The 110,397-nt window shown below is 63.7% G+C and carries 113 protein-coding genes, 1 tRNA gene and 1 pseudogene; 52 read left to right on the forward strand and 63 right to left on the reverse strand.

Features of this window, described 5'->3' with window-relative positions:
• Positions 1-70 precede the first annotated feature (70 nt).
• The 3 genes from ACYG9Y_RS23765 to ACYG9Y_RS23775 all read right to left on the reverse strand — a co-directional run bounded on the left by ACYG9Y_RS23765 (position 71) and on the right by ACYG9Y_RS23775 (position 2,969).
• The gene (locus ACYG9Y_RS23765) at positions 71-1,381 is read right to left on the reverse strand and encodes an ABC transporter substrate-binding protein (protein ID WP_023739714.1); all 1,311 of its coding nucleotides are present in this window, start codon (positions 1,379-1,381) and stop codon (positions 71-73) included.
• A 225-nt stretch (positions 1,382-1,606) separates the two neighbouring features.
• Positions 1,607-1,888: a hypothetical protein gene (locus tag ACYG9Y_RS23770; RefSeq protein WP_023739715.1), complete on the reverse strand. Its 282-nt coding sequence runs from the start codon at positions 1,886-1,888 to the stop codon at positions 1,607-1,609.
• A 172-nt stretch (positions 1,889-2,060) separates the two neighbouring features.
• Complete coding sequence (locus ACYG9Y_RS23775; protein WP_023739716.1) at positions 2,061-2,969, reverse strand: LysR substrate-binding domain-containing protein; 909 nt, start codon at positions 2,967-2,969, stop codon at positions 2,061-2,063.
• Between the two features lie 110 nt (positions 2,970-3,079).
• Here ACYG9Y_RS23775 and ACYG9Y_RS23780 point away from each other — a divergent pair, with 110 nt between their 5' ends.
• Positions 3,080-3,265 (forward strand): hypothetical protein, encoded by a 186-nt coding sequence (locus ACYG9Y_RS23780; protein WP_023671244.1) that lies wholly within the window; start codon positions 3,080-3,082, stop codon positions 3,263-3,265.
• Between the two features lie 35 nt (positions 3,266-3,300).
• Here ACYG9Y_RS23780 and ACYG9Y_RS23785 read toward each other — a convergent pair whose 3' ends face one another.
• Positions 3,301-4,260, reverse strand: coding sequence for a sugar-binding transcriptional regulator (locus ACYG9Y_RS23785; RefSeq protein WP_023671243.1), 960 nt, complete (start codon positions 4,258-4,260; stop codon positions 3,301-3,303).
• 220 nt (positions 4,261-4,480) lie between these two features.
• Between ACYG9Y_RS23785 and ACYG9Y_RS23790 the strand changes: the two genes are divergently transcribed.
• Entirely contained in the window at positions 4,481-5,113 is a 633-nt protein-coding gene (locus ACYG9Y_RS23790; protein WP_023671242.1) for an HAD family hydrolase, read from the forward strand.
• A 360-nt stretch (positions 5,114-5,473) separates the two neighbouring features.
• Here the strand turns inward: ACYG9Y_RS23790 and ACYG9Y_RS23795 are convergent, their stop codons facing one another.
• The 8 genes from ACYG9Y_RS23795 to ureC form a co-directional block, all read right to left on the reverse strand.
• Positions 5,474-6,241, reverse strand: a complete 768-nt coding sequence (locus ACYG9Y_RS23795) for a class II aldolase and adducin N-terminal domain-containing protein (protein ID WP_023732686.1) — start codon at positions 6,239-6,241, stop codon at positions 5,474-5,476.
• Positions 6,242-6,307: 66 nt separating this feature from the next.
• Positions 6,308-6,940 carry an urease accessory protein UreG gene (ureG, locus tag ACYG9Y_RS23800; protein WP_023671240.1) on the reverse strand — a complete coding sequence of 211 codons (633 nt, stop codon included), beginning with the start codon at positions 6,938-6,940 and terminating at the stop codon, positions 6,308-6,310.
• Positions 6,937-7,395: a DUF3995 domain-containing protein gene (locus ACYG9Y_RS23805; RefSeq protein ID WP_023732687.1), complete on the reverse strand. Its 459-nt coding sequence runs from the start codon at positions 7,393-7,395 to the stop codon at positions 6,937-6,939. The genes ureG and ACYG9Y_RS23805 overlap by 4 nt, the downstream gene beginning before the upstream one ends.
• The gene (locus ACYG9Y_RS23810; protein WP_023739717.1) at positions 7,392-8,063 is read right to left on the reverse strand and encodes an urease accessory protein UreF; all 672 of its coding nucleotides are present in this window, start codon (positions 8,061-8,063) and stop codon (positions 7,392-7,394) included. The genes ACYG9Y_RS23805 and ACYG9Y_RS23810 overlap by 4 nt, the downstream gene beginning before the upstream one ends.
• Positions 8,056-8,658, reverse strand: a complete 603-nt coding sequence (ureE, locus tag ACYG9Y_RS23815) for an urease accessory protein UreE (RefSeq protein ID WP_023739718.1) — start codon at positions 8,656-8,658, stop codon at positions 8,056-8,058. The genes ACYG9Y_RS23810 and ureE overlap by 8 nt, the downstream gene beginning before the upstream one ends.
• A complete protein-coding gene (locus ACYG9Y_RS23820) occupies positions 8,655-9,260 on the reverse strand; it encodes a glutathione S-transferase family protein (RefSeq protein WP_023739719.1) in 606 nt (201 codons plus the stop codon). The genes ureE and ACYG9Y_RS23820 overlap by 4 nt, the downstream gene beginning before the upstream one ends.
• A gap of 42 nt (positions 9,261-9,302) precedes the next feature.
• The gene (locus ACYG9Y_RS23825; RefSeq protein ID WP_023732688.1) at positions 9,303-9,896 is read right to left on the reverse strand and encodes a hypothetical protein; all 594 of its coding nucleotides are present in this window, start codon (positions 9,894-9,896) and stop codon (positions 9,303-9,305) included.
• A 92-nt stretch (positions 9,897-9,988) separates the two neighbouring features.
• Positions 9,989-11,701: an urease subunit alpha gene (ureC, locus tag ACYG9Y_RS23830; RefSeq protein ID WP_031195771.1), complete on the reverse strand. Its 1,713-nt coding sequence runs from the start codon at positions 11,699-11,701 to the stop codon at positions 9,989-9,991.
• Positions 11,702-11,881: 180 nt separating this feature from the next.
• Between ureC and ACYG9Y_RS23835 the strand changes: the two genes are divergently transcribed.
• Complete coding sequence (locus tag ACYG9Y_RS23835; protein WP_023671233.1) at positions 11,882-12,244, forward strand: hypothetical protein; 363 nt, start codon at positions 11,882-11,884, stop codon at positions 12,242-12,244.
• 123 nt (positions 12,245-12,367) lie between these two features.
• Positions 12,368-12,865: a hypothetical protein gene (locus ACYG9Y_RS23840; RefSeq protein WP_023739720.1), complete on the forward strand. Its 498-nt coding sequence runs from the start codon at positions 12,368-12,370 to the stop codon at positions 12,863-12,865.
• 26 nt (positions 12,866-12,891) lie between these two features.
• Here ACYG9Y_RS23840 and ACYG9Y_RS23845 read toward each other — a convergent pair whose 3' ends face one another.
• The 5 genes from ACYG9Y_RS23845 to ACYG9Y_RS23865 are packed head-to-tail and all read right to left on the reverse strand — an operon-like array spanning position 12,892 to position 15,248.
• Entirely contained in the window at positions 12,892-13,197 is a 306-nt protein-coding gene (locus tag ACYG9Y_RS23845) for an urease subunit beta (protein ID WP_023729012.1), read from the reverse strand.
• Between the two features lie 8 nt (positions 13,198-13,205).
• Complete coding sequence (locus ACYG9Y_RS23850) at positions 13,206-13,799, reverse strand: HupE/UreJ family protein (protein WP_023689154.1); 594 nt, start codon at positions 13,797-13,799, stop codon at positions 13,206-13,208.
• 29 nt (positions 13,800-13,828) lie between these two features.
• A complete protein-coding gene (locus ACYG9Y_RS23855) occupies positions 13,829-14,083 on the reverse strand; it encodes a DUF1272 domain-containing protein (RefSeq protein ID WP_023671229.1) in 255 nt (84 codons plus the stop codon).
• 10 nt (positions 14,084-14,093) lie between these two features.
• Positions 14,094-14,396 (reverse strand): urease subunit gamma, encoded by a 303-nt coding sequence (locus tag ACYG9Y_RS23860; RefSeq protein ID WP_023671228.1) that lies wholly within the window; start codon positions 14,394-14,396, stop codon positions 14,094-14,096.
• Between the two features lie 30 nt (positions 14,397-14,426).
• On the reverse strand, positions 14,427-15,248 hold the full coding sequence (locus ACYG9Y_RS23865) for an urease accessory protein UreD (protein WP_084014374.1): 822 nt from the start codon (positions 15,246-15,248) through the stop codon (positions 14,427-14,429).
• Positions 15,249-15,483: 235 nt separating this feature from the next.
• Here ACYG9Y_RS23865 and ACYG9Y_RS23870 point away from each other — a divergent pair, with 235 nt between their 5' ends.
• The 3 genes from ACYG9Y_RS23870 to ACYG9Y_RS23880 all read left to right on the forward strand — a co-directional run bounded on the left by ACYG9Y_RS23870 (position 15,484) and on the right by ACYG9Y_RS23880 (position 17,809).
• On the forward strand, positions 15,484-15,738 hold the full coding sequence (locus tag ACYG9Y_RS23870; RefSeq protein ID WP_023671226.1) for an acyl carrier protein: 255 nt from the start codon (positions 15,484-15,486) through the stop codon (positions 15,736-15,738).
• Between the two features lie 5 nt (positions 15,739-15,743).
• Entirely contained in the window at positions 15,744-16,952 is a 1,209-nt protein-coding gene (locus ACYG9Y_RS23875; protein WP_023671225.1) for a beta-ketoacyl-[acyl-carrier-protein] synthase family protein, read from the forward strand.
• 152 nt (positions 16,953-17,104) lie between these two features.
• A complete protein-coding gene (locus ACYG9Y_RS23880) occupies positions 17,105-17,809 on the forward strand; it encodes a glutathione S-transferase family protein (RefSeq protein WP_023671224.1) in 705 nt (234 codons plus the stop codon).
• Between the two features lie 25 nt (positions 17,810-17,834).
• On the opposite strand, the gene ACYG9Y_RS23885 is transcribed toward ACYG9Y_RS23880, so the two are convergent.
• The 4 genes from ACYG9Y_RS23885 to ACYG9Y_RS23900 all read right to left on the reverse strand — a co-directional run bounded on the left by ACYG9Y_RS23885 (position 17,835) and on the right by ACYG9Y_RS23900 (position 22,320).
• Positions 17,835-18,206, reverse strand: a complete 372-nt coding sequence (locus tag ACYG9Y_RS23885; RefSeq protein ID WP_023683605.1) for a hypothetical protein — start codon at positions 18,204-18,206, stop codon at positions 17,835-17,837.
• Positions 18,207-18,291: 85 nt separating this feature from the next.
• Positions 18,292-18,912, reverse strand: coding sequence for a nucleoside triphosphate hydrolase (locus ACYG9Y_RS23890; protein WP_023671222.1), 621 nt, complete (start codon positions 18,910-18,912; stop codon positions 18,292-18,294).
• A gap of 270 nt (positions 18,913-19,182) precedes the next feature.
• Positions 19,183-20,274 (reverse strand): hypothetical protein, encoded by a 1,092-nt coding sequence (locus tag ACYG9Y_RS23895; RefSeq protein WP_023739721.1) that lies wholly within the window; start codon positions 20,272-20,274, stop codon positions 19,183-19,185.
• 234 nt (positions 20,275-20,508) lie between these two features.
• Positions 20,509-22,320: a methyl-accepting chemotaxis domain-containing protein gene (locus tag ACYG9Y_RS23900; protein WP_023739722.1), complete on the reverse strand. Its 1,812-nt coding sequence runs from the start codon at positions 22,318-22,320 to the stop codon at positions 20,509-20,511.
• Between the two features lie 237 nt (positions 22,321-22,557).
• Between ACYG9Y_RS23900 and ACYG9Y_RS23905 the strand changes: the two genes are divergently transcribed.
• The 13 genes from ACYG9Y_RS23905 to ACYG9Y_RS23965 all read left to right on the forward strand — a co-directional run bounded on the left by ACYG9Y_RS23905 (position 22,558) and on the right by ACYG9Y_RS23965 (position 35,117).
• Positions 22,558-23,532: a D-alanyl-D-alanine carboxypeptidase family protein gene (locus ACYG9Y_RS23905; RefSeq protein WP_023739723.1), complete on the forward strand. Its 975-nt coding sequence runs from the start codon at positions 22,558-22,560 to the stop codon at positions 23,530-23,532.
• Positions 23,533-23,962: 430 nt separating this feature from the next.
• Positions 23,963-24,865 (forward strand): DUF1003 domain-containing protein, encoded by a 903-nt coding sequence (locus tag ACYG9Y_RS23910; protein ID WP_023703727.1) that lies wholly within the window; start codon positions 23,963-23,965, stop codon positions 24,863-24,865.
• Between the two features lie 163 nt (positions 24,866-25,028).
• Positions 25,029-25,105, forward strand: a tRNA-Arg gene (locus ACYG9Y_RS23915).
• Between the two features lie 91 nt (positions 25,106-25,196).
• Positions 25,197-25,637, forward strand: a complete 441-nt coding sequence (locus ACYG9Y_RS23920) for an acylphosphatase (RefSeq protein ID WP_444849051.1) — start codon at positions 25,197-25,199, stop codon at positions 25,635-25,637.
• A 156-nt stretch (positions 25,638-25,793) separates the two neighbouring features.
• The gene (locus ACYG9Y_RS23925; RefSeq protein ID WP_023739724.1) at positions 25,794-26,447 is read left to right on the forward strand and encodes a Rieske 2Fe-2S domain-containing protein; all 654 of its coding nucleotides are present in this window, start codon (positions 25,794-25,796) and stop codon (positions 26,445-26,447) included.
• Positions 26,444-27,289 (forward strand): aromatic ring-hydroxylating oxygenase subunit alpha, encoded by an 846-nt coding sequence (locus ACYG9Y_RS23930; protein ID WP_023739725.1) that lies wholly within the window; start codon positions 26,444-26,446, stop codon positions 27,287-27,289. The genes ACYG9Y_RS23925 and ACYG9Y_RS23930 overlap by 4 nt, the downstream gene beginning before the upstream one ends.
• A complete protein-coding gene (locus tag ACYG9Y_RS23935) occupies positions 27,286-27,945 on the forward strand; it encodes a glutathione S-transferase family protein (RefSeq protein WP_023683611.1) in 660 nt (219 codons plus the stop codon). Before ACYG9Y_RS23930 ends, ACYG9Y_RS23935 begins: the two co-directional genes overlap by 4 nt.
• A gap of 1 nt (position 27,946) precedes the next feature.
• Positions 27,947-29,326, forward strand: a complete 1,380-nt coding sequence (locus ACYG9Y_RS23940; RefSeq protein WP_023739726.1) for an amidohydrolase — start codon at positions 27,947-27,949, stop codon at positions 29,324-29,326.
• Between the two features lie 26 nt (positions 29,327-29,352).
• Positions 29,353-30,450, forward strand: coding sequence for a BMP family ABC transporter substrate-binding protein (locus ACYG9Y_RS23945; protein ID WP_196814159.1), 1,098 nt, complete (start codon positions 29,353-29,355; stop codon positions 30,448-30,450).
• A 3-nt stretch (positions 30,451-30,453) separates the two neighbouring features.
• Positions 30,454-31,977, forward strand: coding sequence for an ABC transporter ATP-binding protein (locus ACYG9Y_RS23950; protein ID WP_023739727.1), 1,524 nt, complete (start codon positions 30,454-30,456; stop codon positions 31,975-31,977).
• A complete protein-coding gene (locus ACYG9Y_RS23955) occupies positions 31,974-33,074 on the forward strand; it encodes an ABC transporter permease (protein ID WP_023695008.1) in 1,101 nt (366 codons plus the stop codon). Before ACYG9Y_RS23950 ends, ACYG9Y_RS23955 begins: the two co-directional genes overlap by 4 nt.
• The gene (locus ACYG9Y_RS23960) at positions 33,071-33,982 is read left to right on the forward strand and encodes an ABC transporter permease (RefSeq protein WP_023710456.1); all 912 of its coding nucleotides are present in this window, start codon (positions 33,071-33,073) and stop codon (positions 33,980-33,982) included. The genes ACYG9Y_RS23955 and ACYG9Y_RS23960 overlap by 4 nt, the downstream gene beginning before the upstream one ends.
• Before the next feature lie 547 nt (positions 33,983-34,529).
• Positions 34,530-35,117 (forward strand): hypothetical protein, encoded by a 588-nt coding sequence (locus ACYG9Y_RS23965; protein ID WP_023749330.1) that lies wholly within the window; start codon positions 34,530-34,532, stop codon positions 35,115-35,117.
• Between the two features lie 445 nt (positions 35,118-35,562).
• Here ACYG9Y_RS23965 and ACYG9Y_RS23970 read toward each other — a convergent pair whose 3' ends face one another.
• On the reverse strand, positions 35,563-35,817 hold the full coding sequence (locus tag ACYG9Y_RS23970) for a hypothetical protein (protein ID WP_198018657.1): 255 nt from the start codon (positions 35,815-35,817) through the stop codon (positions 35,563-35,565).
• 145 nt (positions 35,818-35,962) lie between these two features.
• Positions 35,963-37,066: a LacI family DNA-binding transcriptional regulator gene (locus tag ACYG9Y_RS23975; RefSeq protein ID WP_031253435.1), complete on the reverse strand. Its 1,104-nt coding sequence runs from the start codon at positions 37,064-37,066 to the stop codon at positions 35,963-35,965.
• Between the two features lie 580 nt (positions 37,067-37,646).
• Here ACYG9Y_RS23975 and ACYG9Y_RS23980 point away from each other — a divergent pair.
• The 3 genes from ACYG9Y_RS23980 (at position 37,647) to ACYG9Y_RS23990 (ending at position 41,301) form a co-directional block, all read left to right on the forward strand.
• Positions 37,647-38,609, forward strand: coding sequence for a sugar-binding protein (locus ACYG9Y_RS23980; RefSeq protein WP_023684049.1), 963 nt, complete (start codon positions 37,647-37,649; stop codon positions 38,607-38,609).
• A 122-nt stretch (positions 38,610-38,731) separates the two neighbouring features.
• Positions 38,732-40,270 carry a sugar ABC transporter ATP-binding protein gene (locus ACYG9Y_RS23985; protein WP_023749329.1) on the forward strand — a complete coding sequence of 513 codons (1,539 nt, stop codon included), beginning with the start codon at positions 38,732-38,734 and terminating at the stop codon, positions 40,268-40,270.
• Between the two features lie 44 nt (positions 40,271-40,314).
• Positions 40,315-41,301 (forward strand): ABC transporter permease, encoded by a 987-nt coding sequence (locus ACYG9Y_RS23990; RefSeq protein ID WP_023672350.1) that lies wholly within the window; start codon positions 40,315-40,317, stop codon positions 41,299-41,301.
• Between the two features lie 2 nt (positions 41,302-41,303).
• On the opposite strand, the gene phnN is transcribed toward ACYG9Y_RS23990, so the two are convergent.
• The 9 genes from phnN to ACYG9Y_RS24035 all read right to left on the reverse strand — a co-directional run bounded on the left by phnN (position 41,304) and on the right by ACYG9Y_RS24035 (position 51,108).
• Positions 41,304-41,933 (reverse strand): phosphonate metabolism protein/1,5-bisphosphokinase (PRPP-forming) PhnN, encoded by a 630-nt coding sequence (gene phnN / locus ACYG9Y_RS23995; RefSeq protein WP_023739732.1) that lies wholly within the window; start codon positions 41,931-41,933, stop codon positions 41,304-41,306.
• Complete coding sequence (locus ACYG9Y_RS24000; RefSeq protein WP_023739733.1) at positions 41,930-43,084, reverse strand: alpha-D-ribose 1-methylphosphonate 5-triphosphate diphosphatase; 1,155 nt, start codon at positions 43,082-43,084, stop codon at positions 41,930-41,932. Before ACYG9Y_RS24000 ends, phnN begins: the two co-directional genes overlap by 4 nt.
• A gap of 35 nt (positions 43,085-43,119) precedes the next feature.
• Positions 43,120-43,827: a DUF1045 domain-containing protein gene (locus ACYG9Y_RS24005; protein ID WP_023739734.1), complete on the reverse strand. Its 708-nt coding sequence runs from the start codon at positions 43,825-43,827 to the stop codon at positions 43,120-43,122.
• 137 nt (positions 43,828-43,964) lie between these two features.
• Positions 43,965-44,777 carry a 5-deoxy-glucuronate isomerase gene (iolB, locus tag ACYG9Y_RS24010; RefSeq protein ID WP_023739735.1) on the reverse strand — a complete coding sequence of 271 codons (813 nt, stop codon included), beginning with the start codon at positions 44,775-44,777 and terminating at the stop codon, positions 43,965-43,967.
• 191 nt (positions 44,778-44,968) lie between these two features.
• A complete protein-coding gene (locus ACYG9Y_RS24015) occupies positions 44,969-45,217 on the reverse strand; it encodes a hypothetical protein (protein WP_023739736.1) in 249 nt (82 codons plus the stop codon).
• Between the two features lie 9 nt (positions 45,218-45,226).
• The gene (gene iolE, locus ACYG9Y_RS24020; RefSeq protein WP_023739737.1) at positions 45,227-46,144 is read right to left on the reverse strand and encodes a myo-inosose-2 dehydratase; all 918 of its coding nucleotides are present in this window, start codon (positions 46,142-46,144) and stop codon (positions 45,227-45,229) included.
• A 146-nt stretch (positions 46,145-46,290) separates the two neighbouring features.
• Positions 46,291-48,141: a 3D-(3,5/4)-trihydroxycyclohexane-1,2-dione acylhydrolase (decyclizing) gene (gene iolD, locus ACYG9Y_RS24025; RefSeq protein WP_352609069.1), complete on the reverse strand. Its 1,851-nt coding sequence runs from the start codon at positions 48,139-48,141 to the stop codon at positions 46,291-46,293.
• Positions 48,142-48,174: 33 nt separating this feature from the next.
• On the reverse strand, positions 48,175-50,109 hold the full coding sequence (locus ACYG9Y_RS24030; protein ID WP_023739738.1) for a bifunctional 5-dehydro-2-deoxygluconokinase/5-dehydro-2-deoxyphosphogluconate aldolase: 1,935 nt from the start codon (positions 50,107-50,109) through the stop codon (positions 48,175-48,177).
• A 153-nt stretch (positions 50,110-50,262) separates the two neighbouring features.
• On the reverse strand, positions 50,263-51,108 hold the full coding sequence (locus ACYG9Y_RS24035; protein WP_023739739.1) for a MurR/RpiR family transcriptional regulator: 846 nt from the start codon (positions 51,106-51,108) through the stop codon (positions 50,263-50,265).
• A 315-nt stretch (positions 51,109-51,423) separates the two neighbouring features.
• Here ACYG9Y_RS24035 and ACYG9Y_RS24040 point away from each other — a divergent pair, with 315 nt between their 5' ends.
• A complete protein-coding gene (locus ACYG9Y_RS24040; protein ID WP_023687403.1) occupies positions 51,424-52,533 on the forward strand; it encodes a Gfo/Idh/MocA family protein in 1,110 nt (369 codons plus the stop codon).
• A gap of 11 nt (positions 52,534-52,544) precedes the next feature.
• On the opposite strand, the gene ACYG9Y_RS24045 is transcribed toward ACYG9Y_RS24040, so the two are convergent.
• Positions 52,545-53,243, reverse strand: a complete 699-nt coding sequence (locus ACYG9Y_RS24045; RefSeq protein ID WP_023672341.1) for a helix-turn-helix transcriptional regulator — start codon at positions 53,241-53,243, stop codon at positions 52,545-52,547.
• Positions 53,244-53,369: 126 nt separating this feature from the next.
• Here ACYG9Y_RS24045 and ACYG9Y_RS24050 point away from each other — a divergent pair, with 126 nt between their 5' ends.
• Complete coding sequence (locus ACYG9Y_RS24050; RefSeq protein ID WP_023739740.1) at positions 53,370-54,005, forward strand: LysE family translocator; 636 nt, start codon at positions 53,370-53,372, stop codon at positions 54,003-54,005.
• Positions 54,006-54,120: 115 nt separating this feature from the next.
• On the opposite strand, the gene ACYG9Y_RS24055 is transcribed toward ACYG9Y_RS24050, so the two are convergent.
• The 11 genes and pseudogenes from ACYG9Y_RS24055 to ACYG9Y_RS24105 all read right to left on the reverse strand — a co-directional run bounded on the left by ACYG9Y_RS24055 (position 54,121) and on the right by ACYG9Y_RS24105 (position 63,673).
• Positions 54,121-54,636 carry an SRPBCC domain-containing protein gene (locus ACYG9Y_RS24055; protein ID WP_023739741.1) on the reverse strand — a complete coding sequence of 172 codons (516 nt, stop codon included), beginning with the start codon at positions 54,634-54,636 and terminating at the stop codon, positions 54,121-54,123.
• Positions 54,614-54,973, reverse strand: coding sequence for an ArsR/SmtB family transcription factor (locus tag ACYG9Y_RS24060; RefSeq protein WP_023672338.1), 360 nt, complete (start codon positions 54,971-54,973; stop codon positions 54,614-54,616). The genes ACYG9Y_RS24055 and ACYG9Y_RS24060 overlap by 23 nt, the downstream gene beginning before the upstream one ends.
• A gap of 75 nt (positions 54,974-55,048) precedes the next feature.
• Positions 55,049-56,140 (reverse strand): 3-deoxy-7-phosphoheptulonate synthase, encoded by a 1,092-nt coding sequence (locus ACYG9Y_RS24065; protein WP_023739742.1) that lies wholly within the window; start codon positions 56,138-56,140, stop codon positions 55,049-55,051.
• A 473-nt stretch (positions 56,141-56,613) separates the two neighbouring features.
• Positions 56,614-57,035: pseudogene (locus tag ACYG9Y_RS24070) on the reverse strand (PIN domain-containing protein).
• A complete protein-coding gene (locus ACYG9Y_RS24075) occupies positions 57,032-57,295 on the reverse strand; it encodes a type II toxin-antitoxin system Phd/YefM family antitoxin (RefSeq protein ID WP_023739743.1) in 264 nt (87 codons plus the stop codon). Before ACYG9Y_RS24075 ends, ACYG9Y_RS24070 begins: the two are co-directional and overlap by 4 nt.
• Positions 57,296-57,367: 72 nt before the next feature.
• Positions 57,368-58,162: an SDR family oxidoreductase gene (locus tag ACYG9Y_RS24080; RefSeq protein ID WP_023710444.1), complete on the reverse strand. Its 795-nt coding sequence runs from the start codon at positions 58,160-58,162 to the stop codon at positions 57,368-57,370.
• A 30-nt stretch (positions 58,163-58,192) separates the two neighbouring features.
• A complete protein-coding gene (gene iolG / locus ACYG9Y_RS24085; protein ID WP_023739744.1) occupies positions 58,193-59,188 on the reverse strand; it encodes an inositol 2-dehydrogenase in 996 nt (331 codons plus the stop codon).
• Between the two features lie 113 nt (positions 59,189-59,301).
• Positions 59,302-60,084, reverse strand: coding sequence for an ATP-binding cassette domain-containing protein (locus ACYG9Y_RS24090; RefSeq protein WP_027049093.1), 783 nt, complete (start codon positions 60,082-60,084; stop codon positions 59,302-59,304).
• Positions 60,085-60,086: 2 nt separating this feature from the next.
• Entirely contained in the window at positions 60,087-61,163 is a 1,077-nt protein-coding gene (locus ACYG9Y_RS24095) for an ABC transporter permease (protein WP_023694633.1), read from the reverse strand.
• A 161-nt stretch (positions 61,164-61,324) separates the two neighbouring features.
• Positions 61,325-62,266 carry a sugar ABC transporter substrate-binding protein gene (locus ACYG9Y_RS24100; RefSeq protein ID WP_023684065.1) on the reverse strand — a complete coding sequence of 314 codons (942 nt, stop codon included), beginning with the start codon at positions 62,264-62,266 and terminating at the stop codon, positions 61,325-61,327.
• A 375-nt stretch (positions 62,267-62,641) separates the two neighbouring features.
• A complete protein-coding gene (locus tag ACYG9Y_RS24105) occupies positions 62,642-63,673 on the reverse strand; it encodes a LacI family DNA-binding transcriptional regulator (protein WP_023684066.1) in 1,032 nt (343 codons plus the stop codon).
• A 174-nt stretch (positions 63,674-63,847) separates the two neighbouring features.
• Between ACYG9Y_RS24105 and ACYG9Y_RS24110 the strand changes: the two genes are divergently transcribed.
• The 3 genes from ACYG9Y_RS24110 (at position 63,848) to ACYG9Y_RS24120 (ending at position 66,585) form a co-directional block, all read left to right on the forward strand.
• Positions 63,848-64,951, forward strand: coding sequence for a fatty acid desaturase family protein (locus tag ACYG9Y_RS24110; protein ID WP_023684067.1), 1,104 nt, complete (start codon positions 63,848-63,850; stop codon positions 64,949-64,951).
• A gap of 85 nt (positions 64,952-65,036) precedes the next feature.
• Positions 65,037-65,351: a MocE family 2Fe-2S type ferredoxin gene (locus ACYG9Y_RS24115; protein WP_023672328.1), complete on the forward strand. Its 315-nt coding sequence runs from the start codon at positions 65,037-65,039 to the stop codon at positions 65,349-65,351.
• Positions 65,352-65,367: 16 nt separating this feature from the next.
• Positions 65,368-66,585 carry an NAD(P)/FAD-dependent oxidoreductase gene (locus tag ACYG9Y_RS24120; protein WP_023684068.1) on the forward strand — a complete coding sequence of 406 codons (1,218 nt, stop codon included), beginning with the start codon at positions 65,368-65,370 and terminating at the stop codon, positions 66,583-66,585.
• A 126-nt stretch (positions 66,586-66,711) separates the two neighbouring features.
• Here the strand turns inward: ACYG9Y_RS24120 and ACYG9Y_RS24125 are convergent, their stop codons facing one another.
• From ACYG9Y_RS24125 to hslV, 5 genes are all read right to left on the reverse strand, one after another.
• Positions 66,712-67,668 carry a DUF1402 family protein gene (locus tag ACYG9Y_RS24125; protein WP_023739746.1) on the reverse strand — a complete coding sequence of 319 codons (957 nt, stop codon included), beginning with the start codon at positions 67,666-67,668 and terminating at the stop codon, positions 66,712-66,714.
• 276 nt (positions 67,669-67,944) lie between these two features.
• The gene (hslU, locus tag ACYG9Y_RS24130; protein WP_023672325.1) at positions 67,945-69,258 is read right to left on the reverse strand and encodes an ATP-dependent protease ATPase subunit HslU; all 1,314 of its coding nucleotides are present in this window, start codon (positions 69,256-69,258) and stop codon (positions 67,945-67,947) included.
• Positions 69,259-69,262: 4 nt separating this feature from the next.
• Positions 69,263-69,862 carry a DUF2585 domain-containing protein gene (locus ACYG9Y_RS24135; RefSeq protein WP_023681417.1) on the reverse strand — a complete coding sequence of 200 codons (600 nt, stop codon included), beginning with the start codon at positions 69,860-69,862 and terminating at the stop codon, positions 69,263-69,265.
• A 4-nt stretch (positions 69,863-69,866) separates the two neighbouring features.
• Positions 69,867-70,391, reverse strand: a complete 525-nt coding sequence (locus tag ACYG9Y_RS24140) for a GNAT family N-acetyltransferase (protein WP_023681416.1) — start codon at positions 70,389-70,391, stop codon at positions 69,867-69,869.
• Positions 70,381-70,932 (reverse strand): ATP-dependent protease subunit HslV, encoded by a 552-nt coding sequence (gene hslV / locus ACYG9Y_RS24145; RefSeq protein WP_023672322.1) that lies wholly within the window; start codon positions 70,930-70,932, stop codon positions 70,381-70,383. The genes ACYG9Y_RS24140 and hslV overlap by 11 nt, the downstream gene beginning before the upstream one ends.
• A gap of 237 nt (positions 70,933-71,169) precedes the next feature.
• Here hslV and hisB point away from each other — a divergent pair, with 237 nt between their 5' ends.
• The 9 genes from hisB (at position 71,170) to coaA (ending at position 77,004) form a co-directional block, all read left to right on the forward strand.
• A complete protein-coding gene (gene hisB, locus ACYG9Y_RS24150; RefSeq protein WP_023672321.1) occupies positions 71,170-71,769 on the forward strand; it encodes an imidazoleglycerol-phosphate dehydratase HisB in 600 nt (199 codons plus the stop codon).
• 4 nt (positions 71,770-71,773) lie between these two features.
• A complete protein-coding gene (locus ACYG9Y_RS24155; protein WP_023739747.1) occupies positions 71,774-72,250 on the forward strand; it encodes a DUF2628 domain-containing protein in 477 nt (158 codons plus the stop codon).
• A gap of 1 nt (position 72,251) precedes the next feature.
• On the forward strand, positions 72,252-72,902 hold the full coding sequence (hisH, locus tag ACYG9Y_RS24160; protein WP_023739748.1) for an imidazole glycerol phosphate synthase subunit HisH: 651 nt from the start codon (positions 72,252-72,254) through the stop codon (positions 72,900-72,902).
• 1 nt (position 72,903) lies between these two features.
• Complete coding sequence (locus ACYG9Y_RS24165) at positions 72,904-73,194, forward strand: DUF1330 domain-containing protein (RefSeq protein ID WP_023672318.1); 291 nt, start codon at positions 72,904-72,906, stop codon at positions 73,192-73,194.
• A 3-nt stretch (positions 73,195-73,197) separates the two neighbouring features.
• Positions 73,198-73,944 carry a 1-(5-phosphoribosyl)-5-[(5-phosphoribosylamino)methylideneamino]imidazole-4-carboxamide isomerase gene (gene hisA / locus ACYG9Y_RS24170; protein ID WP_023694622.1) on the forward strand — a complete coding sequence of 249 codons (747 nt, stop codon included), beginning with the start codon at positions 73,198-73,200 and terminating at the stop codon, positions 73,942-73,944.
• Entirely contained in the window at positions 73,941-74,777 is an 837-nt protein-coding gene (locus ACYG9Y_RS24175; protein WP_023702081.1) for an arginase family protein, read from the forward strand. Before hisA ends, ACYG9Y_RS24175 begins: the two co-directional genes overlap by 4 nt.
• Positions 74,774-75,580 (forward strand): imidazole glycerol phosphate synthase subunit HisF, encoded by an 807-nt coding sequence (gene hisF / locus ACYG9Y_RS24180; RefSeq protein WP_023739749.1) that lies wholly within the window; start codon positions 74,774-74,776, stop codon positions 75,578-75,580. The genes ACYG9Y_RS24175 and hisF overlap by 4 nt, the downstream gene beginning before the upstream one ends.
• A gap of 8 nt (positions 75,581-75,588) precedes the next feature.
• Positions 75,589-75,912, forward strand: a complete 324-nt coding sequence (locus tag ACYG9Y_RS24185) for a phosphoribosyl-ATP diphosphatase (RefSeq protein WP_023672314.1) — start codon at positions 75,589-75,591, stop codon at positions 75,910-75,912.
• 132 nt (positions 75,913-76,044) lie between these two features.
• A complete protein-coding gene (coaA, locus tag ACYG9Y_RS24190; RefSeq protein ID WP_023672313.1) occupies positions 76,045-77,004 on the forward strand; it encodes a type I pantothenate kinase in 960 nt (319 codons plus the stop codon).
• Here coaA and ACYG9Y_RS24195 read toward each other — a convergent pair.
• From ACYG9Y_RS24195 to ACYG9Y_RS24210, 4 genes are all read right to left on the reverse strand, one after another.
• On the reverse strand, positions 76,991-78,127 hold the full coding sequence (locus ACYG9Y_RS24195) for a phosphatase PAP2 family protein (protein WP_023739750.1): 1,137 nt from the start codon (positions 78,125-78,127) through the stop codon (positions 76,991-76,993). The genes coaA and ACYG9Y_RS24195 overlap by 14 nt on opposite strands.
• Before the next feature lie 124 nt (positions 78,128-78,251).
• Positions 78,252-78,881 (reverse strand): alpha-ketoglutarate-dependent dioxygenase AlkB, encoded by a 630-nt coding sequence (locus tag ACYG9Y_RS24200; protein ID WP_023739751.1) that lies wholly within the window; start codon positions 78,879-78,881, stop codon positions 78,252-78,254.
• 158 nt (positions 78,882-79,039) lie between these two features.
• Entirely contained in the window at positions 79,040-79,474 is a 435-nt protein-coding gene (arfB, locus tag ACYG9Y_RS24205; RefSeq protein WP_023672309.1) for an alternative ribosome rescue aminoacyl-tRNA hydrolase ArfB, read from the reverse strand.
• An 86-nt stretch (positions 79,475-79,560) separates the two neighbouring features.
• Positions 79,561-81,171, reverse strand: coding sequence for a phosphoenolpyruvate carboxykinase (locus ACYG9Y_RS24210; protein WP_023695997.1), 1,611 nt, complete (start codon positions 81,169-81,171; stop codon positions 79,561-79,563).
• Positions 81,172-81,517: 346 nt separating this feature from the next.
• Between ACYG9Y_RS24210 and ACYG9Y_RS24215 the strand changes: the two genes are divergently transcribed.
• From ACYG9Y_RS24215 to ACYG9Y_RS24275, 13 genes are all read left to right on the forward strand, one after another.
• A complete protein-coding gene (locus tag ACYG9Y_RS24215) occupies positions 81,518-82,219 on the forward strand; it encodes a response regulator transcription factor (RefSeq protein ID WP_010912942.1) in 702 nt (233 codons plus the stop codon).
• Between the two features lie 85 nt (positions 82,220-82,304).
• Positions 82,305-84,086, forward strand: a complete 1,782-nt coding sequence (locus ACYG9Y_RS24220) for a sensor histidine kinase (protein ID WP_023672307.1) — start codon at positions 82,305-82,307, stop codon at positions 84,084-84,086.
• 12 nt (positions 84,087-84,098) lie between these two features.
• Positions 84,099-84,560: an HPr kinase/phosphorylase gene (locus ACYG9Y_RS24225; protein WP_023739752.1), complete on the forward strand. Its 462-nt coding sequence runs from the start codon at positions 84,099-84,101 to the stop codon at positions 84,558-84,560.
• A 164-nt stretch (positions 84,561-84,724) separates the two neighbouring features.
• Positions 84,725-85,126, forward strand: a complete 402-nt coding sequence (locus tag ACYG9Y_RS24230; protein ID WP_023672304.1) for a PTS sugar transporter subunit IIA — start codon at positions 84,725-84,727, stop codon at positions 85,124-85,126.
• Positions 85,123-85,413: an HPr family phosphocarrier protein gene (locus tag ACYG9Y_RS24235; RefSeq protein WP_023672303.1), complete on the forward strand. Its 291-nt coding sequence runs from the start codon at positions 85,123-85,125 to the stop codon at positions 85,411-85,413. Before ACYG9Y_RS24230 ends, ACYG9Y_RS24235 begins: the two co-directional genes overlap by 4 nt.
• 206 nt (positions 85,414-85,619) lie before the next feature.
• On the forward strand, positions 85,620-87,020 hold the full coding sequence (gene ahcY, locus ACYG9Y_RS24240) for an adenosylhomocysteinase (protein ID WP_023681401.1): 1,401 nt from the start codon (positions 85,620-85,622) through the stop codon (positions 87,018-87,020).
• Between the two features lie 309 nt (positions 87,021-87,329).
• Positions 87,330-89,894: a sensor histidine kinase gene (locus ACYG9Y_RS24245; RefSeq protein WP_023739754.1), complete on the forward strand. Its 2,565-nt coding sequence runs from the start codon at positions 87,330-87,332 to the stop codon at positions 89,892-89,894.
• A gap of 8 nt (positions 89,895-89,902) precedes the next feature.
• On the forward strand, positions 89,903-91,414 hold the full coding sequence (tsaE, locus tag ACYG9Y_RS24250) for a tRNA (adenosine(37)-N6)-threonylcarbamoyltransferase complex ATPase subunit type 1 TsaE (RefSeq protein WP_023739755.1): 1,512 nt from the start codon (positions 89,903-89,905) through the stop codon (positions 91,412-91,414).
• A 14-nt stretch (positions 91,415-91,428) separates the two neighbouring features.
• Positions 91,429-92,133 (forward strand): nucleotidyltransferase family protein, encoded by a 705-nt coding sequence (locus ACYG9Y_RS24255; RefSeq protein WP_031253433.1) that lies wholly within the window; start codon positions 91,429-91,431, stop codon positions 92,131-92,133.
• Complete coding sequence (addB, locus tag ACYG9Y_RS24260) at positions 92,130-95,258, forward strand: double-strand break repair protein AddB (RefSeq protein ID WP_023739757.1); 3,129 nt, start codon at positions 92,130-92,132, stop codon at positions 95,256-95,258. Before ACYG9Y_RS24255 ends, addB begins: the two co-directional genes overlap by 4 nt.
• On the forward strand, positions 95,255-98,776 hold the full coding sequence (gene addA / locus ACYG9Y_RS24265) for a double-strand break repair helicase AddA (RefSeq protein WP_023739758.1): 3,522 nt from the start codon (positions 95,255-95,257) through the stop codon (positions 98,774-98,776). The genes addB and addA overlap by 4 nt, the downstream gene beginning before the upstream one ends.
• 73 nt (positions 98,777-98,849) lie before the next feature.
• Positions 98,850-99,173, forward strand: a complete 324-nt coding sequence (gene trxA / locus ACYG9Y_RS24270; protein ID WP_023672297.1) for a thioredoxin — start codon at positions 98,850-98,852, stop codon at positions 99,171-99,173.
• Between the two features lie 131 nt (positions 99,174-99,304).
• A complete protein-coding gene (locus ACYG9Y_RS24275) occupies positions 99,305-99,586 on the forward strand; it encodes a cupin domain-containing protein (protein ID WP_023681396.1) in 282 nt (93 codons plus the stop codon).
• Between the two features lie 438 nt (positions 99,587-100,024).
• Here ACYG9Y_RS24275 and ACYG9Y_RS24280 read toward each other — a convergent pair whose 3' ends face one another.
• The 6 genes from ACYG9Y_RS24280 to ACYG9Y_RS24305 form a co-directional block, all read right to left on the reverse strand.
• On the reverse strand, positions 100,025-100,444 hold the full coding sequence (locus ACYG9Y_RS24280) for a VOC family protein (RefSeq protein ID WP_023693068.1): 420 nt from the start codon (positions 100,442-100,444) through the stop codon (positions 100,025-100,027).
• Between the two features lie 26 nt (positions 100,445-100,470).
• Entirely contained in the window at positions 100,471-101,796 is a 1,326-nt protein-coding gene (locus ACYG9Y_RS24285) for a bifunctional folylpolyglutamate synthase/dihydrofolate synthase (protein ID WP_023739759.1), read from the reverse strand.
• A gap of 62 nt (positions 101,797-101,858) precedes the next feature.
• Positions 101,859-102,785, reverse strand: coding sequence for an acetyl-CoA carboxylase, carboxyltransferase subunit beta (accD, locus tag ACYG9Y_RS24290; RefSeq protein WP_023687437.1), 927 nt, complete (start codon positions 102,783-102,785; stop codon positions 101,859-101,861).
• Between the two features lie 101 nt (positions 102,786-102,886).
• Positions 102,887-103,726: a tryptophan synthase subunit alpha gene (gene trpA / locus ACYG9Y_RS24295; protein ID WP_023739760.1), complete on the reverse strand. Its 840-nt coding sequence runs from the start codon at positions 103,724-103,726 to the stop codon at positions 102,887-102,889.
• Positions 103,727-103,728: 2 nt separating this feature from the next.
• Positions 103,729-104,979, reverse strand: a complete 1,251-nt coding sequence (trpB, locus tag ACYG9Y_RS24300) for a tryptophan synthase subunit beta (RefSeq protein WP_023687439.1) — start codon at positions 104,977-104,979, stop codon at positions 103,729-103,731.
• A gap of 90 nt (positions 104,980-105,069) precedes the next feature.
• Positions 105,070-105,729, reverse strand: coding sequence for a phosphoribosylanthranilate isomerase (locus ACYG9Y_RS24305; RefSeq protein WP_023739761.1), 660 nt, complete (start codon positions 105,727-105,729; stop codon positions 105,070-105,072).
• A 109-nt stretch (positions 105,730-105,838) separates the two neighbouring features.
• Here ACYG9Y_RS24305 and ACYG9Y_RS24310 point away from each other — a divergent pair, with 109 nt between their 5' ends.
• Positions 105,839-106,057, forward strand: coding sequence for a hypothetical protein (locus ACYG9Y_RS24310; RefSeq protein ID WP_023672288.1), 219 nt, complete (start codon positions 105,839-105,841; stop codon positions 106,055-106,057).
• Between the two features lie 18 nt (positions 106,058-106,075).
• Here ACYG9Y_RS24310 and ACYG9Y_RS24315 read toward each other — a convergent pair whose 3' ends face one another.
• The 4 genes from ACYG9Y_RS24315 to ACYG9Y_RS24330 all read right to left on the reverse strand — a co-directional run bounded on the left by ACYG9Y_RS24315 (position 106,076) and on the right by ACYG9Y_RS24330 (position 109,555).
• Positions 106,076-106,834, reverse strand: a complete 759-nt coding sequence (locus ACYG9Y_RS24315; RefSeq protein ID WP_023739762.1) for a M48 family metallopeptidase — start codon at positions 106,832-106,834, stop codon at positions 106,076-106,078.
• Between the two features lie 198 nt (positions 106,835-107,032).
• Complete coding sequence (locus ACYG9Y_RS24320; RefSeq protein WP_023672286.1) at positions 107,033-107,518, reverse strand: DUF2852 domain-containing protein; 486 nt, start codon at positions 107,516-107,518, stop codon at positions 107,033-107,035.
• A 117-nt stretch (positions 107,519-107,635) separates the two neighbouring features.
• A complete protein-coding gene (locus ACYG9Y_RS24325; protein ID WP_023681390.1) occupies positions 107,636-108,778 on the reverse strand; it encodes a benzoate/H(+) symporter BenE family transporter in 1,143 nt (380 codons plus the stop codon).
• A 6-nt stretch (positions 108,779-108,784) separates the two neighbouring features.
• The gene (locus tag ACYG9Y_RS24330) at positions 108,785-109,555 is read right to left on the reverse strand and encodes an alpha/beta hydrolase (RefSeq protein WP_023681389.1); all 771 of its coding nucleotides are present in this window, start codon (positions 109,553-109,555) and stop codon (positions 108,785-108,787) included.
• A 247-nt stretch (positions 109,556-109,802) separates the two neighbouring features.
• Between ACYG9Y_RS24330 and infC the strand changes: the two genes are divergently transcribed.
• Positions 109,803-110,339 (forward strand): translation initiation factor IF-3, encoded by a 537-nt coding sequence (gene infC / locus ACYG9Y_RS24335; RefSeq protein WP_023744911.1) that lies wholly within the window; start codon positions 109,803-109,805, stop codon positions 110,337-110,339.
• The last annotated feature ends 58 nt before the right edge of the window (positions 110,340-110,397 follow it).

Here is a 110,397-nt window from a genome sequence, read left to right on the forward strand (position 1 = left end):
CCGCCCGAACTGGGACTCGGGCGGCCATCGCCGGTCAGGAGGCGACCGGCGTTCGGCACCGGGAGGAGCCTTACTTGATATAACCGCCTTCGGTCATGGTCGCCGTGGCGGCGTCCTGCGCCTGCTTGAGCGCGTCGTCTACGCTGGTCTGGCCGGCGAGCGCCGCCGAGAACAGCTGGCCAACGGTTGTGCCGAGGCCCTGGAACTCAGGAATGGCGACGAACTGCACACCGACATAGGGCACCGGCTTGACCGTCGGATGCGCCGGATCGGCGGCATTGATCGAGTCCAGCGTCATCTTGGCGAACGGGGCCGCCTTCTGGTACTCGGGATTGGCGTAGAGCGAGGAACGCGTTCCCGGAGGAACGTTGGCCCAGCCTTCCTTGGAAGCGACCAGTTCGGCATAGTGCTTGCTGGTTGCCCATGAGACGAACTTCTGGGCGGATTCCGCCTTCTGCGTGCCTGCGGGGATCGCCAGCGACCAGGCCCAGAGCCAGTTGCCGCGCTTGCCCAGACCATTGTCGGGGGCCAGTGCGTAGCCGACCTTGTCCGCGACGGTCGAGTTCTTCGGGTCGGAGACGAAGGAGGCGGCGACGGTGGCGTCGATCCACATGCCGCACTTGCCCTGCTGGAACAGCGCCAGGTTTTCGTTGAAGCCGTTGGACGAGGCGCCCTCGGGACCGTCGGCCTTCATCAGGTCGACATAGAACTGCAGCGTGTTCTTCCATTCCGGCTGGTCGAACTGCGGCTTCCAGTTCTCGTCGAACCAGCGGGCGCCGAAGGAGTTCGACATGGCGGTGAGGAAGGCCATGTTCTCGCCCCAGCCGGCCTTGCCGCGCAGGCAAACGCCGTTCACGCCATTGGCGCGGTCGGTCATCTTGTCGGCGGCCTGCTTGATGAAGTCCCAGGTCGGGGCGTCGGGCATGGTCAGCCCGGCCTTCTCGATCAAGTCCTTGCGGTACATGACGAAGGAGCTTTCGCCGTAGAAGGGCGCGGCATAGAGCTTGCCGTCGACCGACAGGCCGCCGGCGATGGCCGGGATGATGTCCTTGGCGTCATAGTCGTCGCCGAGCTTGTCGAGCGGCAACAGCCAGCTCTGCTTGGCCCAGATCGGAACCTCGTAGGTGCCGATCGTCATCACGTCATACTGGCCGCCCTTGGTTGCGATGTCGGTGGTGACGCGCTCGCGCAGCACGTTCTCTTCGAGCGTGACCCAGTTCAGCTGGATGTCGGGGTTCGCCTTGGTGAAGTCGTCCGTCAGCTTTTGCATGCGGACCATGTCGCCATTGTTGACCGTGGCGATGGTGATGGATTCGGCGTGTGCGGCAAAAGCGAAAGCGCTGGCCGACAACAAGCCCAAAGTGAGCGTGCGCAGTTTCATCAAATTCCTCCCATGAACCAAGATGAGCATTTGCCTTGGTAATGGGCAATTACTCACTTGGTGTTAATTATGTCAAGCCGGATTCGATGCTGCAGCGCAGCACACGGGGCAGGTGCGCGACATTGCGCGCGTAGAGGATATTGAATGGATTTGGGAAGCTGTTTGCACGGGATGTGAGAGCGGGTTGATGCCGACCCATCGCAACCCAATCATGGGCCCAGCCCGTCAGCCGTGGGACGGGTAGCTTCCCACGGAATATTCGAAAACCCTGCCGTCGCGTGTTTGCTTGGCTCTGGTCAGCACTTCCGTCACCTGGATCCAGCTGGGCTCGTCCTTGCGCAGCCTAACTTCCCGGCCGATTACCTTCACGGCAGCTTGAAACGGCGTAAATGCTTCGATCACCTGCGTCGTGCGCACGGTGTTGTTTTCGATTTCTTCGACGCGATAGACTTTCATCAGCCGGCTGATCGACCCTGTTTCAATCTGCAGACGATTGATCCTGCTCAATTGGGTCGTCACAAGCACAAGCCTATGCCGGGCGAGTGATATCGACAGCGTTTTTGTCAAGCTTGGTTAACCGAGTGGCCCGATCGCAGCTGTTTGTCCGCGAAAGCGAGCATTCGTCGCGGATCCATGGCTCGCTTTGCATCTCGGAAATCAATCCGCGAATCGCTCGCCCTCAGGCGCAGGCGATCTCGGCCAGGATCCAGTCCCGGAAGGCTTTTATCTTCGGCACGTTGCGACGCGCCGTCGGGTAGACCAGCCAATAGGCGTGGCCGTCGTCGCCGACCAGGTCGAAGGGCTGGATCAGGCGGCCGGCGGCGAGCTCGGTCTTGAACAATGCGGTGGTCAGGATCGCAACACCATGGCCGGCGATGGCCGCGTTCGCCTCATAGGCCTGCGCGCCCATGCTGGTGCCGGTGCGCCTGGCAAGTTCGTCCGCCGGGACGCCGGCAAGGGCGAACCATTCCCGCCACCAGATGTCGCCGGGATCGAGAATGGGCAGCTTGAACAGGTCGGCGGGTTCGTGGACGCCACCTATGGTGGCAGCGAGTGCCGGGCTCAGCACCGGGGTGAAATCGGCCTTGAACAAAAGATGGGTCTCCACTCCATGCCACTTGCCGCTGCCGGAGCGGATAGCGATGTCCATGTCCTCGCGGGCAAAATCGATCACCCTGTTCGAGGTATCGACGCGCACCGCCAGCGACGGATGCGCGACCTGGAAGGAGCCGAGGTGCTGCGCCAGCCAGTTCGAGGCAAAGGTCAGCAGCGTCGAGACGCACAGCACACCATCGGCGCCCCCACGCGCGGCGGAATAGGCGCTTGAGAGCAGGCTGAACGCCTCGCTGACGGCGGGCGCCAGGCGCTGGCCGGGTTCCGTCAGCACAATCTGGCGCGGCTGGCGCAGGAACAGCGGCGAACCGATGCGCTCTTCCAGAAGCTTGATCTGGTAGCTGGCGGCGGCCTGCGTCATGCCGAGTTCCTGCGCGGCCTTGGTGAAGGAGAGATGCCGCGCGACGGCTTCGAACACCCTGATTGCCTGCAGCGGCGGCAACTGGGCGAGCTGTGGTGCCTTGAGATCGGGCATAAGCCCTCCTTATGGGTCGTGATCGACGTTTGATTGGCGGCAAGAGGCAATCAGGCCGATATCTGGTGTCGACGATCAATCAAGTTCAAGCATAGCGGAGGCTGAAGATCATGACCACGGTACAGCAAAAGCTCCATTCGACCCCGGCGCAGAGCTGGTTTTCCCTGCTGGTGCATGAATTTTCCCTGCTTGTGCACCGCCGGCGCGGCTACGTCGACGTCCGAGAGTTGTCGCCGCATCTGCAGCGCGACATGGGTTTTCTCGACGGCAACGACCCGTCCGGGCGCTGCAAATAAACGTGTTGGATTTTATCGATGGGCCGCTTAATCTATCAGGAACCGTCGAGCAAGGCCGTGGCGGTCCGCTCGTCGGTGATGAGGCCATTGACCAGCCGGCGGTTCACAGCGGCCAGGATGCCCGGCAATTTGCGCTCGCCCATGGCGAGCGCAATGACCAGCGACTTTTCGCGTGACGGCAAGGCTGCCGACGATACCCGGTCGTTGGTGATGCCCTCGATCATGCGGCCTTCCCGATCGAACACCCAGCCGACGATCTCGGCGACGCCGCCAGCCTTTTGCAACGCCTTCAGCTCGCTTTCCGAGATAAAACCGTCCTCGTAGAGCGGCGCCTTCGGGCCGAGATCGCCGATGCCGACAAAGGTCACGTCGGCTTCCGCGGCCAGCGCCAGCGTCGGTTGGATCATCGGCTGGGCAAGCAGCATCTCGCGCTCTTCCGGCGACGAGGCGATGACCGGCAGCGGCATCGGGAACGAGCGCGCCTTGACCCGGTCGGCCATGGTGAAGATGACGTTGTAGAAGGCGGCCGAACCGTCGGGCGAGATGTTGCCGGTCAAGGACACAACCTTGTGCTGCGAGCATTCCATCGGCGGCAATTGCTCGATCGCCGCCTTCAGCGTGCGGCCGGTGCCGATGGCCAAGACGATGGGCGTCGGTGACCGCAGCCGCCGCTCGATCTCGGCCGCGGCCGCCTCGGCAATGCCGATCGTGGTCGAGGATGAGGTTGGATCGCTCGGCACCACTTCGACGAGGTCGAGCGCGAAGCGTGACTTCAGTCTAGCTGCGAGATCAAGGCAATTGGCGATCGGGTGATCGACGCGAACCTTGATCAGCCCCTCCGACACCGCCAGCGACACCAGCCGCTGCGCCGTCTGCCGGGAAATGCCGAGCGTGGCGGCGATCTGGTCCTGGGTGTTGCCGGCAACATAATAAAGCCAGCCGGCGCGCGCTGCCTCGTCCAGCCTGCTGCTGCCGCCATCTTGCCGCGAATTCAAAATGTGCCTCCAGCCCTGCCCCTTTGCGCGCCCTTGGGCGAAGCGCCGTAGTCTTGCAGGGAATGTGTCGGCGCGCAATTGTTCAATCGGGAAGACAATTGCTTGCTGCTTCGATCCGGCCGCCGCGCGGCAACCAACCCAGCGAAAATCGCCAGCGGACGGGCTCGGCGGTTTATCTCCTGATACAAACGCTTTAAGGGGATCGGCAAAGGAGCCTCGCATGACGCCGAAAGCGGTTTTCTGGGATATGGACGGCACGCTGGTCGACAGCGAGCCGCTGCACGAGGCGGCCTTGGTGGCGGCGCTGCGCAGCGTCGGTATCACGCCGCCGGCCGACCTGCATGAGCGGGTGCTGGGCGTCGCCGCCGCACCGGTCTACGAGATGCTGCGCAGCGAGTTCGGCCTCGACCTGCCCTTCGACGACTGGATCGTGCGCAAATACGATCACTACATGCCGATGGCCGAGACGCTGAAGCCGCGCCCCGGCGCGATCGAAGTGTTCAACGAGTTGCGCGCGCTCGGCGTGCAGCAGGCGGTGGTGTCCAATTCCGACCGGGTGATCGTCGATGCAAATCTGAGCGCCGTCGGCCTGATCTATCCCGGCATGCGCACGATCAGCCGAAACGACGTGCGCGAAGGCAAGCCGCATCCCGAACCGTTCCTGCGCGCCGCGTGGCTGGCCGGCGTCGATCCTTCAGACGCGGTGGCCGTCGACGACAGCGTTACCGGCGCCACATCAGGCCTGGCCGCGGGGATGCGGACGATCTTCTGGCCGGAAGCGCCGATGGCAGGACCGAAGGGCGCTGTCGTGATCAACAGTGCGGAAGAGTTGCGGGCTCAGTTGGGACTCTGAGTGAGCCTATGAACGTCGGCGCTGCCCCTCATCCTCCCTTCAGCTTGGCCATGCATTGTCTAATGTTGCGCTGGTCGACCCCCGTCTCGGCTTCGCCGAGCCACCCTGCCGGGGCGAGCCACGGGTCTCGCCCGTCCTTCGGACCCCCCGATCGACGGGGTAGAGGAAAGGCGCCAAGCTTTTTGCCGTCAAACGCTCGTCCAGAAAGGCTCCCTTCCTTCCCTCCGGAGGGGGAAAGGTGGCGCTGCGAAGCAGCGACGGATTGGGGGAACCACCTGGCAATCAACCTTACGCCGATCAGTCATAACAAATCACAGAAGGTGAGTGCGTAGCGTAAACGAGAGAAGCACGGATGGTCGCTTAGCTGCGGTACACCGGCTCCTCCTCGTCGAGGATCGCCTTCAGCTCGGCAAGGTGACGCTCCGCCTGGCCGGGATAGTCGTCCATTTCGCTGGCGGTCTTTTCGGCAATGGCGTCGGAGAGCGTGCGCAGCGGACGGCCGGTCCACAGCGCCTTGATGTAGGTCTCGGCGGCACGCTCGAAATAGAACATGCGGTTGAAGGCGTCGGCAACGGTGTCGCCGATGACCATGACGCCGTGATTGCCCATCACCATCACCTTGACCTTAGGGTCGGTGAGCAGTTGCGAGCAGCGCTCGCCTTCCTCCTCGAAGGCCAGCCCGCCATAGTGGGCATCGACGACGTGGCGGTTGAAGAACATGGCCGAGTTCTGGTCGATCGGCGGCAGAGTCGAGTCGGCCAGCGATGCAAGCACAGTGGCATGAATGGAATGCACATGCATGGCGCAGCGCGCATGCGGCACGTTGCGGTGAATGGCGCCGTGCAGACCCCAGGCGGTCGGGTCGGGCGCATTCGGGCCGGACAATGTCTCGGGATCGTTGGCGTCGATCAGCAAAAGGTCGCTCGCCTTGATGCGCGAGAAATGCACCTGGTTGGGGTTCGTCAGGAATTTGCTGCCGGCCTCGTTGACCGACAGCGAGAAGTGGTTGGCCACGGCTTCATGCATGTTGAGCCGCGCCGTCCAGCGGAAGGCGGCGGCAAGGTCGACGCGCTCCTCATAATAGGGCAGGTTGGTCAGCGGCTCTTTCTGCAAACGGGCGATGCTCATCAAAAAATCCTCCATTTCCCCGAGAATGCCGCGCCCAATGCCGACCAGCAACCGGTAAGTACTGGGTCAGGCCGCCGAGCGGGCCGACTGCAGCCCGCCATGTTCGACGATGAAGTCGATGACTTCCTGCAGTCCCTTGCCGCGCGATAGATCGGTGAAGCCGAACGGGCGCTTGCCCCGCATTCGGGCGGCGTCGCTCTCCATGACATCGAGGTTGACGTTCACATAGGGCGCCAGATCGCTCTTGTTGATGACCAGGAAATCGGAACGGGTGATCGCCGGCCCGCCCTTCCTGGGGATTTCCTCGCCCTGGCAAACCGAGATGACATAGAGGGTCAGGTCGGCAAGGTCCGGCGAGAAGGTGGCGGCAAGATTGTCGCCGCCGGATTCGATGAAGACGATGTCGAGATCGGGGAATTTCCTGTTCAGCCCGGCGATCGCCTGCAAATTGATCGAGGCGTCCTCACGGATGGCGGTGTGCGGGCAGCCGCCGGTCTCCACGCCGACGATGCGGTCCTCAGGCAGCGCCTGCAGGCGAGCCAGCATCATGGCGTCTTCCTTGGTGTAGATGTCGTTGGTGACGACGGCGATGGAGAAATCGTCGCGCAGCGCCTTGCAGAGCTTTTCGGTTAGCGTCGTCTTGCCGGAGCCGACGGGACCGCCGATGCCGATGCGCAGGGGACCGTTGGCCTGAGTCATAGCGAAAAATCCGTCATGCCGAAAAACTCCGTGATGGCGAGGATGGCGAAGCTGAGCCCGATCAACAGGCAGAGCGGCGAATAGAAGCTGACATCGAGCCGCGCAAAAGGCTGTTCCGGCGCCAGACGGCGCCACCACGGCGTGAAGCCGGCAATGCCGCGGCCGAGGAAGACCAGCCCTATGAGCAGCGCTGTGGCGGCAAGGCCTTCCCTTGGAAAGGGGGTGGCGAAGACCCCGGTCAGCGCCAGCGGCCACAGGGTTGCGAGGCACAGGCACGCGGCAACGGCGAGACAGGCAAACGGCGTCGGCATCTCGTCGACGCCGCGAAAGCCGACGACGGCGTGGGCGCAGGAGACGCCGTCCCTGCCCGGCCAGATGCCGCCAAGGCCCCAATAGACATGCAGCGCGGTGATCAGCAGCAGGACGGCCGAGAGGGCGAAGGCGAGGACGATCATGAGCGGAACAGCCTGGAATACTGCGTCTCGTGCTTCATCGCCATGATGTCGGAGATGAAGGCGCAGCCGCCGAGATCGTCCAATGTCGAGCCGGCGGCGCGCGCGGCCGTCGACAGCGCCAACGGCTCGAAGCCGGCGAGCAAGGCCATAGCGTCCGTCTGGCCGACGATTCCGAGTCGGATCGCCGCCTGGACGAGGTTGGAGAAGAAGGCCTGCAGGCAGGCCGACATCGCGTCCTGAAGCGCGATGCCGTTGCCGCCGGCAACGGCGCCGACGGCGACACAGTAGGCGCATTCGGCCGGCAGGCGGCCCAACACCGGATTCGCCCAAGCCGCTGCCGCTTTCAGGAAGGCGGCGCCTTGCAGCATGGTTTCGGTGTGACGCTCACGCGAGCCGGCCAGCGCTTCGGCGAGATGGGCAATTTCATGGAGATCGCCGCCGTCGCGGGCGCGGCGCCAGGCTTCCGTGAAGAGCACGGCGTCGTTCCAGCCCGAGCCCATCTCGACCAGCGTCTCCAGCCAGAAGGCGAGGCTGGCGGTATCGGCAACCAGCCCGTCTTGCCCGGCGCGTTCGAGGCCATGGCTGTAGGCAAAGCCGCCGACCGGAAAGGCCGGCGACAGCCACGCCATGAGCCGCAGCAAAGCGATGCCGGATGGCTGGTCAGTCATGATCGTGATGGTGCCCGTCATGGGAATGGCTGTGCGAATGCGACTCGCTGTGTGCGTGGGAACGTCCATCATGGGAATGCGCTTCGGCGTGCGCATGCGCATGGCCATGATCGTGACCATGCGCACCTTGGGCGGAATAGGCGCCGCGCACCGGCTTGAACGGTTCGGAGACTTCGCGGACCGTGGCGCCCAGCCCTTCCAGCATAGCCTTGATGACATGGTCGCGCAGGATCAGGATGCGGCCGGGCTCGATCGCTGCCGCCAGATGGCGGTTGCCGATATGCCAGGCAAGCTCCGTCAGATGCACCGCATCGCGGGCGCGGATGTCGTAGACCTCTTCGGGTGCGGCAGTGATCTCGATATGTGCGCCATCCTCCAACACCAGCCGGTCGCCATCGTTCAAGGTCACGGGTTTCGGCAGGTCGACCAGCACCTTGCTGCCGTCGGCAAGCTCGATGGCGCGGCGGCGCAAATGACGCTCGTCATGGGGCAGGACGGCACGGCCGGATGGGGCCGTGGTTCCGGCAGTGCCGGCAGGCACCACCGAGACGGCGCGCGGGAACTTGGTGAAGTCGGTGTTCAGGTTGAGTTTCATCGCATGGCTCCACCGTTAGCCTGGGCTCTCGCACGGGCAGGCCGCGCCAGGACGCGGTCGAAATACGCGTTGACGCGCTCGGATTCGATCGGAAATTTTCCGGCGCGGGCCCAGCCGCCCATGTCGCCCAACAGCACGTCGACGGCGGAAAACCGGTCGCCCAGCGCAAACTCCCGATCCCCCAGCCGGCCGTCGAGCGCCTTGGCCTCCGAGGCGAAATCGTAGGCGGCGGCGGGGCCGACATCGACCCGCACGTCCTTCGGCAACAGGAAGCGGTGGCGCAGCTTGTTCCACAGCGGCGCTTCGAACTCGGACTGGGCAAAATGCATCCAGGAATCCATCTCGGCGCGGCCAGCGAGGCCGTGATTGGCGCCCAAACCCTTGTCGGCGTGTTTGTCAGCGAGATAGACGCAGATCGCCGCCGAATCCGTCACCGTCAGTTCGCCATCGATCAGGATCGGCACCTTGCCCGACGGGTTGAGCGCATAGGCTTCCGGCGAGCGCAATTTGACCTCGACGAATTCATAGGGCTGCCCGAGTTCCTCAAGCATCCACAGAACGCGGCTGACGCGGGAGCCACGCGATCCGATAACCTTGTACATGGTCGAACCCTCTTTCCTGCGACCCTAAACCATAGCCACTGTTCAGACGATGGTGTCGAAGAGCCGCAGGATGAACGATATCTGATAGATCAGCGTGCCGACGACGAAGGCAATGTGAAAACGGCGGTCGCGCACCAGTATGGCGGCTATGCACAACACCACGAAAACCGGCGTTCGGAACAGATATTCATTGCCGTAGCGGGCGAAATGCTCGGGACCTTTCAGCAGCGTGTCGACGACATCGAGCAGATAGGTGGTCGCCAGCAGGCCGAAGAACCAGCCGCGGCGCGAATAGAAGAAATCCTCGTAGCTGGTGTAGTCGAGCATCGAATCCGGAAACAGCAGCGCGCACAGCAGGAACAGCGTGATGGCGTAGAAGATCAGGAACAGGTACTTGCCGAAAGTCCAGACCTCTATGGTGTAGAGGCCGAACTCCCACCACCAGAAATGCACCAGCAGCAACAGCATGGAGGCGACCCAGCCGAGGTGCACGGGATAGAGCCTGTACTGGCCGGGATGCTGGACGATGCGCGCCACCCCCGACAGCAGGCGAGCGACGCCAAGTCCGATCACCATGCCCATGACGATGCGGATATGCGGGAAGATGTCGTGGGCGGAGGCTATTTCGGTGGCCATGACCTGCTACGCGGTTTCTTTGAGCCGCATATTGCGGCGGCACCGACCGGCTCGCAATGGAATTTGCCGGGTCGATCAAATCGCCACTCGCCTCAAAACAGGAAATACCGCTGCGCCATCGGCAGCACGGTTGCCGGCTCGCAAGTCAAGAGTTCGCCATCGGCGCGAACCTCATAGGTTTCGGGATCGACCTCGATATGCGGCGTGGCGTCGTTGAGGATCATCGAGTGCTTGCCGATGCCGCCACGGGTATTTTCGACCGCGACGAACTGCTTGTCGACGCCGAGCCTGCCATGCAGGCCGGACTCCAGCGCCGCCTTCGAAACGAAGGTCACCGACGAGTTGGTCCTGGCCTTGCCATAGGCGCCGAACATCGGGCGGTAGTGCATGGGCTGGGGGGTCGGGATAGAGGCGTTGGGGTCGCCCATCGGGGCTGCGGCTATCATGCCGCCGATCAGCACCATGTCCGGTTTGACGCCGAAGAAGGCTGGGTTCCACAGCACCAGATCGGCGCGCTTGCCGACCGCGATCGACCCGATGTCCCTGGACAGCCCATGCGCGATGGCCGGGTTGATGGTGTATTTGGCGATGTAGCGGCGGACGCGGAAATTGTCGTTGTTGCCGGTCTCCTGCGGCAATGACCCGCGCTGGCGCTTCATCTTGTCGGCGGTCTGCCAGGTGCGGATCGCCACCTCGCCGACACGGCCCATGGCCTGCGAGTCCGACGAGATGATCGAGAAGGCGCCGATATCGTGCAGAATGTCTTCCGCCGCGATGGTCTCCTTGCGGATACGGCTTTCGGCAAAGGCGATGTCTTCAGGGATCGACGGCGACAGATGGTGGCAGACCATCAGCATGTCGAGATGCTCGGCCAGCGTGTTGACGGTGTAGGGCCGCGTCGGGTTGGTCGAAGACGGAATGACGTTGGGCAGGCCGCAGACCTTGATGATATCGGGCGCATGGCCGCCGCCGGCGCCTTCGGTGTGGAAGGCGTGGATGGTGCGGCCCTTGATGGCGGCGACGGTGTTCTCCACAAAGCCGGATTCGTTCAGCGTGTCGGTGTGGATCATCACCTGCACGTCGTAATCGTCGGCAACCGACAGGCAGCAATCGATGGCCGCCGGCGTCGTCCCCCAGTCCTCGTGCAGCTTCAGCGAGCAGGCCCCGCCCAGCACCATTTCCTCCAGCGCTGCCGGCAGCGAGGCGTTGCCCTTTCCGGACAGGCCGATGTTCATCGGGAAAGCGTCGAAGGACTGGATCATGCGCGCCATGTGCCAGGGTCCGGGCGTGCAGGTGGTGGCCAGCGTGCCATGCGCCGGGCCGGTGCCGCCGCCGAGCATGGTGGTGATGCCCGACATCAGCGCTTCGTCGATCTGCTGCGGACAGATGAAGTGGATGTGCGCGTCGAAGCCGCCGGCGGTGAGGATCTTGCCCTCGCCGGCGATGATCTCTGTACCGGGGCCGATGATGATGGTGACGCCGTCCTGCGTGTCGGGATTGCCGGCCTTGCCGATCGCCGCGATGCGGCCGTCCCTGAGACCTATATCGGCCTTGAAGATGCCGGCCGTGGCATCGACCACCAGCGCGTTGGTGATGACCGTGTCGACCGCGCCGCCGGCGCGCGACACCTGGCTCTGGCCCATGCCGTCGCGGATGACCTTGCCGCCGCCGAATTTCACCTCCTCGCCATGGACGGTGAGGTCCTTTTCGACCTCGATAAACAGCTCGGTATCGGCCAGGCGCACTCTGTCGCCGACCGTCGGGCCATACATCTGCGCGTAGGCGGCGCGGGTAATTCTAGCCATCAGTCAATGCTCCCCAAACGAGAGTCCGGCCGCAGCCGAACTCCACATCGTCGCCATCCAATGGTCATGCAATGACCCGCTCGGCGACACCTTCTGATCCCATTTGGCCGTTGAGGTGGCCGTGCCACCCCAAACCGCCCGTTTGCCAAACCCTTGGCCAAATCGATGAAAGGAAAATACATGCGCAAAATCATCGTTCTTGCAGCCGCCGCCACGCTGGCCTCCGCAACCGTAGCCGGCGCCCAGCAGCAGCCCACGCCGCAACCGAAGCCGGCGGCGCCCAGCGCTCAGCCGGCGGCGCCGGCGATCCAGAAGGTCAACATCGTCGATATCAGCGAATTGCCCAAGGCCACCCAGACGCAGGTCAATCAGGTGATCGCCCAGCGTGGCGATGCCGGGCTGCAGAAACTGCGCTCTTCGATCGACGCGACGCCGCAGATCAAGTCGGCGCTCGAAGCCAAGGGGCTCACCTCGGCACAGGTGGTCGCCGCCAGCATGACCACCGATGGCGCGCTGACCCTTGTCACCAAGAAGGCAAGCTGAAAGAAGCGCTTGGCGGGCCGGCACCCGGCCCGCCAGCCCACAGGGAACCTTCGACCGACAGGAGGCGTTTCGTTCCTTTGGCGCCGAACGGCGTTGCACAGAAAAGTCCACCAGGAGCGAGCAATGCCTGTCTTTGCCGACACCAGATGGCTCCAGAGCCTTGCTGCCTGCACATTTCTCGCAGCTTTCGGCCCGCAAGCCGCGCAAGGTCTTGAAAGCGCTGACGCCGTCAACCGGGCCGACACCGTCAACAGGATCGTCGGCTCCGATGTCCGGCAGGAGGAGGCGCGGACGGAACCACAGACCAACAAGATCATCACCGCGATCGAGCGGACGCGTGAGAACATCGGCGCCGTGCGCAAGACGTCCAAGCTCGATACTGTGGATATCGTCTTCCTCACCGACGCGGCGCGCAGCGAAGGCGGCCCGCCGCCGGCGGTCGAGAGCCAGGTCGAACAGCATCAGGATGACATTGCGGAACTGCGCAAGGAGATCGACGCCAACGCCTTGCTGTTCAACGCCATCGATTCGCGGCGCGTGCTTACGGAAGACGTCCTTGCGGTGGAATTCGACGGCTCGGCAAGAATCGTCATCTACGCGGCGGCCAGGCCGTCGAACTGACCTCAGGGCGCCCGACCCCGTCGATCTCACAGCCTGCCCATGATCTTCTGCTGAAAACCGTAGACCTCGCGTTTTCCTCCGAACGGCACCAGCGTGACGTCCCGCTCTTGTCCCGGTTCGAAGCGCATCGCGGTGCCGGCGGCAATGTCCAGACGCCTGCCGCGCGCTTTGTCGCGATCGAATTTCAACCCCTCATTGGTCTCGAAGAAATGGTAGTGGCTGCCGACCTGGATCGGCCGGTCGCCGCTGTTGGCCACCTTCAGCGTCACCGTCGGCAGCCCCTTGTTGAGCTCGATGTCGCCGCTTGCCGTGATGATTTCGCCGGGAATCATCGTTAGCCTCACAAAACGCCGAAGACCAGGCCGACGGCGACTGCAGCACAAGCGGCGCCAGCGGCGCGGGCAAGCCCGCGAAAGCGCATGCCGAGGCCAAGGCCGGCAGCGATGCCCATGGCATGGAGAAGTGCGGTGGCAACGGCAAAGCCGGCCATATAGTCAAGTCCACCGGCATTTTCCGGCACTTCGGTGCCGTGGGCATGGCCATGGAACAGCGCGAACAGGCCGATGATGGCGACTCCGGCCGAGACCGGCAGATCGACCGCCAACGCCACCAGCAAGCCAAGCGCGACGACGGAGGCAAGGATGCCCGGTTCGACGAAAGGCACCGGCACGTGGAGCATGCCGAGCGCGCCGCCGACCAGCATGACGCCGACAAAGGCCAGCGGCCAGGCCCAGATTGCCTTGCCGCCCTTGAGCGCCGCCCACAGGCCGACGGCTACCATGACGGTCATATGGTCGAGGCCGGACAGCGGATGCGCGAAGCCCGCCGCGAAGGACGAGGTCGTGCCGATGCCGACATGGGCATAGGCGGGCATCGCCGCCGCCAGCAGCAGGATCGCTGCAAGCGTGGTGCGTTTGGTTGAAGCAGAGATCATCGGTCTTCCCTTCGAAGTCACGAAAACAATCACGCAGCCTTGCGCGGGCCGCAGCCCTCGGCCTTGAGCACGCGTTGGGTCGAGGCCGGATATTTCACCAGTTTCTCCACTGGGCGGATCGGGCGTGCGGAAAAATTGCCGCCGCAGTTCGGGCAGACGCCGCCCAGCACATGTTCAGCGCAGTCAGCGCAGAAGGTGCATTCAAAGGTGCAGATCAGCGCGTCCGCCGCTTCCGGCGGCAGGTCCTTGTCGCAGCATTCGCAATTCGGTCGCAGCTCCAGCATCGTTTTCTCCTCACCTGATCGGTTCGTGAACGGTCACCAGCTTGGTGCCGTCGGGAAAGGTCGCCTCGACCTGCACGTCGTGGATCATCTCGGCGATGCCTTCCATCACCTGCGCGCGGGTGATGACATGGGCGCCGGCCTCCATCAGTTCGGCGACCGGGCGGCCGTCGCGGGCGCCCTCGACGACGAAATCGGTGATCAGCGCGATCGCTTCGGGGTGATTGAGCTTGACGCCGCGTTCCAGCCGCTTGCGCGCCACGATCGCCGCCATGGCGATGAGCAGCTTGTCCTTTTCACGCGGCGTCAGGTTCATGCGCTTTCCTGGATTTGGCCTGGATTTGGCTCAGAGTGACCATAATTTGGGCAGACCCGCCCGCCCGTTGAGCAGTTCGACGAGCGGAACCAGCCGCTTGCGCAGCTGATAGCCGTCCTCGGCAAACAGCCTCGCAAGAAGCTTGCCAGATTTTTTGACGCTCCAGGCGCTGGCATCGCCGTCGGCGCCGACGATGTCGCGGGCCGGATCGAGCAAGCCTTCGGCCTGCGGCGAGACCATCAGCAGCGTCGCAGCGGCAATGGCGCCGCCGGCGACCGCCGGGCGGCCAAGTGCCGCCGCGATAGCCGGCCCGATGCGGAAATCCTCGGCATGAACGAGCGCACCATCCTGGCGGACACGCCAACGGTCGTGGAAATGGCCGTGCGCGGCCTCTTCGCCCATGGCGAGGCGGCCGAATATGGTGGCTTCAAGCAGCAATGCCTCGGCGCCTGCGGCAAGCTCGACCTCGAGCGTGCGGGCAAAGGCCGAGCGGTCGAAGACGATGGTTTCCTGGGGCAGCCAGGCGATACGCCCGCCCGCGCCGACGCTGAGCTTCACCCGAACTTCGGCGCGGTCGCTAGCGGCACGATAGATCTTTTCGCAGGCCTGGGTGGTTATCGAGGCGGAGGCACCTGGCCCGACATCGATTTCCCAGCCGAGCCGATCGCCGCCGGTCAGACCGCCGGCGGTGTTGATGAGCACGGCTTCGAGCGGATCGGCCGCAACGGCCGGCATGCGGATTTTGGCGGAGCCGTCCTGATAGAGGCGCAAAAGCCGGGTGCGTCCATCCCTGACGCCGCACGCAAGCCGGGCCGCCCCGGCCGCGCGCTGGGCCGGAAGAGCTGGGATCAAGACATGCTGCAACGTATCCACGGCGCTAACGTTAAGCACTCCCGGCGCTTTGTCGATATGGTGCTTGTTGATATAGCTTGTTGCTTGACAGCGTTTCCGTTTCTATAGAGGGAGCCTCTTTGGAACGGTCATGCTGCGCCTGGCGGGTTTTTGAAGGCGACGGCGATTTCAGTCCAGGCAACAGGGGCGCCAACCAATCGGCACCGCGACGTTATAAAATTGGGGAAGGAATCGAATGGCTGACGAGCTGGCAACGGAAATCATCGCCAAGATCAGGGCACATGCGGAGCCCGGTGGCGAAGAGATCACCACCAATACGGAATTGACCGCGCTTGGCATCCATTCCCTGGAACTGACCGAGATCATCTTCGATCTCGAGGAGCAGTACGGCATCGAGATCGAGATGAACACGGTCGATGCCTGGAGCAATCTCAAGAATGTCGGCGATATGGTTGAGGCTGTTCGCGCGCTGATTGCGAAAAAAGCCTGAGCTGAATGCAAAAGCGCGTCGTCATTACCGGCATCGGCGGCATATGCGGGCTCGGCGCCAATGCGCCTGCAATCTGGAACGAAATGCGGGCCGGCCGATCGGCCATCGGTCAAATCAGCAATCCCGGTTTGCATGATTTGAAGGTCAAGGTCGGCTGCGAAATCAAGACGCTGCCCGACCATGGCATCAGCCACAAGCAGACCGTGTCGATGGACCGCTTCAGCCTTTTGGCGACGATTGCCGCGCGCGAAGCCATGCAGCATGCCGGCCTGACATCGACTGAAGCAACCACCTACCGGATGGGCGCGGTTGTCGGCGTCGGCGTCTGCGGCTGGGAGGCGATCGAGGAGAACTATCGCGCCATCCTGGTCGACGGCAAGAACCGGGCCGGCATCTTCACCGTGCCGAAAGTGATGCCGAGTGCGGCATCCGGCCATGTCAGCATGAATCTCGGCCTGCGCGGGCCGGTGTTCGGCGTCACTTCGGCCTGCTCCTCGTCCAATCACGCCTTTGCCTCGGCGGTCGACCAGATCCGGCTCGGCCGCGCCGATGTCATGGTCGCCGGCGGCACCGACGCGCCGCTGCTTTGGGGCATCCTGAAGGGCTGGGAGGCCCTGCGGGTGCTGGCGCCCGATACCTGCCGGCCGTTCTCGGCCGATCGCCAAGGCCTGTCGCTCGGCGAAGGTGCTGGAATGGCGGTGCTGGAAACGTATGAACACGCCATGGCGCGCGGCGCGACCATTCTGGCCGAATTTGCCGGAGCCGGCCTTTCCGCCGACGCTTCCGATATCGTCGCGCCGACTGTCGAGGGACCGACGGCGGCGATGCGCGCCTGCCTGGCGGACGCCGGGCTCAATCCTGAGGACGTCGACTATCTCAACGCCCACGGCACCGGCACCAAGGCCAACGACCAGATCGAGACGGCGGCAATCAAGCGCGTCTTCGGCGACCATGCCTATAAGCTGTCGGTGTCGTCGACCAAGTCGATGCATGCCCATTGCCTCGGCGCCTCGGGCGGCCTGGAAATGATCGCCTGCGTGATGGCGATCCGCGAAGGCATCGTGCCGCCGACGGCCAATTTCCGGCAGGCCGACCCCGACTGCGATCTCGACATCACGCCGAATGTGGCGCGCGAGCGCAAGGTGCGCGCGGCGATCAGCAACGGTTTTGCCTTCGGCGGCACCAATGCCGTGGTGGCGTTCAAGGCGGTCTGACGGCAAGCGACTGGCCTGAGCGACTGGCCCTGAATGACTGCGAAGACGGTGTGTGCACCTTCGACCGGTTGATCGGCAAAGAAGCCGAGGATAATCCTTCGCAACTCGCCAGACGGCGCGATACCGCGCCAAATTCCCGACCGGAGCTTTCGATGACCGACCTGTCCGCCTTTCCGATCACCAAGCGCTGGCCGGCCAGCCACCCCGACCGCCTGCAGCTCTATTCCGCGACGACGCCGAATGGGGTGAAAGTCTCGATCGCGCTGGAAGAACTCGGCCTCCCCTACGAGGCGCATCTGGTGGATATCGGCAAGGACCAGAGCTGGACGCCGGAATTCCTGTCGCTGAACCCGAACGGCAAGATACCCGCGATCATCGACCCCGACGGGCCGGGCGGCAGGCCATTCGGCCTGTTCGAATCCGGCGCCATCCTGCTCTACCTCACCGACAAGACCGGCAAGCTGATCCCTGCCGATCCGGCGCGGCGCTACGAGACCATCCAATGGGTGTTCTTCCAGATGGCGGCGATCGGGCCGATTTTCGGACAGGTCGGGTTTTTCAACAAATTCGCCGGACGCGAGATCGCCGACAAGCGGCCGCTGGATCGCTACCGCAATGAATCGCGGCGGCTGATCGGGGTGCTGGAGACGCGGCTGAAGGGTCGAACCTGGATCATGGACGACGACTATACCATCGCCGACATTTCGATGCTGGGCTGGGTGCGCAATCTGATCGGCTTCTACGAGGCGCGCGAACTCGTCGGCTTCGACGACTTCCCCACCGTCGCGGCATGGCTGGAGCGCGGGCTGGCGCGGCCCGCGGTGCAGCGCGGCCTGACCATCCCCGCCAGGAATTGACCTCGGCCAGCCGAAGCAGCCGGGTCTATTTCGCCTTGGCCTTGCTTTTCGAGCCGCCCTTGCCGATGACGGACGCAGCGAGCGACGCAGCGCCCCTGGCTGTCGCCGCCACCGCACCAGCGGCGACATTGGCGGTCGCCTTGACGGTGCGCATCGCGCCGCCGGCCACCGAGCCGCTGCTTGCCGGCTTCTTGGGTTTGGCGGTTTTCGCCGTCACCTTTGCCGTCGCCACCGGTTCTACCTTCTTTGGCGCCGCTTTGCCGAAAGCCGGCTTTGCGTCCTTGGACCGCTCGGCGATCGCCGGGCCGGCGCCTGCCTTCGCCTGCGTGGCCTTTGCCTGCCTGGCTTTGGGTTGAGCGGTCTTGCTCTTGGCGGGTGTTTTTGCCTTGGTTGCCATCTGACGGTTCCCTCACGGCGGCACGATTGCCGATGAGAGATAACGACCTGAAAGTCTTAAGGTTCCCGTTCCGAAGTCCAGCGAACTATGCGGGATCGCCAACAACCAGGTCGGCGGACCTGCGACGGCCGAGCACGCGATCGATGTTGGGCATGTCGTTGGAAGCGATCCAAGCGCGGGCGTCTTCGTCGGAGCGGCCATGCTCGTGCCAGCGCACCAGAAGGCGGCGCTCGAGTTCGGCACGCGGCACATCGACAAAGATGGTGAAGTCGAACAGCGGCGCCAGCCGCGACCACGGCTCCTCGTCCAGCAGGAGGTAATTGCCTTCGACCAGGATGAACTTGGTCTCGGCGGCAACGATGGAGGCGGCGGCGCGCGACAATTCCATGCTGCGGTCGAACACCGGAATGGCGATGTCTGGCTCGCCCGAACGGATGCGCTTCAACAGCGTCTCGAAGCCGGCGAAGTCGAAAGTCTCCGGCGCGCCCTTTCTTGACCGCAGGCCGCGCTGGTCGAGCACGATGTCATCATAGTGGAAGCCGTCCATCGGCACGACTTCAGCCGCGCCCTCCGGCAACAGATCATGCAGGCCGGCCGAGAGCGTCGACTTGCCGGCGCCGGGCGGGCCGGCAATGGCGACGATGAAGCGTTTCGCCTTGCCAGCGCGCTTGAAGATGGTGGCGGCGAGATGGGCGATTTCGGACATTGGGCGCTTCCAGTTATGCTTTGCATCTTGTCGGCAGTTTGAGGAAATTTCAAACCGCGATTTGGGCAATCTCACGACATCCGCCACGTCAGCGCTGCCCCTCGTCGCCCTGCCGGTGTCCAGCCGATAGATGGGTAACACTTCTCCTCCCAATGCGTCCGCCGCAGCGCCAAGCAGATTGGTTGGCGCGGCGATGCGGCGGACAAGCTCCATGTGCCGTGTGTCGAGGATGCCGGCAGGCAGGTGAGGGGCAGGGCCAGCGTTCGAAAATCAGCAGGGCTGGCCGATCCGCAGGAAATCGCTGTCGAACCTGACATCGCGGGTCGAACCATCGGCTCCGGTGAGATGCATGTGACCTGAGGCTGTCCCGATAGCGCGCGGCGGCTCGCCGCTCGCCAGCGGCAGCGTGCCGATGACATGGCGGAAGGAGACTTCGCCGCCGAGGGTAAAAGCGGTCGCGACCCCTTCGCGCTTCAGCCAATTGTCGTCGATCGATGCGGCATGGCCGATGGCGGCGCGGCCGTCCTCGATGCCGAGCACGCCGCGATGGCGGCTGCTCCACGGCGCGTAGTCGCGGCCGCCATTGCTGAACCACAGCATGGTGACCGGAAGCTCCGCCGGGTTCTTCAGCACCAGCACCAGATCCTGTTCGGCCCGGCGCGCCAGCGCCGTCCAGCCCGGACCGTCATGATCGGCTTCGACCAGGGTGATGAAATCCTCGCGCTCATCCTCCATGCGGTAGTCGGTGAGATCGAGCGTGCCGCCGCCAGTGGCTGGAAAGCGCGTCAGATCGGTCGAGCGGGCGGGATAGGAAAGCTTGAAGCGGCCGCGGGCCGGATCGGGCTCCAGCGGTGCGTCCAGTGTCCCGGCAAAGCGCTTCGGCGAAAAGGCCAGCCGGCCGCCATCGCGCATCGCCGCCATCGGATGGTGGGCGGCGGAGACCGCTCCGGAACCGCCGGAAAAGACATGCTCCTGATAGAGAAAGGGATGACTGTTGCGGAGCGTGAAGATCTTGTCGACCGTCGCGCCCATCACCGTGCGGCGCAACCGGAAGACGGCCCGCCAGCCGTCGGATGTCGCTTCGCTGACGGTGACATCCCAGGGGCTGTTGGCCGGCCAGCCATGCAGCGGTGCGGCCTCGATGTCGCTGGCCGAAAACGGTGCGCATAGGAAATCGCCCGACAGCCGCACCGTGCCTTCAGGCAGGTCCGGCGGCAGCGTCTCGCCAGCATCGATCCAGGGCGCGCGGTGCAGCGGCTTCAGCTGGCGGCCATCGCTGTCGACCGTTATGTCGGCGATATGGCCGACAGTGAGATCGAGCGTGACCGAAATGCCCTTTGCCTTGATCGTGACCGTATCCATCCGCGCACCTGCTGATTCTGATGGCAGCGAACAAACCCGCTCCGCGAGGGATGCGCAAGCACAGCGACCGGCATTTTGCATCAGGGCGATTTTTCCTCCCCCTTGTGGGGAGGGTCGGCGAGCGATCGGAGCGAAGCGGAGATCGATCGACGGGGTGGGGGTAGCGCCCTACGAGGACCCCCACCCCGATCCGCTACGCGGATCGACCCTCCCCACATGGGGGAGGGTGGGCGCCTACTGCCGCTTATACTCGCGCACCGGCGACTTGGTGCCGTCGGTGTAGGTGACCTGCACCGCCATCGACGTCACGTTGTCGGCGACCTTGAAGTAAGGCTGGTAGTCATAAGGAATGGCGTACGGGTCCTTCTTGTCGCAAGGCGGCAGCTTGATCTCCCTGTCGAGCGCCGTGCCGTTCAGGCTGTAGCGCACCTCCTTGATGCCGCAGCGGAATGACAGCATCTGGGAGAAATAGACCAGGCCGTGATTGCCGCTGGCGTCGAAGGCGATCCACGACGTCCAGAACTGGTCGAGGATCTGTTTGTTGCCCTGTTGCAGCGCCGCGTCCGGATCGAAACTTATGTCGAACGGCCCGGTCTCGCGGCCCCTGAGATCGAGATACTTGACCCCGATGGTGGTGGCCGTGGTGCTGTCGGGCAATTCGAAGCTCGGATTGGGCATCGGCTTGCCGGTGCGCTGGTCGTTCATCGCCATCAGCCCGGTGTCGGTGAACGGACCTGACACACCCATGCGCCAGGAAATGCCGGTCGCGGCCTCGGGCAGCGAGATGGAGATCGTCCAGCCGGCATTGGAGCGCATCGGCGTCAGCGTCGGGGCAAAGCGCGCTGGGTCGAGCACGTCGCCAAGCGCGGTCAACCGGCTGCGGCTGCGATCGAGCCAGTCGGCGAGCTGCGTCTGGTCGATGAAATATTTGAGCAGCCTGCCTTCCTTTTCATAGGAGACGAACCTGGTCAGCGCCTCGGCCTCGCTGCGCTTGTCGGACAGCGACTGGACGCCGAGGCGATCCTCGGAAAACTCCTGCGCGAGCAGGTAATAGGCCGGTGCGAAATCCGGATTGGCCGCGATGAAGGCGTTGAGCTTGTCGAGACGTTGGGCATCGTCGAACTGCAGGATATGGACCAGCTTGATCGACAGCGCCTTGGCCTTGTCGGCCAGGGCGCCGAACACTTCGCGGGCGCCGGCCTTGCCGTCCTGCACGCGCAGCAGGGTGGCGAAGCGTGTGTAGGGATCGACGGCGTCGACGTCGAAACCGGCGAAAGCGAGATAGGAGCGCCGCGCATTCAGCATGTCGCCGGACAGCTCGTAGACGCGGGCATTGTGGTAGAATTCATCCGGCCGCTTCGGCTCGGCGATCGCCCCGCCCTGCGCGGCCAATGCGGCAAAGCCCTTGGCGATGGTGTCGATCGAGGCGGCGATCTGCTCGGTGGTCGCCTGAAGCTTGTCGGCCTGCTCGGCCTGTTTCTGCTGGCCGGCAGCAAGCGTTTCGGTCGTCTGCTTGACGGCCTCTACCGACTTTTGCGTCTGCGCGCCCTGCTCAGCCTGCTGCTGCTGGGTCGACGCAATTTCCTCGGTCTTCTTCGCCACCGCGTCGGTTGATTGCTTGACCTGGTCGACCGCCAGCTTCGTCTCGGTTACCGTTTGCTCGATCCTGGCCACCCTGGCCGAGACGATGCCCATCTGCTGCTGCAACTGGGCGATGGCCGGCACCAGGCCGGCGATCACACCGTTCTCCGAATTGGTCTGCTGCTGCAGGCCATAGACGCCGCCGGCGACGGCGGCAGCGCTGGTGGCAAAGATCAGCGCCGGCAGCGCCTTGGCGGCCAGCACCAGCCGCAGAACGATGGCAATGGCGATGACGGCGGCGGCAACCGAAGCGACCAGCGCGATATAGGCGGCGAACGGCGCCAGCGGATTGAGGATGTCGGAAGCAGCGCCGCCGATGAAAGCGACGCTGCCGGCCCATTTGCCGGTGCGGCTGAGCGAAGTCCTCATAAGAGATGGCGCAGCCGCGCCGATGTCACCGGTCATTGTCAAGTCCCCCAAGCAATTGCCGCCTCTATAGCAGCAGCGCGACCCCGCAGGCAAAACAGGACAGGAAGCAGGCGATTTCGGGGCGGGGGATTACGGAGTTGGTGAGTAGCGAAGACCGAAGTCACAGCTAATCTCCCCCGCAAGGGGGGAGATTGGCAGCTCCGCCGTTAACCAAATGGACGAACACAATGGGTTAGGCTAGGTTCCGGCCCTCTCAGCAACGCCGGACTTGCCTTGCCAAACTTCCATCTACCCTCCCTCGTCCAAAAATTTCTCGCAGCCCTGCTGCTGCTTGTCTTCGTGGCCGGCTGCAGCACCACCGCACCGCCCGACAGCGTGCTCGCGGTGCCGGCGCCGCAGGAGAAATATGCGGCCATCGTCGTCGATGCCGGCAGTGGCAAGACGCTGTTCGAAGTCAGTTCGAGGGCGCAACGCTATCCGGCGTCGCTGACCAAGATGATGACGCTCTACCTGCTGTTCGAGGCGCTGGAGTCCGGCCGCGTCTCGAAGGAAACGCAGATCCCGGTCTCGGAGAATGCCGCCCGGCAGCCGCCGACCAAATTGCGCTTCAAGCGCGGCGAGAGCATCGATGTCGATTCGGCGATCCGGGCGATCGTGGTCAAGTCGGCCAATGACGTGGCGGTGGCGGTGGGCGAATATCTCGGCGGCTCGGAGAACCAGTTCGCCGCCATGATGACCTCGAAGGCGCGCCAGATCGGCATGAGCAGCACCGTCTTCCGCAACGCATCGGGCCTGCCCGACGATGGCCAGCACACATCGGCGCGCGACATGGCGACGCTCGGCATGGCGCTGCGCGCCCGCTTCCCGCAGCAGTTCCACTATTTCTCCGAAAGCGACTTCATGTTCCGCGGCCGGCTGGTGCGCGGCCACAACGACATGCTCGGCCGGGTGCGCGGCGTCGACGGCATCAAGACCGGCTATATCAGGGCATCCGGCTACAATATCGTCACGTCCTACAATGCCGACGGCCGGCATCTGATCGTCGTGGTGATGGGCGCCGACAGCGCACGCCAGCGCAACGACCATGTCGAAGCGCTGATCCAGCGCAGTCTTTCGCCGATGCTGGCCGATACGAAGACGCGGCTGATGTTTGCGGGAGACCAGCCGGCAGCGTCGCCGCTTCCCGGCCTGCCGCCGCCTGGTTTGCCGGCGCAGGGGTCGCAGTTGCCTGGTTTACCGCCGCAATAGAACCCGTCGTTGGGTGGAGGAACTCTGAAACGCCGGCGGGACAGCACCCCCTCTGGCCTGCCGGCCATCTCCCCCTCAAGTGGGGAGATTAGCAGCTTCGGCGTCTCGCCTCTTTTTCGTGTTTGGCGAAGCCATGGCAACATCTGATCTCCCCCCTTGAGGGGGAGATGTCCGGCAGGACAGAGGGGGGTCGTGAAGGATCGCTGCCTCATCTTAACTCTGCAGCAGGCGCGACCTCCGTCGGCAACAGCACTTCGGCGGTCTGGTTGCCGACCAGCAGGCGAGCGAGGCCCCGGGGGGCTGCGCCGCCACAGGCAATTGCAGCAGGCATTCATCACAAGCGCTTGCACAAGCCCGCAATCGTCACCGCGGCGGTGGCTATGCCGCCTCGCCTTGGCGTATCGTGGGCGCGACAGCAGGAGCCGGCATCATGAGCCCAAAACCATCCGAACAGGCCGACAATGAAAACGACAGCGGCGGCGAGTATTTCGAGGCGCCGCCCGCCCACGACGCCGAACTGGTTGCCGACGAGGCGCTGGAAGCGCCCGATGTGCCGGACTCCGAACCTCATGGCCGCCTGAAGCCGAAGCGGAAACCATCGGCGATATCGGGCCGCAAATTCCGCAAGCGTGACCTGGTGCGCATCGACGACCTCAGGCCGAGCCTGGCCGACCGCATCCGCTCCGATCATCCCGACCTGCCGCGCGGCGCCCGCATCAGCCGCGAGGAGCTCGGCCGCTACCGCATGCGCTACATGGAGGAGCTACTGCAGCAGGAGCATGGCGAATTCTCCGAGCTCGACCGCCAGGTGGTCGAATCGATCGCCAGGCAGGACACGATTTCGGAAAACTCGGAAGAGGAGTTCGAGGAGCACCGCTCGTTCGCCGACCGCGTCTCCGACAACATGGCGGCTTTCGGCGGCAGCTGGTGGTTCCTGATCTCGTTCGGCAGCGTGCTTGCGGTGTGGATCGGCATCAATTTGATCGCGGGCGTGAGCAGCGCCTTCGACCCCTACCCCTTCATCCTGCTCAACCTGCTGCTCTCCTGCATCGCCGCCATCCAGGCGCCGATCATCATGATGAGCCAGAGACGGACGGAGGCCAAGGATCGCCTGCGCTCGTTCAACGACTACCGGGTCAACCTGAAAGCCGAGCTGGAAGTGCGCCATTTGCACGAAAAGCTCGACTATCTGATCTCGCGCCAATGGACGCGGCTGGCCGAAATGCAGCAGATGCAGCTGGATGCGATGCACGAACTGACCGGCGCGAAGAAGGCGAAGCGGGCGCCGCGCAGGGTGCGCAGGCGGGTGGCGAAGGTGGAGGTGGCGGGGTGAGTCCCGGGCTGAGGCTGCAGGGCGGACGCGAAGTTGCCAAGCCGCGCGACGTGGCTTCGAAAAATATCGCCACGCCAATTGCCCGTTGAAGCCCGGCGCGGCTTCCGCTAAGAAGCCGTGGCTGGCCGGCCTATCGGCTGGTTCGTTTTCAGGTTCCTTGAAGGCACCCGTAGCTCAGCTGGATAGAGCGCTGCCCTCCGAAGGCAGAGGTCACAGGTTCGAATCCTGTCGGGTGCGCCACTTACCGATGTATTACAATAGCTCAGATAACCCTAAAGCCCGTCACGCTGAACGGATTCATGCGACGCGCTTGAAGTCTTTGTTTTAATGCATGTCGTTGTCCCAGGACCGCGGCTCACTTCTGGGCGACATGCATGAGTGCCCGGGTCTAGGCACGGGCGATCAGTCGATATTCGGTGTTATTGGCGCGTCGATTACCACTTCCGCCCGTTCAGTCAGACGCTATGCTGCTGACCGTGACACCAAGGCGCGCGTTCCGTTCGTGATGAAGCAAAGTCAACACCGCTTGCATGAGCGGATGACCATTCGCGGCCACCTCGAACCCGCGTCCTTCGTGCCCTGGATCATGCGCCATGCGGCCAAGCTCGGTCTCGCGCACCACATCGCTCATGCAAGCACCGATCGCATCGAACTCGATATTGCCGGTGCGGCGGAGCTGATCGACATGATGGAGATGGGATGTTCGCTTGGGCCCATTGAGGTCTGGGTCGAGACGATCGACCGCGCGCCTGTCGAGCAAAAAAACATATAGCTTTGCGTGTGGTTACCTCGGTTTGCACTTAATTTAACCAATATTGCAATTGCGAAATTATTATGCATACGTCAGCCGCATCGAGCGGTTCGCCAACTCCTTGCGCCGGCATCTCTCTGGTCGGGAAACAGTAGTATCAGTACGGAAAGTAAGGTCATGCTGTCCGACAAGACGGACACCTGGGTGCCGGTCGCCCTTACCCAGGATCTGCCAACAGGACAGGTAATGCCGGCGCGGACGCCCGCCGGTCCCATTGCCCTCTGGCGAAGCCAATCGGGGCGCTTGGCGGCATCGGCGGATCGCTGTCCGCATCGCGGCATGCGCCTCTCCCATGGCTTCGTGCGCGGCGAGGCGCTCTCCTGCATCTATCACGGCTGGACCTATTCGCAGGCCGGTCAGTGCCTGCGCATTCCTGCCCATCCCAGCCTCACGCCGCCGGAGACGATTCGAGTTGCGACCCGGTTGGTCGAAGAGGCAGGCGGGATCATCTGGGTCGCGGATGGAGAGCCTGACGGCAAGCCACCCCTTTTTGAGGGTTACGTCCCGCTCCGTTCATTGACGGCCCGCGCCGGAAGTTCGGCGCTCTTTGTCGCTGCCGGTACGAAGGCCACCGTTGAAGGATGCGTCTGGCAGGCACCCGGCGCGCCGGCAATCCGCCTGCTGCCTATCCCGCAGGAAGCCGGCGAGACGCTGATCCACGTCCTTGTTCCAGCCGATTGCGATGCGTCCGAGCGCATCGCCGCCTCGCGAGCCGCCGAGAGCCTTCGGCGCGTGGCCGAAGGGATCGAGGCGAAAGGGGCTGTGCCATGATCAACGATGCGATGCGCGACGAATGGTATCCGGTCGGGCTTTTCAGCCGGCTCGACCGCGAAGGACGCGAGACCACCCTGATGGGCGAGCCGATCAAGATTGCGCTCGACGCCAATGGCGCGGCGAAAGTGACAGGCGAAAACGGGCGCGTGCTGCCGGTTTCGGTGCGCTATGGCCATATCTGGTCGTCGCTCGGCGAACCGAAGAAACCGGTCTTCCCGATTCCCGAAGCAGACCAGCCCGGGCGCCGCTTCGTCGATGTCGGCGTGGTGCGGGTGCGCTGCTCGCCGCTCCGCGCCGTCGAGAACTTCCTCGACATCGCACACTTCCCCTTCGTCCATACCGACATCCTCGGCTCGGAGCCGCATACCGAGGTCGAAAACTACAAGGTCGAGATCCGCGAGGAGGAGGACGAGGTCTGGGCGACCCAGGTGAAGTTCTACCAGCCGCAGGCGGCGAAATCCGCGAGTGGAGGTATCACGACGGAATACATGTACCGCGTGCCGGCTCCGACCTGCTCAGTCCTCTACAAGACCTGCCCGCCGCGCCCGGGCGAATGGGATGTCATTACGCTATTCGTCCAGCCGCTTGCCGAGGATCTCTGCGACGTCTGGCCATGGATGGCGCTTTTCGATGACGAGACACCACTGACCGATCTCATCCATTTCCAGCAGACGATTTTCCTGCAGGACCGCTCGATCCTCGAAAACCAGATCCCGCGTCTTCTGCCGCTCGATCCCGGCATGGAAATCCCGACGCGCGCCGACCTGACCTCGGTCGCCTATCGCCGCTGGCTGAAGCGCCACGATTATACCTACGGCGCGCAATTGGTGGCACAATGAGGCTTTACGACTACGTCCTCTCCCCAAGTTGCTACAAGGTGCGCCTGATGGCGACGCTGTCAGGTGTGAAGCTCGAAATCCGCCCGGTCGACTTCCATCCCGGCGCCGAGCATCGTGGCCCCGAGCTTATGGCGCTTAATCCGGGAGGCTCCATCCCGATCCTTGAAGACGGCGACCTGATCCTGACCGAGTCTTCCGCCATGCTTGGCTATCTCGCCGCGAAGGCAGCACCGGCCTGGCTCGGCAGCGGCGCCCCCGAGGAGACGGCGCGCATCCAGCAATGGCTCTCCTTCTCGCACAGGCTGACCGCCAACCTCGGCGGCGCGCGCCTGCATGAGATGCTGCTGCGCCCCGGTGACATCGGTGCGCTTCAGGCCAATGGCATAGCGGCACTACGTGAGCTGGAAGCCGGCCTTTTCGAACAAAAAATGCGTGGCGATCGGTTTCTCGCATCCGACCGGCCGACGATTGCCGACATTGCTTGCTTTCCCTATGTCGCGCTCGCGCCCGACGGTGGCGTTTCCCTCGATCCGTATCCCACGATCCGGCTCTGGTCGCGAGCGCTCCGCAGCCTCGACAATTTCATCGAGATGCCCGGTATCCACCGGCTACACGAGTTGAAGCCCGAACCGCGACCCATGCTGGACGAGGCGTGAGGTGACCGGCTATCTCCTGAAGAATTGCGCAGCGGTCATCACCGACGAGGGCAGGGGTCCGAGCGTCCGGCGCAATGTCGATGTGCTGACGAATGGCCCGCAGATCGAGGCAATCGGCGAAGGCCTGCACAGAAGCGAGTTGCCGGCCGGTACTATCGTGCAGGATGCCGACGGCTGGTTCGTCTATCCCGGCCTCGTCAACACGCACCATCACTTCTTTCAGTGCTTTATGCGCAACCGTGCCGAACTCGACTGGACGAAGCTCTCGGTCATCGAATGGCTCGACCGGATCTATCCGATCTTCTCCCGGCTCAACGAGGATTGTTTCTACCACGCCTCTATCACGGCGATGGCAGAGTTGATAAAGCACGGTTGCACAACGGCCTTCGACCACCAGTACAATTTTCCGCGCCATGCCGGAAAACGGCTCATCGACCGGCAGTTCGAAGCGGCCGATCTTCTCGGCATGCGTTTCCATGCCGGCCGCGGCGGCAACACGCTGCCAAAATCGGAAGGCTCGACCATTCCAGACGAGATGCTGGAGACCACGGACGAATTCATTGCCGACTGCGCACGCCTCATCGACACTTATCACGACACCAGTCCCTTCAGCATGCGTCAGGTCGTGGTCGCTCCCTGCCAGCCGGTCAACTGCTACCGCGAGACCTTCGTGGAATCGGTTTCGCTGGCGCGTGATCGCGGGGTGCGGATGCACACCCATGTCGGCGAGGGCGAAAGCCCGATCATCGAGGCCCGCCATGGCATGCGTACGGTGGACTATCTCGAGGACCTCGGATTTGCCGGCCGAGACACTTTCTATGCCCATTGCTGGGAGCTGACGCATGACGAACTGCGGCTGATGGCGGCGAGCGGCACCGGTGTCTCGCATTGCCCGGAGCCGGTCTATCTGGTGGGTGCGGAGGTGACTGATATTCCCGCCATGTCCGCCTTTGGCCTGCGCGTCGGTCTCGGCTGCGACGGTGCTGCCTCGAACGACAACTCCAACCTCATGCACTGCATCCATTCCGCCTACATGCTGCAATGCCTGGCGGCCTCGACGCGCGCTCATCCCGTGCCTGCGCCGGTCGATTTCCTCGGCTATGCGACAACGGGCGGGGCCGCGCTTCTGGGCCGCAATGACATCGGCCGACTGTCGCCCGGCATGGGCGCCGACCTCTTCGCGATCGACACGCGCCGCATGGATTATGTCGGCACGCGCCACGATCCATTGAGCCTGATCGCCAAGGTCGGTATCGGCATGCCCACCGACATGACCATGATCAACGGCCGCATCGTCTGGGAGAAGGGTGCGTTTACCGGGCTGAACGAGGCCCGGCTTGCTGCGGACGCGGAAGCCGCCTTTGCCGCGGTGGAATTCTAACAACTTAAGACAGGGGAACTGACATGCTGAACTATCTGACCCGCAGAACTCTGATGAAGGGCCTTGCCGCGACAGGGCTTGCCGGCGCGCTTGGCAGCCGTCCCGCCTTTGCGGCCGACGAGCCGCTCGGTATCACGCTCGTGCTCCCGTCGCCGGTCGGCGATGTCGGCTGGGGCCATGCGCTCGCCGCCGGCCTCGAGCCGGTCAAGGCCGCATACGGCGACAAGGTGAAGATCACCGTCATCGAGAACATCGCCGAAGGGCCGGACGCCGACCGGATCATGAACAAGACCGTCGCCGACGGTAACAAGTTCCTGATCGCCGGCTCATTCGGCTACCAGAATGGTGCATTACAGATCGCCCGCCGCGATCCTGCGGTCACCGTGCTGCATGCCTCCGGCTTCCAGACCGCGCCGAATTTCTCGCCCTTCGCGGCGAAGTATTTCCAGGGCACTTACCTGCTCGGCATAGCCGCCGCAGCTCTTTCCAAGACCGGCAAGGTCGGCTCCGTCTCGGCCTTCGCCATTCCGGAGCTGATCACCTCGATCAACGCATTTACGCTCGGCGCACAGACCGTAAATCCCGATATCGAGGTATCGGTCGTCTGGGTGAACTCCTGGTTCGACCCGGCCAAGGAACAGGAAGCCGCCAAGGCGCTGATGGCACAGAACTGCGACGTGATCTTCTCGAACGCGCAGGACACACCCTCCGTGATCTCGGCCTGCGAGGAGGCTGGCGTCTACGCGTTCAACCTCAATTCGTCGATGAAGAAATATGCACCGAAGAAATATCTCGGCTGCATCGCGACAGACTGGTCGCCCTTCTTCAAGGCTTCCGTGGATGCCCATCTCGCCGGAACTTTCAAGGGCGCCAACACCTTCCTCGGCGTCGCCGAAAAGGTGGTGGAGGTCGTGGACTGGAACTCAGATATCCCAGCCGACACGATGACGAAGATCAAGGAAGTGGCGGCGAAGATCGCCGACGGCAGCTTCTCGCCCTTCACAGGTCCAATCACCAAGGCCGACGGCAGCGAAGCCGCCGCCGCCGGTGCGACGATAGCGGATCCCGAGATCGTCGCGATGGACTGGCACGTCAAGGGTGTCACCACACCACTGCCGAAGTAAGTCATGACCCCGCCCCTTCTGTCGCTCCGCGGCATCTCGAAGAGCTACGGCCAGATCCGGGCCAACCAAGCCATCGATCTGGACGTGGCGCCCCAATCGATCCATGCGATCCTCGGGGAGAATGGGGCGGGCAAATCGACGCTGATGAAGCTCATCTATGGCGTTGAACAGCCGGACGAAGGCACCGTCGTCTGGAACGGAGAGCATCTGCGCCTTGCCTCGCCGGCTGAGGCACGGCGCAGGGGCATCGGCATGGTCTTTCAGCATTTCTCGCTGTTCGAGACGCTGACTGTCGTCGAGAACATCCAGCTCGTCGTCCCCGGCGGCAAGGCGGAGCTGGCGGGGCGCATCCGCAGCCTCGGCCAGGATTTCGGCCTTGAAGTGGATCCTCTCGCCGATGTGCACGCGCTCTCGGTCGGCGAACGGCAGCGGGTGGAGATCATCCGCTGCCTGATGACGGACCCGAAGCTGCTCATTCTCGACGAGCCGACCTCGGTCTTGCCGCCGCAGGCGGTGAAGAAGCTGTTCGACACGCTCAGGCGCCTTCGCGACCGCGGCGTGTCCATCCTGTTCATCTCCCACAAACTGGAGGAAATTCGCACGATCTGTGACCAGGCGACGGTCTTGCGTGGAGGGCGCGTTATCGGCACCGTCGACCCGCGCGACTATGATGCGCACGACCTCGCCCGGATGATGATCGGCCGCGACATGCCCGAGGTGATGCCCGCGTTGGCCATGCCCGAGGGGGAGAAGCGGCTGGAAATAATCGACATGGACTACACGCCGGACGACCCCTTTGCCACGCCGCTCTCCGGCATCAGCCTCACGGTACGATCAGGCGAGATCCTTGGCATAGCCGGAATATCGGGCAATGGCCAAGGCGAGCTTGCCGCGCTCATCTCGGGCGAAGCGATGCTGCTGAAGGAACAACGCGACCGGATCTACATGATGGGCCGCGACGTAGGCACACTCGATGCGGCCGCGCGCAGGAGATTTGGCTTCGCCTTCGTGCCCGAAGACCGGCTGGGACGCGGCGCGGTCCCTGAAATGTCGCTCGTGCTCAACACCGTTCTTACCGCCCATCCTTTCGATCTCGTGAGGCGCGGCCTCATCAACAGCGCCGGAGCGACGGCTTTCACCAGCGAATGCATCCGTCGGTACGACGTCCGCGCCTCCGGCCCGGATGCCGAAGCGGGCTCGCTGTCCGGCGGCAACTTGCAGAAATTCATCGTCGGTCGCGAGATGATGCTGTCGCCAAAACTGCTTTTCGTGGCGCAGCCGACCTGGGGTGTAGACATTGGCGCTGCATCCGCCATCAGAAGGCGGCTCATCGCGTTGCGCAACCTGGGCGTGGCGATCCTCGTAATTTCCGAGGAACTCGAGGAACTTTTCGAACTCTGCGATTTCATCCAGGTGCTCCATCATGGAATGCTGAGTCCGCCTCTGGTCACGCGGGACACGCGCCCCGAAGACATCGGCAGATACATGATCGGAGCACATGCCTCGCCAGAGAAGGTTCCTGCATGAGCGTTTGGGCCGCGACGTTCCTCCCCGCGCTCGTCCGCCGGGAGCATGCCTCGCTCGTCGCGGCCATGCTGGCCCCGGCTGTCGCGCTTGGCATGGCGATCATCCTCAATCTGGGCCTTTATGTGCTGATAGGCCGAGATCCGGCGGCCGTCCTGTACGCGATGCTTCTCGAGCCGTTCCTCTCCTGGGCATCGTTTGCGGAGGTGCTGCTGAAGGCGGGGCCCCTTCTCCTCATTGCTCAGGGGCTGGCGATCGGTTTCCGCGCAAAAGTGTTCAACATCGGCGCGGAGGGCCAGTTTATCCTGGGCGCTATTTTCGCCTCGGCGATCCCCGTCTGGTTTCCGCAGGCGACCGGGCAGTGGATCTGGCCGCTGATGCTGCTTCTCGGTGCCCTCGGCGGTGCACTTTGGGCATCTATCACCGCCTTCTGGCGCGTCAGGCTCAATGCGAACGAGATCCTGGTCTCCCTGATGCTGAGCCTCGTTGCGGCGCAAGTCCTCAACTACCTGCTGCTCGGCCCATGGAAGGACCCGGCCGGCTTCAATTTCCCACAATCCGTCATGTTTCAGAACGACGCGATGGTGCCGACCCTGATCACCGGTACCCGCGTCAACGTCTCGCTGCTCATCACACTTGCGCTCTCGCTGGTGGCCTGGGTTTTCATGCAGCGAAGCTTCATGGGGTATAAGCTCAAGGTCGGCGGCCTTGCCCCGCGCGCGGCCGGTTACGCCGGCTTCAGCGAAGGGCGTGCGATTTGGCTATCGCTTCTGATCGGTGGCATGGCGGCGGGACTGGCAGGCGCCGCGGAAGTCGCGGGTCCGCTCGGCCAGCTGCAGCGCTCGATCTCGACCGGCTACGGTTATGCGGCCATTATTGTCGCCTATCTCGGCGGCTTGCATCCAGTCGGCATCATCTTTTCCGCGCTCTTCATGGCTGTCCTCTATATCGGCGGCGACAATGCGATGGTGTCGGCAAACCTGCCGATCGCCGCCGTCCGCGTCTTCCAAGGCAGCTTGCTGCTCGCCTATCTCGGCGCTGTGGCCTTCGTGCGCTACCGCATCGAGTGGCGCCGCCCCCATCACCTGAGCCAGCCATGAACGCCGTCGAGTTCATTATTTCGGGCATGCTCGCAGCGGCAACCCCCTTTCTCCTTGCCGCACTCGGCGAGTTGGTGGTCGAGCGCGCCGGTGTTCTTAACCTCGGCGTAGAGGGCCTGATGGCCCTCGGCGCGGTGCTCGCGTTCATCGTCGTCTACCACGGCGGTGGACACCTGCTGGGGTTCGTTGCCGCCGGCCTCGGTAGCGCCGTCCTGTCCCTCGTCTTTGCAGTGCTGGCACTCGGATTCCGGGCAAACCAGGTCGCGACAGGCCTTGCGATCGGCATTCTCGGCCAGGGCCTTTCGGCGCTGTTCGGCAAAAGCTACGAGAGCTTGACGGTCAAGGGGCTCCCGAAACTTGCCTTTCCCGGCCTCTCGGAAATCCCGGTAGTCGGCAGGCTGTTTGTCCAGGACGTCGTCGTATGGCTTTCCCTTGCCGTGACGTTTGCGATCTGGGCGATGTTTGCCTATACGAGAGTCGGCCTTGTCGTGAGGGCAATCGGCGAGAATCCCAAGGCAGCCCATGCCATCGGCTATCCGGTCATCGCTATCCGTATCGCGGCCATAGCTTTTGGTGGCATGATGGCGGGTTTTGCCGGCGCCTATGCGGCGGCGGTGTACACGCCCCTTTGGGCGGACGGTATGATTGCCGGACGTGGCTGGATCGCGATCGCACTCGTTGTCTTTGGTACGTGGCTCGCTGGCCGCATCTTCCTGGGTGCCTGCCTCTTCGGTGCGGTTTCGCTGATGAGCCTCGCCGCCCAGGCGACCGGTCTGGACTTGCCATCGCAACTGCTTTCCAGCCTTCCCTATCTCGTTACGATCGTCGTGCTCGGTGTCATCTCGGCGGACCGCCGCTTGCTCAGGCTGAACGGTGTCGCCTCGCTTGGCGAACCCTTCGAACGTTAGCCGGGATTAAAGTGGATTTGCGAAACTCGGCGTAAGTTGAAGAGATTCGAAACGCCAGCGGACGATCGGCATCCGATCCAAAGGGCAGAAACGCCAAACGGGGCGAAGGTATGCCCGCAAGGGTAGCGCTGACGCCGTCGACTGCGAGCAGCGGAACGATGTGGCGCACAACGCGCCCGACATCGGTGGAGATCGTCGCGGGTTTCTTGGATCGTCCCCTTTTCTGCAGTACGAGCCCCATTCTCGAGGGTCCATTCTCCACCGCAGCCTAGCGAAGCGGCGTCGCAAGATGGCCTGAGGCATGCGCCCGGTAAATTCCCGCATGCGAGCACTCGTCCTGCCTGTCTAAGGTTCCGAGTCTAACCGCAAATCCTCGATTTTTTCCGCCAATTCCAAAATATATATTCCGGTCGCCGAAAGAAGCCATAACAACGATTTCCAATACTACCTATTCTTGCAGAAACTAAAAACGCTACACTCGCGTAATCATATTGGTAACGGATGCTGTTCAACCTGCGTCCAGGCAACCAGCACGGGGAGCGGCGTTATGGATTTCTTTAAAAGTTTAACAAAGGTCTTGGCCGGCGGCGCGGTTACCGTGGCTTTGTGCTTTCCGGCTGGCGCGGGCGGGCTCAGTGTGGGCATCGGCGGCAGCGGTGGGGTGGGTGTTTCGGTCGGCGGCAGTGGCGGCGGGCTTGGCGTCGGTGTCTCGGTCGGCGGGAGCAAGGGCGTCAATGCCGGAGCGACGGTCGGAGGCACCAGCGGCACCACCGCCAGTGTCGGCGCCTCGGTTGGCAGCGGCGTTACCGCCGGCGCCGGCGTATCGGTCGGCACGGGCGTCGGGGTCGGGGTCGGCGCAACCGTCGGCAGCAGTGTCGGGGTCGGCGCCGGGGTCGGGGTGGGCAGTGGAGTGACGGCCGGGGTCGGCGTCGGCATTGGCACACAGACAACGTCCACCAGCCCTAGGGATCCCAACACGCCAGCGGTGCCGGCGCGGCCGGCGGTGGTTGCCATCAGCGCCATGTCGGCCGGCCAGATCGCCAAGATGAAGAAACGCTGCGCCAGCGTGCTCAGCGGCAAGGGCACCTACGACCGGGACCTGAAGGAGCTCTGCCGGATATTGGCGCGGCGCTGAGTACCGCAACATCGCATCTGCCGTGGGGCGTCAGTCTCTCAGCCAGCCACTGCCGCAAGGTGGCGGGCATTCTTAGGGGGTAGCTTTGCCAAGCGGTTCAGAGTTTCGCGGAAAGGCGGAACCGCTCAGGCTGTGCGCTTTCATCGGCGGCATTCCGCATGGCTTGGTCGCCGAGCCGAAGGAAGCGCGCCGCCCGGTAGCGGCCTTGCGCTAGAGCATTTCGCCGAAACGGCGAACCGCTCTATATGTCTGTTTTTACGCAATTACCAAGGAAAGCGCGCACACTTTTCCTGGATTGCGCTAGCCTCTGCCGTCCGCCCGGCCGCGCGTTTCGGCCGGCTCAAAGATTCGCCTCTGGCCTTTTGTATCACCCGCTCTAGCTGCTTTGTGTTAGGCTCGTCATGTTAGCCTTGTCTTGCTGATGGAGGTTTTGATGGATCGGCGATCATTCTTGACAGCATTGTTCGGCGTTGCGGGGGCCGCGGCGCTTGCTACCGCGGTTCGGCCTCTCGAGGCCGTGGCCGGGGTTCCCAATGTCGGTAACGGCATTCTCGATGAACTCGACAAGCAGGATGCCAATTCGTTTGATGACGACGAAGGCGCTGGCGATGTTGAGCAGATCTCGCATCGGCGATGGCACCATCGTCGCCACCACAGGCGGCATGTCTGGAGACGGCACTGCCGCACGTTCTGGCGGCATGGCCGGCTGCGCCGGCGCTGCTATCGCAGGCGCTCCTTTGTCGTCTTGCGGTTCTAACCGCGGCAGGTTCCGGATAGTCCCTGCCCTGAGGCGCAACCACCAAACAGACCCATCCCGATTTGCATCGGGATGGGTTGGTTCAGCTTTATCCAGCCACAGCTGCCACCGACTCCCGCTCGACCAGCGGGCATTCCAGCTTGGTGATGGGATAGCGGCCGCGGCCGGCAGGCGGCGGCACTTCGAGCTGTTCGATCGCCCATTGGCCCATCGCCATGTGCGGCAGGATCGATGTCGTCAGCGGCGGGAACAGGTGACGGGCGATCTCCTCGTCGTCATAGCCGACGACGGAGATGTCCTGCGGGATGTGCAGGCCCGCCTCCTTCAGCGCTTCGTAACAGCCGATGGCCGTGCGGTCGTTCTGGCAGAAGATAGCGGTCGGACGCTCTTTCAGCGCCAAAAGCTTCACGGTCGCCGCGTAGCCGGCGCTCGCCGACCAGTCGCCCTCGACCACCAGTTCGGGATCGAACGGGATGTCGGCGGTGGCGAGCGCCCTGCGGTAGCCTTTGAGCCGGTCCTGCGCGGCCTGCATCCACGGCTCGCCGGTGATGGTGGCGATGCGGCGGTGGCCGTGGCCGATCAGATGCCGGGTCGAGTTCTGGCCGCCGGCGATCTCGGACGGCACCACGGCCGGGAAGGCATAATCGGCCGTGTAGCAGTTGAGCAGGATGACCGGGATGTCGAGGCCGTAGAGGAAGTCCGGTGCCGTGATCTCGCGGGTGAAGATGGTCATGTAGACCAGCGCCGAGATGCCGCGCCTGGTGAGCGCCGCAATGGCGCGCGGCTCCATGACGGAGTCGCCCATCGTCTGCGCCACGAGCAACACATTGCCGGCGTTCCACGACGCCTGGCGCGCGCCCTCGATGGCGACAACGGCTTCCGGGCTTGTCGCCAGCTGGTCGACAGCGAAACCGATGACACCGTCAAGTCCATCGAAGGCGGGAACAGGTTTGCGCAGCGCCGAGAAGGCGGGTGCTGCGTAGCCGAGCGCACGCGCGGCGTCGATCACCCGCTCGCGCGTCTGCTGCGACAGCCGGATGCCGGGCGAATCGTTGAGCACGAAAGAGACGGTCGCCTGCGAGCACCCGGCTGCCCTGGCGATGTCGGTCATGGTGACGCGGCCGCCCTTGGCGGCTCTCGCCGGCGCCTTGCGCCGCTTCGCCGTGTCGTCCGGATCCCTCGTCTCGCTCATGGCATTGCGTCCCAATCCCCAGCCTGTCTAGTCGCAAGCCTGCCACACCGACAAGATGGTGTCGCGCCGTCGACCAATGGAAATAGTCGAAGGCGTTTATCTTCATTAGCAGCTTTGAAGTTCCCCGCCATGCCGCTGCGGGCTGCGTGAAATTCGAGGACTGCAAGGCATCTGCTTGCGCGAAGCGGTGCTGCACCTGTTCGGGAAAACTAGACCTAGGGCCACCGCCGAGTGTCCGCGCGAGACCTCTGCTAATAGTGTTTACTAATACAAAACGACGCTGTAACGTCAATCCGCCGTGTCCGGTCAGGTGGGACCCGTGCGGCGAGAAGTGCACGTGAATGGCCCGATGGCGAGCGGGGTTTGCCTCCGCAAGCGTGGTCTCGGACATCTGATATGTCAGACAAATCAGACTATTTACGAGCACGGGATGAGTCTCTAATGTCCGTGATCGCGACCGACGACGCCATTCTTCAGCGCCGGGAACCCCTGAGGAGGAGGGCGTCCAAATCGCGAGCGGCAAGTCAGTGAATGCAAGATCGGTTCAGTCCGACGACTGAGCCAAAACGGGAGGTTGAACATGAAATCCTTGATACGACATGCATCCGTGGCCACCGCAGCCCTGCTGCTTGGCCTGACCGCGACAGCCATTGCGCGCGCCGACGACAAGCCGACGCTGGCCTTCGTCGTCAACGGCGCTTCCGATTTCTGGAAGGCCGCCGAAGCCGGCGTCAAGAAGGCGCAGGCCGAATTGCCCGACTACAATCTCGAACTCAAATATCCCGAGCAGTCCTCGGTCGCCATCCAGCAGCGGCTGATGGACGATCTGGTGACCGCCGGCGTCAAGGGCATCATGGTCTCGGCCGTCGATCCCAAGACCTCGACCGACGGTCTGAACAAGATCGCGTCGGAAACGGCGCTGTTCACCACCGACTCCGATGCCCCGCAGACCAAGCGTGTTGCCTATATCGGCTCGTCCAATGTCGACGCCGGCAAGCAGGCGGCCGAGATCGCCAAGAAAGCGATGCCGGACGGCGGCAAGTGCCTCGGCTTCGTCGGCCTGCTCGGCGCCGACAATGCCAAGGAACGCATCCAGGGCATGAAGGACGGCCTCGCCGGCAGCAAGATCGAACTGGTGGACGTGCGCGGCGACGACATCGACCAGGCGCGCGCCAAGAAGAATGTCGAGGACGCGCTGGTAGCCAGCCCCGACATTACCTGCATGGTCGGCTTCTATTCCTACAACACGCCGCGCATCTATGAAGCGCTGCGCGACGCCGGCAAGCTCGGCTCGATCACCGTCGTCGGCTTCGATGACGATCCGATCACGCTGGGCGGCGTCAAGGAAGGCACCGTGGCGGCGACAGTCGTGCAGCAGCCCTTCGAATGGGCCTATCAGGGCATGAAGCTGATGGCCGCCTATCTCAAGGGCGACAAATCAGGCATTCCGGAAGGCGGCCTGATCATCATCCCGACCAAGATCATTGGCAAGGATGATGTTGACGCCTATGCCGCCAATCTGAAGGCGATGTCCGGAAACTGAGACCACGAGCAGTTGCGCCGGCTCAGGGTTCGCCTTGAGCCGGCGATCGTGTTGACGGGCCGGCCAAGGCCCGTCAGTCTGTAGCCCACCGGCTGCTGGCAAGCCTGATCAAATATGGCGTGATGAATTATTCCGACCCATCCATCGTCGCAACCACCCCGTTCCTCGGCCTCGAGAACGTGCGCAAGACCTATCCGGGCGTGGTGGCGCTCGATGGTTTTTCCATGGAAGTCAGGCCGGGCGAGGTGATCGGCCTGGTCGGCGAAAACGGCGCCGGCAAATCGACCTTGATGAAGATCCTCGGCGGCGTCACCAGGCCGGACAGCGGCGCCATCACCGTCGACGGCGTTGCGCATGACGGGCTCACCGTCGAAGGCAGCCTGGGGTCGGGCATCGCCTTCGTCCACCAGGAACTCAATCTGTTCGAAAACCTCGATGTTGCCGCCAATATCTTCTTCGGCCGCGAGCCGTTGCGCGGCGGGCCGCTGAGATTGGTCGACCGCGCCAAGCTGCGCGAAATGGTGGCGCCGCTGCTGAAGCGTGTCGGCGCCAACTTTTCCGCCGATACGCCGGTTGCCTCGCTGTCGCTTGCCCAGCAGCAGATGGTCGAGATCGCCAAGGCGCTGTCGATCAAGGCCCGGCTGGTCATCCTCGACGAGCCGACATCGAGCCTGCCGCTTGCCGAAACCGACAAGCTGCTCGACGTCATCAAGGCGCTGAAGGCCGATGGCATCAGCGTCATCTTCATTTCGCACCGGCTGCATGAGGTCGAGCGCGTCGCCGACCGCGTCGTGGTGCTGCGCGACGGCATGCTGGCCGGCACCTTGCCGAAGAGCGCCATCAACCACGACCAGATGGTCAAGCTGATGATCGGCCGCATGCTGAAGGAGCGCGAAAAGGCCTCCGAGGCGGCGCGGGCGCCGGGCGCCACTGCGCTCTCGGCCAAAGCCATCCGCACCCCCGCCTACCCTGCCCGGCCGGTCGGCCTCGACATCAGGCGCGGCGAAATCCTCGGCCTTGCCGGTCTTGTCGGTTCCGGCCGCACCGAACTGGCGCGGGTGTTCTTCGGCATCGACAGCACGCTTGGCGGTGGGCTCGAACTCGACGGCAAGCCGCTTGTACTGGGTTCGGCGGCCGATGCGGTCGCGCATGGCATTTTCCTGGTTCCGGAAGACCGCAAGCTGACCGGCATTTTGCTTGACCTGTCGATCGCGCAGAACATCTCGCTGCCCAACCTGCCGGCGCATGCGAAGCGTCGACTGGTGTCGGCAAGCTCCGAGGCCGCCACCGCAGAGAAGCAGAAGACGAATCTCGGCATCAAAGCGCCGTCGGTGCAGACGCGCACCGGTACGCTGTCGGGCGGCAACCAGCAGAAGGTGGTGCTGGGCAAATGGCTGGCGATGAACCCTAAGGTGATGATCCTCGATGAGCCGACGCGCGGCATCGATATCGGCGCCAAGGCCGAGATTTACGGGCTGATGCGAGCCTTGGCCGATGCCGGCGTCGCCGTGCTGATGATCTCCAGCGACATGGAAGAGGTGATCGGCGTGTCCGACCGCATCGCCGTCATGCATGAGGGCCAGATCTCGGGCATTCTCGACAAGGAACAATTCAGCCAGGAAAACGTGCTGTTGCTGGCGGTCGGCAAGCCGGCAAACTAGCGGGCTTCAGGCGATTGCCGGTCCGACGCATTGGGGAGAAGACGATGAGCAAAAAAGATCTCGGCCTGCTGATCCTGATCCTGGTGGTCGGCGCCGTGGTGACCGCCATCAACCCGCGCTTTCTTTTGCCGATCAACCTCGCCAACACCTCGAACCTGATCGGCCTGTTCGGGATCCTCGCCATCGGCCAGGCCTTCGTCATCATTACCGGCGGCATCGAATTGTCGGTGGGATCGCTGGTGGCGCTGCTCGGCACGCTATTCATCGATTTCATCGCCGTGCGCGACATGCCATGGCCGCTGGCGCTGCCGCTGATCCTGGTGCTGGGCGGCATCATCGGACTGGCGCATGGCTGGCTGATCACAAGGCTGAAATTGCAGCCCTTCGTGGTCACGCTGTGCGGCCTTTTGATCTATCGCGGGGTCGCCCGTTTCTATACCGCCGACGGCACCGCCGGCTTCGCCTTCGGCCAGAATTTTCCCGAGCTCGAATTCCTCACCGCGGGCCGCAGCTATGGCGTGCCCAACAGCTTCATCGCACTGATCGTCATTTCGATCGTCATGTGGGTGGTGCTGCACCGCTCGGTGTTCGGACGCTACCTCTATGCCATCGGCAAGAACGAAGAGGCGGCGAAATATTCGGGAATTCGCACCGGCCGTGTCGTGATGGCCGCCTATGTCATCTGCGGCGTGCTGACGGCGCTGTCGGCGATCTATTTCGCCATGTACACGCGCTCGATCTCGCCGGCCAGCCACGGCCAGTTCTACGAGCTCTACGCCATTGCCGCCGCCGTTCTCGGCGGCTTCTCGCTGCGCGGCGGCGAAGGCTCGCTGGTCGGCGTCATCCTGGGCACCGTGCTGCTGCAGGAGTTGCAGAACCTGGTCAATCTGCTCGGCATCCCGTCCTCGCTCAACTTCGCGGTGATGGGCGGCGTGATCCTGATCGGCGTGCTGGTCGACCAGCAATGGGGCGTGTTCCGCGCAAGGCGGCTGATGCTCGATGCCAGCCGGAAGACTGTCGCGGCGGAGTAGCGCTACATCACGCCGGATATATCCGAGAAGGCCATCGCCTTGCGCAGCACCTCGGCGAAGCGTTCTCCGGCGGCTTCGCGCTGGCCGCCATTGTCGATCGAGGTGACGCCGGAGCCGGACAAAGCGACATTGGCGCTGCGGGCGAGCCGAGCCAGCACTTCGCCGCGCGATTCGCGGCCGCGCTGGGCGAGACGCTCGGCGAGGATTTCCGGCGAGGCGGTGATCTCGACGACAGCCAGATTGGCATAGCGCTCCCGCAGCACCGGGATGACTGCGCGCGAGACATTGGCGACCGCGACATAGCCGTTGGCGATGGACGAGTCGACATCGGCCGGAATGCCGTAGCGCAGGCCGTGCGCCTCCCAGGAAATGGCGAAGGCGCCGTCGGCCTCGGCTTCGACAAAGGCCGCGTCGGCCAGCGTGTCGTGATCCTCGCTTGCCGCATCGCTCGGCCTGGTGATGACCCGGCGGACGAACTCCAGCCTCGTCTCGTCGGCAAACAAGGTGCGGGCATAACCGATTACCGTATCCTTGCCGGCGCCACTCGGGCCGACGACGGCGACAAACACGCCGTTGCGGAGCGGAAAGGCCTCGCTGCTGAGTTCGCGCTCGATCGACGCCGAGACCATCAGGCGACCCGGCGCCCTTGGCGCCAGACAGTGCGCACGACCGGCACATGGTCGTCGACGCGCACACGCACGAGGTCGGCGCGGCGGCCCTGTTCGATGACGCCGCGGTCGTTTAGGCCGATCGCCTCGGCCGGATTCTTCGACACCATCGCAACCGCCTGCGGCAGGGAAATGCCCTCAACGACGTCGCCGAGGAAGAAGGCCGACTGGATCAGGCTGAAGGGAATGTAGTCGGACGACAATATGTCGAGCAGGCCGTCGCCGGCCAGCGTGCGGGCCGAGACGTTGCCCGAATGCGAGGAGCCGCGCATGACGTTGGGCGCGCCCATCAGCACGCCGAGCCCGGCATCCTTCGAGGCCTTGGCGGCTTCCAGCGTGGTCGGGAATTCCGCGACGCGCACGCCCTGCTCGATCGCTTCGTCGACATGGCCCGATGTGGCGTCGTCATGGCTCGCCAGCACAATGCCCCGCTCGTTGCAGGCGGCTGATATCGCCACCCGGTTCGGTCCCGAATTCTTCGCTGATTCCGACATCCGCTTTTCGCAGAACAATTGGAAGTCGCGATCGGTCAGCTTCAGCTTGCGCTGGTAGTAATAGGCGTAGGTCTCGAGATTGACGAACTGGCGCTGTCCCGGCGCATGGTCCATCAGCGAGGCCAGTTTGACCCGCTCGTCGCCATCGAAATTGGCGAAAGCCCGCAAGCAATCCGGCGCCGAGACCTCGCAGCGCAGGTGCAAGAAATGGTCGGCCCGCAACCGGTCTTTCGCGACGCTGTCCTCGATCGCGCCGGCGAGCTTGCGGATGTCGTCGCAGGTAATATCCGCGTCCTCGTCCATGCCGACACGCAAAGCGTCGAGCACGGTGGTGATGCCGGCGGTGGCCACCTGCGCGTCATGGGCAAGGACGGCGGCGATCGGGTTCCAGCGCACTTTCGGGCGCGGCGCATAGTGGCCTTCGAGATGGTCAGTGTGCAGCTCGACCAGGCCGGGAATGATGTAGTCGCCGCCCATGTCCTCGCCGCCCATGCCCCCGCCGGTGTGGCCGGTGCCGGCGTCGACGCCGGAGATAAAACCGTCGCGCAGCACGAGCGACCCTTCGACGATCTCGTCGGCAAGCACGATGCGGGCGTTGTGGAGAACAGTTTCGGCGGTCATTTCAGGCGGTCCCTGGTTACTCGGACGAATTGCGGTTAGGCGGTTTTTCGGGCAGCGCGGCGGCCGAGCGCATGATGCGAAAGCACCATGAACGGAGCGCCCGGTTCGGTTTCGACGAACAGCGTCAGCGCATCCACCAGCACCGGCTGCTGCAGCACATCGGCGAACAGGCTGTCGATTGCCGCGCGCAGACGTTGGCTTTCCTGCGGCCCGGCCCGGCCGGACAGCGTCATGTGGAAGCGAAAGGTCTCGAACACGTAGGGGTAGCCCCACTGACAGAGATTGCGGAACTCGGCCGGTTTCAGCGAATCCGGGCTGCGCCGTTCGATTTCCGCTTCGGTGAGCGGCGCGCGAAAACGGTCGAAGCTAAGCACGACATCATCGGCGAAACGGTTGAGCGGCGGCAGCGGACCTTCCGGCACCAAAGCGAAGAAACCATCGATCTGGCTGACGACCAGGCGCGGGATGGTGACCGTCGGCGTTGCTTTGGCAAAGGCGTCCAGCGCCGCGCGCAACGAGCTTTCGGTTTCGTTGGCGGCCAACCGGAAGGGCGCTTTCAGCGTCGCATGAAAACCGTAGCGCCGCGCCGATGCGGTGTGAAAGGCGACTTCGGCCGCCGACAGCTCGCCCACCGCCTCGACCGGCCTGGTGGCGGCGCCAAAGGGGTCGCGACCCAGCCAGTTGGCGGCGATCCGCGCCAACGGCTCGTCCTGCCTCGGGGTGAAATAGATGGCGTAGCGCATCGAAAAAAATCCTCGTCAGCCCGCTGCCATAGGTGATTTCCATGACGGATTGACGAAGCTTATGCGAGTTTTCGAAGGCAAATCGACCCCATGGATCGTTAGCCGACGATTTTTCTTCCGGCGCAAGCGAAGGCCGATCAGGCCTTCATGAGCCATTCGTGCTCGGGCGCGTTGTGGAACTTCCACGTCCGCTTCGGCCCGGCCATGACGTTAAGGTAATAGAGGTCGTAGCCGTGACAGGCCGCGCACGGATGATAGCCCTTGGGCACCAGCACGACATCGCCGTCCTCGATCGCCATCGCCTCGTCCAGTTCGCGGGCGCCCGACTTGTCGGCGTCGGTGTAGACGCGCTGGAAGGCAAAGCCCTGCGGCGGGTTGAGGCGGTGGTAATAGGTTTCCTCAAGATAGGATTCGGCCGGCAGATTGTCCTGATCGTGCTTGTGCGGCGGGTAGCTCGATGTGTGGCCACCGGGCGTGATGACCTCGACCACCAGCAGCGAGTCGGCGGGCTTGCCCTCGGGCAATATGTTGGTGACGTAGCGCGTGTTGGTGCCTTTGCCCCGAGTCTCCTGGCCGAGGTCGTCGGGTGCGATGACGCGAACGGGCAAGCCGCCGCCCAGGCCCGGCGCCGAGCAGACCGCGAGTTCGAGATCGGTGTCGGCGGTGACCGACCAGTCCGAACCCTCCGGAATATAGACCGACCACGGCTTGCCCTCGAAGGGCGACATGCGCTCGCCGAGCAGGCCAAGTTCCCGGCCGCCGGCCCTTGCCGTGCCCTTGCCGGTGACGAACACCAGGCAGACTTCGCGATCCTGCGTCTTGCCGGATGCGGTCTCGCCCGGCTTCAGGCGGTGCAGGTCGAAGCCGACATAGGTCCATCCGGCGCTTTTGGGCGTGACATGGGCGACGCGGCCATGGCCCTTGTCGGCTTTGACGAGCAGTTTCGACATGTTTTGTCTCCTATCGCAAGTCTTCGAGGTCGGCCTCTCAACTTCGTCATCCTAGGGCGAAGCAGGAGCGAAGCTCCGTCGCGAAGACCCTAGGATGACGAAGCTAGGGACGTTCCGACCAATCACCGACGTAGGCGATAAGCCAGGTGTCGAGTGTCCGACCCGCAAGCTCCTTCCGAGCCGCGGCCGCTTCATTCCTTCGGTTCGGCGTCCGCCTTCGCTTCGCCGGTCTTCGGTCGATCAGGCGCAGCCTTGCTCTCCTCCACCGGCTTGTAAAGATAGAAGAACTGCCACACCGCGTAGCCAGCAAAGCCGAGCGCGATAACACCCCAGAACGGCGTGCCGGAGGCGAATTCTATTCCCGCCCAGATCACGCAGACGGCGACGACGGCAACGCGCCGCCACAGCGGCCGGAAGAACGGGTGCTCGTAATCCTTCATTGGATCGCCTCAGGCATTGGGAAAACCCTGCGTTTCCACCGTGTAGCCGGCCGCCGTCATCACCCGCATCAGCTCCCTGTAACCCACTTGGGCCATCTTCAGCGGCGGGTTCTTTTTCGGGTCCTGCTCGGCCTCGACGACGAACCAGCCTTCATAGCCATGGTCGGCGAAGCGCTGCACGATGGCGCCGAAATCGAGCGAACCGTCGCCAGGCACCGTGAAGGCACCGAGCGCCACGGCGTCGAGAAAGGACTGCTTCGTGCGGTCGAGCCCGTCGATCACGCCCATGCGCACATCCTTCACATGGACATGGCTGATGCGCTTGTGGTGGTTGTCGATGGCGCGCAGCACATCGCCACCGGCAAAGGCGAGATGCCCTGCATCGAGCAGCAACGGAATGCCTTCGCCGGAATGGCGCATGAAGGCATCGAGCTCCGGCTCGGTCTCGACCACCGCCGCCATGTGATGGTGATAGGACAGCGGCATGCCTTGCTCTGCGCACCATTCGCCGAACTCGGTGAGGCGCCTGGCATAGGCCTTCATTTCGTCGTTCGACAATTTCGGCTTGGTGGCGAGAGGCTTGGAGCGATCACCCTGGATCGAGCGGCCGACCTCGCCATAGACGATGCAAGGCGCATTCACCGCCTTGAACAGGTCGATCATCGGCTGGATGCGATCCCTGTTCTTGCCCATATCCTCATCAACCAGCGTGCCGGAGAACCAGCCGCCGCACAGCGTCACGTCGGCCTTTTTCAGGATCGGCAGCATGATTTCGGGCTCGTTTGGGAAACGCCGGCCCATTTCCATGCCGGTGAAGCCGGCAGAGCGCGACTGGCGCAGGCACTCTTCCAGCGAGACGTCGTCGCTGAGTTCGGCAAGATCATCGTTCCACCACGCAATGGGGGACATGCCCAGTTTGGCTTTCAAGTTTTAGCTCCGGTTTCTTGTTCACCCTCCCGTTGTGGGGAGGGTCGCTGCGAAGCAGCGGGGTGGGGTGCGGCGCCAGACCCCCACCCGGACCTTCGGTCCGACCTCCCCACAAGGGGGAGGTAGGGGGCAGCGCTGACTTAGCATCAATCGCCAATAGTCTGCATCTGCCGCTTTTCGTCATAGGCCTTGCGGGCTGCGTTGACCTGCGGCCGTGCGGAGACTTCCGGCACCGCGACATCCCACCAATGGCCGCCGGCATCGGTGGAAATCAGCGGGTCGGTGTCGATGACCAGCACGGTGGTGCGGTCGTTGGTTTTCGATTTTTGCAGCGCGGTCTCCAGGCCGGTGATCGACGGCACCTTCTCGGCAATAGCGCCCATGCTCGCCGCATGCGCGGCGAAGTCGATGTCGGGCAGGATCTCGTGGCGCGCGTCCTTCAGGAGGTTGTTGAAGTTGGCGCCGCCGGTGGCCATCTGCAGCCGGTTGATGCAGCCATAACCCCTGTTGTCGAGCACCACTATGGTCAGCTTCAGGCCGAGCATCACCGACGTGGCGATTTCGGAATTCATCATGAGGTATGAGCCGTCCCCGACCATGACGACGACCTCCTGGTCGGGCTTGGCCATCTTGGCGCCGAGCCCGCCGGCAATCTCGTAGCCCATGGTCGAGAAGCCATATTCGCCATGGTACGAGCCGGGCGCGCCTGCCTGCCAGAGCTTGTGCAACTCGCCCGGCAGGCCGCCCGACGCATTCAGCAGCGTTACGCCGGACCCGAGCGCGCGCTGCACGGCGCCGATCACCTGCGCGTCCGAAGGGAAGGCGGCGTTGGTCGACGCCGTCACCTTGGAGGCTTCGGCCTGCCAGGCCTTCTTGCCTTGGGTCGCATTGTCGGTCCATGTCGCCGGTGCTTTCCACTTCCCCAGCGCAGCACCGAGTTCGGCGAGCCCTTCGGCCGCATCGGCGACCAGCGGCAGCGCGCGGTGCTTGCCGGCGTCGAAAGGCTGCACGTTGAGCCCGATGATGGTCTTGCCGGAGTTCTTGAACAGCGCCCACGAGCCGGTGGTGAAATCCTGCAGGCGGGTGCCGATGGCGAGCACGACATCGGCTTCTTCCGCCAGCCGGTTGGCCGCGGACGTGCCGGTGACGCCGACCGCCGCCATGTTGAGCGGATGTGTGTCGGGCAGCGAGGATTTGCCGCCTTGCGTCTCGCAGACCGGAATGCCGGCGCTCTCGGCGAATTTCGCCAGTTCATCCGAAGCCTGCGAATACAGCACGCCGCCGCCGGCGATGATCAGCGGTTTTTTCGCACCCTTCAGCGCGGTGACCGCCGCCGCCAATTCATGCCGGTCCGGACGCGGACGGCGCTGGTGCCAGACGCGCTCGGCGAAAAAGCTCTCGGGATAGTCATAGGCCTCGGCCTGCACGTCCTGGCAGAGCGACAGCGTCACCGGGCCGCATTCCGCCGGATCGGTCAGCACCTGCATGGTCCGCGCCAATGCCGGGATGATCTGCTCGGGACGGGTGATGCGGTCGAAATAGCGCGACACCGGACGGAAGCAGTCATTGACCGTCGCGGTGCCGTCGGAAAAGTCCTCGGCCTGCTGCAGCACCGGGTCGGGAATGCGGTTGGCGAAGACATCGCCCGGCAAAAACAGGACGGGCAACCTGTTTACATGGGCGAGCGCCGCCGCCGTCACCATGTTGAGCGCACCGGGGCCGATCGAAGAGGTCGCGGCCATGAAGCGGCGGCGGAAATTGGCCTTGCCATAGGCGATCGCCGCATGCGCCATCGCCTGCTCATTGTGGGCGCGGAAGGTCGGCAATTCGTCGCGCAGCTGGTACAGCGCCTCGCCGATGCCGGCGACATTGCCGTGACCGAAGATCGCCCACACACCGCCGAAGATGGGCACTCTTCTGCCGTCGATCTCGGTCATCTGCTTGCTCAGAAAGCGGGTCAGCGCCTGCGCCATCGTCAGGCGGATTGTCTTGCTCATGGTGTTTTCCTCCGCAGTCCTCTTGCCGCGCCTTTATGCTGCTTTACGGCCACGCGCGGCAAGCCACGCTTCGGTCAACTGTTCGAAGCGCGCGGCCATGTCGGCGATAGCCTCGTCATCCGTCATCTTGCCGGCCAGCCATTGTTCCGCGGCGTGGACGAAGATGGTGCGGCCGACGGCAAAGCCCTTGACGATCGGCGCCTTGGCGGTGGCGGCAAAGGCCGCTTCCAGTTCGTCCTGCGGCGCTTCGAGACCCAGCAGCACGACGCCGCGGCACCACGGATCATGCTTCAGGATCACCGCTTCGATCTTGGCCCAGGCGCCGGCCGACGCCTGCGGTTCGAGCTTCCACCAGTCCGGCTTGATGCCAAGCGCATAGAGTTCTTCCAGGGCGCGCGGGATCGTCGTGTCATCGAGCTTGCCGTGCTTGCCGGCGATGATCTCGACCAGAAGCTCCCGGCCGACCTTCCGCGCGGCTTCGAACAGCGAGCGCAGCTTCTGCTGCTGCTCTTCCTTGAGCGCTGCCGGATCGTCGGGGTGATAGAAGCACAGGCATTTGATGCAGTGGTCGACCGGCCATTCCACCAGTTGCGAGCCGATGTCCTGCGAGAACTCGAAGCGCAGCGGCCGGGAGCCCGGCAGTTCGACGGGACGGCCGAGCCAGGCAAAGGGGTGGCGGGCGAACTCGAACATCGCCTCGCGACCGTGCTTCTCGTCGATCAGCATGCCATAGCCGTCGCGGCCGGCGGCGACTTTCGCCGCGGCCTTGACCGCCAGCACCTTGAAATCGCGGATGCGCGCCGGATCGGCGCCGGTCTTTGCCGCGACGTCCTCGAGCTGCACACGGTGGTCGCAGGCGAGCGCCATCATCGAGGGGATATCGCGGCGGCGGGTCGTCGCCCAATGGATGTGGTTGATCGCCTCGTCCTTGCGCAGAGCGAGATGCTTGCTGCCGTTCTTGAGGAAGAACTGCAATTCCTCGAAGGTCGGATATTCCGGCGCGCAGAGCAGCCGCGACACGGCGAAGGCGCCGCAGGCATTGGCCCAGGTCGCCGCTGTCGCATGATCTTCGCCACCCAGCCAGCCGCGCAGGAAACCGGACATGAAGGCATCGCCCGCGCCCAGCACATTATAGATCTCGATCGGAAAGCCCTTGCCGACGATACCGTCTTCCAGATCGTCGCTGATCGGCCCGTCATAGACGATGCAGCCCATGGCGCCGCGCTTCAGTACGATGGTTGCCTTGGACAGCGCGCGGATCGTCTTCAGCGCGCTCAGGCAATCGTCGGCGCCCGAGGCGATCATGATCTCTTCCTCGGTGCCGACGATGAGGTCGCAATCGGGCAGCACCGTCTTCAGCTGGGCCGAGACGCGGTCGGATTTGACATAGCGCTCAAAACCCTCGGCATGGCCGGCGAGTCCCCAGAGGTTGGGGCGGTAGTCGATGTCGAACACCACCTTGCCGCCCCTGGCCTTGATGATGCGGATCGCCTTGCGCTGGGCGGCGTCGCTGTTGGGTCGGGAAAAATGCGTGCCGGTGACGACGATGGAACGAGCCGAGGCGATGAAGGCTTCATCGATGTCTTCTTCGGCGAGCGCCATGTCGGCGCAGTCGCTGCGATAAAAGATCATTGGCGAGACGCCTTCGCTCTCGACCGAAAGCAGCACCAGGGCCGTCAGCCGTTCCTGGTCGGTCTTGAGCCCATCGACATTGACGCCTTCGCGCCTGAGCTGCTCGCGGATGAAGCGGCCCATCTGCTCGTCGCCGACGCGGGTGAGCAGCGCCGAGCGCAGGCCTAGTCTCGCCGTGCCAACCGAGATGTTGGCCGGGCAGCCGCCGACCGATTTGGCGAAGGAGGTGATGTCCTCCAGCCGCGAGCCGATCTGCTGGCCGTAAAGGTCGACGGAAGCGCGACCGATGGTGATGACATCGAGCGTCGCCTGTTTGGCGTCCATGGCTTCGCTCATTGGAACCTCCCGTCGGTCTTGTTGTCTTGAGCAACGTAGTTGGGGGACACGCGCGAGCGGCAGCGTGGCGCCGGGAATATGAAATAATAATTCCAATCTATAGTCAATATGGAATGAGCATTCCTTCCGCGAATTCGAGCGCCGGGCGCCGGCCTAGGCTTTGCGCTTCTTGCCCGTGCTGCGCCGCTTCTCGCCGACGCCGACGGTGAGCGCCATGGCCAGCGCCATGGTGGCCGACAGCGAGCGGAAGCCGGCAAAATCGGCCTCGGCAACCTCGAACCAGACCTTGGCGAACTGCGCTAGTGGCGAAAACGAACTGTCGGTGATGGCGATGATCGGCACGCCCTGTTCGGAAATGGTGCGGGCCTCCTCGATGGTGGCCGGCGCATAGGGCGAGAAACTGATGGCAATGACGGCGTCCGCCGGGGTGGCGAAGGCGACCATTTCGGCATTGAGGCCGGCGGCGGATTCGATCAGCTGGTTGCGGATCTTCAGTTTGCCCAGCGCATAGGCGATGTAGCTCGCCACCGGATAGGAGCGGCGCTTGGCCAGGACATAGATGGTCTCGGCCTTGGCCAGCAGCGCAATTGCGTCTTCCAGATGGGCCTCGTCCAGCGAGCGTGAGATGTCGTTGAGCGAAGTGCCGGCGGCGGCGACGAAGCCGTCGAAGATGGCGCGGTGTCCAGCACCCGCATCGGCCTTGGCGCGCAGCGCCTGCAGGCGTTCGTCATAAGAGGAATTGCGCTCGCGCAGCCGCTCGCGAAACACCTGCTGCAGGCTGGTGAAGCCGTCGAAGCCTAGTTGCTGGGCAAAGCGGATCAAGGTGGACGGCTGCACGCCCGCCGAAGCGGCGATGCTGGCGGCGGTGCCGAAGGCGATGTCATCGGGATTGTCGAGCGCATAGGCGGCGATCTGGGCGATGCGCTTGGGCAAGGTTTCACGGCGATCGAGGATCGTGGCGCGCAGCGTCTCGAAGTCGCGAGGTACCCGTTCGTCCATCGTCGCCCCGTCCAAGCTCACCTAAAGCGCGTCGCGGTGAAACGGATGTGCGATGCGCTTTAAGTCTTTGTTTTGATGCATGCCGTTGTCCCAGAACCGCGGCACACTTCTGGGCGACATGCATTAGAGCATGATGCCGAAAAGTGTGCAGCGGTTTTCGGACGACATCATGCTCTCTTTAACTCAAGTGACGTCCTCTCTGCCCCATCATAGCGAGCCTGCGCAAGAAGGCCATAAAAAATGAGGCAGACATTCCATTCGGAGAAGAAATGGACTAATTCATCCATCGATCGCTTCAGGTATTGGGAGAAAGAAATGGTCGGCGTTGGTCTTATCGGCACGGGTTTCATGGGCAAATGCCACGCCATTGCGTGGAGCGCCGTCGGCGCCGTCTTTCCCGATGTCGCCAAGCCGAAGCTGGTCCATCTCGGCGAGGTCAACGAGGAGCTGGCCAAGCGCAAGGCCGGTGAGTTCGGCTTCGCCAAGGCGTCGGGCGACTGGCGTGCCGTCGTCAACGACCCCGAGGTCGATATCGTCTCGCTGACCACGCCCAATCAGTTCCATCCGGAGATGGCCATCGCTATTCTCGAAGCCGGCAAGCATCTGTGGTGCGAGAAGCCGATGGCGCCGAGCTTTGCCGAAGCAGCGGCGATGGCGGCCGCGGCGAAGAAGTCCGGCAAGGTCGCAGCGCTTGGTTACAACTACATACAGAGCCCGGCCATCCGCCACATCGGCGCGCTGCTCGAGGAAAAGATCATCGGCGAGGTCAACCATCTGCGCATCGAGATGGACGAGGACTTCATGGCCGACCCCGAAGCGCTGTTCTTCTGGAAGCATGAGGCCGCATCCGGCTATGGCGCGCTCGACGATTTCGCCGTGCATCCGCTGTCGCTGGTCTCGACGCTGTTCGGCCGCGTCGCAAAAGTCATCTGCGACATGGCCAAACCCTATGTCGACCGCAAGCTGGCCAGCGGCGGCCGCCGTGCGGTGGAGACCTACGACATCGCCAGCGTTTTGATGCATCTGGAAAACGGCATTGCCGGCACGCTGCTGGTCAACCGCTCGGCCTGGGGCCGCAAGGGCCGCATCGCCATACAGATTTTCGGCTCCAAGGGATCGATCCTGTTCGACCAGGAGCGGATGAACGAAATCCAGCTCTACGTCACCGCCGATCGCCCGACCGAACAGGGCTACCGCACCATATTGGTGGCGCCGCACCACAAGCCTTACGACGCCTTCCTCCCGGCGCCGGGCCATGGGCTCGGTTTCAACGACCTCAAGATCATCGAGTGCCACGAATTGCTGACGCGGCTTGCCGGCAAGCCGGCACGGGTCATCGAATTTGCCGAAGGGCTGGAGATCGAGCGCACCGTGCACGCGATGGCGAGGTCGTTCGAGGAAGAGCGCTGGGTGGATGTGCGGTAAACCCGCTCGCTTCAGCCTCCAGCGACAGCGTTCGCCTCCCAGCCACTGACCCAGACCTGGCGCAGGCGATCGCCTTCGCCCTTGAAGCGCAGGCCGGTCGCCCGGCAATCCGCGATGCGGTCGCTGCGGAAATTGCGGATGGCCTGGCGCAATTCGCACCAGGCGACGATGTTGGCGGTTTCTGAATAGTAGATCAGCGCGATCGGACGGATCAGCCGCTCGGAGGCGCGGCCGATTTCGTCGCGATAGGACAGGTCGAGCTTTTCCTCGTCGCGGATGGCGCGGCGCACAAGCGCCAGATCGATGGTGCCGATTGCCGGTGCTGCGAACCCCCAGACATGCAGCGCGTTGGCGTCGAACGCCTGGCGCAACGGCGGCGGCACGGCGCTGGCGATCTTGGCGCTGACGCGCTTGGCCGCCTGCTTGAGTTCGCTGTCTCCCGTGCGCTCCAGCAGGGCGAGCGACAAGACGATCGCTTCCATCTCCTCGATCGAAAACATCAGCGGCGGCAGGTCGAAGCCGGGCCGCAATATGTAGCCGATACCGCGCCCGCCTTCGATCGGCACGCGCATTGCCTGCAGTGCGGCGATGTCGCGATAGATCGAACGCATCGTGACTTCCAGCTGCCCGGCGATCATGGCTGCCGTCACCGGCTGCCGCGCCAGCCGCAGGATCTGGATGATCTCGAACAGCCGCGACGCCTTGCGCATTTCCTCTCCCTGATGAAGGCTACTGACACATCCCCGTCAGTTGGGATGATTTATTGGACTGCCTATCAGGTTGAAAATCAACAAATTCCTCAACGGCACCCCAGCAGGAAGCGACAGGCAACTGACATGAGTTACGCGGAAAATCTCTGGCTGTTCTTTATCCTGCTGTCCGGCATCATCATCGTGCCCGGCATGGACATGCTGTTCGTGCTAGCCAACGCGCTCACCGGCGGCCGCGACCGGGGCCTCGCCGCCACCGGCGGCATCATGGTCGGCGGCATCGTGCACACGCTGAACGGCGCCATCGGCGTCGGCCTGCTGATGCATTTCGTGCCGATCCTGTACAAGCCGCTGCTGATAGCCGGCGCCACCTACATGGCCTTCATCGGCATCTCGCTGGTGCGCAGTTCCATCACCGTCGGCCACGACGGGCCCGCCGGCAGCCGTACGGCCTGGAAGGCCTTTCGCCAGGGACTGGTGACCTGCCTGATCAACCCGAAGGCCTATCTCTTCATATTTGCCGTCTATCCGCAGTTCCTGAAGCCGGATTACGGCCCGATCTGGATGCAGGCGACGGTCATGGGCTCGCTGACGATGCTGACGCAGGCCGCCATCTATGGCGGGCTCGCCATCACCGCCGGCCGCAGCCGCAATCTGCTGGTGGCCAATCCGCGGGCGACCGCTTTTGCGGGCCGGGCGGCCGGACTGCTGCTGTTTGCGGTCTCGGTGTTTACGGCATGGGAAGGGTTGAGGGCAGCGTGATCCCGATCAAGCGATGACGCCGCGTTTCTTCGCCTCGGCGCGGCGCTTGCGGATCACTGTCCCGGTCTTTTCGTCGCCGAGGGCGGCAGCTACCCCGTCCGCGAGACCGATGACGTCATGACCGCCTCACGCCTTCGCCCAAGACGACGAGAAGCTCGTCCAATTGCTCGAACGTCTCGCCCATCGCATCCGCCGCCCCGGTACCGGCTGCGTCGAGAGCCTCCTCCGAGGGATAGAGTTCGTGCATGACCAGCAGCGTCTTGCCACCCTTTTCCTCGAAGGTCAGCGTGGTGACGGGTCCACCGTCACCACCTTCGTCATTGGTCCAGACAAGGCGTGAGTGCGGTGTCACTTCGATATACCTGCCGAAGAATTCGTGAAGGTCCGAGGCGTCGTGGCCGAACACCAGGCGGTACGTGCCTCCGGTACGAGCATCCATCTCACATGAACGCAGGAACATGCCCATCGACTTCGGCACCCACCACTGCTTGAACAGCTCGGGCTTCGTCCACGCCTCGAACACGATGCGCGCCGGACCGTTGACTGTTCGCGTGACGACCAGCTCGCGCTCGGACTTCCGTTCGACCGTCGTGCGGTTGTTCGTGGGCTCACTCTCGGTTCTTTGGCGCATCGGCTTTCTCCTTCCGTTTCAATTCCTCGACAACCTTGTCCAACTCGTTGAAGCGTGCGTCCCAGAGCAGGCGGTGCCGCTCGATCCAGGCCGCCTCTTCCTCCAGTCCGCGCAGGCCGAGCTTGCAGGTCCGCACGCGGCCAACCTTCTGCGTGGTGACGAGCCCCGCCTGCTCCAGGACGCCGACGTGCTTCTTCATGCCCGTGAGGGTCATGTGGAACTTTCCGGCAAGCTCGGTGATCGAAGCGTCTGCGCGTCCGAGCTGCTCCAGAACGCCACGCCGGGTGGCGTCCGAGAGCGCGGCGAACGAGGAATCCAAGTCGGTATACTGAACCATATGGTTCAGTATTTAGCAGACGGGTTGCCGGTGTGCAAGGGGAGCCGCAGCGTCCTTCCCCCGCATCGCCTCGTATCAGGCGGCGCCCGGCCGGCTCTCCATCATGGCGCGGCGGGCTGAGCGGCGCCATTCTACGGCGCCGGCGAGGCCGTGCAGCACCGTCTCTGTGGTCGCCCAGTCGATGCAGCCATCTGTGATGCTCTGGCCATAGACCAGCGGCTTGCCTGATACCACGTCCTGCCGGCCGGCGACGAGATTGCTCTCGATCATGATGCCGATGATACGCTCGTCCCCTGCTGCCACCTGGCCGGCGACATCGGCCGCCACCTTCGGCTGGTTCTCCGGCTTCTTGCTCGAGTTGGCGTGGCTGACATCGATCATCAGACGGGGGGCGACGCCGATGCGGGCAAGTTCGACCGAGGCCGCCTCGACGCTCGCCGCATCGTAATTCGGCTGAACGCCGCCGCGCAGGATGACGTGGCAGTCCTCATTGCCGGTAGTAGTCGCAATGCCGCTGCGTCCGCCCTTGGTGACCGCCATGAAATGATGCGGCTGGGCGGCGGATTTCACCGCCTCGGCCGCGATCCTCAGATTGCCGTCGGTGCCGTTCTTGAAGCCGACCGGGCAGGACAGGCCGGAAGCCAGTTCGCGGTGGATCTGGCTCTCGGTGGTGCGCGCGCCGATGGCGCCCCAGGCGACGAGGTCGGCAATGTATTGCGGCGTCGTCATGTCGAGGAATTCGGTCGCTGCGGGCAGGCCGAGATTGTTGACCGCCGACAGCACGTTGCGCGCCATCCTGAGCCCCTTGTCGATGTTGAAGCTGCCGTCGAGGTCGGGGTCGTTGATCAGGCCCTTCCAGCCGACGGTCGTGCGCGGCTTTTCGAAATAGACCCGCATGACGATCTCCAACCGGTCGGACAGGGTCTCGCGCAGCGCCACTAGCCGGCTGGCATAGTCAACGGCTGCGACCGGGTCGTGGATCGAACACGGGCCGACGATGACAAGCAGCCGGTCGTCGGTGCCGTTCAAGATGGCATGGGTGGCGTTGCGTGAGGCGCTCACGGTGCGCGTTGCCGTCAGCGTGCGCGGGATCTCCCGCATCACCTGGTCCGGCGTGCTCAATTCTCGGATTTCCTTGACCCGAAGATCGTCTGTGGTGGTCAACACGGCTTTCTGCTCCTGTTTTTAGGGAGACCTGCCGGCTGATACAAAAAAGCCGCCAGGTCTGGCGGCTGTTCGGACTTGTTGCTGCAATCTTCAGATCGAGCGCAATCCTCCCGCCGCCAGCGAGCTCGTAAAGTACCAATAGGTGGCGGTCAGGTTGATCATGAGGCTCATATAGTCGATGCGGGGGTGTTTGTCACGTGGGGTATGCGGAGACAATTCGGGATGGGCCGAATCCTCGCGATTTCGTCATCCCTGGGCGGAGCAGGAGCGAAGCTCCGTCGCGGAGACCCTGGGATCCATTCCGTGACCTGGGCCGTGGAGTGCGGCGGAGCAGAATTCTGGACCGTAGCAGCGCTCTGAAGTCGCGGCGTGGATCCTCGGGTCTGCGCTGCGTCGCTACGCTCCTTGCTCCGCCCGTGGATGACGAAGTGCCGGCGGTTCGCCAATCGCCAACACGTATAACGCGGAGCGGCTCATGCGGTCCAGGGATCGAAGAGTTCAAGCCCAAAGCCTTCGAAATCTTTCGTATTGCACGTTGCCAAGGTGAGCTCGTGCGCAATTGCAGTGGCTGCGATCAGGCCGTCCATCGACGACAGACCACGACCGCGGCGCTTCGCAAGACCCATCAGGTCGCCCCAGGCAAGGCAACCGCATCGTCCACCGGCAAAACCCGCTGTTCGAAGCGCTGGGGCAGGTCCCGGGCGAGCCATTCGGCCAGCGCCTCGCGTTTGCGGCCCTCCTCCATCAGAGAGACGCCGCGCTGGATCTCGGCGATCGACACTACGCTGATGAAGGAGCGGTCCTCATCAAGCTCGTCCAGCCAGCCCAGGACACGTGCGTCAGGCGCTGGCCTCGTCACCTCGGACAGGACATTCGTGTCGAGCAGCAGTCTCACGGCGGCAGGTCACGCGGTTCGTCGCGCTGACGTTCAAGGTCGAGATCGGCGCCGCGCAGCGGCGAGTCCAGCAGGAACTCGGCAAGCGTACCCTTGCGTGCGATCTTGCGCTGCCATTCCTCGGCCGAGACGACAACCACGCTTGGTTTGCCGTTCTTGGTGATCGTCTGCGGCGAGGACTGTGCGCGCTCGATGACCTCGGAGAGCCGGGCTTTTGCCCCGGCAACCGTCCAGTTGGTGCCTTTGGATGACGTTAGCATCGCATCCCTCGTGACTATCATGACTATCATGACTATCTGGGAATGGCGATGTTGCTGCAACAGGGTTTGAAACTACTCCGGCGAGGTCCCCGCGACGTTCTGGTCATAGTCGACCAGCGAGCCGGTCATGACACCGGATTGCGGGCTGGCCATGTAGCTGATCAGCCGCGCCAGTTGGTCGGGCTTCACCAGTTGGCCCATGGGCTGGCCGGCCTCTGCCTTTGCCAGCCAGTCGTCGGAGGCACCGTGCCATTTCTTCTGCACGATGTCCTCGCCCTCGGTGTCCATCCAGCCCGGCAGAACGGCGTTGCAGCGGATGCGGTTGAAACGATAGGCGTTGGCGACGTTCTTGGTCAGCGTCGCCAGCGCACCCTTGCTCGAGGAATATGGCGCCAGGAAGGACTGGCCGCAATGCGCCGACATAGACAGCACGTTGACGATCGAGCCCGGCGCCTTCTGGTCCAGGAGATGGGCCACCACGCCCTGCATCAGGAAGAACGGGCCGCGCACGTTGGTCTGGAAAATCTGGTCGAAGGTCTCCTCGGAGGTTTCGACCAGCGACCCGCGCGCGGAGGTGGCTGCGGCGTTGACCAGCGCGTTGATGGTGCCGAAATGCGAGACGGCGGTGGCGACGGCACGCTTGCAGTCGGCCACCTTCGAAACGTCGGCGCTGATGAAGATCGCGTCGACGCCGGCGTTGTTGAAGTGGGCGACCGCCTTGTCGCCCTTCTCCTGCGAACGGCCGATGAGCGCCAGCGCCTTGCAGCCCTCGTCGGCCAGCGCTTCGGCGACGGCAAAGCCGATGCCTTGCGCGCCGCCGGTGACGATAGCGCGCGTGTTCGAATTGCGATCGGCGGATGTGCTCATCGCTCTGCTCCTGTGCCTTGGTTCCGGTTCTTACTTGTCGAGACGGACGGTCTTGCCTGATGTCGCCGACTTCAGCGCGGCATCGGCCAGCTTCAGCGCCACGAGGCCGTCGGCGCCGCTCGGCGATGCCTTCTTGCCCGAGGTTGCAGCAGTGATGAAAGCGGCAATCTCGATGGCGTAGGCGTCGAGATAGCGGGTCATGAAGAAGTCGTGCAGCGGCGGGCGCGTATAGCCCTTCTCATTGGCGACCTCGATCGACACAGGCCGCTGGTTTTCGGCGGCGACCATGCCCTTGGAGCCATGCACCTCGATGCGCTGGTCGTAGCCATAGGTGGCGCGGCGCGAATTGGAGATGACGGCCTGCTTGCCGGACGCGGTTTCGAGGATGACGCTGACCGAATCGAAATCGCCGGCCTCACCGATCTTCTTGTCGACCAGAACCGAGGCATGGGCGCTGACCGCGACCACCTCTTCGCCGAGCAGGAAGCGCGCCATGTCGAAGTCGTGGATGGTCATGTCGCGAAAGATGCCGCCGGAGCGCTTGATATAGTCGATCGGCGGCGCACCGGGATCGCGCGAGGTGATGGTGACCATCTCGACCTTGCCGATCGCGCCGTCGTCGATCGCTTTGCGCACGGCGGCGAAATGCGGATCGAAGCGGCGGTTGAAACCGACCATCAGCGTCGCCTTGGCCTTGTCGACCACGGCCAGGCATTTCTCGACACGCTTGACGTCGAGGTCGATCGGCTTCTCGCAGAAGATCGCCTTGCCGGCCTTGGCGAAACGCTCGATCAGATCGGCATGGGTGTCGGTCGGCGTGCAGATGACCACGGCGTCGACGTCCTTGGCCTTCTCGATCGCGTCGATGGTGCGCACTTCGGCGCCATAGGCGGTTGCCAACTCGGTCGCGGCCTTTTCAAAAGCGTCGGCAACGGCCACCAGTCTGGCCTGCGGGTTGGAGCCGACGGCGCGGGCATGGACCTTGCCGATGCGGCCGGCACCGAGGAGGGCGAAACGAACAGTCATGGGGTATTTCCTCTAGGGGGATGGGTTCGAGAGAGTTGTGTCTCCACCTTCCTTTTGAGAAAGGTGGCAAGATAATTTTTCGAGCACGCCAGAAAACAGGATGACCATCCTGTTCAGGCCGCGAGTTCCGCCTCCCCGGTTTTGGCGCCGGTGATGTAGGAGACGATGTCGTTGCCGTCGGTGTTTTCCTTGCGCAGGTTGGCGACGATGCGGCCGCGCCGGAAGACGACGATGCGATCGCACAGGTCGAACACCTGGCGCATGTTGTGGCTGATCAGGATCAGCGGCTCGCCATTGTCCTTCAGCGTGCGGATGATGTTTTCGACCTGCGCCGTCTCCTGCACGCCAAGGGCTGCCGTCGGCTCGTCCATGATGATCAGCTTGGAGGCGAAGGTCGCGGTCCGGGCGATCGCAACGCACTGGCGCTGGCCGCCCGACATGTGACGGATGGTGTTGGACAAATTGGGGATTTTCACTGCCGTGCGGATCAGCGCCGCCTCGGTCGCCTTGCGCATGTATTTGCGGTCGAGGATCGAGAACGGGCCGAGGTTGAACAGCACCTTTTCGCGGCCGAGGAACAGGTTCGACGGCACGTCGAGATCGTCGGCCAGCGCCAGATTCTGGAACACGGTCTCGATGCCCGCCGTGCGCGCTTCGATCGGCCCGGCGAAATTCACTTCCCTGCCGTCGAACCAGATCTGGCCGCTGGTGCGTTGCTCGACGGCGGTGATCTGGCGCACGAAGGTCGATTTGCCGGCGCCATTGTCGCCCATGATGGCGACATGCTCGCCCTTGCGCAGCTCGAAATTGGCGCCTTCCAGCGCGTGCACGCCGCCATAGCGTTTGGTCAGGTTTTCGGTCTTCAGGACGATGTCTGTCGTGGAGATATCTGGCATGGTCAAGCCCTCAATGCCCGCATGCGCTGGCGCCATTGGTCGAGAACGACCGCGCCGACGATGATCACGCCCTTCACCATCTCCTGATAGTAGGCGTCGAGGCGCAGGAAGGTGAAGCCGGAAATGATGACGCCGAAGATCAGCGCGCCGATCACCGTGCCGACGATCGAACCGCGGCCGCCCGACAAAGAGACGCCGCCGATGACCGCCATTGCGATGGCGTCGAGCTCGTACATGACGCCCATGCCGGACTGTGCTGTCAGGTTCTTGGAGGAGAGCACGACAGCGGCCAGCGCGGCGAGGATGCCGGCAATGACATAGACGAGGATCTTGTGGTTGGCGATCTTGATGCCCGACATGCGCGCGGCATCCTCGTTGGAGCCGATGGCGTAGCAGTGCTTGCCGTAGCGTGTGTAGGTCATGATCAGCTGGAACAGCACCGCCAGCGACAGGAAGATGATGACCGGCATCAGCCCCTTGCCGATTCCAGCGAAACTTTCGGTCGGAAACGAGATCGGCTGGCCCTTGGACCACCATTTGGCAATGCCGCGCGCGGTCACCATCATGCCGAGCGTGGCGATGAACGGTGGAATGCGCGTATAGGCAATCAAGGAGCCGTTGACGAGACCGGCGAGCAGACCGCAGCCGATGGCGACCAGTACCGGCACGATCACCGGCAGGTCGGTCCAGCCTTGCGCCAGGAACATCGCCTTGGGGTTAGGGTTACCGTTGACCGTCGCCACCTGGGCAAAACTCATGGCGATCATGGCGGTGGCGCCGACGATCGAGCCCGAGGACAAGTCGATGCCGCCGCAAATGATCACCTGCGTGACGCCGATGGCGATGATGCCGACGATCGACACCTGCAGGATGATGATCTGCAGGCGGGCCTCATTGAAGATCCCGGCGACGTTGTCGCGCGTGTTGAACAGGAAGCTGTCGCCAAGAAAGATGCGGCCGATCAGTTCGAAGATGACGACCAGAATGACCAGCGCCAGGAAGACGTTGAATTCGGCCGGCCATGTCCGCCTCTTCGCGTCATAGCTGACCCCGCCGACGCCATGAGATGTCTGTGACATGCCTTGTCCTCCGTGAGGCCGCATTTGCCCTTCCGCCCCTCAGGGCGGTGGGGAAAACGGGAGCGGCGCGGTTGCGCCGCTCTCTTGTTTGTTTGTCGCAATTCCGGACGGAAAACCGCTTCACACTTTTTCCTGGAATTGCTTACGCGTGAGTTGCCGGCTCAGTTCTTCTTCAGGAACTTGTCGATGTTGGCCGGCGTAACCAGCTGGAAGGGCACGTAGACCTTGTGCTCGACCTTCTCGCCCTTGGCGAGCTTCAGTGCCGCGTCGAGCGCGCCGGCGCCCTGGCCGGCCGCATCCTGGAACACGGTGGCATCGAGGTCGCCGGCCTGCATGGCGGCAAGCGCGTCCTGCGTGGCGTCGACACCGCCGACGACGACCGTCTTCATGTCGATGTTGGCGGCCTTCATCGCCTGGATGGCGCCGATGGCGCTTTCGTCATTGTTGGCGATGACGCCGTCGAACGGCTTGCCGGTTGACAGCCAGTTGGTCATCAGGTTCTGCGCTTCGTCGCGGTTCCAGTTCGAAGTCTGCTTGTCGATGATCTTGATGAAGCTGCACTCCGGCGTGGCGATCACCTCTTCGATGTCCTTGGTGCGCTGCACGGCGGCCTGGTTGGAAAGCTCGCCCATGATGACATAGACATTGGCTTCCTTCTTGCCGGCCTCGGTGAACAGGCGGCAGACTTCCTTGGTCTCGAGCGTGCCTGAATCGGCCTCGTTCGACGCGACGAAGGCCTGGTTGTCCGGCAGCGTGTCGACATTGACCGGCTGGCGGTTGACATAGACCAACGGGATCTTGGCGGCTGCGGCGGCGTCCGACATCGCCTGCGTGGCCGAGGTGTCGACCGGGTTGACGATGATGGCGTCGACGCCCGAGGCGGCGAAGTTCTTGATCTGGTCGAGCTGCTTGGCGACGTCGTTCTGCGCGTCCTCGACCTGCAGTTCCACGCCGCTCATGCCCTTGGCCTGCTCGATCATGCCGTTGCGCAGCACGGTGAGGAAGTTGTCGTCGAACTTGGCCATCGACACGCCGACCTTGGCGGCAAAAGCGGACGAACTCATCAGCGCCGCAAAGGCGACGCCCAAAATCAGTTTCTTCATTGTGTTTCTCCTCCACATTGGTGTCCGGCTGCACCGATCTACCCGGAATCCCCGATAGCCCGAGGAATCTCTCCCTGATGCCTTCCTGTTCCGTATGGCGTTTTGTCCAAGGGATGGAACGCCAGGCTCCCAGTTTGAAACAGATGTTCCGGAACGAAAGAACCAAAATACCAATCTGATGAAATATTTATTCCATTTTTTCGCGAGACGTCAAGAGCGATTCCTAAGTCGGAAAGCGGATTTTCGGTCGCCGCGCCGCAATTTCACGTCGAATCAAGGCCGACAGCGGCCCAGGCCGAGTCTGAAGGCAGAATCTGATAGATTCTATCATCGCCGGGAGAGCCCACGCCGAACGGGTCGGCGCGGCAGAACGCGTTAGATATTTTCCGGCAGATAGATGTCGAAGGGCAGAAAGGTCTGGCCCGGCGCGTTGGCGGCGCCGGCCTCGATGGAATGCGCCATCAGGTCGACAAGCTCGCGGCACAAGGCGGCGAGCGGCGTCGAGATCACCATTGTCAGGATGTTGTCGGCGAGTGCCGCGCGCGATTCGGCGTTGATCTCGTTGCAGACGACCACCGGCATGTTTGCGGGCTTCGCTGCGCGCAGCGCCGAGACCGCGCCTTCCATCCCGCCGCCGGCGACATAGCAGCCGGCAAGATCCGGATACCGCACCAGGAGATCGATCATCGCATCGTGGGTGACCTGGTTGGCTTCCAGATTGACCAGCGTTTCCATCACCGTGAAGTCCGGCGCATGTTCGCGGAAGAAGGAGCGAAATCCGATCTCGCGCAGTTCATGGCCGTGGAAGCGATGACTGCCGACGAAAAGGGCGACCTTGCCGGGGTTCTTTGCCGCCCTGGCGATCATCCAGGCCGCGGTGCGACCGACCTTGCGATTGTCGAGGCCGACATATCCCTCACGGATGCCAGCGGCAAAGTCGGACAGCAGCGAGAAGACAGGTTGCCCCCTCGCTTTCAGCGACTCCACGACCGCCGTCAGCGTCGGATGGTCCGGACCGACAACGGCGATTGCTCTGGATTTCGCTGCCAGCTTGCGCATCTGGGCGGCGATCTCGTCGGCGGCTAGCGAGCTGGCGAAATCGATGGTGGCGACGCCGCGGAAGCGCTGCGATTGCGAGACCGCCATTTCTAGCTCCCTCGCGAAATCGCCGTAAAAAACATCATTGCCCCGCAGCAGCAGAAAGCCGAGGCGGTATTCCGGCAATTCCTGGCGCATGCGCCGCTTGATCAGCCCGGCGGCGTGGTAGCCGATGCCGGTCGCCGCCTCATAGACGCGGCGCGCGGTTTCCTCGCGCACCGGCAGCCGGTTGTTCAGCACCCTGTCGACAGTGGCGACGCTAACGCCGGAGATGCGCGCCAGATCGGTGATGGTTGGCCGTTTTGCCATGACTGTCCCGCATGAGTGCCTGCAACTGCTTACATCGTTCTGATGGAAAATGATAGAAACTATCTTTGTGATATTGAGACTATCACCGCATGGCGCTATTTTGCGCTCGGACACAGGCGCCTGTAATGGACATATCCGTCCTGACGGATGCTGTGGCCGACGGAGGCAGCCCCTATGGAAGCGACACTATCCACACCACCGTCCCGGCGCGACTACAGCCTGATCGGCCGCGACGCCAAGCTCGCCGTCGAGACCGGCCTGTCGGCGGCCGAGTGGTATCACACCGATATTCCGCGCAAGCAGATGAAGGAGCTGATGCAGCGCTCCGATGGGCCGGCGATCCGCGACACCACGATCTGGCTCGCCGCGCTGATCCTGAGTGCCGCCGGCGGCGCCTGGTTCTGGGGCAGCTGGTGGTGCGTGCCGTTCTTCTTCGTCTATGGCGTGCTCTACGGCTCCTCCACCGACTCACGCTGGCACGAATGCGGCCACGGCACCGCCTTCCGCACCCAGTGGATGAACGACGCGGTTTACCAGATCGCCTGCTTCATGATCATGCGCAATCCGGTGACCTGGCGCTGGAGCCACACCCGCCACCACACCGACACCATCATCGTCGGCCGCGACCCGGAAATCTCGGTGATGCGCCCGCCGGACCTGTTGCGCGTCGCGCTTGCTTTCGTCGGCGTGATCGACGCCTGGAAGGCGATGTCGGACATGCTGCGCAACGCCGCCGGCAATATCAGCGCGGCGGAAAAGACTTTTATCCCCGAACAGGAGCAGCCTAAAGCCATTCGCATCGCCCGAATCTGGACGGCCATCTATGCCGTCACCATCGCGATCGCACTGTATTTCGGCTCATGGCTGCCGCTGATGCTGGTCGGGCTGCCCCGGCTCTACGGCGCCTGGCATCATGTCATGGTCGGCCTGCTGCAGCATGGCGGGCTCGCCGAAAATGTCGTCGACCACCGGCTGAACAGCCGCACCGTCTACATGAACCCGGTCAGCCGCTTCATCTACTGGAACATGAACTATCACGTCGAACACCACATGTTCCCGATGGTGCCCTATCATGCGCTGCCCAAACTGCATGCGCTGATCAAGCACGATCTGCCGGCGCCGACGCCGTCGATCCTGGCCGGCTACCGCGAGATGATCCCGGCCTTTTTGCGCCAGCTGCGCAACGAGGACTATTTCCTCAAGCGCGAATTGCCGCCGACGGCGCGGCCGTACCGCGAGGAATTCCACAACGACGTCGTCGCCGCCGCGGCGGAATGATCGCGCGATTAAGCTTTTGTTTTGACGCAACTCCGAACGGAAAACCGCAACGCACTTTTCCTGGAATTGCTTTTGGGAGGAACACATGAGCGACTGGATCGAAGCCTGCGCCGCCGGCGACATCGACGAAGAAGATGTGATGCGCTTCGATCATGGCGGCCGCACCTTCGCCATCTATCGCAGCCCCGATGACGACTACTTCGCCACCGATGGCCTGTGCACGCACGAAAAGGTGCATCTGGCCGACGGGCTGGTGATGGATGACATCATCGAGTGCCCCAAGCACAATGGCCGCTTCAATTACAAGACGGGGGCGGCACGCGGCGCGCCGGTTTGCGTCAATCTCGCCACGTATCCGGTAAAGGTCGAGGCCGGCAAAGTGCTGATCCAGATCGGGTAGGACCATGCAGGCGGGAATGGTCATCATTGGCGCCGGCGAGTGCGGCGGGCGGGCAGCCCTTGCTCTGCGCGAGCTGGGCTATGACGGGCCGGTGACGCTGGTGGGTGACGAACCCCATCTGCCCTATGAGCGGCCGCCCCTGTCCAAGGACGCAATGACGAGCGACGCGCCCGAGATCAAGACGATCGCCAGCGACGAAATTCTGGCCGAGAAATCGATCCGGCATATCCATTCCGTTCAAGCGGTGGCGATCGACCGCCCGGCGCATATGGTGCGGCTGTCGGACGGTTCGGCCCTGCCCTACGACAAGCTGTTGCTGGCGACCGGCTCGACACCGCGCAAGCTGCCGATGCCGGGATTGGGGTCGCGCTGCGTCTACCTCCGCACCTTTGCCGACGCGCTGGCCATTCGCGCCCACCTCAGCCCGGCAAACCGCATCGCCATCATTGGTGGTGGCTTTATCGGCCTGGAGCTCGCCGCTTCGGCGCGCAAGCTCGGGGCCAGCGTCACGGTCATTGAGGCGCAGCCGCGCATCCTCATGCGCGGGGTGCCGGCGGAGATCGCTGAAATCATCCATCAGGCGCATGAGGCCGAAGGCGTGACCGTGCTCACCGGTCAGGGCATCGCTGATATCGCCGACGACGGCGCTGAGGTGCACATCATGCTCGCCGATGGGCAGGACATCGTCGCCGATCTCGCCGTCATCGGCATCGGCGCCGTGCCGGTGACCGGGCTTGCCGCGGAAGCGGGGCTGACCGTCGATAACGGCATCGCCGTCAATGGCGAACTCCAAACAATCGATCCCGACATCTTTGCCGCCGGCGACTGCTGCTCGTTTCCGCTCGCTGTCTATGCTGGCCGGCGGGTGCGGCTGGAAGCCTGGCGCAATGCGCAGGAACAGGGTGCGCTGGCCGCGAAGAACATGCTGGGCGCCCGCGAAGCGCATGCCGCGGTGCCATGGTTCTGGTCGGATCAGTATGGTTTGTCGCTGCAGATCGCCGGCCTTCCCGACGAGGGCAAAAGCACGGTCCGCCGCGATCTCGGCGACGGTGCTTTTATTCTGTTTCACCTCGCCGAGGATGGCACGCTGGTGGCGGCGAGCGGCATCGGTAGGGGCAATGCGGTTGCTCGCGACATCAGGCTGGCGGAGATGCTGATCGCCAAGCAAGCCAGGCCGGCGCCGAAGGCGTTGGGGTCGCCGGATGTGAAGCTGAAGTCGTTGCTGGCGGCGTGAAGGGCTGACCTACCCTCCCCCTTGTGGGGAGGGTCGCTGCGAAGCAGCGGGGTGGGGGTGCGGCACCGACCCCCACCCGGACCTTTGGTCCGACCTCCCCACAAGGGGAGGTAAAGGGCCCCAGCCCTAAAACAGCGCCTTCAGCTCGTCCAGCTTGTCGTTGACCAGCCAGCCGTAATAATTCTCTTCCGGCAGTTTGACCGTCTCACCCGCCGCGCGGCGCTTGTCGTTCTCTGCTTTCAGCGCATAGGCGCGCTGCTCGGGATTGCCGACATTGTAGAGCGTGGCGGTCAGCCCCGGGTTGCCTGAGATGTCGAAGCCGGCAATGTTTTTGTAGGCGTCGATCGACTTCCTGATCGTCGCTGCGACGTAGGGCAATGTCAGATCCGGATCCATGATGGTCTTGTAGACCCCATTGGGATCGCCGACATCGAGTTCGGGCAGCCCCGACACCTTGTGCACGAGATCGCTCATCTGCAGCGCGGTCAGCGGGTTGAGCTGGCCGAGGCCAAAGGTCTGGCCGGCATAATAGGGCTGGAAGAAGGTGGCGCCGAAGCGGTCGTTGGGAAAGCTGGTGCCGCCGACGGTCTTGCCGCGGAAGGAGCGGTTCCACACCTGCTCGCGGCATTCCCACAGGTCGTAGCTGTCCGACATTGTGCACTTCTTGAATTCCGGCCGCTGCACGAAATCGGTGATGTCCTCGCCGTCATAGGCGAAGGACAGCTTGCTGGAGAGGTAGGAGATCGCCTTGACGTAGTAGGTCTGCAGCCGGTCGTAGGCATCGACATTGTAGGTGTGCTCGCCGACGATGGCGCCGACGATGTGCAAGGGGTTGATGCCGTAAGCGGCAGCCGCCTTCCTGATCTTGGCGCGCAATTCGGCGTCGTTCTGCAACAGAGCGTAGACCTTGCGGTATTTGGCCTGGAAGGTGGTGTTGGTGGCCTGGGTGCGGCGGCTGGAGGCGCCCGGTATGTCAGGCTGCACGACATTGCGGTTGCCCGCCGGCACCAATGTCGCCGCGTCAGCCGCGAACAGCGTCGCCGCCAGCGTCAAGCCGAGAATGAGCAGGATCAGTTTTTTCATGCGCCGCCGCCTAGAGAATTGCCGCGCAAATTAGGTAAAGCTCCCGGTCGAGTCGAGAGCGCCCTTGCAGCCAGCAAGACGAAAGGTGGCCGCATGATACCATCCGGCCACACACGATGATGTTTGCCGGAAATTGGTGCCTAAGCATCGGCCCAAAAATCGAAACCGATTTTTGGAAAGTCCGATGCGTCGATTCAATACTGTTAGAGCGACCTTTGCGCGTCCAAAGGACGCGCGGCGCTCTAACACCGGCGCCGGATGAACCGGCGCCCTCGTTTAAAGGATGAATCGCGACAAATCTGTGTTTCTGGAGAGGTCGCCGACATGCTTTTCCACATAGGCGGCGTCGATGGCGACGCTGGTGCCGTTGCGGTCCGGCGCGTCGTAGGAGATCTCGTCCAGCACACGCTCCATCACCGTCTGCAGGCGTCTCGCGCCGATGTTCTCGACACTGGCGTTGAGGTCGACGGCAATGCCGGCGAGCGAATCGATGGCGTCGTCGGTGAAGGTGAGATCGACGCCTTCGGTCTTCATCAGCGCGATATACTGCTTGATCAGGCTCGCCTCGGTCTCGGTGAGGATGCGAATGAAATCATCCTTCTCCAGGGCCCGCAACTCGACACGGATCGGCAGGCGGCCCTGCAATTCCGGCAACAGGTCGGAGGGCTTCGAGACATGGAAGGCGCCCGAGGCGATGAACAAGATATGGTCGGTCTTCAACGGTCCGTATTTGGTCGCCACCGTGGTGCCCTCGATCAGCGGCAGCAGGTCGCGCTGCACGCCTTCGCGCGAGACGCCGGCGCCCATGCCGCCTTCACGCGAGGCGATCTTGTCGATCTCGTCGAGGAAGACGATGCCGTCATTTTCGGTCGCATCTAGCGCCCGGCGCACGACCTCGTCCTGGTCAAGCAGCTTGTCGGACTCGTCGTTGACCAGCAGCGCGTAGGATTCCTTGACCGTCGTCTTGCGCGCCTTGGTCTTCTTGCCGCCCATCGCCTTCGACAGCATGTCGTTGATGTTGAGCACGCCGATATTGGCGCCCGGCATGCCGGGGATCTCGAAGCCGGGCATGCCGCCGGTGCCGGTGTCGGCAACCTCGATCTCGATCTCCTTGTCATCGAGCTCGCCGTCGCGCAGCTTCTTGCGGAAACTATCGCGGGTCGCCGGGCTAGCCGTCTTGCCGACCAGGGCTTCCAGCACGCGCTCCTCGGCGTTGAGATGGGCGCGCGCCTTGACGTCCTCGCGCATCTTCTCGCGCACCAGGCCGATTGCGATCTCGACCAGGTCGCGGATGATCTGCTCGACATCGCGGCCGACATAGCCGACTTCGGTGAACTTGGTCGCCTCGACCTTGACGAAGGGCGCACCGGCGAGCCGGGCCAGGCGGCGCGAGATCTCGGTCTTGCCGACGCCGGTCGGGCCGATCATCAGGATGTTCTTCGGCATCACCTCTTCGCGCATCTGGCCTTCCAACTGCTGGCGGCGCCAGCGGTTGCGCAAGGCGATGGCCACGGCGCGCTTGGCGTCCTTCTGGCCGATGATGAAGCGGTCGAGTTCCGAAACGATTTCACGGGGAGAGAAGGTGGTCATATCACTAAATTCCACTTTGCCACTGCTTGATGGACTCGAACGGATGCAGCAGCATGATCACGTTGAGTGTCAGATTGTCCCGGATGAGGTAGCCGACACCCAGTTCGAAGATGAGGGCGAGGCCGACGACCACCCATATAGGTAGCTTTCTGGCCATCACAAATCCCAGCATCATGGCCAGTGTGTCGGACACCGAATTGATGATGCTATCGCCATAGTAATCCAGCGAGACGGTGCCGGCGCGGTAGCGCTCGATGATGAACGGGCTGTTTTCCAGGAGCTCCCAGCCGCCCTCGATGACGACGGCGAAAGCCAGGCGCAGACCGATTGGCGAGCGCGGGAACAGGAACCAGGCCAAGGCGTAGAACAGGAAGCCGTGGATGATGTGCGAGAACGTGTACCAGTCGGAAATATGCTGGGAATTCTCCGAACTGTTCACCACACCGTGCCAGAGTTTGACGTAACCGCATGTGCAGATCGGCGTGCGGCCCATGCCGTAAAGCGCGCCGGCCTGGAAGATGAGCAGAGCGAGCACGAGCAGAAGGCCCATCCGCCAGCTGTCTTCGTAGGCCGAATAATTCTTGTCCACGCCCGGTGCCGTCATCAACTCATTCCCCCTCTTGAGCGTCGTCCTCGGCATCGATGGCCATCAGCACGGCGTCGCCATATCTAGAGTGCCTGCGATCAATGACGCGGAATCCGGCCCTTTCATAGGCGCGGATGGCGCGGCCATTGTCGGGATGCGGATCGATGATGACGCGCGGCGCACCTTCCTCGAACAGTTGCTCGACGAATTGCCTGACGATAGCCGAGCCATGACCTTTGCCAACCAGGTCCGGCACGCCGATCGACAGGTCGATGCCGAGCGTGCCGAACGGCTGGTCGGCATAGGGATGGCCATCTTCCAGATGCGGATCGTAGCTCTGCAGATAGGCGATCGGCCTGCCGTCGAGCTCGACGATCAGCGGCTCTACAGAAATTGAGTCAATATGCTCCCGGATTTCGGCGATTTCCGTCTCCGGATCGTCCCACCATTCGGCGACATGCGGCTCGGCCAGCCAGCCGGCGATCATCGGCAGGTCTTTTTCGGTAACCGGTCGAAAATCATAGAGCACCGGCGGGTTAGCCGGCATCGAGCGTTTCGACAACAAAGTTGTTGTTGGTGTAGACGCAAATGTCGGAGGCGATCTGCATCGCCTTGCGGGCGATCTCCTCGGCATCCTTGTCGCTGTCCATCAGCGCGCGGGCAGCGGCCAGCGCATAGTTGCCGCCGGAACCGATGGCCATGACGCCGAATTCGGGCTCCAGGACGTCGCCGGTGCCGGTGAGCGCCAGCGAAACCGACTTGTCGGCCACCAGCATCATTGCTTCCAGCCGGCGCAGATAACGGTCGGTGCGCCAGTCCTTGGCGAGCTCGACGCAGGCGCGCGTCAACTGGTCGGGATATTGTTCGAGCTTGGCTTCCAGCCGCTCCAGAAGGGTGAAAGCGTCCGCCGTGGCGCCGGCGAAACCGGCAATGACATTGCCGCCCTTGCCGATGCGGCGCACCTTTTTGGCGTTGCCTTTCATGATGGTCTGGCCAAGGCTGACCTGGCCGTCGCCGGCGATCACCACCTTGTTGCCCTTGCGCACCGTCACGATGGTCGTGGCGTGCATACTCAGTTCATTGGACATTTTTAGCTCCGATTCGCGCGATCCCGATAAGGCGATTGGCGCGCGGTACGAGTGATTTCGATCGGCCATATGTATGCATGGGGCGGGTGATTGCAAACGGCGTACGCCATGGCCGGTGGCTGTCCGCATCGCAACTGGCAATCGCCGGATCATGCTGCTAGAAGGCTTTCGTTTTCAAGCAAATGACAGCTTGGAACCCCGTCTTGAGTTTCGAACCCCTCAGCCAAGGACAAGGTCATGGCGTCCCGTTCCGCCGAAGTCAGCCGCAAGACCAAGGAAACCGAGATCAGCGTCTCGGTCCATGTCGACGGCACCGGAAAATCCGACATGTCGAGCGGCGTCGGCTTCTTCGACCACATGCTGGACCAGCTGTCGCGCCACTCGCTGATCGACATCACGGTGAAGGCCAAGGGCGACCTGCACATTGACGACCACCACACGGTCGAGGACACCGGCATTGCGATCGGCCAGGCGCTGGCCAAGGCGCTGGGCGAGCGGCGCGGCATCATGCGCTACGCCTCTGTCGACCTTGCCATGGACGAGACGCTGACGCGGGCCGCGATCGACGTGTCGGGCCGTCCGTTTCTGGTCTGGAATGTCGCCTTCTCGTCGCCCAAGATCGGCACGTTCGACACCGAACTGGTGCGAGAATTCTTCCAGGCGCTGGCGCAGAATGCCGGCATCACGCTGCATGTCACCAACCATTATGGCGCCAACAACCACCATATTGCCGAGACCTGCTTCAAGGCGGTGGCGCGCGCGCTACGTTTCGCACTGGAGCGCGACCCGCGCCAGCCGGAAGCGGTTCCCTCCACCAAGGGATCTCTGAAAGGGTAGGCTGATGGCCATCTATGTCGTGATGGAACCGCCAGGCCGCACCGAGGCGGCCGACGCAACCATTTTTGTCCGCGACGGTTTTTCCTGGCTGGCTTTCCTGGTGGCGCCGCTGTGGCTCGCCTGGCACCGGCTTTGGATCGAGGCCGCGCTCGCCTTCGTCGCCATGGGGCTCATCTCGGTGCTCGGCCAATGGCTGGGACTGGACTGGGCCGGCTCCGCACTGTCTTTACTGGTGTCGCTCTATATCGGGCTGGAAGGCCAAGGGTTGCGGCTCGCAGCGCTGCGCCGCGGCGGCTGGCATGAATGGGGCGTCGTCGAAGCCGACAATCCTGACGATGCCGACATCCGCCAGTCACTGGACGCCGAGGCGCTTGCCGATGAGCCGGCGCCGCTGCCGCGCATCGTGCCGGACGCCAGCCTGGCCCGGCCGGCGCAGACCGGGCTGACGCTGGGCCTGAGCCATACGCCGGGAAAAGCCTGAGATGCGGGTCGCGATCATCGATTACGGGTCGGGCAATCTGCGCTCGGCCACCAAGGCCTTCGAGCGCGCCGCGCATGAAGCCGGCATTGCGGCTGCCATCGAGCTGACCGCCGATGCCGAGCGTGTGCGCAGCGCCGACCGCATCGTTTTGCCCGGCGTCGGCGCCTATGCCGATTGCGCGGCGGGCCTGCGCGGCGTCGCCGGCATGTGGGAAGCGGTGGAAGAGGTAGCGATCGCCAAGGCGCGGCCGTTCCTCGGCATCTGCGTCGGCATGCAGCTGATGTCGGAGCGCGGCCTGGAAAAGACCGTGACCAAGGGCTTCGGCTGGATTGCCGGCGACGTCAAGGAGATCACGCCCGCCGATCCGGCACTGAAGATCCCGCAAATCGGCTGGAACACCATCGATCTGGAGCGCAAGCACCCGCTGTTTTCGGGTATTGCGACCGGGCCTAAGGGTCTGCACGCCTATTTCGTTCATTCCTACCATCTCGACGCGACAAGGCCGGACGAAGTGCTGGCCGTCGCCGATTATGGCGGCCCGGTAACGGCGGCGGTCGCGCACGGCAACCTTGCCGGCACGCAATTCCATCCGGAAAAGAGCCAGGCGCTCGGCCTGGCACTGATCACCAACTTCCTGCGCTGGAGGCCTTGAGATGAGCAAGAAGGGCTACTGGATGGCGATGGTCGATGTGACCGATCCGGAAAACTATCCGAAATACATCGCCGCCAACAAAGCGGCGTTCGACAAATACGGCGCGAAATTCCTGACGCGAGGCGGTCAGTCGTCAAGCCCGGAAGGGCCATCCGGCAATCGCCATGTGATCGTCGAGTTCGAAAGCTACGAGGTCGCGCTGGCGTGCTTCCATTCCCCCGAATACCAGGCAGCGCTGAAATTCCGGCGCGCTTATTCGACCTCGCATTTCGCCATTGTGGAAGGGGTCTGAACGGTGATCCTGTTTCCGGCCATCGACCTCAAGGACGGCAAGTGCGTGCGGCTGAAGCACGGCGATATGGCGACCGCGACCATCTACAATGACGACCCTGCGGCCCAGGCCAAGGCCTTCGAAGAGCAAGGGTTTGAATGGCTGCATGTCGTCGACCTCAACGGCGCCTTCAAGGGCCAGAGCGTCAACAGCGCGGCGGTCGGCGCCATCCTCAAGGCGACGAAAAACCCGGTGCAGCTCGGCGGCGGCATCCGCACGCTGGCGCAGATCGAGGACTGGCTCGACCGCGGGCTGGCCCGCGTCATCCTCGGCACGGTGGCGGTGCGCGATCCCGACCTGGTCCGGGAAGCCTGCAAGGAATTTCCTGGAAAGATCGCCGTGGGCATCGACGCCAAGGGCGGCAAGGTGGCGGTCGAAGGCTGGGCCGAGGCCTCCAGCCTCGGCGTCATCGAACTGGCGCGGAAATTCGAAGGCGCCGGCGTTGCCGCCATCATCTACACCGATATCGACCGCGACGGCGTTCTGACCGGCATCAACTGGGATGCCACGATCGATCTCGCCGACGCCGTCTCGATCCCGGTCATCGCCTCGGGCGGGCTGGCTTCGATCGCCGACATCGTGCGCATGACCATGCCCGACGCGAAGAAACTGGAAGGCGCCATCTCCGGCCGCGCGCTCTATGACGGGCGTATCGACCCGGCCGAGGCGCTTGCGGTGCTGCAGGGCAAGGCGATGGAGACCCGGCCGTGAAAATCTCCATCATTCTGGCCTCCTATGACAGCGGCCACTATCACGGCGGCATGGGCCGAGGCCCGGATGCACTCATCGCCGGCGGGCTTGTCGACGCGCTGACGCTCTCCGGGCACGACGTCGTCGTCACCGATATCGGCAGGGTTGGCGACGAACAGCAGCGCGAGATCGCCACCGGCTTTGCCGTGTGCGGTGCCGTCTCCGGCGAGGTCCGCATCGCCATAGACCGCGGCCGGCTTCCCATCGTGCTGGCCGGCAATTGTCTGACATCGGCCGGTGCGGTTGCCGGCGAGGATGCCGATGCGATCATCTGGGCCGACCAGCATGGCGATCTCAACACCCCGGAGACGTCCATCTTCGGCTTTCTCGACGGCATGGCGCTGGCCACGGTTCTCGGCCTGTGCTGGAAGCCGATGGCCTCGGCCATCCCCGGCTTCCGGCCGATCGATCCGGCGCGTTGCGTGCTGGTCAACGCGCGCGATCTCGATCCGGCCGAAACGGAGCTGTTGAAGACGTTGCCGGTCATCCGCACCGAATGCCCGGACTGGGCGACGGCGAGCGGCAGGCTGAAGGCGCCGGATGCGAAGCGGGTGCACCTGCATCTCGATCTCGACGTGCACGACCCCGGGGCGCTGCAGGCCAACCGCTACACCACGCCCGGCGGCCCGGAGCCGAAACAGCTGCGCCAGGCTGTCTGCGGCATGGCCGGCCTGCTGCCGATTTCCGGCATCACCATTTCCGCCTACGATCCGGCGTTCGATGCGCAGGCCGAGGTTCCGCCGCTGGTCGGCGAACTGCTCAGCGAGTTGCTGGCGACGATGGAGAAGGGCTGATGCTGAAGGCCCGAGTCATCCCTTGCCTTGACGTCAAGAACGGCCGCGTCGTCAAGGGCGTCAATTTCGTCGACCTCATCGATGCCGGTGATCCGGTCGAGGCGGCCAAAGCCTATGACGCGGCCGGCGCTGACGAGCTTTGCTTTCTCGATATCACCGCGTCGTCCGACAACCGTGAAACCATCTTCGACGTCGTCGCCCGCACCGCCGAACAATGCTTCATGCCGCTGACCGTCGGCGGCGGCGTGCGCCAGGTCGCCGATATCCGCAAACTGTTGCTGGCCGGCGCCGACAAGGTGTCGATCAACACTGCGGCGGTGAAGAATCCCGATTTCGTCGCCGAAGCCGCCGACAAGTTCGGCAACCAGTGCATTGTCGTCGCCATCGACGCCAAGAGGGTGTCGGCGCCGAAAGAGCCCGGCCGCTGGGAGATCTTCACCCACGGTGGCCGCGAAAAGACCGGCATCGATGCGGTCGAGTTCGCGCGAAAAATGGTCGATCGCGGCGCTGGCGAGATCCTGCTGACCTCGATGGACCGCGACGGCACCAAGGCCGGTTACGACATTGCGCTGACCCGCGCGATAGCGGATGCGGTGCGCGCGCCGGTCATCGCGTCGGGCGGCGTCGGCACGCTCGACCATCTGGTCGAGGGCATTCGCGACGGCCACGCCGGCGCCGTGCTCGCGGCCTCGATCTTCCATTTCGGCACTTACACGATTGCGGAAGCCAAGGCGCATATGGCCGAGGCCGGGCTACCGATGCGGCTGGACTACCCGGTTCAATCCACTCCACAAAGGCTGTAGGCTGCGCCATGGCTGAATTTTCGCTGTCCGATCTGGAAACGATCATTGGCGAACGCGCCCGTTCCGGCGACCCGGACTCGTGGACGGCAAAACTGTTCGCCAAAGGCATCGACAAGGCGGCGCAGAAGCTTGGTGAAGAGGCAGTCGAGACCGTCATTGCCGCCGTCAAGGGCGACAAAAATGCCCTCGTTTCCGAAAGTGCCGATCTCATATATCATTGGCTCGTCGTGCTTGGCATGGCCGGCGTTTCGCTGGGCGAGGTGCTGAAGGAGCTTGAGGGCCGTACCGGCCGTTCGGGCGTCACTGAAAAGGCATCCCGGCCGAAAGGCTGACCGCGAGAGCCGGATGATTTCGGGCCGAGGCCTTAAATCTGAATCCGTCTCTAAATTGATAGAGGGAGCATGATGTCGCCCGAAAACCGCTTCACACTTTTCGGCCTCATGCTCTAGAGGGCAGGAAACTCGATGGACCAGCTCGCTCCGACCGAGAAATATTCCCCCTATCGTTTCTTCTCGGCCGAGCAATGGTCGAACTTCCGCGCCGACACGCCGATGACGCTGGGCGAAGACGAGATCAACCGTCTGCGCTCACTGAACGATCCGGTCGACCTGGAAGAAGTCAAGCGCATCTATCTGTCGCTCTCGCGGCTGCTTTCGGCGCATGTCGAGGCCAGCCAGTTGCTGTTTCGCCAGCGCCAGGCCTTCTTCAACGCGCTGGATGTGGTCAAGACACCGTTCATCATCGGCATTGCCGGTTCGGTTGCGGTCGGCAAATCGACCACGGCGCGCGTGCTGAAGGAGCTTCTGGCGCGCTGGCCGTCGAGCCCCAAGGTCGATCTCATCACTACCGACGGGTTCCTGCTGCCCAACAAGGTGTTGCGACGCGACAATCTGATGGAGCGCAAGGGCTTTCCCGACAGCTACGATGTCGGTGCGCTGCTGCGTTTCCTGTCGGGCATCAAGTCGGCCCAGCGCAATGTCCGCGCGCCCGTCTATTCGCATTTGACCTATGACGTCATTCCCGGCGAGTTCGTCACCATCGACCGGCCAGACATTCTGATCTTCGAAGGCATCAACGTTCTGCAACCCGGCAAATTGCCAAAGGACGGCAAGATCGTGCCGTTCCTGTCGGATTTCTTCGATTTCGCCATTTATATAGATGCCGACGAGAAGCTGATCCACCAATGGTACATCGCCCGCTTCATGCGCCTGCGCGAGACGGCCTTCCGCAATCCGGACTCCTTCTTCCACCGCTATTCGCAGCTTTCGGAAGACGCCGCGCGCGCCATTGCGGAAGGCTTGTGGGCCAACATCAACCTGAAAAACCTGCGCGAGAACATCGTGCCGACACGGGCGCGGGCCGACCTCATCCTGCGCAAGGGCGCCAATCATCTGGTCGAGGAAGTGGCGCTCAGGAAACTGTGACGACCGCCTCCGGGCGGCTGCCGCCAGCCGCCGATTGCCGGGCCGGGCCTGGCATCAGGATTTCGCCGTCGGGTACCAGCTTGCGGACGGCCGCACATAGGGCGATCGTGAGCGCGACCGCCGCATAACCATCGATCGCATAGTGCCAACCAAGATAGACCGAACTCGCGACTATGAAGGCGACATACAGAAATGCGATGGCGCCCAACCGCTGGTCGTACTCCCAGGTATACACCGCATTCAGGGTGATCAAGGCGACATGAACGCTTGGAAATGCCGATATTCCCGACGCGAGTCCAGTCACACCCTCGGTCTGGAGCGTCCACAGATACTGCTGGTACACGGCGGCGGAACTCGCCGACCGGCTTTGCGCAAGAAACGAAAGCTGTTCACCGAAGCGTGGCACATCGCCGGTGACATAGCCGTAGAACGCCGGTCCGGCCGACATGAACAGCCCGGCCAGGATGTTTCCGACGACCACCCACACCACCATGAAGGACAGCACATAGCGTCTCTTCAGATGCGTGGTGCGTGGTGACGTGACAATGAAAAACAGCATGCTGTAGCAAATGATGAACCACAGCATGTCGTAGTTCCATCCGACGGATTCCCGTACCCAGTCATGCTTGCCGATAACGTAGAGCCATCGCCACGGATCAGTGCCGAAATGCAGATAGGCATCGATATCTGCCAAGGCGCGATCATAGGGGAACCCTTTCCACAGGACGGACATGCCGTTCTTGACCGAGGTGAAGGTGCTTTGGAAAATCATGATGCCCATCAACAGACATATGCCGGAAAAGAGAACCGCCATCCGCTCGGCTGAGAACATCTTGCCCGCAGCAAATTTCCGCCGACGCTCAAATCGATGCAAAAGCCAGCCGGTTTCCAGGAGAAGCGATACCGCCGGCAGCACGAAACCGAAAACCATAAGCCATATCGGCACGTAGGTCTGGTATGCGGTGCGATGGAGCGCGCCGACCCAAGCCAGAAACCCCAGCCCCGTTGCAGTGTAGATGCCAATGAACAGGTAGAGCGATGCATCCGAGCGGGCGATCGAAACCGTGCGCCATGCGGCATTTCGAATGTAGCGCCAAATCACTTCGGATTCGATTTCGAGCATGGTATCCACACCGGGAATGATGACGTTTTGGCGCAGACTAGCGGCCGAAACCTTAAATTCCGTTAGGGATTTTTCATTCGCAAGGTCAGTGGTTCAGTAAGTGCAAGAATGCACTCTCACCTCTTCAAGGCAAGGTCACCCGCCGCAGCGTCAGATTGATCCGGCCGCCATTTTTCAGCAGCGCCGAGGTCGACGGATAGATGCGGTCGACGCCGTGGAAGCAGAGCCGGCCTTCGCCGCCGAGCACGACGACGTCGCCGCTTTTCAGGCGGAACGATTTGGTACCGCCGTCGCGTGTGGCCCCCCTGCCCGTCACTTGGCCGACCCGGAACAGGCAATCGTCGCCAAGTGACACCGAGACCACTGGGGCCGAGAAATCGGCTTCGTCGCGATCCTGGTGCAGACCCATTTTGGCGTCCTGCGTATAGAAATTGACCAGGCAGGCCTCCGGCGGATTCGGATAGGCGGCGACCTCCCGCCACAATTGCAGCAGCACGTCCGGGATCGGCGGCCATGGCTCTCCGGTGAGTGGGTGCGTTGGCTGGTAGCGATAGCCCAGCTCCTTGTCAGTGACCCAGCCGAGCGTGCCGCAATTGGTCATGCGCACGCTCATCTCCTTGCCGGTCCGCGGCATCGCCGGCACGTACAGCGGCGCCCGCTGTACAATTGTCCTCACCTCTTCCACCAGCGCTTCCTGCGCCGCGCGGGACAGATAGCCGGGCATATGGCGGACGCCTTTGGGCAGAACGAGCATGACTTCGCCTCCGGTTGATACTGAAACCATGCCACCGCCAATCAGAAACGGCGACCCGAAAGCCACCGTTGTCGGTCTCCCTTGCTGTGGCAATGGTGAAACCTTGCGTCTGCGGTTCCGAAGGGGAGGCCGCTTTATGCACGCAGTCGGCGCGGTCCTTAGTCGTTCTCTACCCGGCCGCGCAGCTTTTTGATCGTGCCGCGCCCTGCCTTGCTTTGCAGCCGCCGCTCCACCGAGCCTTTCGACGGCCTGGTCTTCTTGCGCGGCGGCGGCGGCGGTTCCGCGGCCTTGGCGACCAGCGCCGTCAGCCTTGCCCGGGCATCGGCCCGGTTCTGCTCCTGGGTGCGGAAGCGGCCGGCCTCGATGACGATGACGCCGTCCTTAGTGGCGCGCTGGCCGGCGAGCTTGATCGTGCGCGCGCGCACGCGTTCGGACAGGCCAGCCGCATTGGCGGCGTCGAAGCGCAATTGGACGGCGGTCGCCACCTTGTTGACGTTCTGGCCGCCGGGACCCGACGAGCGGATGAAATCCTCGTGCAGGTCGCCCGGATGGATTACGGCTTCGTCCGATATGATGATGTCGTCGATAGGCATGCCGCAGTCATGGCGCGGCGGACCAAAAAAGAAAAGGCCCGATCGAGATCGCGCCTTTCAAGGATGCTTCGGTGAAGACGCCTCGACTATTCCGCAGCTTCCTGCAGGCGGGGTGCTGCGCCGAGCACGACGGCATCGACATGGCTCTCGAATTTCTCGAAGTTGACGGCGAACATGCCGACCAATCGCGCTGCCTGCCGGTCATAGGCTGCCTTGTCGGCCCAGGTCGAACGCGGGTCGAGAATGGCGCTGTCGACGCCAGGCACAGCAACCGGCACCTCGAAGCCGAAATTGGCGTCGGTGCGGAAACCGGACGCCTTCAGCGAACCGTCAAGCGCTGCGGCCAGCAAGGCGCGCGTCGCCTTGATCGGCATGCGCTTGCCGGTGCCGTAGGCGCCGCCGGTCCAGCCGGTGTTGACCAGCCAGCAATCGGCGCCGTGGCGGGCGATCAGCTCGCGCAGCAGATTGCCGTATTCCTTGGGGTGGCGCGGCATGAACGGGGCGCCGAAGCAGGTCGAGAACGTCGCTTCCGGCTCGGTAACGCCCTTCTCGGTGCCGGCCACCTTGGCGGTGTAGCCGGAGAGGAAGTGGTACATCGCCTGCGCCGGGGTCAGCCGTGCGATCGGCGGCATGATGCCGAAGGCATCGGCGGTCAGCATGATGATGTTTTTCGGGTGGCTGGCCCGTCCGCTCTTCGAGGCATTGGGGATGAAATCCAGCGGATAGGCGCAGCGCGTGTTTTCGGTGAGCCGGCCGTCGTTGAAGTCCGGCACGCGGTCGGCGTTGAGCACGACATTTTCCAGCACCGTGCCGAAACGCTGCGTGGTGGCGAAAATCTCCGGCTCGGCCTCGGCCGACAGCCGGATCGTCTTGGCGTAGCAGCCGCCTTCGAAGTTGAAGATGCCGTGCGGTCCCCAGCCGTGCTCGTCGTCGCCGATGAGCGTACGTGACGGATCGGCCGACAGCGTCGTCTTGCCCGTCCCGGAAAGCCCGAAGAAGATCGCTGCGTCGCCGCCCGGGCCCTCATTGGCCGAGCAGTGCATCGGCATGACGCCCTTTTCCGGCAGCAGATAGTTGAGCATGGTGAACACCGATTTCTTCATCTCGCCGGCATAGGAAGTGCCGCCGATCAGCACGATCTTGCGGGTGAGATCGACCGCAATCACCGTTTCGGTGCGGCTGCCGTGGCGGGCCGGATCGGCGCGGAAGGACGGCAGGTCGATGATCGTCATCTCCGGCACGAAATCCTCGAGCTCGGCGGCCTGCGGGCGGATCAAAAGATTGCGGATGAACAGCGAGTGCCAGGCGAATTCGGTGATGACCCGCGTCGGCAGCTTCAGCTCGGCATCGGCGCCGCCGACGAGGTCCTGCACATAGAGATCGCTATTCGCGGCGTGGACAAGGAAATCGGCGAGCAGCATTTCGAACTGGCCCGCCGAAATCGCCTTGTTGTTGTCCCACCAGACATGGGGCTCGGTGGCGCCATCGCGGACGACAAACTTGTCCTTGGGCGAGCGGCCAGTGTGCTGGCCGGTCTCGGCAAGCAGCGCGCCGCCGGCGGTCAACCGGGCCTCGCCACGACGGATCGCTGCCTCATAAAGGGCGGCCGCACCAAAATTATAATGCACCGTGCCGGTGGTTTTCAGGCCGATACGATCGATCGCGCAAGCAGAATTGCGTTTGCCGACTTCCGACATCAAGGGTCCCTTCTTCTGGATTCGCCGCACTTTGCCGGCGCGTTTCCGGCGAGCCCGCGTTAGGGGCTGAGACGGTGAGAACCAGAAAACTCGAATGATATCAAATCATTAATCGATTTAAAAATTTTGAAAGTTGTTTAAATCGTTTATATGTGCAAAGAATCACGGTGGTTGCCCAAAGGATTGGCACACAGTGTTCGTCCAACCCGTGTAGAGGTTCCGATGGGGCCGCCGGCAAGCCGTCCGCGACAGCGGGTGGAGCCTGTGCCACATTTTGTACCTAATTTGTCCTGCAAAAGCCCCTTCTCTAAGACAGAAGGGACAGCTCATGAGGGAGCCGCTTGAAATGGCAACAATCGCGCTTGTCGATGACGACCGCAACATTCTGACATCGGTGTCGATCGCCCTCGAGTCCGAGGGGTATCGCGTCGAGACCTACACGGATGGTGCGTCGGCGCTGGAAGGCCTGGCGGCGCGGCCGCCGAATCTCGCCATCCTCGACATCAAGATGCCGCGCATGGACGGCATGGAGCTGTTGCGCCGGATGCGGCAGAAGTCCGACCTGCCGGTGATCTTCCTGACCTCGAAGGACGATGAGATCGATGAGCTTTTCGGCCTCAAGATGGGCGCCGACGATTTCATCCGCAAACCGTTCTCGCAGCGCCTGCTGGTCGAGCGGGTGCGCGCCGTGCTGCGCCGCGCCAGCGCCCGCGAAGCTGCGGCAAAGGCGCCCAGCCAGCAGGCCCGTTCGCTCGAACGCGGCCAGCTCGTCATGGACCAGGAACGCCATACCTGCACCTGGAAGGGCGAGCCGGTGACGCTGACGGTCACCGAATTTCTCATCCTGCACTCGTTGGCGCAGCGCCCCGGCGTGGTAAAAAGCCGTGATGCGCTGATGGATTCCGCCTATGATGAGCAGGTCTATGTCGACGACCGCACCATCGATAGCCACATCAAGCGGCTGCGCAAGAAGTTCAAGGCCGTCGATGACGACTTCGAAATGATCGAAACCCTTTACGGAGTCGGATACCGGTTCCGCGAAGCTTGAGTTGATGCATGTCGCCCAAAAGTGGTCGCGGTTTTTGGGACGACGACATGCATAAAACCAAAGACTAGGCGGGAGCTGCTATTCGATGGCAGTGGATGTACAGCGGAGCAGACGAACGAGCGCTGTCAGGCGGTCGCGGATTCTGCCCGCATTCCTGTCGAGGTTGACGGTGCCGATGCGCCGCTTCCTCGGCCACCACATCTTTTCCAGCCTGACCCGGCGCATCCTGTTCCTCAACCTGGCCGGCCTCGCCGTGCTGGTCACCGGCATCCTCTATCTCAACACCTTCCGCGACGGGCTGATCGACGCCCGCGTCGAAAGCCTGATGACGCAGGGCGAGATCATCGCCGGCGCCATTGCCGCGTCGGCGACGGTCGAGACCGATTCGATCAGCATCGATCCAGAAAAACTGCTTGAACTGCAGGCCGGCGAAAGCCTGGGGCCGGGCTCCGACCAGCTCGACAATCTGGATTTCCCGATCAATCCCGAGCGCGTGGCGCCGGTGCTGCGGCGGCTGATTTCGCCGACGCGCACCCGGGCCCGCATCTATGACCGCGACGCCAATCTGCTGCTCGATTCGCGCCATCTCTATTCGCGCGGCCAAATCCTGCGCTACGACCTGCCGCCGGTCGAGGACGAGCAGCCGGATATGCTGGAGCGCGTGCAGAAATTCGTCTTCGACTTCTTCCGCAACAAGGACCTGCCCGTCTACCATGAGCAGCCCGGCGGCAACGGTGCGGCCTTCCCGGAAGTGGTCAAGGCGCTGACCGGCAGTCCATCGACGATCGTGCGGGTGAGCGAACAGGGCGAGCAGATCGTTTCGGTGGCGGTGCCGATCCAGCGCTTCCGTGCCGTCCTCGGCGTGCTGATGCTGTCGACGGAAGGCGGCGACATCGACAAGATCGTCGCCGCCGAACGCAAGGCTATTTTGCGCGTGTTCGGCATCGCCGCCCTGGTCACCGCCATCCTGTCGATGCTGCTCGCATCCACCATCGCCAATCCGCTGCGCCGCCTATCGGCGGCGGCAGTGCGGGTGCGGCGCGGCGTCAAGAGCCGCGAGGAGATCCCCGACTTTTCCGACCGCCAGGACGAGATCGGCAATTTGTCGGTCGCGGTGCGCGACATGACCAATGCGCTCTATGCCCGCATCGAGGCGATCGAAAGCTTCGCCGCCGATGTCTCGCACGAGTTGAAGAACCCGCTGACCTCGCTGCGCAGCGCGGTGGAGACCTTGCCGCTTGCCAAGAACGACAATTCACGCGGCAGGCTGATGGAGATCATCCAGCACGATGTCCGGCGTCTCGACCGGCTGATCACCGACATTTCCGATGCCTCGCGCCTAGACGCCGAACTGGCGCGTGAGGATGCCGCCACGGTCGATTTGAAGAAATTCATCACCGATCTCGTCGCCGTGTCGCGCGAAGCGACGCGCAACAAAAAGGCTGTCGAGATCGAATTCAAGGCCGCCAAGCTGCCGCAAGGCGTCAAAGGCTATTTCGTCACCGGCCATGATCTCAGGATCGGCCAGGTCATCACCAATCTGATCGAGAATGCCCGCTCCTTCGTGCCGGAGGACCACGGTCACATCGCCATTTCCCTGGCACGCTCGGGCAAGGTCAACATCGTCACCGTCGACGACAACGGCCCCGGAATCCGCGCCGACGCCATCGACCGCATCTTCGAGCGCTTCTACACCGACCGCCCGGCCGGCGAGGCGTTCGGCCAGAATTCAGGGCTTGGCCTGTCGATATCCAGGCAGATCGTCGAAGCCCATGGCGGCACGCTGACCGCCGAGAACATCCCCGGCACCAAGCCCGGCGACATCAAGGGCGCGCGCTTCGTCGTTACGCTGCCGGCCGAAGGCTGATCGCGGCTGCGCATGCCCGATCCCACCGCGAAACCCGAGAACATCCATGCCACCGCAATCCAGATTGGCGAGCGGGGCGTCCTGATCACCGGGCCGTCCGGCTCGGGCAAGACAACGCTGGCGCTGGCGCTCATCGACCATTTCAGCCGGCTCGGGCTGTTTGCGCGGCTGATCGGCGACGACCAGCTGTTTGTCGCGGCGCGTTTCGGGCGGCTGGTCTGCCATGCGCCCGCCAGCATCGCCGGCCTCACAGAGGTGCCCGGACTTGGTCCGAAGCCGCTTTTGTTCCAACCTGTGGGGGTCATCGACCTTACGATCCAGCTGGTTGCCGCAAACGCTGTGGAGCGTTTCCAGGAAGAGTCGAGCGCGACCATTGCCGGCTGTGTGGTGCCGCGCATCGACCTCGTTCAGCGCAACGTCACTGCGGCTTTGCCGGCGGTAATGGCGCGGCTGGAGATTGCGCCTTTCGTATGATCCGCCGCCGGTTTTTTGCTGCAGTGCGTCAAATTGGCCATGGCCGACGCAATTTTGGGCTTGTCAACGCGCCGCGCGTCGACAAGATAGCGCTCCCGCCGCCTGGGATGGCCGGCGAGCATAAAAAGCGCCTGTGAAGCGGCGATGACGGGAGCCACCATAGAATGATCGGACTCGTGCTTGTAACGCACGGTCAACTGGCCGCCGAGTTCCGCCATGCCGTGGAACATGTCGTGGGGCCACAAGACAATTTCGAAACCGTGGCAATCGGCGCCGATGACGATATGGAGCAGCGTCGGCGCGATATCGTCGACGCCGTCGGCCGCGTCGACACCGGGACCGGCGTCATCGTTCTGACCGATATGTTCGGCGGCACGCCTTCCAATCTCGCCATTTCGGTGATGGAATCCGGTCGCACCGAGGTCATCGCCGGCATGAACCTGCCGATGCTGATCAAGCTGTCGTCGATCCGCAAGGGCGACAACATGGCGACCGCGCTCGACGAGGCGCAGGCCGCGGGGCGCAAATACATCAACGTCGCAAGTCAGCTGCTGAGCAGCAAATGAACGCGCTGTCGCCCGGTGAGATCGTGCGCGAGTTCCCGATCGTCAACCAGCGCGGCCTGCATGCGCGCGCCTCGGCGAAGTTCGTCCAGGTCGCCAGCGGCTTCGACGCCACCGTCCATGTCGAGAAGGATGGTCTCAAGGTCGGCGGCACCTCGATCATGGGGCTGATGATGCTGGCGGCGAGCCCCGGTTATTCGATCCGCGTCACCGCCAGCGGCGCTGAAGCCGCAGCGGCGATGGACGCGCTGGAGCAGCTGGTCGCCTCGCGCTTCGGCGAAGAGTGCTGAAGTTTTTGCTTGAACGCCGTTGTCCCAAAACCGCGGGATACTTTTGGGCGGCATGCATCCCCGTAAAACACATACGCGCATAAAGATTTCTTTATATCCCATTGTCGTCTTGGCGGCGATCTGCTAGTCAGGCCGGCATTCCGCGCCCTTCGACGCGCCGTGTGGCGCAGGCGCATTCTGAAGACAAATCACACCGGAGCACTGCCATGACAGGTAGCAAGGACTATGTGGTCGCCGACATCTCGCTTGCCGGCTGGGGCCGCAAGGAACTCGATATCGCCGAAACCGAAATGCCGGGCCTGATGGCCTGCCGCGAGGAATTCGGCGACAAGAAGCCGTTGAAAGGTGCGCGCATCACCGGCTCGCTGCACATGACCATCCAGACTGCGGTGCTGATCGAGACGCTGAAGGCGCTTGGCGCCGATATCCGCTGGGCCTCGTGCAACATCTTCTCGACCCAGGACCATGCGGCCGCAGCCATCGCCGAGGCCGGCATCCCGGTGTTCGCCGTCAAGGGCGAGTCGCTCGAGGAGTATTGGGACTACACCGACAGGATCTTCCAGTGGGCCGATGGCGGCCTCTCCAACATGATCCTCGACGATGGCGGCGACGCCACCATGTACATACTGATCGGCGCCCGCGCCGAGGCCGGCGAGGACGTGCTGTCCAACCCGCAGAGCGAGGAAGAGGAATACTTCTACGCCCAGGTCAAGAAGCGCCTGAAGGCCTCACCCGGCTTCTTCACCAAGCAGAAGGAAGCCATTCGCGGCGTCACCGAAGAGACGACGACGGGCGTCAACCGGCTCTACCAGCTGCAGAAGAAGGGCCTGCTGCCCTTCCCGGCGATCAACGTCAACGACTCGGTCACCAAGTCGAAGTTCGACAACAAATATGGCTGCAAGGAATCGCTGGTCGACGGCATCCGCCGCGGCACCGACACCATGATGGCCGGCAAGGTTGCGGTCGTCTGCGGCTATGGCGACGTCGGCAAGGGCTCGTCGGCTTCGCTCAAGGGCGCCGGCGCCCGCGTCAAGGTCACGGAAGTCGATCCGATCTGCGCGCTGCAGGCGGCGATGGACGGCTTTGAAGTCGTCACGCTGGAAGATGCCGCACCAACCGCCGACATCGTCATCACCACCACCGGCAACAAGGATGTCGTCACCCTCGACCACATGCGCTCGATGAAGGACATGGTGATCGTCGGCAATATCGGCCACTTCGACAATGAGATCCAGGTCGCGTCGCTGCGCAACCTGCAATGGACCAACGTCAAGCCGCAGGTCGACATGATAACCTTCCCGGACGGCAAGCGGATGATCCTGCTGTCGGAGGGGCGCCTGCTCAACCTCGGCAACGCGACCGGTCATCCGAGCTTCGTGATGTCGGCCTCGTTCACCAATCAGGTGCTGGCGCAGATCGAACTCTACACCAAGCCCGGCCAGTACCAGAACCAGGTCTATGTGCTGCCCAAGCACCTCGACGAGAAGGTGGCGCGTCTGCATCTCGACAAGCTCGGAGCCCGCCTAACCGAACTGTCCGGCGAACAGGCCGCCTATATCGGCGTGACCCCGCAGGGTCCGTTCAAGCCGGAACACTACCGCTATTAACAGAAGCGGCGTTTATCACTAGATATTGAAGCCGGGCGATTGACTTTTCGCCCGGCTTCTTTTTTGCGCGGATGATTCTTCACGCCGATTCCAGCACGCGCTATTGTGCTGATTCGTGGGCCGGGGACGAGGGCCGGCGTACGCATCGAGAGCATGATTCGAACCGAAGGACCGCGTCAGCGAAAAGTGGGAAGCGGTTTTCGGAAAAGATCATGCTCTTCAAGAGAGAGTTAGGTCAGAAGGGCGTTTCTACCAAACGTGATCCTGATCTGGGCGGTCTTGCATTCAGGCGGCGAAGAGGACCAAGACATGCCGGGGGAAAACCCGCCTCGCGCGGGATCGGCCGTTTCCGGCGGCCATGACGATTCCGATAGCACTGGCTCCGTCACGACAGGCGGTGGCCTGAAGAGGCGCGTCGGCGCCCGCACCGCCGGCTTTCTTGCCACCTCAGCTCTTGCCGGCCCGCTCACCTCGTTTGCCGCCCATGCCGAGCCGGCCATTGCGCAGAAGGCCGGACTGTCGGTCAGCGCGGTCGAAGTCATCCAGCTCGCCATGTTCGTCGGCGTCATGGGCGCGGCACTGGTCTCGGCCATCTTCCTGATCCGCGAAAGAGCCCGCACCTCGGCGCAGAATGTCGAACTCAGAGCCCGCATTGCCGACATCAATGCGGCGCTGCAGCGCTCCGACGCGCTGCTCAATCTGCGTGACCAGCGCGTCATCGTCTGGGCGTCGGAGAACAAGAAGCCGGAGCTGATCGGCACGCTGCCGCTGGAAAGCGGTGCGCCGGACGACCGTGCAGCCTTCCTCGCCTTCGGCCGCTGGCTGATGCCGCGCTCGGCGGCGGCGCTCGAAAATGCCGTCGCTGGTCTGCGCGAGAAAGCGAAACCCTTTGATCTCGTGATCGAATCGCAGGCCGGGGCGCCGCTTGAAGTGCATGGCCGCAAGAGCGCCGCGCATGTGCTGGTGCGCTTCGTCTCGCTGTCGGAAACTCAGAGGAGCCAAGCCAGGCTGAAGATCGAGAACCAGCGTCTGGCCGCCGACTACGAGACCATGATCGGCCTGCTCGACGCCTTGCCGATGCCGGCCTGGCTGCGCGCCACCGACGGGCGGCTGAAATGGGTCAACCGTGCCTATGCCGGAGCGGTCGAGGCACCGAACGCCGAGACCGCCGTGCGCGAAGCCAAGGAATTCCTCGGCGCCCAAGCGCGCGAACAGATCGCCGCGCAGCACAAATCGCGCCCAATCTTCGAACAAACGCTGTCGACAGTGATCGAGGGCGACCGCCGCGTGTTCGCCGTCACCGACTTCGCCGGTGCGGACGGCTCGGCCGGCCTTGCCTGCGACACCAGCGCCACCGAAACCATTCGCGGCGAATATGAGCGCACGGTGCGCAGCCATGCCGACACGCTCGACCAGCTCAACACGGCGGTGGCGATCTTCGATGCCAACGAGAAGTTGCGCTTCTTCAACCAGGCGTTCCAGAAACTGTGGGGGCTGGACCCGGGCTTCCTGCACAGCGCGCCCGACAATGCGCTGCTGCTCGACCGGCTGCGCAGCGAAGGCAAGATCGCCGAGCAGCCGGAATGGCGGCGTTGGAAAGAAGGCCTGCTTGGCGCCTACCGCGCGGTGGAATCGCAAGAGCATTGGTGGCATTTGCCCGACGGCAAGACCATCCGCGTGGTCGCCAACCCCCAGCCGAAGGGCGGCGTGACCTGGGTGTTTGAGAACCTGACCGAGAAGATGGACCTGGAAAGCCGCTACCAGACGGCGGTGCGGGTCCAGGGCGAAACGCTCGACAATCTGGCCGAAGGCGTCGCGGTGTTCGGTCCCGATGGGCGGCTGCGCCTGTCGAACCCGGCCTTTGTCGCGCTGTGGGGACTTAGCCAGGATGTGATCAAGCCCAACGTCCATGTCTCGGCGATCCGCGATCTCAGCGACCAGCGCGCCGTCGACAGCCCGTGGGGCGGGTTCGTCGCCGCCATCACCGGTTTCGACGACGAGCGCCGCGACCGCCATGGCCAGACCGAACTGAAGAACGGCACCGTGCTCAGCTACGCCGTCATCCCGCTGCCCAACGGCCAGGTGATGATGACCTTTGTGGACGTCACCGACAGCGTCAATGTCGAGCGCGCGCTGAAGGACAAGAACGAAGCGCTGCAGAAATCCGACCAGCTGAAGAACGAGTTCGTGCAGCATGTCTCCTACGAGCTGCGCTCGCCACTGACCAACATCATCGGCTTCACCGAGCTTTTGTCGCTGCCGGCGACCGGGCCGCTCAGCCCAAAGCAGCGCGAATATGTCGAGCATGTCGGCTCGTCATCCTCGGTGCTGCTCACCATCGTCAACGACATACTCGACCTCGCCACCGTCGACGCCGGCATCATGCAGCTCGACATTTCGGAAGTAAGCGTCGAGCGCACCATCGAGGCCGCGGCCGAACTGGTCGCCGACCGGCTGCAAGAGCATTCGATCAAGCTCCGGATCGACGCCGCTGCGGCGCCGAAGAGTTTTCACGGCGACGAGACCCGGGTTCGCCAGATCCTCTACAATCTGCTCAGCAACGCCGCCAATTACGCGCCGGAGGCGAGCACTATCACACTTGCCTGCCGGCATTTGGAGCAAGGTGTGGAATTCTCCGTCCATGACAACGGCCCCGGCATGCCACCGGACCTGCTCGATTCGGTGTTCCGCCGCTTCGAGCCGCGCACCAATGGCGGGCGCCGGCGCGGTGCGGGGTTAGGCCTGTCGATCGTCAAGAGCTTTGTCGAGCTGCACGGCGGCAGCGTGCGCATCGAGACCGGCAAGGACAAGGGCACCACCGTCATCTGCACCTTCCCCGATGCACCGTCGGGCATCCGCGCCGCGGCCGAGTAGCGCGCTCGATGACTGTTGTTGTGCTGGAGCGTTTTCTCGCCGACGAGGCTGCGACCGCAAGGCTCGGCGAAGACCTGGCCATGGCGCTGCGGCCGGGCGACGTGCTGGCGCTCAAGGGCGATCTCGGCGCCGGCAAGTCGACGCTGGCGCGGGCCCTGATCAGGGCGCTGGCCGATGATGCCGGCCTCGATGTGCCGAGCCCTACCTTCACCTTGGTGCAAAGCTACGACACGCGCATCCCCGTGCACCATTTCGATCTCTATCGCCTGTCCTCGGCCGGCGAGATGGACGAGCTGGGTTTCGACGAGGCGCTGCTGCAGGGCGCTGCCCTTGTCGAGTGGCCGGAACGGGCGGAGGCCGCTCTTCCGAGAACGTCGATCTGGATCGAACTCGTCCATCAGGGCGAAGGCCGCCTGGCGAAACTATCGGGCCAAGGCGTTGCCTTCGAACGCGTGGCGCGATCGCTGGCGATGCGTGATTTCCTTGAAACGGCCGGCTGGGGCGACGCCGCGCGGCGCCATTTCGTCGGCGACGCCTCGGCGCGCTCTTACGAGATTGTTTCGCTCGCCGGCCTTGCGCCGCGCGTGCTGATGAATTCGCCGCGGCTGGTGCTGGGGCCGCCGGTGCGCGACGGCAAGCCCTATGCCGTGATCGCCCACACGGCGCAGTCGGTCACCGCTTTCGTCGCCATCGACAAGGCGCTGCTGTCGCAAGGTGTCAGTGTCCCAAAAATCCATGCCGAGGATCTCGAACGGGGCTTTCTGCTGCTGGAGCATCTGGGCTCGGAAGGTTTTCTCGACGGCAATGATGAGCCGGTGGCCGAGCGCTACGCGGCAGCGGCCGAATTGCTGGCGATGATGCATGGGAAGACCTGGCCGCAGCGCATGGAGGCCGTGCCGGGCGTCTTCCACGAGGTGCCGCCGTTCGATGGCGACGCCATGCTGATCGAAGCCGATCTCTTGGTCGATTGGTATGTGCCGATGGTGACCGGCAGCCCGGCAAGCGAGGCTTTACGCGCCGGCTATCACAGGGAATGGAACGCGGTTCTCGATCGGCTGGACACACAGGAATACACGCTGATGCTGCGCGACTTCCATTCGCCCAACATCATCTGGCGCGGTGACCGCAAAGGCCACGACCGCCTCGGCATCGTCGACGTCCAGGACGCGCTGATGGGTCCTGCGGCCTATGACGTTGCGTCGCTGGCCATGGATGCCCGCGTCACCGTTTCGCCCGATATCGAGCAGCGGACCGTGGACGCCTATGTCGCTGCGCGCCACGCCGCCATCGGCTTCGACGAGCTCGCTTTCCGTGAGGCCTATGCGATCATGGCGGCGCAGCGCAATTCAAAGATCCTCGGCATTTTCGTGCGGCTCGAAAAGCGCGACGGCAAGCCCTATTATCTCCGACACCTGCCGCGCATCCGCGGTTATCTCAGGCGGGCGCTGGCGCACCCGGCGCTGGCTCAGCTGAAGGAGTTTTACATGGCACATGGCCTGCTGGAGGAACGGCTCCCGTGACCTTGACCACAGCGATGGTGCTGGCGGCTGGTCTTGGCAAGCGCATGCGGCCGATCACCGACACCATGCCGAAGCCGCTGGTGCGGATCGCCGGCAGGACCTTGCTCGACTGGGGGCTGGACAGTCTCGAAGCGGCCGGCGTCGAGAAAGCCTTCGTCAACGTGCACTATCTGCCGGACCAGATCGTCGCCCATATCGCCCACAGGCGGGCGCCAAAGATCGTCATTTCCGACGAGCGCGACGCACTGCTGAATTCGGCGGGTGGCATCGTCAAGGCATTGCCGCTGCTGGGCAGCGACCCCTTCTACATCATCAACGCCGATACGTTCTGGATCGACAGCGGCCAGCCCAGCCTCGAGCGCCTTGCCCTTGCATGGGACGGCGCGAAAATGGATATTCTGCTGATGCTTACCGATCTCGACTCGGCCACCGGACACGGTGTCGGCACGGATTTCCTGATGGCGCCGGATGGCGGCCTGCGGCGCTCGAAAGGCGATCCGGCCGGGTTGATCTATGCCGGAGCGGCAATCGTCAATCCCGCCATCTTCAGGGATGCGCCGGCCGGGGCGCATTCGCTCAACACCCATTTCGACAAGGCAATCGCCTCTGGCCGTCTGTTCGGCATGCAGATGCGCGGAAGCTGGATCACCGTCGGCACTCCCGACGCCATTCCGCAGGCGGAAGCGGCGGTCGCCGACGCTCTCGCGAAGGTGGTATGAGCGGCGCGCGCCGCGTTCTTTCGATCCCGCCCGGAGCGCCATTCCTGCCGACTCTGGCCGAGGCCTTGCTGGCCGGACGGCTGGTGCCCGGCTTCCGGTTCGACGGCGATCCGCTGGCGCTGGCTGATGTCACCATCTATGTGCCGACACGGCGCGCGGCCCGTGCGCTGCGCGGCGCTTTTGTCGACGCGCTTTCGGGACCGGGAGGGAGCCGCCGTTCGGCGATCCTGCCGGTCATCCGCCCGCTCGGAGAGTTCGACGAGGACGAAGCCGCCTTCGACGCCGGCACGCCGACCGAGCTTGAAATGGCGCCGCCGATCGCAGCCATCGAACGCCTGCTGCTGCTGGCGCCGCTGGTGCGGGCCTGGAAGCGCACCTTGCCGGCGCATGTCCTTGATATGTTCAACGAAGAGATCGTCGTGCCGGCCTCCGCCGCCGATGCGATCTGGCTAGCGCGTGACCTCGCCCGGCTGATGGACGAGATCGAAACCGAAGGCACGGACTGGACCAGGCTTGCCGATCTGGTCACCGGCAATCTTGCCGGATGGTGGCTTGTGACGCTCGATTTCCTCCGTATCGTCACCGAGGCCTGGCCGAAATTGCTGGAGGAGCGCGACCGCTCCAACCCGGCCGCGCACCGCAATGCGCTGATCCGGCGCGAGGCGAAGCGGCTGGAACGCAACCCGCCCAAAGGCCCGGTGATCGCCGCCGGCTCGACGGGCTCTATTCCCGCCACGGCCGAACTGCTTGCCACGGTCGCCAGCCTGCCCAACGGCGCCGTGGTGCTGCCCGGGCTCGATGGGATGCTGGACGAACCGTCTTTTGCCGCGATTGGGGCGCCCGGTGCGCTGCTTGGCCACCCGCAATACGGCATGGCCAAGCTGATCGGCAAGATTGGCGTGCTGCGTGGCGATGTCGAGGAAGTGGTCTCCGCCGAGCCCGCACTGGCGCTCCGCGCGGCCCTTGTCGGCGAGGCGCTGCGGCCGGCCGAGACCACGGAATTATGGGCCGAGACCCGCATACGCTTCAACGCCGTAGACATCGCCGAGGCCTTCGCCGACGTGACGCTGGTCGAAGCCGCCAGCGAACGCGACGAGGCGGCGGCGATCGCCATCGCGCTGAAAACCGCCGTGGAACAGCCGGGACTAAGGGCAGCGCTCGTTACCGGCGACCGCGGGCTGGCGCGGCGCGTCTCGGCCGAGCTGTTGCGCTTCGGCGTGATCGCCGACGATTCCGGCGGCACGCCGCTCGCCAACACGCCTGCCGCCAGCCTGCTGCGGCTCACACTTCAAGCGGTATTCCGGCCCGGCGATCCCGTCGGCCTTTTGTCGCTGCTCAAGCATCCGCTGCTCGGGCTCGGACTTGAGCGCACCGGCGTGCGCCATGCCGCCGAGCTCATCGAACTCGTGGCGCTGCGCGGCGGCACCGGACGCCCCGACATCGCCTCTTTGCCAGCACTGTTCGAGGAGCGTCTCGCCGGGCTGAGCGGGGACAAGCGCCAGCCCTTCTGGTTTTCGCGCCTGAGCGGGCGCGGCATCGACGATGCCCGCGATATGCTGAGCCGGCTTGTGACGGCACTGGCGCCGCTGACCGCCTTTCGCGGTGAAGAGAACGCCGATCTCGTCGCGTTGACCAGAGCGAGCGTCGCCGCGCTGGAAAATCTCGGCCGCACGGCGGAGGGCAGCCTGGCTGAATTTTATGCCGGCGACGCCGGCGAGAAACTCGCCGAGCTGCTGCGCGGTGTGGTCGCCGCTTCTGCCTCGTTCGACTTCCCGGCCGACGAATGGCCTGATGTGATGGACGCGCTGGTAGCACCGGAAACGGTCAAGCCCGGGCAAGGTACAGACCGCAACATCGCGATATGGGGCGCGCTGGAGGCACGGCTGCAGAGCGTCGACACGCTGGTCATTGGCGGGCTGAACGAAGGCGTGTGGCCACGCAAGCCGGAAAGCGATCGCTTCATGTCGCGGTTGATGAAGACCGGCATCGATCTCGAGCCGCCGGAGCGCCGTATCGGCCTTGCCGCCCACGACTTCCAGATGGCAATGGGGGCGAAAAAGGTGGTGCTGACGCGCTCCGCCCGAGCCGGCGACGCACCGGCGGTGCCCTCGCGCTGGCTGCAGCGCATCCTCACCTTCATCGGCAAGGATCCGGCGGCCGCATTGCGCGGGCGCGGCGACGAATTGCTTGCCTTGGCGCGCGCGCTCGATGCCGGCGAGCGGCAACATTTCGCGCCGCGACCGCAGCCGAAACCGCCGCTGAGCATGCGGCCCACCCACTTCTCGGTGACCGAGATCGAGATGCTGCGCCGCGACCCCTATGCGGTCTATGCCAAGCGTATTCTGAGCCTTCTGCCGCTCGACCCGGTGATCCGCGACCCCGGCGCGGCCGAGCGCGGCACGCTGTTTCATGACATCCTGCATCTGTTCTCGACAGAGGTGGCGGATCCCCGCGCGCCCGAAGCTCTGGAACGCCTCATCGCTGCCGGCCGGACCTGCTTTGCCGAGATCGCCCTGCCCGCCGATGTCGAGGCTGTGTGGTGGCCGCGCTTCGAAAAGCTTGCCGCCAACATCATCGAATGGGAGCGCGGCCGCGCTCCCGCCGTCGCCCGGCGGCATGCCGAGGAGCGCGCCGAAAAGACCGCTGTCGGCCGCACCGGCGTGACGCTGTCCGGCTATGCCGACCGCGTCGACCTTTTGGCCGGTGGCATGGCCGACATTCTCGACTACAAGACCGGCTCGTCCCCGTCCAAGGCGCAGGCCCACACGCTGCTGGCGCCACAGCTGGCGCTCGAAGGGGCGCTGCTCCGGCGCGGCGCCTTCAAGGGGCTTGGCGCGCGCGAGCCCTCCCAGCTCGCATTCGTGCGGCTGAAGCCGAATGGCGAAGTGTTCGAGGAATCCATCCTCGACTACAACCGCCAGCCCCGGACCGCCGAAGACCTCGCCGAGGAGGCCTGGGCGCGGCTGGAAAAACTGCTCATTCACTATGCCGATCCCGCGACCGGCTATCTGTCGCGGGCGCTGCCTTTTCGCGAGGGCGAGAGCGATGGCGATTACGACCATCTGGCGCGCGTGCTCGAATGGTCGGCCGGCGGCGACAGCGATGACGAGGCGGGGGAGGCATGAAAAAAGCCTATCCCATCCCCAGCGAAACCGCCTCCAGCCAGGCGCGCGCCTCCGACCCGAAGAACTCGGCCTGGGTGTCCGCCAATGCCGGCTCGGGCAAGACGCATGTGCTGGCCCAGCGCGTCATCCGGCTGCTGCTCAACGGCACCGATCCGTCGAAGATCCTGTGCCTGACCTATACGCGGGCGGCCGCCGCCAACATGTCGAACCGCGTGTTCTCGACCCTGTCGGAATGGACGGCGCTCGGCGATGCCGAGCTTGCCACAAAGATTGAGGCGGTGGACGGCCGCCGACCCGACCGCGACACGATGCGGCGGGCGCGCCGGCTGTTTGCCGAAGCGCTGGAAACGCCGGGCGGGCTGAAGATCCAGACCATCCACGCCTTCTGCGAATCGGTGCTGCACCAGTTTCCGCTGGAGGCCAACATCCCGGCGCATTTCGAAATGCTCGATCCGCAGATGGAGGCCTCGCTGTTTGCCGGCGCCCGCCGCGACATGATTTCGGGCACGTCAGCCGGAGACACCGGACTGGCCGAGGCCTTTGCCACCGTGCTGGAGCGCGGCGGCGAACACGGACTCGATGCGCTGCTCGCCGAAATCGTGCGCAAGCGCGACGGCTTACGCGGCTTCATCGATGCGGTCCGGCGCGACGGCGGCGGCTTTCAGGCCCTGTTCGACGAATTCCATTTTCGCCCCGGGCAGAGCGCCGAAGACATAGCGGCATCGGTATGGCCGCTGCCGGGTTTCCTGCCGGACTTCTTTGCAGTGTTCGCCAGTGCCGCCGAGGCCGCCGACGCCCGCACCGTGCTCAACAATCTCTTGCCCTATGCCCGCTTGGCCTTTGCCGAGACGGACCCGACCCGCCGGCTGCAGATGCTCGGCAAAGCCTTTCTCAAGGCCGATGGCGACCCCTATGATCCCTCAAAGTTGTTCAAGAAGGCGCTGCTCGGCCGGCTGCCCGACCTTCCCGAGCGCTATCTGGCGGCCGTCAAGTCGATAACAGACGTCTCCGACCGGCTGGCGCTGTTCCGGATGCTGGAAGGCACGGTCGCGGCGTTGACCATAGCCGACTGGCTGATCGTGCGGTACGAGCGCCTGAAGCGCAGCCGCGGCTTTCTCGATTTCAACGACCTCATCACCCGCACCGTCAACCTTCTGGCGCGGCCCGATGCCGGCCCCTGGGTGCAGTACAAGCTCGACCAGGGCATCGACCACATCCTGCTCGACGAGGCGCAGGACACCAGCCCCGACCAATGGGAGGTGGTGAAGCGGCTGGCGGAGGAGTTCTTTGCCGGCCACGGCCAGCGCGGCACGGCCAATCGCACGGTGTTTGCCGTCGGCGACGAAAAGCAGTCGATCTATTCCTTCCAGGGTGCCGCACCGGATTCCTTTGCCGACAGCCGGCTCTTGTTTTCCGGACGCGTGAACGCAGCCAATGCTTCGTTTGCCGACCTGAAACTGACCTGGTCGTTCCGTTCGACCGACGACGTGCTTGCCGCAGTCGACCGCGTCTTTGCCGATCCGGGCGTGCGGCGCGGCATCAGCCACGACCCCGATCCGCTCGACCACAAGGCGATCCGCAACGACGCGCCTGGCTATGTCGAGGTCTGGCCGTCGCTCGGCGCTGACGCCGTCGAGGAGCCCGACGACTGGACGTTGCCGGTCAATCATGCCAGCGCGCCGGCTGTGCGGGTGGCCGAGCACGTGGCTGCGACCATCCAGACCTGGCTCAAGGACCGCGAGATCATCGAGGGCAAGGGACGCAGGCTGAGGGCCGGCGACATTCTTGTGCTGGTGCGCAAGCGCGACCGCTTCGTCCATGCGCTGTCGCGCGCGCTGAAGGACCGCGATATTCCCGTCGCCGGCGCCGACCGGCTGAGCCTGCCCGGCCACATCGCGGTCAAGGACCTGATCGCACTCGGCCATTTCCTCATCCAGCCGCAGGATGACCTGTCGCTCGCCGCCGTGCTGCGCAGCCCGGTTTTCGACGTGTCGGAGGAGACGCTTTTTACGCTTGGCGCCGGACGGCCAGCCGGAACATCGCTGATCGCCTCACTACGCCAGCATGCTGGCGACAATACCGCGCTGACCGATGTCGTTGCCCGGCTCGACGGCTGGGCCAACGAGGCGGCGTTCCGGCCGGTGTTCGAATTCTACGCCGGGGTGCTGGCGCGCGACGGCCTGCGCAAGAAGATGATCGCCCGGCTTGGACCGGAAGCCGGCGACATCCTCGACGAATTCCTGAGTTTCTGCCTGGCCGAGGAACGCACCGGACTGCCGGGGCTGGAGGCCTTCCTGGCGACGCTGGAAAACACCGGCCCGGAGATCAAGCGCGAGATGGACCAGACGCGCGACGAGGTCCGCGTCATGACCGTGCACGCCGCCAAGGGCCTGGAAGCGCCTGTTGTCTTCCTGGTCGATGGCGGGTCGGCGCCGTTCAGCGACCAGCATCTGCCGCGGCTGATGCCGTTCGACGCTTCGGGCCGCAATTTCGACGGCAAGGGCTATCTCTGGCGCTCGGCCGCCGATGTCGCGAACGGCTTCTCCAAGGCGGCCTCGGCCAGGGCGCGGGAGCTTGCCGACGACGAATACCGCCGGCTGCTCTATGTCGGCATGACGCGCGCCGAGGACCGGCTGATCGTCTGCGGCTATCACGGCAAGCGTTCGCCGAGCACCGGCACCTGGCATTCGATTGTCAGCCGCGCGCTGCTTGCCGCGCCGGAAAGCACGGAGCGCCATCATCCCGCCAGCGGCGAGCCGGTGCATCGCTTCGTCATCACCAAGCTGCCGCCGGTGGCGCTGGCAGCCGCCGACGAGGCGCGGCTGCCGCAACCGCTTTTGCCGTTCTTGCCGGCAAACCTGTTTCGCCCTTTGCCGCCTTATGAAGAACTGCCGCGCCCGCTATCGCCCTCTGGCGCTTCGGCGCTGATCGACGAGGGCAAGGAGGCGGTCGTCGATACGCGTTCGCCGGTGCTGGACAGCGAAGCGGAGCCCGGTTTTGCCGTGATGCGCGGGCTGGCGCTGCACAAGCTGCTGCAGATGCTGCCCGGTTTTGCCGAAGACGAACGGCAAGGCGCGGCGGCGCAGTATCTCATTCGAGCCGGCGCCGACTGGCCGGAGGCCGAGCGCAACAAGGCGCTGGCTTCGGTGATGGCGATCCTCAGAGATTCGCGTTTTGCCGGGCTGTTTTCGCCGTCGTCCCGCGCCGAAGTTGCTGTGATGGGCAGCCTTGAGGTCAAGGGCAGACTGCGCTCGATCTCCGGCAAGATCGACCGGCTGGCGGTGACGCCCGAGCGCGTATCGATCGTCGACTACAAGACCAACCGGCCGGCGCCCGCAGGCCTGGCCCAGGTGCCGCCGGCCTATATACTGCAGCTGGCGCTCTACCGCGCGCTGCTCCAGCCGCTTTACCCCGGCCGCGCGGTGACGGCAGCACTGCTGTTCACCGAGGCACCGAGGCTTATCGAACTGCCGGCGCAGGCGATGGATGACGCCCTTGCCCGACTCACGGGAGCGTGACACAAGTTCTGCTTGAAGAAGGGCTGCTCAACCACCACATTTGGTGCGAGATAAATTTCGAAAGGATTTTCGCATGGCCACCGTCAAGGTCGACAAGAGCAATTTCCAGGCGGATGTGCTCAACGCCTCGCAGCCCGTCGTCGTGGATTTCTGGGCCGAATGGTGCGGCCCCTGCAAGATGATCGGTCCGTCGCTGGAAGAGATCGCCAACGAACTCGGCGACAAGATCAAGATCGCCAAGCTGAACATCGACGAGAACCCCGAGCTTGCCGCCCAATTCGGCGTGCGCTCGATCCCGACGCTGATGATCTTCAAGGGCGGCGAAGTCGCCGACATGAAGGTCGGCGCCGCGCCGAAGACCGCGCTGTCGCATTGGATCAATGGCAGCCTCGCCTGATCCTATAGGAGTTTCTGAAGTTAAGCCCGGCCCTGGCGCCGGGCTTTTCTTTGGCGTTATCGCCTGACCTCTCTGGCCCTCGCGCCTGAAGGCTCCATGTCTTCTGCTTGAGGCTGGACAGGAGAGACAGAATGACCGGATCCGCCAAGGCCACCGTCTTCATCGACAACGAGCGCGTCATCGTCACCGAGTATCGGTTCCAGCCCGGCGACAACACCGGCTGGCATCGCCACGGCCACGACTATGTCGTGGTGCCGCTGATGGACGGCAAGGTGAAGCTGGTGACCAAGGACGGCGAGAGTTTTGCTGAAATGAAGAAGGGCGCGCCCTACTTCCGCAAGGAAGGCGTCGAGCACGACGTCATCAGCGCCAATGACGGCGAATACGCCTTCATCGAGATCGAGCTGAAATAGGCCTCAGACTGGTGCCGCGGCCGCCGATGTCTATTTAGTTTGAGCCACGGTTTTTTTGGCCTGCCTAGGCTTGCCGGGCTTCCGTCCGGTCGCGGGCTTCAGGACCTGCCCATATCCCTCTATAGCGCCCGTATACACACGATAGAGAAACGTCTCTCGGCTTACGAAATACGCGACACTGGGCTGGCCGGATGTATCATTGGGGCGCGTCGGTCTGTGGGCCACTCGAACAATTGGGTGCGGTGGCTCGATGGCTCCCGGTAACATCACATGATCGCCGACCCGCGGAGCATATTCAAATATCAGCTCCTCCGGCGGGTCGTTGTCGACGGTAACAAGACACTTCACAACCATTCGAGCTTGCCTCCATGCTTCGCCAAGCATATCGGGGCTTCTGCCCGAGGGGCAACCGCCCGATAGATTCCCCGGGCCAAAATACTACCAGTCGGCGATGCGATCCCCGCCGGTGAATTGCGCGCTTTTTGCTGTGTATTCGAACAGCTCGATCTTCACGCCGTTGGGGTCGCGGATCCAGGCCTGAAACGTGTCGTCGCAGGCATGCTTCTTGGCCGTGATATCAATGCCTTTCGACTTGATGTGGGCGATCGCCGCATCGATGTTTTCCACCTCAAGGCAGAAATGGTTGATCTGGTTGAGCTCGCTATGGCTGGTGCCGTCCTTCTGGAACACCTCGACATGGCTGCGATCGCCGCAATTGAGGTAGAAGCCGAAGATCTTGCCGTCGCGCAGGAAGTTGAACTGCGTGTCGAGGCCGAGCACGTCGCGGTAGAAGGCCCGCGTCGCTTCCAGATCATGCGCGAAGATGCAGACATGGGCGAGCTGCTTGACCTTGATCATGATGGGCTCCTCGCAGTGAAATGGCTTCAGGTCGGCGGCGTGCCGTTTTCGGCCAGCACCGCGCCGGCGAGATACAGCGAACCGCCGATCAGGATGCGTGGCGCCGGCCCGTCCCAGGTGTCGCGCAACAGCATCAGCGCGCTGGCGACGGAGCTGACCGGCTCGGCGGTGAGGCCGGCCTCGGTCGCCCGGATCGCCAGTTCGTCATTCGGCACACCGGCGTCGCTCATGCTCACCGGCACGGTGTAGACATGGCGGACCAGGCCCTTGAAGGCGTGGAAATAGCCGCTCTGGTCCTTGGTGTTGATCATGCCGGAGATCAGAAACAGCGGCCGCGGGTTCTTTTCCTCCTGCTCGGCCAGCGCCTCGGCAATGACCATGCCGGCGCCCGGATTGTGGCCGCCGTCGAGCCAGATGTCGGCGCCCTTGGGCGCCAGCTCCATCAGCCGGCCCTGTACCAGTTTCTGCATGCGGCCCGGCCATGCGACGCTCGCCATCGCCTTCTCAGTGGCGCGATGACTGATTTCGAAACCGGCGGCCTTGACCGCGGCAATCGCTGCCGCCGCATTGGCGAACTGGTGGCGCCCGGGCAGGCGCGGCGGCGGCAGGTCCATCAGCCCGTCCTCATCCTGATAGACCATGCGGCCGTTCTCCTCGAAGGCGAGAAAATCCTGTCCGTAGACGAAGGTCGGGCAATCCAGGCGCTCGGCGGTTTCGATCAGCACTTGCAGTGCCGTCTCGCTCTCCTGCGCTCCGATCACCACCGGGCAGCCGCGCTTCATGATGCCGGCCTTTTCCGCGGCGATCAGTTCGACCCGGTCGCCGAGATAGGCTTCGTGATCCATCGACACCGGCATGATCACCGACACCGCCGGCCGGGCAACGACATTGGTGGCGTCGAAGCGGCCGCCAAGGCCGACCTCGATGATGGCGGCGGCAGCCGGATGTTCGGAAAACAGGATGAAGGTGACGGCGGTTAGGATTTCGAAGACGGTGATCTTCTGGCCTTGATTGGCCCGGGCGACGCGGGCGATGGCCTCGGCGAAGGTCTCGTCGTCGACCAGCCGGCCGCCGCCTTCGGCCGCCAGTCGGTAGCGCTCGGCCCAGTTCACCAGATGCGGCGAAGTGTGGACATGGACAAGGTGGCCGCCGGCTTCGAGCAGCGCGCGCGAAAAGGCCGCGCACGAGCCCTTACCGTTGGTGCCGGCGATATGGATGACCGGCGGCAGCCGCTCCTGCGGATTGCCGAGGCGTTCGAGCAGCCTTGTGATGCGGTCGAGCGAAAGGTCGAAGCCTTTCGGATGCAGCGCCATCAGGGCTTCGATTTCACGATCTGCGGCAAGCGTTGTCATGAGCGAATCCTACGCATGCGCGCAGGTGCACGCAATCGCGGTTTGCGGCCAGAAATGTCGCGTCAGGCCTGCGGGCGGGCTTCCGTCGGGATGACCGACGGCGGCAGGATTTCCGGCTCCAGCGGCTTTTGCTCCTGCGGCAGTTTGAGCAGGATTTTCAACAGCCGTGAAATCGTCTCGCGCAGTTCCAGCCGCGACACCACCATGTCGACCATGCCGTGCTCCATCAGATATTCGGAGCGCTGGAAACCGTCCGGCAGTTTCTCCCGGATAGTCTGCTCGATGACGCGCGGGCCGGCGAAGCCGATCAGCGCGCCGGGCTCGGCGATATGCACGTCGCCCAGCATGGCGTAGGAGGCGGTGACGCCGCCGGTGGTCGGGTTGGTCAAGACGACGATGTATGGGAGGCCGGCTTCCTTCAGCCGATCGACGCCGATCGTGGTGCGCGGCAACTGCATCAGCGACAAGATGCCTTCCTGCATACGCGCGCCGCCGGAGGCGGCAAACAGGATCAGCGGCCGCTTGCGCTGCAAGGCGACCTCGAAACCGTGCACAATGGCGTCACCCGCGGCCATGCCGAGCGAGCCGCCCATGAAGGCGAAATCCTGCACCGTCACTACAACCGGCAGGCCCTCGACCGTGCCCAGCGCATTGATGATGGCGTCTTCCAGGCCGGTCTTGGCCTTGGCGTCCTTCAAGCGGTCGGTGTAGCGCTTCTCGTCGCGGAACTTGAGCGGGTCCTGCATGACCTTGGGGTTCTCAAGCTGCTCGTATTTGCCGTCGTCGAGGAAGAATTTCAGCCGTTCCTTGGCCGAAATCTTCATGTGATGGCCCGATGACGGGATGACGAACTGGTTGGATTCCAGGTCCTTGTGAAACACCATCTCGCCGGTCTCGGGATCCTTGATCCAGAGATTCTCGGGCATGTCGGTGCGCCGGCCGAGCATCGAATTGATCCTCGGGCGAACGTAATTGGTGATCCAGTTCATCGCTTCGGCTCCTGTCCTGACGAAGAGTTGGCTCGTGCATGTCGCCCAAAAGTGGGAACCGGTTTTGGGATAACGACTTGCACAAGGCCTAAGTAGGGAAACTATTCGGCAGCAGCAAGGCGGGCCGAACGCACGCCCTGAGACAGTCCGCTGACCAGGGTGGCGACGGCTTCGGCCGGGTCGGCGGTCTTCTCGCCCTTCGGCCCCAGCACATTGGCCACCGCATTGACGATCGCGGTGCCGACGACGACGCCGTCGGCATTGGCGCCGATGATGCGCGCCTGCTCGGCGGTCTTGACGCCGAAGCCGACACAGACCGGCAGGTCGGTATGGCCCTTGATGCGCTTGACCGCGGCGGCAACCTTGCCGGTGTCGGCCAAAGCCGAGCCGGTGATGCCGGTCATCGACACGTAATAGACGAAGCCCGACGTATTCTGCAGCACCTTGGGCAGGCGCTTGTCGTCGGTGGTCGGCGTTGCCAAGCGGATGAAGTTGATGCCGGCCTTCAGCGCAGGGATGCAGAGTTCTTCGTCCATCTCCGGTGGCAGGTCGACGACGATCAGCCCGTCAATGCCGCTGGCGATGGCGTCCTTGAGGAAGCGATCGACACCGTAGATGTAGATCGGGTTGTAGTAGCCCATCAGCACGATCGGCGTTTCATTGTCGATGGCGCGGAAATCAGCCGCCGTCTTCAGCGTCTTGACCAGGGTCTGGCCACCTTTCAGCGCCCGCAGGCCGGCGGCCTGGATCGCCGGTCCATCGGCCATCGGGTCGGAAAACGGCATGCCCATTTCGATGATGTCGGCGCCGGCCTTGGGCAGCGCCTTCATGATCGACAAAGCGGTGTCGTAGTCGGGGTCGCCGCTCATGAAATAGGTGACGAGCGCCGGGCGGCCCTCGGCTTTCAGTTTTGCCATGCGGCGGTCGATGCGGGTCACCATGATCAGATCTCCATGCCCAGCATCGAGGCCACCGTGTGCACGTCCTTGTCGCCGCGTCCCGACAGGTTGACGATGACGATCTGGTCCTTGTCCATATCAGGCACGATCTTCACCGCATGCGCGATGGCGTGGGCGGATTCCAGCGCCGGGATGATGCCTTCGACGCGCGTCGTCAGCTTGAAGGCTTCCAGCGCCTCGTCGTCGAGGATCGGCACATATTCGACGCGGCCGGAATCGCGCAGCCAGGAATGTTCGGGGCCGACGCCCGGATAGTCGAGGCCGGCCGAGATCGAATGGCCGTCCATGATCTGGCCATCGGCGTTCTGCAGGAGATAGGTGCGGTTGCCGTGCAGGACGCCTGGCGCGCCGGCATTCATCGAGGCGCAATGCTCGATGCCGTCGAGGCCGCGGCCGCCGGCTTCGATGCCGATGATGCGGACTTGCCTGTCGTCGAGGAAAGGATGGAACAGGCCGATGGCGTTGGAGCCGCCGCCGACAGCCGCGATGATGGTGTCGGGCAGCCGGCCTTCCTGTTCGAGGATCTGGGCGCGCGCCTCGATGCCGATCACCGACTGGAAGTCGCGCACCAGCTCCGGATAGGGATGCGGGCCGGCGGCAGTGCCGATCAGGTAATAAGTGTCCTCGACATTGGTGACCCAGTCGCGCAACGCCTCGTTCATGGCGTCCTTCAGCGTGCCGTGGCCGGCGGTGACCGGCCGCACTTCGGCGCCCAGCAGCTTCATGCGGAAGACGTTGGGGCTTTGGCGGGCGACGTCGGTGGCGCCCATATAGACCACGCAGGGAAAGCCGAAGCGCGCCGCGACCGTGGCCGCCGCCACGCCGTGCTGGCCGGCGCCCGTCTCGGCGATGATGCGCTTCTTGCCCATGCGCTTGGCCAGCAGGATCTGGCCGAGGCAGTTGTTGATCTTGTGCGAACCGGTGTGGTTCAGGTCCTCGCGCTTGAAGTAGACTTTGGCGCCGCCCCCGAGGCCCTTCGCCGAGGAAACCTCACGAAGATGTTTGGTCAGGCCTTCGGCGAAATACAGCTTTGACGGCCGCCCGGCATAGTGGGTCGAGAGGTTGGTCAACTCAGCCTTGAAGTCCGGATCGTTCTTGACCTCGTTCCAGTGCCGCTCGAGGTCGAGGATCAGCGGCATCAGCGTCTCGGCCACGAAGCGGCCCCCGAAGATGCCGAACATGCCCTGTTCGTCGGGTCCCGTGCGGAAGGAATTGGGTGTCGCCGGCTTGTTCATCGCCGATCTCCTGGTCTTGGTTCTGAGCATGTCTTATCGGAAAACCGGTTCCCACTTCTCCGGAACATGCTCGGGTTCGAAAGAAGTGCCTCAGGCAGCGCGGTCGTCGCGCGCGGCCCTGACGGCCCGGAAGAACTGCTCGATCAGCGCCGGATCCTTGACGCCCGGGCCGCTTTCCACCCCCGACGAAATGTCTATCGCGGGCGGATTGGCTGATATCAGGGCGTCGCCGATATTGGCGGCGTTGAGCCCACCGGAAAGCATGTAATCGAGCCCGGCGTCAAGGCCGGCCAGGATGCGCCAGTCAAAGGCGACGCCATTGCCGCCCGGAAGTTGCGAGCCCTTTGGTGGCTTGGCATCGAACATGAAGCGATCGGCAACGCCGATGAACGGCTTTAGCCGCTCGAGATCGGCAGCCTCACTGACGGAGAACACCTTCATGACAGGCAAGCCGTAGCGGGCTTTCACCTCGGCCACCCGCTCGGGCGTCTCCGTGCCGTGCAACTGCAGCATGTCGGGTCGCATCTTTTCGACGATCTCGTCCAGGAAGGCGTCATCGGAATCGACCGTCACGGCAACCGCCAGGGCCTTGCCGATTGCCGCCTGGCGCAGGCGGCCGGCTGCCGCAGGCTCGACATAGCGCGGGCTCCTGGCAAAGAAGATGAAGCCGACATGGCTGGCGCCGCCGGCCAATGCCGCGGCCATTGCATCATCGGTCTTCAATCCGCAGATCTTGATATCGAGCGCCATGGCGCGGGGATTGGCACGAAACCGGCCAAGAGTCGAGAAAAAGCATGCTGTTTGCCGGCAACGCCAAAGGCGCTACCTATTGATGGGAGAAGCAAGGCGGAGCAGACGAATGGCCGACCAGAGCATAGCCGAACTCAGGCAGAAGATCGCGCAAGCGCGCGACGTCATCGCGCATCTGATGCAAAAGGCCGCCTTCGACGGGGCAGAAGCGCACCGGGTCCTGGATTATTTCGGCAGCGATGCGTTCGAGCAGAATTTCCTGCCATGGCCGCGCCATGGCGACGAAGGGCTGCGGCCTGAAGAGCTTAATGCGGCCAATGATGATTGAGCGCGGCGCCGGCGCAGGCTAATCGAACACGATCGCCTGCAGCGCGCCGCCATTGCGCTTCAGCCAGTCCTTGCAGCGGTCGGTATCGGGACAGAGCTGATCGCACAATTTCCAGAATTTCGGGCCGTGGTTCATCTCCTTGAGATGCGCCACCTCATGCGCGACCAGGTAGTTTATCACCGGCGTCGGCGCCATCATGATGCGCCATGAGAAGGACAGATTGCCATCGGAAGTGCAGGAACCCCAGCGGCTCGACGTGTCCTTGAAGCGGATCGCCTTGGCGCGCTTGCCGATGGCCTCGGTATGCTTGACCACCAGCTTCTCGATGTCCTTCTTGGCCTCACGCCTGAGGAAATCGGCGATGCGGCGCGGCAAATGTATGCGCTCGCCATGGACGATCAGCAGCGGACCGCGCTCGTCGCGCGACACGGTGACGGTGCCGCGTTTCGACGGTTCGTGGACGATGCGATGCGCGACGCCGCGTATCGGGATCTTGATGCCGGGGCGCACTTGCGGCCGTGTCGGGACCTTGGCCAGACGCTGCTCCAGCCAGTCCTGGTGGCGGTGAAGGAATTTCTCCACCTCGCCGCGGCGCAGGCCCGGCGGCACGGTGATGCGCAGCCCCTGGCCGCCCGAATCGATGCGCAGCGTCAGCCGCCGTGCGCGGGCGCTCTCGACGATCCTGAGCGGCAGTGTGCGGCCGGCAACGACGTGCTCTCGCTCTTCGACAGGCGAGGGTTTTGGTTTGGTCAGGTTGCGGAAAAAGCCGAAGGACATGGCTGAACGATACGCGATTCGAGGAAAACGACCAGAACAAAAAAGAAACGGCGCCGCTCGCGCGACGCCGTCCATCATGCCAAGGCCTGTCTTAGAGCGCCGCGCGTCTCTGACGCGCAAAGGACGCTGTAGCACTCTAATTCGGCGCATGAACCTTTCCGAAAATCGGTTTCGATTTTCGGGGTCATGCGCGCAGCCTCAGTCGTCAAGCAGGTTCGGGCCCTTGCGCTTGGGCGTCGCGGGCTTGGCCGTTTCGGCCGAGCCTGTCTTCGCAGGCGCTGTCGACTTGTTGCGGTTGGCCATGAAGCGGTCGAACTCGTCCTGGTCCTTGGCGCGGCGCAATTCGCGGGCGTACTCGTCGAACTCGCTCAGCATCTCATCGAGCTTGCGACGCTCTTCGGCGAGGCGTTCGAGTTCCTTCTCGCGCCAGTCGTCGAAAGCGACATTGCCGGTGCGGGCCGAACCGTGGCCCCAGCGCGCGGCCTTGTCGGAACCGCGACGGCAGCCGGCGAAGATGCCGTCGGTGGCCCGGTTGACGTCGCGCTTGAAGCCGTCAAGCCGGTCGCCCCAGATGATGTAGGCGAGCATGGCGAAGCCAAGCGGCCAGAACACCATGAAGCCGATCACCATCAGCGCGATGGTCGCCGGCGTCCAGGCCGGGCGGATCAATGCGGATGTGTTCATTTTCTCCCATTCCTTCGGTTGGAGACAGCCAAGAGCGGCTGCGTGGATTCGAAATGGGATGAGAAAAACGGCGATTCAAGACAACGTCCGCCAAAACCGGACAAGGTCCTGAATTGATTATCGCTTTTTGACCGCTTCGAGGAAAAGCACGACCAGGCCGGCGACCAAGCCCCAGAAGGCGGCGCCAACGCCGAACAAAGTCAGCCCCGACGCGGTGACAACGAAGGTGACAGTAGCCGCCATGCGCTGGTCCTCGTCCTTGAGCGCGATCGCCAGCGCGTTGGCCAGCGACCCCATCAACGCCAGGCCGGCCACCAGCACGATCAGGCTTTGCGGCAGCACTGCGAAGATCGCCACCAGCGAGGCGCCGAAAACCGCGAAGATCAGATAGGCAAGTGCATAGAAGGGTCCGGTCTTCCAGCGCTCGGCCGGGTCGGGATGGACGTCCGGCCCGGTGCAGATCGCCGCAGAGATCGCGGCCAGATTGGTGGTCGAGCCGCCAAACGGCGCCGACAGCAGCGAGAACAGGCCGGTGACGCCGATCAGCGGGCCGGGTTCGGGGTGATAGCCGGCGGCGCGCAAGACGGCGAGACCCGACAGGTTCTGCGACGCCATGGTGACGAGGTAGAGCGGCAGCGCCAGGCCGATGACAGCTGCGGCGCTGAAATGCGGAGCAATCAGCGTCAGCGTCGACAGTTCCGGTGCCGGCAGTCCGCCGACGCGGCCTGTCAGGAAGGCGGCGATGCCGCCGCCGATCAGCACCGCCAGCACCGACAGCGCCGGGTTGAACAGGCGAATGACGAAGAAGGCCGCGATCAGCGGCAGGATCAACCAGGGGTCGACCGGAATGGTCTTGACGGCATTGAGCGCGAAGGTGACGACGATGCCCGCCAGCATGCCGGACGCGACTGACGCCGGTATCCTTGATATCAGCTGGGTCAGCGGCTTGAACAGGCCGGTGGCGATCAACATTAGGCCGGTGACGATGAAGGCGCCGACCGCATCGGCCATGGTAAACCCGCTCGATGCCGCCATCAGCGCCAGGCCCGGTGTCGACCAGGCGGTGATGATGGGTATTTTCGTGCGCCAGGACAGCCACAAGCATTCGATCGCCATCGCCACGCACACTGCCGTCACCCAGCTCGCGGTTTCGGCTTGCGTGGCGCCAACCGCCTTGGCGGCGGCAATGACGACGGCCAGCGTGCCGCCGAAGCCGACGATTGCCGCGACAAAGGCGGATATCGGGATGGAAATGCGCATTCTCGCCTACCCCGCCCGCTGAACCATGTCGCCCACCGCCCTCAGCAGCATGTCGAGATCCTGCGGCCGCGACAGGCGGTGGTCGCCGTCGGGAATGAGCGACAAGGTGACGTCGTCGGCCGGCAGCAGCGAGACCAGCTTCAGCGCATGGCTTGCCGGCACATCGGCATCGGCCAGGCCCTGCAGGATGTGGACGGGGCAATGGGTATCGATCGGCCCGGTCATGACCCGGTTCGCCCTGCCGTCCTCGATCAGCGCGCTTGTGTAGATGTAAGGCTCGGCGGAATAGTCCGAAGGTTCTTCGAAAAAGCCTTTCTCCCGGAGGTCGCGCCTCTGTTCCTCCGTCAGAGCCGGCTCGACCAGCTCGGCGGTGAAATCCGGCGCCGGCGCGAGCAGCACCAGGCCAACCACATTGCTGTCGCCCGCCTTGCGCAGTTCCTGCACCATGCGCAGCGCGATCCAGGCGCCCATCGACGAGCCGACCAGGATTTGCTTGCCCTCGGTGAAACGCCGGAAGACGGCGAGGCTCTCGCCAAGCCATTTCGAAATGGTGCCGTCGGCAAAGGCGCCGCCGGATTCGCCATGGCCGGAATAATCGTGGCGCAGATACGCGCGGCCTTCCCTTGCCGCCCAATCCGACAACGTCTGCGCCTTCGTGCCCAGCATGTCGGATTTATAGCCGCCGAGCCAGACGATGCCGGGCGTTGCGCCCGAGGAATGGCGAACCGCGATATCAATGCCGTCGACATCCAGCAGGGTTGGGGTGGTCGCGGTCATGGCTGTGGATCAATCCTGGTTCTGGGGGCCTGATTGCGGGAGCCTGATTTTACTCGCCGGTCTTTTGACACAGGCACAGGCGAGGCGGAAAGTGCTCGCGACATCCTTTGTTTGGTGCAGGCCTGCGATCAGGGTGATTTTCTGTCAGCGCTGTGCTATTGACTCCGCCCGCGCGCTCACCACATTGGCGCGTCCTGAACATTTCTAGATTGAAACCCTGAACGAAACGGCCAAGGAGACCACGACCATTCGCAGACCTTTCAAAGCAGCGGCGCCCACCAAGGATGGCCCGCGCTCCAACCGTGATATCCGGGTTCCCCGGGTCCAACTGATCGACGCCGATGGCCAGAACCGCGGCGATATTTCCATCAACGACGCATTGCTGCTCGCCGAAGAGGCAGGGCTCGATCTGGTCGAGATCTCGCCCAATGCGGTGCCGCCTGTCGTCAAGATTCTCGATCTCGGCAAATTGAAATACGCCAACCAGAAGAAGGCGGCCGAGGCGCGCAAGAACCAGAAGGTCATCGAGATCAAGGAGATCAAGATGCGCCCGAACATCGACAGCCATGACTACGAAACCAAGATGAAGGCCGTGCGGCGCTTCTTCGAGGAAGGTGACAAGGTCAAGCTGACGCTGCGCTTCCGCGGCCGCGAGATGGCGCATATGGAACTCGGCATGCAGCTCCTGAACAAGGTGCGCGAGGAGACGGCTACCATCGCCAAGGTCGAAGCCGAGCCGAAGCTGGAAGGCCGCCAGATGATGATGGTGCTGGCCCCGCGCTAGATCAGTTCGGGCGTTGCGCTCTAAATCCGCCTGAATCCTGTCTCATGGCGTCCCGGCG

It is taken from the genome of Mesorhizobium sp. W050 (genome assembly GCF_054719535.1).

What these genes read in the sequence shown, in the direction of transcription:
- ACYG9Y_RS23970 (WP_198018657.1), bottom strand. Translation starts at nt 35,817, where the DNA reads ATGCCGCCAGAACGTGCGGCAGTGCCGTCTCCAGACATGCCGCCTGTG.
- ACYG9Y_RS24105 (WP_023684066.1), bottom strand. Translation starts at nt 63,673, where the DNA reads ATGGCAAAACGGCCAACCATCACCGATCTGGCGCGCATCTCCGGCGTT.
- ACYG9Y_RS23870 (WP_023671226.1), top strand. Translation starts at nt 15,484, where the DNA reads ATGGCTGACGAGCTGGCAACGGAAATCATCGCCAAGATCAGGGCACAT.
- ACYG9Y_RS24310 (WP_023672288.1), top strand. Translation starts at nt 105,839, where the DNA reads ATGGCCGACCAGAGCATAGCCGAACTCAGGCAGAAGATCGCGCAAGCG.
- ACYG9Y_RS23980 (WP_023684049.1), top strand. Translation starts at nt 37,647, where the DNA reads ATGAAATCCTTGATACGACATGCATCCGTGGCCACCGCAGCCCTGCTG.
- ACYG9Y_RS24315 (WP_023739762.1), bottom strand. Translation starts at nt 106,834, where the DNA reads ATGTCCTTCGGCTTTTTCCGCAACCTGACCAAACCAAAACCCTCGCCT.
- ACYG9Y_RS24015 (WP_023739736.1), bottom strand. Translation starts at nt 45,217, where the DNA reads ATGAAGGATTACGAGCACCCGTTCTTCCGGCCGCTGTGGCGGCGCGTT.
- ACYG9Y_RS23835 (WP_023671233.1), top strand. Translation starts at nt 11,882, where the DNA reads ATGCGCAAAATCATCGTTCTTGCAGCCGCCGCCACGCTGGCCTCCGCA.
- ACYG9Y_RS24115 (WP_023672328.1), top strand. Translation starts at nt 65,037, where the DNA reads ATGAGCGACTGGATCGAAGCCTGCGCCGCCGGCGACATCGACGAAGAA.
- ACYG9Y_RS24030 (WP_023739738.1), bottom strand. Translation starts at nt 50,109, where the DNA reads ATGAGCGAAGCCATGGACGCCAAACAGGCGACGCTCGATGTCATCACC.
- ACYG9Y_RS24035 (WP_023739739.1), bottom strand. Translation starts at nt 51,108, where the DNA reads ATGGACGAACGGGTACCTCGCGACTTCGAGACGCTGCGCGCCACGATC.
- ACYG9Y_RS24060 (WP_023672338.1), bottom strand. Translation starts at nt 54,973, where the DNA reads ATGGTTCAGTATACCGACTTGGATTCCTCGTTCGCCGCGCTCTCGGAC.
- ACYG9Y_RS24140 (WP_023681416.1), bottom strand. Translation starts at nt 70,391, where the DNA reads ATGCCGGCTAACCCGCCGGTGCTCTATGATTTTCGACCGGTTACCGAA.
- hslU (WP_023672325.1), bottom strand. Translation starts at nt 69,258, where the DNA reads ATGACCACCTTCTCTCCCCGTGAAATCGTTTCGGAACTCGACCGCTTC.
- ACYG9Y_RS24215 (WP_010912942.1), top strand. Translation starts at nt 81,518, where the DNA reads ATGGCAACAATCGCGCTTGTCGATGACGACCGCAACATTCTGACATCG.
- iolG (WP_023739744.1), bottom strand. Translation starts at nt 59,188, where the DNA reads ATGACTGTTCGTTTCGCCCTCCTCGGTGCCGGCCGCATCGGCAAGGTC.
- ACYG9Y_RS23910 (WP_023703727.1), top strand. Translation starts at nt 23,963, where the DNA reads ATGAGCCCAAAACCATCCGAACAGGCCGACAATGAAAACGACAGCGGC.
- trxA (WP_023672297.1), top strand. Translation starts at nt 98,850, where the DNA reads ATGGCCACCGTCAAGGTCGACAAGAGCAATTTCCAGGCGGATGTGCTC.
- ACYG9Y_RS24200 (WP_023739751.1), bottom strand. Translation starts at nt 78,881, where the DNA reads ATGCTCGTTCTGCCCAAAGGCGTCCGCCATATGCCCGGCTATCTGTCC.
- ACYG9Y_RS23810 (WP_023739717.1), bottom strand. Translation starts at nt 8,063, where the DNA reads ATGACTGACCAGCCATCCGGCATCGCTTTGCTGCGGCTCATGGCGTGG.
- ACYG9Y_RS23775 (WP_023739716.1), bottom strand. Translation starts at nt 2,969, where the DNA reads ATGCCCGATCTCAAGGCACCACAGCTCGCCCAGTTGCCGCCGCTGCAG.
- ACYG9Y_RS24255 (WP_031253433.1), top strand. Translation starts at nt 91,429, where the DNA reads ATGGTGCTGGCGGCTGGTCTTGGCAAGCGCATGCGGCCGATCACCGAC.
- ACYG9Y_RS24280 (WP_023693068.1), bottom strand. Translation starts at nt 100,444, where the DNA reads ATGATCAAGGTCAAGCAGCTCGCCCATGTCTGCATCTTCGCGCATGAT.
- ACYG9Y_RS24125 (WP_023739746.1), bottom strand. Translation starts at nt 67,668, where the DNA reads ATGAAAAAACTGATCCTGCTCATTCTCGGCTTGACGCTGGCGGCGACG.
- ACYG9Y_RS24245 (WP_023739754.1), top strand. Translation starts at nt 87,330, where the DNA reads ATGCCGGGGGAAAACCCGCCTCGCGCGGGATCGGCCGTTTCCGGCGGC.
- ACYG9Y_RS23965 (WP_023749330.1), top strand. Translation starts at nt 34,530, where the DNA reads ATGGATTTCTTTAAAAGTTTAACAAAGGTCTTGGCCGGCGGCGCGGTT.
- ACYG9Y_RS23950 (WP_023739727.1), top strand. Translation starts at nt 30,454, where the DNA reads ATGACCCCGCCCCTTCTGTCGCTCCGCGGCATCTCGAAGAGCTACGGC.
- ACYG9Y_RS24285 (WP_023739759.1), bottom strand. Translation starts at nt 101,796, where the DNA reads ATGACAACGCTTGCCGCAGATCGTGAAATCGAAGCCCTGATGGCGCTG.
- ACYG9Y_RS23895 (WP_023739721.1), bottom strand. Translation starts at nt 20,274, where the DNA reads ATGGATACGGTCACGATCAAGGCAAAGGGCATTTCGGTCACGCTCGAT.
- ACYG9Y_RS24165 (WP_023672318.1), top strand. Translation starts at nt 72,904, where the DNA reads ATGAGCAAGAAGGGCTACTGGATGGCGATGGTCGATGTGACCGATCCG.
- ACYG9Y_RS24040 (WP_023687403.1), top strand. Translation starts at nt 51,424, where the DNA reads ATGGTCGGCGTTGGTCTTATCGGCACGGGTTTCATGGGCAAATGCCAC.
- addA (WP_023739758.1), top strand. Translation starts at nt 95,255, where the DNA reads ATGAAAAAAGCCTATCCCATCCCCAGCGAAACCGCCTCCAGCCAGGCG.
- ACYG9Y_RS24120 (WP_023684068.1), top strand. Translation starts at nt 65,368, where the DNA reads ATGGTCATCATTGGCGCCGGCGAGTGCGGCGGGCGGGCAGCCCTTGCT.
- ACYG9Y_RS23985 (WP_023749329.1), top strand. Translation starts at nt 38,732, where the DNA reads ATGAATTATTCCGACCCATCCATCGTCGCAACCACCCCGTTCCTCGGC.
- addB (WP_023739757.1), top strand. Translation starts at nt 92,130, where the DNA reads ATGAGCGGCGCGCGCCGCGTTCTTTCGATCCCGCCCGGAGCGCCATTC.
- ACYG9Y_RS23875 (WP_023671225.1), top strand. Translation starts at nt 15,744, where the DNA reads ATGCAAAAGCGCGTCGTCATTACCGGCATCGGCGGCATATGCGGGCTC.
- ACYG9Y_RS24080 (WP_023710444.1), bottom strand. Translation starts at nt 58,162, where the DNA reads ATGAGCACATCCGCCGATCGCAATTCGAACACGCGCGCTATCGTCACC.
- ACYG9Y_RS23990 (WP_023672350.1), top strand. Translation starts at nt 40,315, where the DNA reads ATGAGCAAAAAAGATCTCGGCCTGCTGATCCTGATCCTGGTGGTCGGC.
- iolD (WP_352609069.1), bottom strand. Translation starts at nt 48,141, where the DNA reads ATGAGCAAGACAATCCGCCTGACGATGGCGCAGGCGCTGACCCGCTTT.
- ACYG9Y_RS23765 (WP_023739714.1), bottom strand. Translation starts at nt 1,381, where the DNA reads ATGAAACTGCGCACGCTCACTTTGGGCTTGTTGTCGGCCAGCGCTTTC.
- ACYG9Y_RS24185 (WP_023672314.1), top strand. Translation starts at nt 75,589, where the DNA reads ATGGCTGAATTTTCGCTGTCCGATCTGGAAACGATCATTGGCGAACGC.
- ACYG9Y_RS23780 (WP_023671244.1), top strand. Translation starts at nt 3,080, where the DNA reads ATGACCACGGTACAGCAAAAGCTCCATTCGACCCCGGCGCAGAGCTGG.
- ACYG9Y_RS24000 (WP_023739733.1), bottom strand. Translation starts at nt 43,084, where the DNA reads ATGACCGCCGAAACTGTTCTCCACAACGCCCGCATCGTGCTTGCCGAC.
- ureC (WP_031195771.1), bottom strand. Translation starts at nt 11,701, where the DNA reads ATGGCTAGAATTACCCGCGCCGCCTACGCGCAGATGTATGGCCCGACG.
- iolB (WP_023739735.1), bottom strand. Translation starts at nt 44,777, where the DNA reads ATGTCGAAACTGCTCGTCAAAGCCGACAAGGGCCATGGCCGCGTCGCC.
- ACYG9Y_RS24235 (WP_023672303.1), top strand. Translation starts at nt 85,123, where the DNA reads ATGAACGCGCTGTCGCCCGGTGAGATCGTGCGCGAGTTCCCGATCGTC.
- ACYG9Y_RS24330 (WP_023681389.1), bottom strand. Translation starts at nt 109,555, where the DNA reads ATGACCGCGACCACCCCAACCCTGCTGGATGTCGACGGCATTGATATC.
- ACYG9Y_RS24210 (WP_023695997.1), bottom strand. Translation starts at nt 81,171, where the DNA reads ATGTCGGAAGTCGGCAAACGCAATTCTGCTTGCGCGATCGATCGTATC.
- ACYG9Y_RS23925 (WP_023739724.1), top strand. Translation starts at nt 25,794, where the DNA reads ATGCTGTCCGACAAGACGGACACCTGGGTGCCGGTCGCCCTTACCCAG.
- ureE (WP_023739718.1), bottom strand. Translation starts at nt 8,658, where the DNA reads ATGAAACTCAACCTGAACACCGACTTCACCAAGTTCCCGCGCGCCGTC.
- ACYG9Y_RS23795 (WP_023732686.1), bottom strand. Translation starts at nt 6,241, where the DNA reads ATGAGCATCGCCCGTTTGCAGAAAGAGCCGCTGACCAACCTGCCCTAT.
- ACYG9Y_RS24195 (WP_023739750.1), bottom strand. Translation starts at nt 78,127, where the DNA reads ATGCTCGAAATCGAATCCGAAGTGATTTGGCGCTACATTCGAAATGCC.
- trpB (WP_023687439.1), bottom strand. Translation starts at nt 104,979, where the DNA reads ATGAACAAGCCGGCGACACCCAATTCCTTCCGCACGGGACCCGACGAA.
- ACYG9Y_RS23845 (WP_023729012.1), bottom strand. Translation starts at nt 13,197, where the DNA reads ATGATTCCCGGCGAAATCATCACGGCAAGCGGCGACATCGAGCTCAAC.
- ACYG9Y_RS24055 (WP_023739741.1), bottom strand. Translation starts at nt 54,636, where the DNA reads ATGCGCCAAAGAACCGAGAGTGAGCCCACGAACAACCGCACGACGGTC.
- ACYG9Y_RS24220 (WP_023672307.1), top strand. Translation starts at nt 82,305, where the DNA reads ATGGCAGTGGATGTACAGCGGAGCAGACGAACGAGCGCTGTCAGGCGG.
- ACYG9Y_RS23890 (WP_023671222.1), bottom strand. Translation starts at nt 18,912, where the DNA reads ATGTCCGAAATCGCCCATCTCGCCGCCACCATCTTCAAGCGCGCTGGC.
- hisB (WP_023672321.1), top strand. Translation starts at nt 71,170, where the DNA reads ATGGCGTCCCGTTCCGCCGAAGTCAGCCGCAAGACCAAGGAAACCGAG.
- ACYG9Y_RS23825 (WP_023732688.1), bottom strand. Translation starts at nt 9,896, where the DNA reads ATGGCCACCGAAATAGCCTCCGCCCACGACATCTTCCCGCATATCCGC.
- ACYG9Y_RS23920 (WP_444849051.1), top strand. Translation starts at nt 25,197, where the DNA reads ATGTCGTTGTCCCAGGACCGCGGCTCACTTCTGGGCGACATGCATGAG.
- ACYG9Y_RS24095 (WP_023694633.1), bottom strand. Translation starts at nt 61,163, where the DNA reads ATGTCACAGACATCTCATGGCGTCGGCGGGGTCAGCTATGACGCGAAG.
- ureG (WP_023671240.1), bottom strand. Translation starts at nt 6,940, where the DNA reads ATGACTCAGGCCAACGGTCCCCTGCGCATCGGCATCGGCGGTCCCGTC.
- arfB (WP_023672309.1), bottom strand. Translation starts at nt 79,474, where the DNA reads ATGCCTATCGACGACATCATCATATCGGACGAAGCCGTAATCCATCCG.
- ACYG9Y_RS23850 (WP_023689154.1), bottom strand. Translation starts at nt 13,799, where the DNA reads ATGATCTCTGCTTCAACCAAACGCACCACGCTTGCAGCGATCCTGCTG.
- ACYG9Y_RS23860 (WP_023671228.1), bottom strand. Translation starts at nt 14,396, where the DNA reads ATGAACCTGACGCCGCGTGAAAAGGACAAGCTGCTCATCGCCATGGCG.
- ACYG9Y_RS23900 (WP_023739722.1), bottom strand. Translation starts at nt 22,320, where the DNA reads ATGACCGGTGACATCGGCGCGGCTGCGCCATCTCTTATGAGGACTTCG.
- accD (WP_023687437.1), bottom strand. Translation starts at nt 102,785, where the DNA reads ATGAACTGGATCACCAATTACGTTCGCCCGAGGATCAATTCGATGCTC.
- trpA (WP_023739760.1), bottom strand. Translation starts at nt 103,726, where the DNA reads ATGGTGACCCGCATCGACCGCCGCATGGCAAAACTGAAAGCCGAGGGC.
- ACYG9Y_RS23790 (WP_023671242.1), top strand. Translation starts at nt 4,481, where the DNA reads ATGACGCCGAAAGCGGTTTTCTGGGATATGGACGGCACGCTGGTCGAC.
- hisH (WP_023739748.1), top strand. Translation starts at nt 72,252, where the DNA reads ATGCGGGTCGCGATCATCGATTACGGGTCGGGCAATCTGCGCTCGGCC.
- ACYG9Y_RS23955 (WP_023695008.1), top strand. Translation starts at nt 31,974, where the DNA reads ATGAGCGTTTGGGCCGCGACGTTCCTCCCCGCGCTCGTCCGCCGGGAG.
- ACYG9Y_RS24225 (WP_023739752.1), top strand. Translation starts at nt 84,099, where the DNA reads ATGCCCGATCCCACCGCGAAACCCGAGAACATCCATGCCACCGCAATC.
- ACYG9Y_RS24320 (WP_023672286.1), bottom strand. Translation starts at nt 107,518, where the DNA reads ATGAACACATCCGCATTGATCCGCCCGGCCTGGACGCCGGCGACCATC.
- hslV (WP_023672322.1), bottom strand. Translation starts at nt 70,932, where the DNA reads ATGTCCAATGAACTGAGTATGCACGCCACGACCATCGTGACGGTGCGC.
- ACYG9Y_RS23935 (WP_023683611.1), top strand. Translation starts at nt 27,286, where the DNA reads ATGAGGCTTTACGACTACGTCCTCTCCCCAAGTTGCTACAAGGTGCGC.
- ACYG9Y_RS23975 (WP_031253435.1), bottom strand. Translation starts at nt 37,066, where the DNA reads ATGAGCGAGACGAGGGATCCGGACGACACGGCGAAGCGGCGCAAGGCG.
- ACYG9Y_RS24305 (WP_023739761.1), bottom strand. Translation starts at nt 105,729, where the DNA reads ATGGCGCTCGATATCAAGATCTGCGGATTGAAGACCGATGATGCAATG.
- ACYG9Y_RS23805 (WP_023732687.1), bottom strand. Translation starts at nt 7,395, where the DNA reads ATGATCGTCCTCGCCTTCGCCCTCTCGGCCGTCCTGCTGCTGATCACC.
- ACYG9Y_RS24090 (WP_027049093.1), bottom strand. Translation starts at nt 60,084, where the DNA reads ATGCCAGATATCTCCACGACAGACATCGTCCTGAAGACCGAAAACCTG.
- ACYG9Y_RS24100 (WP_023684065.1), bottom strand. Translation starts at nt 62,266, where the DNA reads ATGAAGAAACTGATTTTGGGCGTCGCCTTTGCGGCGCTGATGAGTTCG.
- ACYG9Y_RS23960 (WP_023710456.1), top strand. Translation starts at nt 33,071, where the DNA reads ATGAACGCCGTCGAGTTCATTATTTCGGGCATGCTCGCAGCGGCAACC.
- coaA (WP_023672313.1), top strand. Translation starts at nt 76,045, where the DNA reads ATGGACCAGCTCGCTCCGACCGAGAAATATTCCCCCTATCGTTTCTTC.
- ACYG9Y_RS23880 (WP_023671224.1), top strand. Translation starts at nt 17,105, where the DNA reads ATGACCGACCTGTCCGCCTTTCCGATCACCAAGCGCTGGCCGGCCAGC.
- ACYG9Y_RS24135 (WP_023681417.1), bottom strand. Translation starts at nt 69,862, where the DNA reads ATGACGGCACCGGGCGTGGACAAGAATTATTCGGCCTACGAAGACAGC.
- ACYG9Y_RS24230 (WP_023672304.1), top strand. Translation starts at nt 84,725, where the DNA reads ATGATCGGACTCGTGCTTGTAACGCACGGTCAACTGGCCGCCGAGTTC.
- ACYG9Y_RS23840 (WP_023739720.1), top strand. Translation starts at nt 12,368, where the DNA reads ATGCCTGTCTTTGCCGACACCAGATGGCTCCAGAGCCTTGCTGCCTGC.
- ACYG9Y_RS24110 (WP_023684067.1), top strand. Translation starts at nt 63,848, where the DNA reads ATGGAAGCGACACTATCCACACCACCGTCCCGGCGCGACTACAGCCTG.
- ACYG9Y_RS24275 (WP_023681396.1), top strand. Translation starts at nt 99,305, where the DNA reads ATGACCGGATCCGCCAAGGCCACCGTCTTCATCGACAACGAGCGCGTC.
- ACYG9Y_RS23930 (WP_023739725.1), top strand. Translation starts at nt 26,444, where the DNA reads ATGATCAACGATGCGATGCGCGACGAATGGTATCCGGTCGGGCTTTTC.
- ACYG9Y_RS24050 (WP_023739740.1), top strand. Translation starts at nt 53,370, where the DNA reads ATGAGTTACGCGGAAAATCTCTGGCTGTTCTTTATCCTGCTGTCCGGC.
- ACYG9Y_RS24155 (WP_023739747.1), top strand. Translation starts at nt 71,774, where the DNA reads ATGGCCATCTATGTCGTGATGGAACCGCCAGGCCGCACCGAGGCGGCC.
- ACYG9Y_RS24325 (WP_023681390.1), bottom strand. Translation starts at nt 108,778, where the DNA reads ATGCGCATTTCCATCCCGATATCCGCCTTTGTCGCGGCAATCGTCGGC.
- ahcY (WP_023681401.1), top strand. Translation starts at nt 85,620, where the DNA reads ATGACAGGTAGCAAGGACTATGTGGTCGCCGACATCTCGCTTGCCGGC.
- tsaE (WP_023739755.1), top strand. Translation starts at nt 89,903, where the DNA reads ATGACTGTTGTTGTGCTGGAGCGTTTTCTCGCCGACGAGGCTGCGACC.
- ACYG9Y_RS23820 (WP_023739719.1), bottom strand. Translation starts at nt 9,260, where the DNA reads ATGTACAAGGTTATCGGATCGCGTGGCTCCCGCGTCAGCCGCGTTCTG.
- ACYG9Y_RS24075 (WP_023739743.1), bottom strand. Translation starts at nt 57,295, where the DNA reads ATGCTAACGTCATCCAAAGGCACCAACTGGACGGTTGCCGGGGCAAAA.
- ACYG9Y_RS23855 (WP_023671229.1), bottom strand. Translation starts at nt 14,083, where the DNA reads ATGCTGGAGCTGCGACCGAATTGCGAATGCTGCGACAAGGACCTGCCG.
- ACYG9Y_RS23885 (WP_023683605.1), bottom strand. Translation starts at nt 18,206, where the DNA reads ATGGCAACCAAGGCAAAAACACCCGCCAAGAGCAAGACCGCTCAACCC.
- ACYG9Y_RS24045 (WP_023672341.1), bottom strand. Translation starts at nt 53,243, where the DNA reads ATGCGCAAGGCGTCGCGGCTGTTCGAGATCATCCAGATCCTGCGGCTG.
- ACYG9Y_RS24005 (WP_023739734.1), bottom strand. Translation starts at nt 43,827, where the DNA reads ATGCGCTACGCCATCTATTTCACCCCGAGGCAGGACGAGCCGTTGGCG.